Source organism: Nocardia sp. NPDC058705 (assembly GCF_042749305.1).
In the GTDB taxonomy this organism is placed as follows: domain Bacteria; phylum Actinomycetota; class Actinomycetes; order Mycobacteriales; family Mycobacteriaceae; genus Nocardia.
The window spans coordinates 1-115,343 of the sequence record NZ_JBHYRN010000014.1 but is presented as its reverse complement, the minus strand read 5'-3'; the positions used below and the strand labels follow the sequence as shown (position 1 = coordinate 115,343).

The 115,343-nt window shown below is 67.0% G+C and carries 107 protein-coding genes and 3 tRNA genes (1 of these 110 running past the window's edge); 51 read left to right on the top strand and 59 right to left on the bottom strand.

Annotated features, from left to right (window positions below):
* The 8 genes from ACFW6D_RS18045 to ACFW6D_RS18010 all read left to right on the top strand — a co-directional run.
* Positions 1-373, top strand: the 3' portion of a protein-coding gene (locus tag ACFW6D_RS18045; protein ID WP_379237306.1) for an NUDIX hydrolase. The gene continues 83 nt to the left of window position 1, outside the view; the window shows 373 of its 456 coding nt (coding positions 84-456); its start codon lies beyond the left edge, outside the window; its stop codon occupies positions 371-373.
* Positions 370-2,817, top strand: a complete 2,448-nt coding sequence (locus ACFW6D_RS18040) for a DUF6049 family protein (protein WP_379329460.1) — start codon at positions 370-372, stop codon at positions 2,815-2,817. The genes ACFW6D_RS18045 and ACFW6D_RS18040 overlap by 4 nt, the downstream gene beginning before the upstream one ends.
* 1,309 nt (positions 2,818-4,126) lie before the next feature.
* On the top strand, positions 4,127-7,900 hold the full coding sequence (locus ACFW6D_RS18035) for a murein biosynthesis integral membrane protein MurJ (protein ID WP_379329458.1): 3,774 nt from the start codon (positions 4,127-4,129) through the stop codon (positions 7,898-7,900).
* A gap of 293 nt (positions 7,901-8,193) precedes the next feature.
* Positions 8,194-8,790 (top strand): RNA polymerase sigma factor SigM, encoded by a 597-nt coding sequence (sigM, locus tag ACFW6D_RS18030; protein ID WP_379329456.1) that lies wholly within the window; start codon positions 8,194-8,196, stop codon positions 8,788-8,790.
* 84 nt (positions 8,791-8,874) lie between these two features.
* Positions 8,875-9,645: a hypothetical protein gene (locus tag ACFW6D_RS18025; protein ID WP_379329454.1), complete on the top strand. Its 771-nt coding sequence runs from the start codon at positions 8,875-8,877 to the stop codon at positions 9,643-9,645.
* A 90-nt stretch (positions 9,646-9,735) separates the two neighbouring features.
* Positions 9,736-10,722, top strand: a complete 987-nt coding sequence (trxB, locus tag ACFW6D_RS18020) for a thioredoxin-disulfide reductase (RefSeq protein ID WP_379329452.1) — start codon at positions 9,736-9,738, stop codon at positions 10,720-10,722.
* A 15-nt stretch (positions 10,723-10,737) separates the two neighbouring features.
* Positions 10,738-11,064 (top strand): thioredoxin, encoded by a 327-nt coding sequence (gene trxA, locus ACFW6D_RS18015; protein ID WP_379237317.1) that lies wholly within the window; start codon positions 10,738-10,740, stop codon positions 11,062-11,064.
* A gap of 133 nt (positions 11,065-11,197) precedes the next feature.
* Positions 11,198-12,394, top strand: coding sequence for an N-acetylmuramoyl-L-alanine amidase (locus ACFW6D_RS18010; RefSeq protein ID WP_379329450.1), 1,197 nt, complete (start codon positions 11,198-11,200; stop codon positions 12,392-12,394).
* Positions 12,395-12,454: 60 nt separating this feature from the next.
* Here the strand turns inward: ACFW6D_RS18010 and ACFW6D_RS18005 are convergent, their stop codons facing one another.
* From ACFW6D_RS18005 to rpmH, 9 genes are all read right to left on the bottom strand, one after another.
* A complete protein-coding gene (locus ACFW6D_RS18005; protein WP_379329561.1) occupies positions 12,455-13,180 on the bottom strand; it encodes a GNAT family N-acetyltransferase in 726 nt (241 codons plus the stop codon).
* A gap of 81 nt (positions 13,181-13,261) precedes the next feature.
* Entirely contained in the window at positions 13,262-14,302 is a 1,041-nt protein-coding gene (locus ACFW6D_RS18000; RefSeq protein WP_379329448.1) for a ParB/RepB/Spo0J family partition protein, read from the bottom strand.
* A gap of 33 nt (positions 14,303-14,335) precedes the next feature.
* The gene (locus tag ACFW6D_RS17995) at positions 14,336-15,331 is read right to left on the bottom strand and encodes a ParA family protein (RefSeq protein ID WP_379329446.1); all 996 of its coding nucleotides are present in this window, start codon (positions 15,329-15,331) and stop codon (positions 14,336-14,338) included.
* A 414-nt stretch (positions 15,332-15,745) separates the two neighbouring features.
* Entirely contained in the window at positions 15,746-16,492 is a 747-nt protein-coding gene (rsmG, locus tag ACFW6D_RS17990) for a 16S rRNA (guanine(527)-N(7))-methyltransferase RsmG (RefSeq protein ID WP_379329444.1), read from the bottom strand.
* Between the two features lie 84 nt (positions 16,493-16,576).
* Positions 16,577-17,113, bottom strand: coding sequence for a protein jag (locus ACFW6D_RS17985; RefSeq protein ID WP_379329442.1), 537 nt, complete (start codon positions 17,111-17,113; stop codon positions 16,577-16,579).
* A 25-nt stretch (positions 17,114-17,138) separates the two neighbouring features.
* On the bottom strand, positions 17,139-18,239 hold the full coding sequence (gene yidC / locus ACFW6D_RS17980) for a membrane protein insertase YidC (protein ID WP_379329440.1): 1,101 nt from the start codon (positions 18,237-18,239) through the stop codon (positions 17,139-17,141).
* A 4-nt stretch (positions 18,240-18,243) separates the two neighbouring features.
* Positions 18,244-18,543: a membrane protein insertion efficiency factor YidD gene (gene yidD / locus ACFW6D_RS17975; protein WP_379329439.1), complete on the bottom strand. Its 300-nt coding sequence runs from the start codon at positions 18,541-18,543 to the stop codon at positions 18,244-18,246.
* Positions 18,540-18,959 (bottom strand): ribonuclease P protein component, encoded by a 420-nt coding sequence (rnpA, locus tag ACFW6D_RS17970; protein WP_379329437.1) that lies wholly within the window; start codon positions 18,957-18,959, stop codon positions 18,540-18,542. The genes yidD and rnpA overlap by 4 nt, the downstream gene beginning before the upstream one ends.
* Positions 18,960-18,981: 22 nt before the next feature.
* Positions 18,982-19,125: a 50S ribosomal protein L34 gene (gene rpmH / locus ACFW6D_RS17965; protein ID WP_082843828.1), complete on the bottom strand. Its 144-nt coding sequence runs from the start codon at positions 19,123-19,125 to the stop codon at positions 18,982-18,984.
* Positions 19,126-19,799: 674 nt separating this feature from the next.
* On the opposite strand from rpmH, the gene dnaA reads away from it, so the two are divergent.
* From dnaA to ACFW6D_RS17900, 13 genes are all read left to right on the top strand, one after another.
* Positions 19,800-22,094 (top strand): chromosomal replication initiator protein DnaA, encoded by a 2,295-nt coding sequence (gene dnaA / locus ACFW6D_RS17960; RefSeq protein ID WP_379329435.1) that lies wholly within the window; start codon positions 19,800-19,802, stop codon positions 22,092-22,094.
* Between the two features lie 774 nt (positions 22,095-22,868).
* Positions 22,869-24,044 (top strand): DNA polymerase III subunit beta, encoded by a 1,176-nt coding sequence (dnaN, locus tag ACFW6D_RS17955; protein WP_379329433.1) that lies wholly within the window; start codon positions 22,869-22,871, stop codon positions 24,042-24,044.
* 15 nt (positions 24,045-24,059) lie between these two features.
* A complete protein-coding gene (gene recF, locus ACFW6D_RS17950) occupies positions 24,060-25,256 on the top strand; it encodes a DNA replication/repair protein RecF (RefSeq protein WP_379329431.1) in 1,197 nt (398 codons plus the stop codon).
* A gap of 128 nt (positions 25,257-25,384) precedes the next feature.
* On the top strand, positions 25,385-25,921 hold the full coding sequence (locus ACFW6D_RS17945) for a DUF721 family protein (protein WP_379237338.1): 537 nt from the start codon (positions 25,385-25,387) through the stop codon (positions 25,919-25,921).
* A gap of 453 nt (positions 25,922-26,374) precedes the next feature.
* Positions 26,375-28,408: a DNA topoisomerase (ATP-hydrolyzing) subunit B gene (gene gyrB / locus ACFW6D_RS17940; RefSeq protein ID WP_379329429.1), complete on the top strand. Its 2,034-nt coding sequence runs from the start codon at positions 26,375-26,377 to the stop codon at positions 28,406-28,408.
* A gap of 57 nt (positions 28,409-28,465) precedes the next feature.
* Positions 28,466-30,973 carry a DNA gyrase subunit A gene (gene gyrA, locus ACFW6D_RS17935; protein WP_379329427.1) on the top strand — a complete coding sequence of 836 codons (2,508 nt, stop codon included), beginning with the start codon at positions 28,466-28,468 and terminating at the stop codon, positions 30,971-30,973.
* 42 nt (positions 30,974-31,015) lie between these two features.
* Positions 31,016-32,002, top strand: a complete 987-nt coding sequence (locus tag ACFW6D_RS17930) for a DUF3566 domain-containing protein (protein WP_379329425.1) — start codon at positions 31,016-31,018, stop codon at positions 32,000-32,002.
* Between the two features lie 136 nt (positions 32,003-32,138).
* A tRNA-Ile gene (locus ACFW6D_RS17925) sits at positions 32,139-32,212 on the top strand.
* A gap of 29 nt (positions 32,213-32,241) precedes the next feature.
* A complete protein-coding gene (locus ACFW6D_RS17920) occupies positions 32,242-32,349 on the top strand; it encodes a DLW-39 family protein (RefSeq protein ID WP_211300361.1) in 108 nt (35 codons plus the stop codon).
* A 31-nt stretch (positions 32,350-32,380) separates the two neighbouring features.
* Positions 32,381-32,453 (top strand) — tRNA-Ala (locus tag ACFW6D_RS17915).
* A gap of 5 nt (positions 32,454-32,458) precedes the next feature.
* Positions 32,459-33,367, top strand: a complete 909-nt coding sequence (locus ACFW6D_RS17910) for an acyl-CoA dehydrogenase family protein (protein ID WP_379329423.1) — start codon at positions 32,459-32,461, stop codon at positions 33,365-33,367.
* 616 nt (positions 33,368-33,983) lie between these two features.
* On the top strand, positions 33,984-34,985 hold the full coding sequence (locus tag ACFW6D_RS17905; RefSeq protein WP_379329421.1) for an ATP-binding cassette domain-containing protein: 1,002 nt from the start codon (positions 33,984-33,986) through the stop codon (positions 34,983-34,985).
* Between the two features lie 56 nt (positions 34,986-35,041).
* Complete coding sequence (locus tag ACFW6D_RS17900) at positions 35,042-35,836, top strand: ABC transporter permease (protein ID WP_379237432.1); 795 nt, start codon at positions 35,042-35,044, stop codon at positions 35,834-35,836.
* A 7-nt stretch (positions 35,837-35,843) separates the two neighbouring features.
* On the opposite strand, the gene ACFW6D_RS17895 is transcribed toward ACFW6D_RS17900, so the two are convergent.
* A complete protein-coding gene (locus ACFW6D_RS17895) occupies positions 35,844-35,993 on the bottom strand; it encodes a hypothetical protein (protein WP_170112099.1) in 150 nt (49 codons plus the stop codon).
* Positions 35,994-36,046: 53 nt separating this feature from the next.
* Here ACFW6D_RS17895 and ACFW6D_RS17890 point away from each other — a divergent pair, with 53 nt between their 5' ends.
* Positions 36,047-36,580, top strand: coding sequence for a peptidylprolyl isomerase (locus tag ACFW6D_RS17890; RefSeq protein WP_379329419.1), 534 nt, complete (start codon positions 36,047-36,049; stop codon positions 36,578-36,580).
* Positions 36,581-36,807: 227 nt separating this feature from the next.
* Here ACFW6D_RS17890 and ACFW6D_RS17885 read toward each other — a convergent pair whose 3' ends face one another.
* Together ACFW6D_RS17885 and crgA are read right to left on the bottom strand one after the other, a co-directional pair.
* Positions 36,808-37,245 (bottom strand): PH domain-containing protein, encoded by a 438-nt coding sequence (locus tag ACFW6D_RS17885; protein WP_379329417.1) that lies wholly within the window; start codon positions 37,243-37,245, stop codon positions 36,808-36,810.
* An 83-nt stretch (positions 37,246-37,328) separates the two neighbouring features.
* Positions 37,329-37,592 (bottom strand): cell division protein CrgA, encoded by a 264-nt coding sequence (gene crgA, locus ACFW6D_RS17880; protein ID WP_378910628.1) that lies wholly within the window; start codon positions 37,590-37,592, stop codon positions 37,329-37,331.
* A 130-nt stretch (positions 37,593-37,722) separates the two neighbouring features.
* Between crgA and ACFW6D_RS17875 the strand changes: the two genes are divergently transcribed.
* From ACFW6D_RS17875 to ACFW6D_RS17865, 3 genes are all read left to right on the top strand, one after another.
* A complete protein-coding gene (locus ACFW6D_RS17875; protein ID WP_379329415.1) occupies positions 37,723-38,385 on the top strand; it encodes an aminodeoxychorismate/anthranilate synthase component II in 663 nt (220 codons plus the stop codon).
* Complete coding sequence (locus ACFW6D_RS17870; protein WP_379329413.1) at positions 38,382-39,062, top strand: RibD family protein; 681 nt, start codon at positions 38,382-38,384, stop codon at positions 39,060-39,062. The genes ACFW6D_RS17875 and ACFW6D_RS17870 overlap by 4 nt, the downstream gene beginning before the upstream one ends.
* Positions 39,063-39,205: 143 nt before the next feature.
* The gene (locus ACFW6D_RS17865; protein ID WP_379329411.1) at positions 39,206-39,664 is read left to right on the top strand and encodes a deaminase; all 459 of its coding nucleotides are present in this window, start codon (positions 39,206-39,208) and stop codon (positions 39,662-39,664) included.
* On the opposite strand, the gene ACFW6D_RS17860 is transcribed toward ACFW6D_RS17865, so the two are convergent.
* From ACFW6D_RS17860 to ACFW6D_RS17825, 8 genes are all read right to left on the bottom strand, one after another.
* Positions 39,661-40,080 (bottom strand): CBS domain-containing protein, encoded by a 420-nt coding sequence (locus ACFW6D_RS17860; RefSeq protein ID WP_379237358.1) that lies wholly within the window; start codon positions 40,078-40,080, stop codon positions 39,661-39,663. The two genes, ACFW6D_RS17865 and ACFW6D_RS17860, sit on opposite strands and share 4 nt — an antisense overlap.
* Before the next feature lie 100 nt (positions 40,081-40,180).
* Positions 40,181-42,082 (bottom strand): Stk1 family PASTA domain-containing Ser/Thr kinase, encoded by a 1,902-nt coding sequence (pknB, locus tag ACFW6D_RS17855; protein ID WP_379329409.1) that lies wholly within the window; start codon positions 42,080-42,082, stop codon positions 40,181-40,183.
* A complete protein-coding gene (locus ACFW6D_RS17850) occupies positions 42,079-43,602 on the bottom strand; it encodes a protein kinase (RefSeq protein ID WP_379329407.1) in 1,524 nt (507 codons plus the stop codon). Before ACFW6D_RS17850 ends, pknB begins: the two co-directional genes overlap by 4 nt.
* 37 nt (positions 43,603-43,639) lie before the next feature.
* On the bottom strand, positions 43,640-45,106 hold the full coding sequence (locus ACFW6D_RS17845) for a peptidoglycan D,D-transpeptidase FtsI family protein (RefSeq protein WP_379329405.1): 1,467 nt from the start codon (positions 45,104-45,106) through the stop codon (positions 43,640-43,642).
* On the bottom strand, positions 45,103-46,575 hold the full coding sequence (locus ACFW6D_RS17840; protein WP_379237366.1) for an FtsW/RodA/SpoVE family cell cycle protein: 1,473 nt from the start codon (positions 46,573-46,575) through the stop codon (positions 45,103-45,105). Before ACFW6D_RS17840 ends, ACFW6D_RS17845 begins: the two co-directional genes overlap by 4 nt.
* A complete protein-coding gene (locus ACFW6D_RS17835) occupies positions 46,575-48,023 on the bottom strand; it encodes a PP2C family protein-serine/threonine phosphatase (RefSeq protein ID WP_379329403.1) in 1,449 nt (482 codons plus the stop codon). Before ACFW6D_RS17835 ends, ACFW6D_RS17840 begins: the two co-directional genes overlap by 1 nt.
* A complete protein-coding gene (locus ACFW6D_RS17830) occupies positions 48,020-48,496 on the bottom strand; it encodes an FHA domain-containing protein (protein ID WP_379329401.1) in 477 nt (158 codons plus the stop codon). The genes ACFW6D_RS17835 and ACFW6D_RS17830 overlap by 4 nt, the downstream gene beginning before the upstream one ends.
* 168 nt (positions 48,497-48,664) lie before the next feature.
* The gene (locus ACFW6D_RS17825) at positions 48,665-50,077 is read right to left on the bottom strand and encodes an FhaA domain-containing protein (RefSeq protein WP_379329399.1); all 1,413 of its coding nucleotides are present in this window, start codon (positions 50,075-50,077) and stop codon (positions 48,665-48,667) included.
* 219 nt (positions 50,078-50,296) lie between these two features.
* Between ACFW6D_RS17825 and ACFW6D_RS17820 the strand changes: the two genes are divergently transcribed.
* A tRNA-Leu gene (locus ACFW6D_RS17820) sits at positions 50,297-50,382 on the top strand.
* A 48-nt stretch (positions 50,383-50,430) separates the two neighbouring features.
* On the opposite strand, the gene ACFW6D_RS17815 is transcribed toward ACFW6D_RS17820, so the two are convergent.
* The 3 genes from ACFW6D_RS17815 to ACFW6D_RS17805 form a co-directional block, all read right to left on the bottom strand.
* Positions 50,431-50,967, bottom strand: coding sequence for a TetR/AcrR family transcriptional regulator (locus ACFW6D_RS17815; RefSeq protein WP_379329397.1), 537 nt, complete (start codon positions 50,965-50,967; stop codon positions 50,431-50,433).
* Positions 50,964-51,812 carry an alpha/beta hydrolase gene (locus ACFW6D_RS17810; RefSeq protein ID WP_379329395.1) on the bottom strand — a complete coding sequence of 283 codons (849 nt, stop codon included), beginning with the start codon at positions 51,810-51,812 and terminating at the stop codon, positions 50,964-50,966. The genes ACFW6D_RS17815 and ACFW6D_RS17810 overlap by 4 nt, the downstream gene beginning before the upstream one ends.
* Before the next feature lie 77 nt (positions 51,813-51,889).
* The gene (locus ACFW6D_RS17805; protein ID WP_379329393.1) at positions 51,890-52,528 is read right to left on the bottom strand and encodes a class I SAM-dependent methyltransferase; all 639 of its coding nucleotides are present in this window, start codon (positions 52,526-52,528) and stop codon (positions 51,890-51,892) included.
* 92 nt (positions 52,529-52,620) lie between these two features.
* Here ACFW6D_RS17805 and ACFW6D_RS17800 point away from each other — a divergent pair, with 92 nt between their 5' ends.
* Positions 52,621-54,003, top strand: coding sequence for a hypothetical protein (locus ACFW6D_RS17800; protein ID WP_379329391.1), 1,383 nt, complete (start codon positions 52,621-52,623; stop codon positions 54,001-54,003).
* A gap of 790 nt (positions 54,004-54,793) precedes the next feature.
* Here ACFW6D_RS17800 and ACFW6D_RS17795 read toward each other — a convergent pair.
* Positions 54,794-55,819: a stage II sporulation protein M gene (locus tag ACFW6D_RS17795; protein WP_379329389.1), complete on the bottom strand. Its 1,026-nt coding sequence runs from the start codon at positions 55,817-55,819 to the stop codon at positions 54,794-54,796.
* Positions 55,820-55,837: 18 nt separating this feature from the next.
* Between ACFW6D_RS17795 and ACFW6D_RS17790 the strand changes: the two genes are divergently transcribed.
* Positions 55,838-56,584 carry an RDD family protein gene (locus ACFW6D_RS17790; protein ID WP_379329387.1) on the top strand — a complete coding sequence of 249 codons (747 nt, stop codon included), beginning with the start codon at positions 55,838-55,840 and terminating at the stop codon, positions 56,582-56,584.
* 284 nt (positions 56,585-56,868) lie between these two features.
* Here the strand turns inward: ACFW6D_RS17790 and ACFW6D_RS17785 are convergent, their stop codons facing one another.
* From ACFW6D_RS17785 to ACFW6D_RS17760, 6 genes are all read right to left on the bottom strand, one after another.
* Complete coding sequence (locus ACFW6D_RS17785) at positions 56,869-58,155, bottom strand: DUF58 domain-containing protein (protein ID WP_379329385.1); 1,287 nt, start codon at positions 58,153-58,155, stop codon at positions 56,869-56,871.
* A 4-nt stretch (positions 58,156-58,159) separates the two neighbouring features.
* Positions 58,160-59,146: an AAA family ATPase gene (locus ACFW6D_RS17780; RefSeq protein WP_379329383.1), complete on the bottom strand. Its 987-nt coding sequence runs from the start codon at positions 59,144-59,146 to the stop codon at positions 58,160-58,162.
* Positions 59,143-60,168, bottom strand: a complete 1,026-nt coding sequence (locus ACFW6D_RS17775; protein WP_379329381.1) for a DUF4129 domain-containing protein — start codon at positions 60,166-60,168, stop codon at positions 59,143-59,145. The genes ACFW6D_RS17780 and ACFW6D_RS17775 overlap by 4 nt, the downstream gene beginning before the upstream one ends.
* Positions 60,165-61,049, bottom strand: a complete 885-nt coding sequence (locus tag ACFW6D_RS17770) for a hypothetical protein (protein ID WP_379329379.1) — start codon at positions 61,047-61,049, stop codon at positions 60,165-60,167. Before ACFW6D_RS17770 ends, ACFW6D_RS17775 begins: the two co-directional genes overlap by 4 nt.
* Positions 61,050-61,494: 445 nt before the next feature.
* Complete coding sequence (locus ACFW6D_RS17765; RefSeq protein WP_379329377.1) at positions 61,495-63,078, bottom strand: adenylate/guanylate cyclase domain-containing protein; 1,584 nt, start codon at positions 63,076-63,078, stop codon at positions 61,495-61,497.
* Positions 63,079-63,253: 175 nt separating this feature from the next.
* A complete protein-coding gene (locus tag ACFW6D_RS17760; RefSeq protein ID WP_379329375.1) occupies positions 63,254-65,047 on the bottom strand; it encodes a DUF4407 domain-containing protein in 1,794 nt (597 codons plus the stop codon).
* A 920-nt stretch (positions 65,048-65,967) separates the two neighbouring features.
* Between ACFW6D_RS17760 and gltB the strand changes: the two genes are divergently transcribed.
* The 10 genes from gltB to ACFW6D_RS17710 all read left to right on the top strand — a co-directional run bounded on the left by gltB (position 65,968) and on the right by ACFW6D_RS17710 (position 78,735).
* On the top strand, positions 65,968-70,635 hold the full coding sequence (gltB, locus tag ACFW6D_RS17755; RefSeq protein ID WP_379329373.1) for a glutamate synthase large subunit: 4,668 nt from the start codon (positions 65,968-65,970) through the stop codon (positions 70,633-70,635).
* Complete coding sequence (locus tag ACFW6D_RS17750; RefSeq protein ID WP_379329371.1) at positions 70,628-72,100, top strand: glutamate synthase subunit beta; 1,473 nt, start codon at positions 70,628-70,630, stop codon at positions 72,098-72,100. The genes gltB and ACFW6D_RS17750 overlap by 8 nt, the downstream gene beginning before the upstream one ends.
* A 184-nt stretch (positions 72,101-72,284) precedes the next feature.
* On the top strand, positions 72,285-72,692 hold the full coding sequence (locus ACFW6D_RS17745; RefSeq protein WP_379329369.1) for a hypothetical protein: 408 nt from the start codon (positions 72,285-72,287) through the stop codon (positions 72,690-72,692).
* 51 nt (positions 72,693-72,743) lie between these two features.
* Positions 72,744-74,258, top strand: a complete 1,515-nt coding sequence (locus ACFW6D_RS17740) for an Abi family protein (RefSeq protein ID WP_379329367.1) — start codon at positions 72,744-72,746, stop codon at positions 74,256-74,258.
* 240 nt (positions 74,259-74,498) lie between these two features.
* Positions 74,499-75,125: a tetratricopeptide repeat protein gene (locus ACFW6D_RS17735; protein WP_379329365.1), complete on the top strand. Its 627-nt coding sequence runs from the start codon at positions 74,499-74,501 to the stop codon at positions 75,123-75,125.
* A 340-nt stretch (positions 75,126-75,465) separates the two neighbouring features.
* Positions 75,466-75,813: a hypothetical protein gene (locus ACFW6D_RS17730; protein ID WP_379329363.1), complete on the top strand. Its 348-nt coding sequence runs from the start codon at positions 75,466-75,468 to the stop codon at positions 75,811-75,813.
* The gene (locus ACFW6D_RS17725; RefSeq protein WP_379329361.1) at positions 75,810-76,730 is read left to right on the top strand and encodes a hypothetical protein; all 921 of its coding nucleotides are present in this window, start codon (positions 75,810-75,812) and stop codon (positions 76,728-76,730) included. The genes ACFW6D_RS17730 and ACFW6D_RS17725 overlap by 4 nt, the downstream gene beginning before the upstream one ends.
* Positions 76,727-77,188 (top strand): roadblock/LC7 domain-containing protein, encoded by a 462-nt coding sequence (locus ACFW6D_RS17720; RefSeq protein ID WP_379329359.1) that lies wholly within the window; start codon positions 76,727-76,729, stop codon positions 77,186-77,188. Before ACFW6D_RS17725 ends, ACFW6D_RS17720 begins: the two co-directional genes overlap by 4 nt.
* A gap of 10 nt (positions 77,189-77,198) precedes the next feature.
* Positions 77,199-77,570 (top strand): hypothetical protein, encoded by a 372-nt coding sequence (locus tag ACFW6D_RS17715; RefSeq protein ID WP_379237406.1) that lies wholly within the window; start codon positions 77,199-77,201, stop codon positions 77,568-77,570.
* Between the two features lie 265 nt (positions 77,571-77,835).
* Complete coding sequence (locus ACFW6D_RS17710) at positions 77,836-78,735, top strand: cutinase family protein (protein WP_379329357.1); 900 nt, start codon at positions 77,836-77,838, stop codon at positions 78,733-78,735.
* Between the two features lie 387 nt (positions 78,736-79,122).
* On the opposite strand, the gene ACFW6D_RS17705 is transcribed toward ACFW6D_RS17710, so the two are convergent.
* From ACFW6D_RS17705 to lysX, 4 genes are all read right to left on the bottom strand, one after another.
* A complete protein-coding gene (locus ACFW6D_RS17705) occupies positions 79,123-79,743 on the bottom strand; it encodes a histidine phosphatase family protein (protein ID WP_379329355.1) in 621 nt (206 codons plus the stop codon).
* A gap of 29 nt (positions 79,744-79,772) precedes the next feature.
* A complete protein-coding gene (locus ACFW6D_RS17700) occupies positions 79,773-80,459 on the bottom strand; it encodes a hypothetical protein (RefSeq protein WP_379329353.1) in 687 nt (228 codons plus the stop codon).
* A gap of 35 nt (positions 80,460-80,494) precedes the next feature.
* Positions 80,495-80,812 carry a hypothetical protein gene (locus ACFW6D_RS17695; protein WP_379329351.1) on the bottom strand — a complete coding sequence of 106 codons (318 nt, stop codon included), beginning with the start codon at positions 80,810-80,812 and terminating at the stop codon, positions 80,495-80,497.
* 164 nt (positions 80,813-80,976) lie between these two features.
* Positions 80,977-84,252 (bottom strand): bifunctional lysylphosphatidylglycerol synthetase/lysine--tRNA ligase LysX, encoded by a 3,276-nt coding sequence (gene lysX, locus ACFW6D_RS17690; protein WP_379329559.1) that lies wholly within the window; start codon positions 84,250-84,252, stop codon positions 80,977-80,979.
* Positions 84,253-84,394: 142 nt separating this feature from the next.
* Between lysX and ACFW6D_RS17685 the strand changes: the two genes are divergently transcribed.
* Positions 84,395-84,616: an RNA-binding S4 domain-containing protein gene (locus ACFW6D_RS17685; protein WP_379329349.1), complete on the top strand. Its 222-nt coding sequence runs from the start codon at positions 84,395-84,397 to the stop codon at positions 84,614-84,616.
* A gap of 412 nt (positions 84,617-85,028) precedes the next feature.
* On the opposite strand, the gene rraA is transcribed toward ACFW6D_RS17685, so the two are convergent.
* The 8 genes from rraA to ACFW6D_RS17645 form a co-directional block, all read right to left on the bottom strand.
* Entirely contained in the window at positions 85,029-85,517 is a 489-nt protein-coding gene (rraA, locus tag ACFW6D_RS17680; protein WP_379329347.1) for a ribonuclease E activity regulator RraA, read from the bottom strand.
* A gap of 46 nt (positions 85,518-85,563) precedes the next feature.
* Entirely contained in the window at positions 85,564-85,944 is a 381-nt protein-coding gene (locus tag ACFW6D_RS17675; protein WP_379329346.1) for a DUF5313 family protein, read from the bottom strand.
* A 1-nt stretch (position 85,945) separates the two neighbouring features.
* Complete coding sequence (locus ACFW6D_RS17670; RefSeq protein ID WP_379329345.1) at positions 85,946-86,407, bottom strand: SRPBCC family protein; 462 nt, start codon at positions 86,405-86,407, stop codon at positions 85,946-85,948.
* Positions 86,408-86,472: 65 nt separating this feature from the next.
* Positions 86,473-87,411: a copper resistance D family protein gene (locus ACFW6D_RS17665; RefSeq protein WP_379329344.1), complete on the bottom strand. Its 939-nt coding sequence runs from the start codon at positions 87,409-87,411 to the stop codon at positions 86,473-86,475.
* A 6-nt stretch (positions 87,412-87,417) separates the two neighbouring features.
* Positions 87,418-88,035 (bottom strand): copper resistance protein CopC, encoded by a 618-nt coding sequence (locus tag ACFW6D_RS17660; protein ID WP_379329343.1) that lies wholly within the window; start codon positions 88,033-88,035, stop codon positions 87,418-87,420.
* Entirely contained in the window at positions 88,035-88,688 is a 654-nt protein-coding gene (locus ACFW6D_RS17655; protein WP_379329557.1) for a YcnI family protein, read from the bottom strand. The genes ACFW6D_RS17660 and ACFW6D_RS17655 overlap by 1 nt, the downstream gene beginning before the upstream one ends.
* Before the next feature lie 41 nt (positions 88,689-88,729).
* The gene (locus ACFW6D_RS17650; RefSeq protein ID WP_379329342.1) at positions 88,730-89,365 is read right to left on the bottom strand and encodes a hypothetical protein; all 636 of its coding nucleotides are present in this window, start codon (positions 89,363-89,365) and stop codon (positions 88,730-88,732) included.
* Positions 89,366-89,372: 7 nt separating this feature from the next.
* The gene (locus ACFW6D_RS17645; RefSeq protein WP_379329340.1) at positions 89,373-90,044 is read right to left on the bottom strand and encodes a DUF6474 family protein; all 672 of its coding nucleotides are present in this window, start codon (positions 90,042-90,044) and stop codon (positions 89,373-89,375) included.
* Positions 90,045-90,343: 299 nt separating this feature from the next.
* Here ACFW6D_RS17645 and ACFW6D_RS17640 point away from each other — a divergent pair, with 299 nt between their 5' ends.
* The 3 genes from ACFW6D_RS17640 (at position 90,344) to ACFW6D_RS17630 (ending at position 94,522) form a co-directional block, all read left to right on the top strand.
* On the top strand, positions 90,344-91,993 hold the full coding sequence (locus ACFW6D_RS17640) for a TM0106 family RecB-like putative nuclease (RefSeq protein WP_379329555.1): 1,650 nt from the start codon (positions 90,344-90,346) through the stop codon (positions 91,991-91,993).
* A 13-nt stretch (positions 91,994-92,006) separates the two neighbouring features.
* A complete protein-coding gene (gene htpG, locus ACFW6D_RS17635; protein WP_379329338.1) occupies positions 92,007-93,968 on the top strand; it encodes a molecular chaperone HtpG in 1,962 nt (653 codons plus the stop codon).
* Positions 93,969-94,072: 104 nt separating this feature from the next.
* The gene (locus ACFW6D_RS17630; protein WP_379329336.1) at positions 94,073-94,522 is read left to right on the top strand and encodes a GNAT family N-acetyltransferase; all 450 of its coding nucleotides are present in this window, start codon (positions 94,073-94,075) and stop codon (positions 94,520-94,522) included.
* On the opposite strand, the gene ACFW6D_RS17625 is transcribed toward ACFW6D_RS17630, so the two are convergent.
* From ACFW6D_RS17625 to ACFW6D_RS17615, 3 genes are all read right to left on the bottom strand, one after another.
* Positions 94,523-94,732, bottom strand: coding sequence for a hypothetical protein (locus tag ACFW6D_RS17625; protein ID WP_379329334.1), 210 nt, complete (start codon positions 94,730-94,732; stop codon positions 94,523-94,525). It abuts the gene before it with no gap.
* Entirely contained in the window at positions 94,729-94,950 is a 222-nt protein-coding gene (locus ACFW6D_RS17620) for a hypothetical protein (protein WP_379329332.1), read from the bottom strand. Before ACFW6D_RS17620 ends, ACFW6D_RS17625 begins: the two co-directional genes overlap by 4 nt.
* 80 nt (positions 94,951-95,030) lie before the next feature.
* Entirely contained in the window at positions 95,031-95,798 is a 768-nt protein-coding gene (locus ACFW6D_RS17615; RefSeq protein ID WP_379329330.1) for an SDR family NAD(P)-dependent oxidoreductase, read from the bottom strand.
* A 150-nt stretch (positions 95,799-95,948) separates the two neighbouring features.
* Here ACFW6D_RS17615 and ACFW6D_RS17610 point away from each other — a divergent pair, with 150 nt between their 5' ends.
* Both ACFW6D_RS17610 and ACFW6D_RS17605 read left to right on the top strand, forming a co-directional pair.
* The gene (locus ACFW6D_RS17610; RefSeq protein ID WP_379329328.1) at positions 95,949-96,827 is read left to right on the top strand and encodes an SDR family NAD(P)-dependent oxidoreductase; all 879 of its coding nucleotides are present in this window, start codon (positions 95,949-95,951) and stop codon (positions 96,825-96,827) included.
* The gene (locus ACFW6D_RS17605; protein ID WP_379329326.1) at positions 96,824-97,462 is read left to right on the top strand and encodes a TetR/AcrR family transcriptional regulator; all 639 of its coding nucleotides are present in this window, start codon (positions 96,824-96,826) and stop codon (positions 97,460-97,462) included. Before ACFW6D_RS17610 ends, ACFW6D_RS17605 begins: the two co-directional genes overlap by 4 nt.
* Before the next feature lie 132 nt (positions 97,463-97,594).
* Here the strand turns inward: ACFW6D_RS17605 and ACFW6D_RS17600 are convergent, their stop codons facing one another.
* The 4 genes from ACFW6D_RS17600 to ACFW6D_RS17585 form a co-directional block, all read right to left on the bottom strand.
* Positions 97,595-98,302, bottom strand: a complete 708-nt coding sequence (locus ACFW6D_RS17600; protein ID WP_379329324.1) for a TMEM165/GDT1 family protein — start codon at positions 98,300-98,302, stop codon at positions 97,595-97,597.
* Between the two features lie 354 nt (positions 98,303-98,656).
* Positions 98,657-99,184 (bottom strand): peptidase, encoded by a 528-nt coding sequence (locus ACFW6D_RS17595; protein WP_379236499.1) that lies wholly within the window; start codon positions 99,182-99,184, stop codon positions 98,657-98,659.
* A gap of 153 nt (positions 99,185-99,337) precedes the next feature.
* On the bottom strand, positions 99,338-99,961 hold the full coding sequence (locus tag ACFW6D_RS17590; protein ID WP_379236497.1) for a superoxide dismutase: 624 nt from the start codon (positions 99,959-99,961) through the stop codon (positions 99,338-99,340).
* 153 nt (positions 99,962-100,114) lie between these two features.
* Positions 100,115-100,726 (bottom strand): hypothetical protein, encoded by a 612-nt coding sequence (locus ACFW6D_RS17585; RefSeq protein ID WP_379329322.1) that lies wholly within the window; start codon positions 100,724-100,726, stop codon positions 100,115-100,117.
* 336 nt (positions 100,727-101,062) lie between these two features.
* Between ACFW6D_RS17585 and ACFW6D_RS17580 the strand changes: the two genes are divergently transcribed.
* From ACFW6D_RS17580 to ACFW6D_RS17565, 4 genes are all read left to right on the top strand, one after another.
* On the top strand, positions 101,063-101,422 hold the full coding sequence (locus tag ACFW6D_RS17580; RefSeq protein WP_379329320.1) for a rhodanese-like domain-containing protein: 360 nt from the start codon (positions 101,063-101,065) through the stop codon (positions 101,420-101,422).
* Positions 101,423-101,532: 110 nt separating this feature from the next.
* Positions 101,533-102,510, top strand: a complete 978-nt coding sequence (locus ACFW6D_RS17575) for a DUF4328 domain-containing protein (protein ID WP_379329318.1) — start codon at positions 101,533-101,535, stop codon at positions 102,508-102,510.
* Complete coding sequence (locus ACFW6D_RS17570) at positions 102,507-103,274, top strand: glycerophosphodiester phosphodiesterase (RefSeq protein ID WP_379329316.1); 768 nt, start codon at positions 102,507-102,509, stop codon at positions 103,272-103,274. The genes ACFW6D_RS17575 and ACFW6D_RS17570 overlap by 4 nt, the downstream gene beginning before the upstream one ends.
* Before the next feature lie 51 nt (positions 103,275-103,325).
* Complete coding sequence (locus ACFW6D_RS17565; RefSeq protein WP_379329314.1) at positions 103,326-104,246, top strand: DUF5926 family protein; 921 nt, start codon at positions 103,326-103,328, stop codon at positions 104,244-104,246.
* Positions 104,247-104,498: 252 nt separating this feature from the next.
* Here ACFW6D_RS17565 and ACFW6D_RS17560 read toward each other — a convergent pair whose 3' ends face one another.
* The 5 genes from ACFW6D_RS17560 to ACFW6D_RS17540 form a co-directional block, all read right to left on the bottom strand.
* Positions 104,499-105,047 (bottom strand): ferritin, encoded by a 549-nt coding sequence (locus tag ACFW6D_RS17560; RefSeq protein WP_379236485.1) that lies wholly within the window; start codon positions 105,045-105,047, stop codon positions 104,499-104,501.
* A 139-nt stretch (positions 105,048-105,186) separates the two neighbouring features.
* On the bottom strand, positions 105,187-105,717 hold the full coding sequence (locus ACFW6D_RS17555) for a ferritin (RefSeq protein ID WP_379329312.1): 531 nt from the start codon (positions 105,715-105,717) through the stop codon (positions 105,187-105,189).
* Positions 105,718-105,726: 9 nt separating this feature from the next.
* The gene (locus ACFW6D_RS17550; RefSeq protein ID WP_379329553.1) at positions 105,727-107,181 is read right to left on the bottom strand and encodes an LCP family protein; all 1,455 of its coding nucleotides are present in this window, start codon (positions 107,179-107,181) and stop codon (positions 105,727-105,729) included.
* 284 nt (positions 107,182-107,465) lie between these two features.
* On the bottom strand, positions 107,466-108,242 hold the full coding sequence (locus tag ACFW6D_RS17545) for a CPBP family intramembrane glutamic endopeptidase (RefSeq protein WP_379329310.1): 777 nt from the start codon (positions 108,240-108,242) through the stop codon (positions 107,466-107,468).
* A gap of 61 nt (positions 108,243-108,303) precedes the next feature.
* The gene (locus ACFW6D_RS17540) at positions 108,304-109,065 is read right to left on the bottom strand and encodes a DUF2470 domain-containing protein (protein WP_379329308.1); all 762 of its coding nucleotides are present in this window, start codon (positions 109,063-109,065) and stop codon (positions 108,304-108,306) included.
* Positions 109,066-109,166: 101 nt separating this feature from the next.
* Here ACFW6D_RS17540 and ACFW6D_RS17535 point away from each other — a divergent pair, with 101 nt between their 5' ends.
* The 3 genes from ACFW6D_RS17535 (at position 109,167) to ACFW6D_RS17525 (ending at position 111,316) form a co-directional block, all read left to right on the top strand.
* Positions 109,167-109,589, top strand: a complete 423-nt coding sequence (locus ACFW6D_RS17535) for a hypothetical protein (protein WP_379329306.1) — start codon at positions 109,167-109,169, stop codon at positions 109,587-109,589.
* A gap of 150 nt (positions 109,590-109,739) precedes the next feature.
* On the top strand, positions 109,740-110,654 hold the full coding sequence (pheA, locus tag ACFW6D_RS17530; RefSeq protein ID WP_379329304.1) for a prephenate dehydratase: 915 nt from the start codon (positions 109,740-109,742) through the stop codon (positions 110,652-110,654).
* A complete protein-coding gene (locus ACFW6D_RS17525) occupies positions 110,651-111,316 on the top strand; it encodes a histidine phosphatase family protein (RefSeq protein ID WP_379329302.1) in 666 nt (221 codons plus the stop codon). Before pheA ends, ACFW6D_RS17525 begins: the two co-directional genes overlap by 4 nt.
* Positions 111,317-111,428: 112 nt before the next feature.
* On the opposite strand, the gene ACFW6D_RS17520 is transcribed toward ACFW6D_RS17525, so the two are convergent.
* The 5 genes from ACFW6D_RS17520 to ACFW6D_RS17500 form a co-directional block, all read right to left on the bottom strand.
* The gene (locus ACFW6D_RS17520; protein ID WP_379329300.1) at positions 111,429-112,265 is read right to left on the bottom strand and encodes an ESX secretion-associated protein EspG; all 837 of its coding nucleotides are present in this window, start codon (positions 112,263-112,265) and stop codon (positions 111,429-111,431) included.
* On the bottom strand, positions 112,262-113,380 hold the full coding sequence (locus ACFW6D_RS17515) for a PPE family protein (protein ID WP_379329298.1): 1,119 nt from the start codon (positions 113,378-113,380) through the stop codon (positions 112,262-112,264). Before ACFW6D_RS17515 ends, ACFW6D_RS17520 begins: the two co-directional genes overlap by 4 nt.
* Positions 113,381-113,471: 91 nt before the next feature.
* Positions 113,472-113,783, bottom strand: a complete 312-nt coding sequence (locus ACFW6D_RS17510) for a PE family protein (RefSeq protein ID WP_379329296.1) — start codon at positions 113,781-113,783, stop codon at positions 113,472-113,474.
* A 109-nt stretch (positions 113,784-113,892) separates the two neighbouring features.
* The gene (locus ACFW6D_RS17505) at positions 113,893-114,231 is read right to left on the bottom strand and encodes a metallopeptidase family protein (RefSeq protein WP_379329551.1); all 339 of its coding nucleotides are present in this window, start codon (positions 114,229-114,231) and stop codon (positions 113,893-113,895) included.
* 14 nt (positions 114,232-114,245) lie between these two features.
* Positions 114,246-115,307, bottom strand: coding sequence for a septum formation family protein (locus ACFW6D_RS17500; protein WP_379329549.1), 1,062 nt, complete (start codon positions 115,305-115,307; stop codon positions 114,246-114,248).
* Between the last annotated feature and the right edge of the window lie 36 nt (positions 115,308-115,343).

The window sequence follows — 115,343 nt, the reverse complement described above, 5'->3', positions numbered from 1 at the left end:
GATCGGGCGTACCGATAGAAGAGGCCGACTCCTGTGGTCGCTGCCCAAAGGGCATATCGAAGCGGGCGAGACCTCCGAGCAGACCGCCATCCGCGAGGTCGCCGAGGAGACCGGGATCGACGGGGAAGTGGTCGCCGAACTCGGCAGCATCGATTACTGGTTCGTCACCGAGGGCAGACGGGTACACAAGACCGTGCACCATTTCCTGCTGCGGTGTCTGGGCGGTGAGCTGTCCGATGCCGATGTCGAAGTCACCCAGGTTGCGTGGGTTCCGTTGAGCGAGTTGGATTCCCGTTTGGCCTACGCCGACGAACGCAGGTTGGCCGAGGTGGCGAATCGATTGATCGACCGGATGGAGACCGGCAAGCGATGACGGGTGGACTGATCCGGCTGATCACGGCGGTCCTGACCATCTTGGGTTCGATGACGCTGCTGCCCGCGGTCGCGCACGCTCAAACGGACGAGTCGGGAACGCCGAAGTTTCTCAAGCTGACCCTGGACGCGGTGGCGCCGGGCACCGTCACCACCGGCAGCGACCCCAAGCTGACCGTGTCGGGCACGGTCACCAATATCGGGGACCGGGTCGTCGACGACGTGAGCGTGCGGATCCAGCGGGCGGCCGCGGTGGATTCGCCGAGTGGGTTGCGCAGCTCGCTGCGCCTTGACCAGGTGAACTACGAGGTCACCGGCCCGTTCCAGGATGTGGCGCCGCAGTTGAGTCCCGGTCAGCGCAAACAGTTCTCGGTGAGTATCGCGTTGCGGGCGGGCTCGGAGGCCTCGCTCGGGCTCACCGATCCCGGGGTGTATCCGCTGCTGCTCAACGTCAACGGCGAACCCGCCTACGGCACCCAGGCCCGGCTCGACGACGCCCGCTTCCTGCTCCCGGTGCTCGGGCTGCCCGGTACCGACGGAGAGCCGCCGGTGGGCGCGCCGCCGGAAGGCTCGCCCGTGGCGACCACGATGATCTGGCCGCTGGCCGACCGCCCGCGCATGGTCGCGGGCAAACCCGGCGCGGTGAACGGCCAGGCCGAACTGCTCGACGACGAACTGGCTGCCTCGGTCGGCAAGGGCGGACGGCTCGAACAGCTCGTCGGAGCACTGGAATCGGTGGCGCCCGCGCCAGGCAAGGACAAAGGCGTGGCCGGCTCGGTGTGCATCGCCATCGATCCCGACCTGGTCTCGACCGTGCAGACCATGACTCGCGGCTACCGGGTGCTGGCGAGCCCGTCGGACCCGAGCGGCGCGACCAGGGAGGGCACCGGGGCGGTCAACGCGCAGGAATGGCTCGACCGGTTGCGCGCGCTGGCGGGGTCGATGTGCACGGTGGCCCTGCCGTTCGCGCAGGTCGACGTGTCGGCGCTGGCCGCGGTGAACGATCCTGACCTGTCGGCGCGGGCCCTGCTCGCACCCGCCGATGTGGTCGACTCGATCCTGGGCACGCAGTCGTTGCGCGGGGTGAGCCTGCCCGATTCGGGCAGCATCGACGAACCGGCCGGACGCTTGTTGCGTACCCACGGCTACGGGACGGCGGTGCTCGCCAGCACAGCGGTCTCGAGCGACGGGGTGCCCGCCGAAACCGACAACGCGCTCACCACCGCGCCGACCACGCTCGCGCCCGGTGTCGTCGTCGGTGGGGAACAGGCGGCGCCCGATGTCGTCCGGGTGCCGGGTGTGAGCGTCGAACCGGTCGCCGCGGGGACTGATCCGGCGCTGCGCGTGAGCACCTTCGACATCTGGTCGGCGACCGCGCTGGCCGCGGTCGGATCGAATCCGCCGACACCGTCGTTCACGCCGTCGAAGGTGCGTTTCGACGTCAACAACGACTCGCGGGCGGCCCGGCTGCAGGACGCGCTCGGCGCGATGGCGTGGAGTGCGCTCAATCCGTCGCCGGACCGGCCGCGCTCGCAGTTGCTGATGCCGCCGCAGCAGTGGGGAGCCAGCCGGGAAGAAGGCGTCGCGCTGCTCAAGCACGTCGAACTGCTCACCCGCAACAATCTGGCCGCCCCGCGCAGCTTCGCCGACCTCGTCGCGCAGGCGCCGGACCCGCAACCGTTCGCGCTGGAATATCTGCCGCGTGCCGTGCAGGACGCCGCGCCGGGACGATTCGTCGGGCCGGTGCACGCGCAGGGCGCGCGGGTGACCGAGCTGATGCGCGCGCTGGTCGAACTGCCCGAATCCGAGCTCACCCCGCACGCGTTCCTCACCCCGGCGCGCGAGGATCTGCTGCGCGCGCTGAGCCTGTCCGACCGCAGGGCCGACAACGACACCCTCGCCGACCTGCACGCCCAGCGCCGCATCGACCAGGTGACCCGCGAACTGGACACGATGTTCTCCTCGGTCTCGGTGCTGCCACCGGGCGGGGTGTACACGCTCGCCTCCGAACAGAGCCCATTGCTGCTGGTGGCGCGCAATGAACTGCCCGTCGCGATCCGGGTGATGTTCCGGATCGACGCCCCCGCCGAGACGAACATCACCGATATCGGCGAACAGCTGCTTCCGCCATCCGGGACCCGCTCGTTCCAGATCCCGACCGAGGTGAGCGACAGCCGTAAGCTGGTGATTCCGATCGCCCTTACCACCCCGGAGGGGATCGCGCTAGGAGAGGCGACCTCGGTTTCGGTGCGCTCGAACGCCTACGGTCAGGCGCTGGCCATAATTACCGGATGTGCCGCGATACTGCTGTTGCTGCTGGCCGGACGCCGACTGCTGCGCCGGTTCCGCGGCCAACCCGACCCCGCCGACGAAGGGTTCACCCCGGAGACGGTGGAACGGGCGGGTCGGCTGCGACGCGCACGACAGCGGCTGCGACGGCAGTGAACCCCCGCGCCTGACGCGCGCTACAGGGCACCATGGCAGACAAGGACGAGAGTGGCACTGGTGAGCGAAACGCTCACCGGACCGGCGGGATTCGCGGGTTACGCCGGGTACAGGAGGCATGATGAGCGACGATGATTCCGCTCATCGGCGTGACCACGACGACGACCCGACCCTGCGACGGGCGCCCAGCGCGCCATGGGAACGCGGGATGACGGCCGGTCAGGACGCCGATCGCGACGAGGCCGTGCCACAGGTGGATCGGCGCCCCGGACCCGAGTTCGCCGCGTCACGCGATGGTCGTCCGGTTCAGCCCGGTGAGCCCGGGTTCGATCCGCGAGCGCCTCGTCATCCGGCTGCCGGCCCGCGACCCGGCACCGAACCTCGCCACCCAGGCACCGACCCTCGGCATCCAGCGGAGCGTCGCGGCCCTGAACCTCGGCCCGACGTACCTGGCCGCCAACAGGCCGGTTATCGGCCCGGTTCCGCCGACCCGAGCGCACCTCAGCCGCCTTCGGCGCACCGCACGCCCCGACCTCCGGTACCGCCAGCTCAGCAGGGTTACCGCCCCGAACCGCCGCCGCCCGGCTACCGCCCCGGACCGAATCGCTCCGGCGCACCGCAGCCCCCCGCCGGACCGGGCCGACCACCCCAAGGCCCTGCCGGCCATCCCGCCCCGGACTCGCCACGCCCACCGCACGGCGAACGCCCCGGCCAGGCTCCGAACCCACGTCAACAGCCAGCGAACCGCTCGGGCGAATTCCCGCAGCAGCAACGCCCCGGCGGCGCACAACCTCAGCGCCCCGGCTGCGCACCCCAAGGCCCCGCCGGGGCGCCCGGTCGTACCGGCGAGCCCCCGCGTCCGGTGGGTTTCGACCGCGACGGCCGTCCGATCCGTCCGCAACCGCAAGGCCCCGGTGCCGAACCACAGCGGCCCGGACCTCGTCCGAACCCATCAGGCGAGTTTCCCCAGCAGCGTCCCAACCCGGCTGGTCCCGGCCCTGACGGATTCGCCGCGCGCCGACCCAGCCCTGGTGTCGAACCGGTCGCCCCCGCGCGGCCCGGTCCCGGCGCGAACCCGTCGGGCGAATTCCTGCGACAGCAACGCCCTGGCGCCGGTCCCGGACCGGACGCCCCTCGCCGACCCGGTCCCGACGCGAGTCCGTCGGGTGAGTTCCCGCAGCAGCGCCCGGGTCCGCCGCGCGGGTCGCAGTCCGGTGCGATTGCGCGCCAGGCTCGTCCCGAACAGGCCCGACGGCAGGGTCCGCCGGAACCGACTCGGCCCGCGCCGCCGCGCGGGAGTTTTCCGGGGATGCCCGCTACGCCCGTCGGGCACCATTCCGCGCGATCGGAACGTGAGCAGGGCGCCGGCATCGTCGATGACCGGCGCGCGCCCGGAGAGGAGCGGACGCAGGTCATCGCCCGGCCCAAGAAGGTGGCGGTGGCCGAGAAGGTCGGCGCCGCCCCGATGAGTGCCAACGCGAAGCTGCTCAAGGACTCGGGTTCGATCGCCGTCGCGACGCTGATCAGCCGGATCACCGGGTTCGCCAAGCAGCTGTTGCTGCTGACCGTGCTCGGCCCGGCCATCGCCAGTGCGTTCATCTCGGCGAACCTGATCCCGAACATGATCGCCGAGCTCGTCCTCGGCGCCGTACTCACCGCCATCGTCGTGCCGACCCTGATCCGCGCCGAACAGGAGGACGCCGACAACGGCGCCGCGTTCGTGCGCAGATTGGTGACAGCGGCCTTCACGGTGCTGTTCGTCGCAACGGTGCTGACCTTGGCGGCCACGCCGATCCTGGCCGGTCACGTGCTCGTATCGGCCGACGGCAAGGTGAACACGAACCTCACCGTCGCGCTGACGTATCTGCTGGCACCGGCGCTGCTCTTCTACGGCATGTCCGCGCTGTTCACCGCGATCCTCAACACCAGGCAGGCCTTCAAGCCAGGTGCTTGGGCCCCGGTGATGAACAATGTGGTCGCCCTGACCGTGCTCGCGGTCTACGCGCTGACGCCCGGCGAGATCACCCTCGATCCGGTGCGGATGAGCGATCCGAAACTGCTGGTCCTCGGCCTCGGCATCACGGCGGGTGTCGCGACACAGGCGCTGTGTCTGCTGCCCGCGATCCGCAGGCACGGAATCAATCTGCGTCCGCTGTGGGGCGTCGACGCGCGCCTCAAACAGTTCGGCAAGATGGGCATCGCGATCATCCTGTACGTGCTGATCAGCCAGATCGGCCTGGTGGTCGCGAACAATATCGCCTCCCAGGCCGACGAGGCGGGTCCGGCGATCTTCGCGAACGCGTGGGCGCTGTTGCAGCTGCCCTACGGCGTGATCGGGGTAACCCTGCTCACCGCGATCATGCCGAGACTGAGCCGCAGCGCCGCCGACGACGACACCCCCGCGGTGGTCGACGACCTGTCCGTGGCCACTCGACTCACGATGATCGCGCTGCTCCCGATCGTCACCTTCATGACCCTGGCGGGCCCGGAGATCGGCGAGGCCCTGTACGGCTACGCACGGTTCTCCGGGGACGCCGAACGCCTCGGCGACGCCGTGAGCTGGTCGGCGTTCTCGCTCATCCCGTATTCGCTCGTGCTCATCCACCTGCGGGTGTTCTACGCGCGCGAACAGGCATGGACGCCGACCTGGATCATCCTCGGCATCACGGCGATCAAGATCGTGGTCTCGGCGCTGGCACCGGTCATCGCCCGCGACAGCGACGACGTGGTGATCATCCTCGGTGTCGCTACCGGCCTCGGCTTCACCGCGGGCGCGGTGATCGGTGGCGTGCTGCTGCATCGCAGCCTCGGCGACTTGCGGATGGTCAATGTCGGCCGAACTGTGACCAGAGTGTTGCTGGCCTCGATCGCGGGCGGCGCGGTGATGCTGATCATCGACACCGTGATCGGACTCGACCGCCTCTCCGGCGGCGCGGGCTCGCTGCTGCGCGTCTTCGTGGATGCGCTGGTGATGTTCTCGGTGACCTTCGGTCTGATGCGTCTGGTCGGAATCCCCGAGGTCGTCGCGATCACCGTCGCGATCTCGCGCAGGCTCGGCATCACCCCGCCCGCGCCGGATCTCGGACTCGATGACACCCCGTCCGACGACATCTACGCGACCACCGTCCTTCGCCGTCCCGATACCTATGGATTCCCCGCATACGGGCAGTCTTTGGACACCCAGACCATGGTGTTGCCCGTCATTCGACCGGGCGCTGTTGACAACACCGGTCAAGCACAGTTCCCGTACGCTGTTCCGCAGACCGACACGGGTTTTCAGGCCGAAGGAGGACCGAGGGTGAGCGATGACGCGGTGGGCGGCGTCCCAGCCGCTGATTCTGCGGCGCGCGCGGCAGCAGGAATGTCCACCGAGGTCGGGCCCGATGCTCCGAACTCGGCGGGGTCCGAGCAGACCGACGCGCCAGACGAACGCGACAGTAAGAAGGAAGACGCGCGTTCGGCCATGCCGCCGCACGATCCGACACACGACACCGGCATGTTGCCGATCCCACCCCAGGTGCCCCCGAGCGCCGCGGCGAACCGCGCGCAACGCGGTCCCAAGCTCATTCCCGGCGCGTCCGTGGCGGGTGGCCGCTACCGGTTGCTGGCCGGTCACGGTGGGGCGCGTGGGCTGAAGTTCTGGCAGGCCCTCGACATCAAGCTCGATCGCGAGGTCGCGCTGACCTTCGTCGACGCCGACCAGAGCGCCAGCGAGAACTCCGGACACGACGGCCCGCAGGCGGTGCTTTCGCGCACGCTGCGCCTGGGCCGGATCAATTCGCCCGGCCTGGCCAGGGTGCTGGACGTGGTCCGCGGCAGCTCCGGCGGCATCGTGGTGGCCGAGTGGACCCCCGGTCGTTCGCTGCGTGAGATGGCCGAGACCGTGCCGTCGCCGATCGGCGCGGCCAGGGCCATCAGGGCGCTCGCCTCGGCGGCCGAACTCGCCCACCGTGGCGGCGGTTCGCTGTCGATCGATCATCCCGACCGGATCCGGATCAGTGCCTCCGGTGACGCCGTTCTCGCGTTCCCCGGCACGCTCGGCGATTCCGATGCCCAAGGCGATGTCCGTGGCCTCGGCGCGATGCTCTACGCCCTGATCACCGCGCGCTGGCCGATTCGCGTCGGCGGCGTCACCGGCTCGGCGGCCACCATCGGTGGGCTGCGCCTTGCCGATTTCGGGCCCGACGGCACGCCGGTGGAACCGCGGCAGATCCGGCCGGAGGTGCCGTTCGAGATCTCGGCCGTCGCGGTTCGCTCGCTGGAATCCAACAAGGGTGTGCGCACCGCCGCCACCGTGCAGCATGTGCTCGAGCAGGCCTCGGTCGTGGATCAGAAGACCGATTTCATTCCGGTCTTACGACTGGGTCAGCGGGCGGTTGCCCCCGGCGCCGATTCGCTCGCCGACCCGGAACTGCTGGCTGCCGAGCGCGAACGCTCCAAGCGGATGATGTGGATCATGGTCGGCCTCGGCGTGCTGGCCGCGCTGGTGGTCGGCGTGCTGATCTGGTGGATGGTGAGTATCTTCGCGCCCGGCGCGTCGGACAAGCCCCTCGACCAGCAGATCAATATCGGGCTCACCTCCAGCGTGGCGCCACCGGCCGCGAGCGCACCGCCCAACTCCGAACCCGTGGCGCCGCCGACGAGTGTGCCGGTGCCGGTCACCGGCGCCACGGTGTTCTCCCCGGAGGGCACCCCCGACGGTGCCGCGGCGGCGGGCGCGGTGCTCGACAACAACGCGACGACGCTGTGGCGCACCGATCAGTACTTCCAGCAGTTCCCCGCCCTCAAGAAGGGCGTGGGGCTGCTGGCCACGCTGCCGACCCCGGCCAAGCTCACCAATGTGTCGATCACCTCACCCAGCGCGGGCAGCACCGTCGAGATCCGCACCTCGCCCACCGAGGCGCCGACGCTCGACCAGACTCAGCTGATCGGTTCGGCCAAGCTCGGCGACGGGGTCACCGACATCGCCGTGCAGACCGATCAGGCCGCTCGTTTCGTGCTCGTGTGGATTACCGGACTGGCGAATTCGGGCGGTCAGTTCCAGACCGCGATCGCCGACGTCCGCTTCGACGCGGCCCCGTAGCCGCGCCCTCCCACCTCCTGCGATCTGCGCAGGTGGTCGATCATTTCCGCGACTGTCGCCGAACTCGAGCGAACCGTGGTCCGGTTGGTGCGTAATTGTTATCAACGATATGATCGCCCCGCGCTCTCGGCTGAGAGTTACCCAGGATTTGTCGATGTCGATCCTGGACGCCGCGTAGTAGTCAGGTGATGGATCGGCCTTGTTTCGCCGACTTGAAGTCGCCGTAACGAGCGCTGTCCAAGCCGTCCGAGGGGCCAGTTTTGTCGCCGGAAGTCAACGAGCAAGTCCGTGGTGTGCCACCACGGCAGGTCGCGTCGAGCGTCCGCTCGTTCCTCGAGAACGGCAGCGACAAGCAGCTGCTGGCCGCCCACATCCGCGGCGAACCGTACGCCTTCGCCGAACTGCTGCGCAGGCACTCCGACCATCTCTGGCAGACCGCGCTGCGCACCTCCTACAACCGCGAGGACGCCGCCGACTGCCTGCAGGACGCGCTGTTCTCGGCGCACCGCACGGCAGAGACGTTCCGCGCCGAATCCGAGGTTCGCAGCTGGCTGCACGCGATCGTGGTCAACGCCTGCCTCGACCGGATCCGGCGCAACAAGACCCGCCGCGCCATCTCGATCCTGCCCGACAACATGCCGGAGGCGATCGACCCGCACGATGCCTTCGCCCATTACGAACTGTCGACAGTCGTGGCCGAGGCGTTGTTCACCCTCCCTGACGAACAGCGATTAGCCCTGGTCATGACCGAGATGGAGGGTCGTAGCGTCGCCGAAGCCGCCGCTGCGCTCGGCGTGGCGCCCGGCACGATCAAGAGCCGATGCGCCCGAGCGCGCGTACGTTTGCAAGAACGTTTGGAATTTTTCCGGGATCCAGGGAACCGGATGTAGTCGGGATGCGTCATTAACAGTGACGAGCAAGTCAGCGATGTAAATCCTGCGATCCGATATCGACAGAACAGGGGAGGTGCGAGGGTGTCTCGATCCGTACCGCAGCCTCCGTTCCCGTCGGAACTGCTGGCCGATCTGCATGCCGACAATCTCGCGCCCGAACTGCGCGAGCAACTGTGGCCCATGGTCCGCACCGACGTAGACGCGCTGCACTACCTGAACAAGCTCGACGAGGTGAACACCCACCTCCGCACGCTCGCCACCGACGAGCGGGTCATGCACCGCATGCCCGATGACGTGGCCGACCGCATGTTCCGTTTCGTCGCCGACCTCGACGCGGGGGAGGGGCCCACCGAACGCATCACACCGTTGCGCTCGATCCCCGCTGTGGACGACGACGGTCCGACCGAACGCATCACGCCCCCGATCCCGCTGGACCGCTACCGATCCCGGCGCCGCATGGGCCTACTCGCCGCCGCGGTCGCGGCGGTGGCTGTCCTGGCGAGCGCCGGTGTGGTGTTCAGTACCTTCGACACCACCGAGGGCACCCCCACCGCGGCACCGCCCACCGAACCGGCCGCAGCCGACGAGTTGACCACCGCGGCCGCGCTACGGGCACTTGGCAAACGTGACGTGGTCGGCCCCTTGGCCGACGACGCCGCACTCACCCGCTGTGTGCAGGCCAACGGCATCGACCGCGCGGTCCTCGGCGCGACGAGCATCACCTTCCGCGGGGGTGACGCAGTCCTGGTCCTCGTCCAGGGGGCCGAAGCGCCGACGATCACCGCGCTGGTCGTCGGCGCGGGTTGCACCACCGGCACCCCCGAACAACTCACCCTTCGCAACATCGGCTGAGGGGTCGGCCGCAGAACGTGCACCGGGAACAACACCGTTTAGGCTGTTGTTGACCGACACGTCCCCAGATTGCTTTTTCGGAAGGGCCCCATGACCACGCCAGTACGCGACCTGATCATCGTCGGCTCAGGACCCGCCGGCTACACGGCGGCCGTCTACGCCGCCCGCGCGGAGCTGAAGCCGCTGGTCTTCGAGGGCACCCAGTTCGGTGGCGCCCTGATGACCACGACCGAGGTGGAGAACTTCCCCGGTTTCCGCGACGGCATCATGGGCCCCGATCTCATGGAGCAGATGCGCGACCAGGCCAAGCGTTTCGGCGCCGAGCTGCGCACCGAGGACGTCGACGCGATCGACCTGTCCGGTCCCGTGAAGACGGTCACCGTGGGTGACGAGACCTTCTCCGCCTACGCCGTGATCCTCGCGATGGGTTCGGCCGCGCGCTACCTGAACGTGCCGGGCGAGCAGGACCTGCTCGGCCGCGGCGTGAGCGCCTGCGCCACCTGCGACGGCTTCTTCTTCAAGGGCCAGGACATCGTCGTGGTCGGCGGCGGCGACTCCGCCATGGAGGAAGCGACCTTCCTCACCAAGTTCGCCGCGAGCGTCACCATCGTGCACCGCCGCGAGGAGTTCCGTGCCTCGCGAATCATGTTGGAGCGCGCCAAGTCCAACGAGAAGATCAAGTTCCGGCTCAACGCCGAGGTGATCAAGGTCAACGGTGACAAGAGCGTCACCAGCCTCACCCTGCGCGACACCCGCACCGGCGAGGAGTCCGAGCTCGATGCCACCGGGCTGTTCGTCGCCGTCGGCCACGATCCCCGCAGCGAACTCGTCAAGGGCCAGGTCGCTCTCGACGGCGAAGGCTATGTGCTGGTGACCGATCCGGGCACCGCCACCGACGTGGCAGGCGTGTTCGCCGTCGGCGACCTCGTCGACCACACCTACCGCCAGGCGATCACCGCAGCGGGCACCGGCTGCCGCGCCGCGATCGACGCCGAACGCTGGCTCGCCGAACAGGGCGACATCACCGCCAACACGCTCGACCACGCCGACGGCCCGGCCGCGGTCCCCACCAACTGAAAAACTGGAGAAACCATGAGCGCCAACACCATCACCGTCACCGACCAGTCCTTCGCCGATGACGTCCTGCTCAGCGAGAAGCCGGTGCTCGTCGACTTCTGGGCCGACTGGTGCGGCCCGTGCAAGATGGTCGCCCCCGTGCTGGAGGAGATCGCGGGCAGCCACGCCGACAAGCTGACCGTGGCCAAGCTCGACACCGAAGCCAACCCCGGCACCGCGCGTGACTACCAGATCCTGTCGCTGCCCACGATGATCTTGTTCCAGGGCGGCAAGCCGGTGAAGCAGATCGTCGGAGCCAAGGGCAAGGCGGCGCTGCTGCGCGAACTCGACGGCCTCATCTAGCACAGCGCATCCGATAAAGACGCCTCCGACCGGCCGACGCGCCGTAGGATGCCTGGACCCGGGATTCCCGCAAAGCGGCCCGGATCTGAGACAATCGACGCCTAGCTCCGGCCGAAGGAAAGGGCTCTCACGCATGCACCGACTTCGTCACGGCGATTCAGGACCAGCCGTCGCAGAGGTTCGGAGCACCCTCGCAAGCCTCGGTTTCCTGCATCTCCCGCACGTCGAATCCACCGACGGACCCGAGTACTGGAAAGACACCGAGGCGGTGTTCGATCGGCCCCTCGATTCGGCGATCCGCGCGTTCCAGCAGCAGCGCGGACTGCTCGTCGACGGGGTGGTCGGTCCGGCCACCTATCGCGCGCTGAAGGAAGCCTCCTACCGCCTGGGTGCTCGCACGTTGATCTACCAATTGTCGGCGCCGCTCTACGGTGACGACGTGGCCACCCTGCAGCGCAAGCTGCAGGACCTCGGCTTCTATGTGTACCGGGTGGACGGGCATTTCGGCCCGCACACCCACGAGGGACTCAGCGCGTTCCAGCGTGAGATCGGCCTGTCCGCCGACGGTATCTGCGGGCCCGACACGCTGCGCTCGCTGGATCTGCTCGGCGCGCGTGTCACCGGCGGCAACCCGCACCGCATCGCCGAGGAAGAGGTGGTGCACCGGGCGGGCCCGCAGCTCACCGGCAAGCGGATCGTGATCGATCCCGGATTCGGCGGCACCGACAAGGGTTTCGCGGTGCCCACCGAATTCGGCGACGTGTACGAGTCGGAGATCCTGTGGGATCTGGCGTCGCGACTCGAGGGCCGGATGGCCGCGACCGGGATGGAAACCTTCCTGTCCCGGCCGTGGGGCGCCAACCCCAGCGATGTCGAGCGCGCCGAAACCTCCAACGCCTTCGACGCCGATCTGATGATCTCGCTGCGCTGCGCGACCAGTGACAACCCGTCCGCCAAGGGCGTGGCCGGTTTCTACTGGGGCAACTCGCACGGCTCGGTCTCGATGATCGGTCAGGTGCTGGCCGGCTTCATCCAGCGCGAAGTGGTGGCGCGAACCTCGGTGCAGGACTGCCGGACCCACCAGCGCACCTGGGACCTGCTGCGCCTGACCAAGATGCCGACCGTCCAGGTGGACCTCGGCTACCTCACCAACGACTACGACGCCTCGGTGCTCACCAACCCGCGCATGCGCGACGTGATCGCCGAAGCGATTCTCATCTCGGTGAAGCGGCTGTATCTGCTCGGCCAGGACGACCAGCCCACCGGCACCTACACGTTCGCCGAACTGCTCGCCGAAGAACTGGCGGCGGCGGACGCGGGCAACGCTTAGTTCCCTTCCTACGAGAACGGCCCCGCGATCTTCTCGCGGGGCCGTTCTCGTTGTCTCGGGTCAGTGCGCGCCGACGCGCGATGGTGGTTCCATCGAGGCGGCGGCGAGGAGTTGGTCGAGCGCGCGCTCGACGTCTTCCTTCCAGCCGTGATCGGAGTCGAGTTCCAGCCGCAGGCGGGGGAAGCGGTGGTGCGGGGCCACCACTTCGAAACCGACCTCGGCGAGGAAATCGGCGTCGATCATGCAGGTTTCGGGACTGCACCGGGTATCCGACGACGGGTCGCGCAGCGGCGCCGCGATCCGTTCCATCAACCGCATCGACGAGCCGAACCCGCGATCGGCTACCGAACTCGACGGGGGACCGTTGCGAATCCCGAATGCCTCCAACGCCCGCACGCCACGACGCACCAGATCGCCCACCACGGCCTGAACCAGGTGGTGGGCTACATCGGCCTCGTCGTAGGGGAATTCGGCCTGCAGCGTGGTCAGCAGGACCGCGTCCGGGCTCACGGGGGAGGTGGGGAACAACGAGGACCGCGGCACCGCACTCGGGGGCGAGTACAGCGCGCAGCCCGCGAGGTTGTTGTCCACGTGGGCGACCTGCCCGCACGAACCCCATTCGAGCATCACCGTCGAGAGCCAGGCTTCCTTCTCGAAGACCGGATCGCTGAAGGCGTGCGAGTCGGCGGCGACGGCCGGGTCCAGCTCCCAGAACACACACCGCCGGGTGTGCGCCGGGAGCTGACCGAGCCCGTCGAGAGTCAAAGCCGTGACGCTGGTCGGCACCGCCCTGTTCAGCCTCCAGCTGTCGGATTCATCCACGCTCACGCCACATCACTATTCACAGTACGGTGCCGCCTCTTTCAGTCACAGTGACGTTTCGGGGCCGACTTGCTCCATCAGCGCCACGATGCGCTCGAGATCTTCGACGGACCCGAACTCGACAACGATCTTGCCCTTGTTCTTTCCGAGACTGACCGTGACGCGAGTGTCGTAGGAACCCGACAGCCGCTCGGCCACATCCTGCAGACCCGGCATATGGATCGGCTTGCGCTTGGGTGCCGGGGGAGCCTTGGCGGGGTTGCGGTTCGCGAGCTGCACCGCCTCCTCGGTGGACCGCACCGACATGCCCTCGCGAACGATCCGCGCCGCCAGTTCTTCCTGTGCGTCCGCGCCTGCGTCCAAGCCGAGCAGCGCCCTGGCGTGTCCGGCCGAGAGCACCCCGGCGGCCACCCGACGCTGCACGGGAATCGGCAGCTTCAGCAGACGAATCATATTCGTCACCACCGGCCGGGAGCGACCGATTCGCGAAGCCAGTTCCTCGTGGGTGACGTCGAATTCCTCGAGCAGCTGCTGATAGGCCGCCGCCTCTTCGAGGGGGTTCAGCTGCACGCGATGGATATTCTCCAGCAACGCGTCGCGCAGCATCGAGCCGTCGTCGGTGTCGCGGATGATCGCCGGGATCTTCGCGAGTCCGGCCTCCTGGCACGCGCGCCACCGGCGCTCGCCCATGACCAACTGGAACTTGTCCACGCCCGGTTCCACACGACGCACGACGATCGGCTGCATGAGCCCGAACTCGCGAATCGAGTGGACCAGCTCGGCCAGTGCTTCTTCTTCGAAGACCTGACGCGGCTGCTTCGGGTTCGGTTCGATCTGGTCGGCCGGGATCTCTCGGTACACCGCGCCGCCAGGGGAGACCAGATCGGCTTCTGCTTCAGCCGGTGTTTCGGGCTCTGACTCGGCGTCCGGAACCCGGTGCAGGAACGCCTCGGCCGGTTGCGGACCGATGGGATTGATCCCGATCACACTGGCGGCGGCACTGCTCAGACCCGGCGCCACGGCCGGACCCGTCGGGATCAATGCGGCCAACCCGCGACCGAGACCGCCCTTTTTCGCCTGACTCATCGGCTACCGATCCCTTCCTCGTTCCAACTCACGCTACGACGCGTCTTGCTTCAACTGCGCACGACTGGCCAGCTCGCGTCCCGCGTCCATGTAGCTCATCGCACCGCGCGAGCCTGGATCGTAATCGAGCACGGTCATCCCGTAACCCGGCGCCTCCGAGACCTTCACGCTGCGCGGGATCATCGACTTGAGGACCACATCGCCGAAGTGATTGCGCACCTCCTCGGCCACCTGGTCGGCCAGCTTGGTGCGGCCGTCGTACATCGTCAGCAGGACGGTCGACACGTGCAGTTCCGGGTTCAGGTGCGCCTGCACCAGCCCGATATTGCGCAGCAGCTGACCCACGCCCTCCAGCGCGTAGTACTCGCACTGGATCGGGATCAGCACCTCCTTGGCCGCCACGAGCGCGTTCACCGTGAGCAGACCGAGCGAGGGCGGGCAGTCGATCAACACGTAATCGATGTCGAACCCCGCCATGCCCGCCTCGCGGATGGCGGTCTTCAACCGCCCTTCGCGGGCGACCATCGAGACCAGTTCGATCTCCGCGCCGGCCAGGTCGATCGTGGCCGGGACGCACAGCAGGCGCTCGCTGTGCGGGCTCACCTGGATCGCGTCCTTGACTGTCACTTCACCGATCAGCAGTTCGTAGCTGGACGGCACGCCCGAATTGTGGGCGACGCCCAGCGCCGTACTCGCGTTCCCCTGCGGATCAAGATCGACCACAAGGACTGTCATTCCCTGGTGCGCGAGCGCCGCAGCAAGATTGACAGTCGTAGTCGTCTTACCGACGCCGCCCTTCTGGTTGGCGATCGTGATGATCCGTTGCTCAGAGGGTTTCGGCACAGTGACCTTTCCTGGATGCAGAATCTGGCTGGCGCGTTGCGCTTCCGCCGCGATCGGGGTCTCGGCCGGGGAGATATTCCCGAAAGGAGTGTTCCCGAACGTCTCCGCGTCGAAGCTGCTGGAATCCAGCATCCCCGGGACCCGCGACGTTGTTTCCCGTGAAACATTCGCCGGACCGCTCGACATAGATTGCTCCTAACCCGAGAAACTTCAGATCACGTGCCCCCGACGAGCGTCGGCGCCGTGTCGTCACAAACAAACTGTGTCGGTGGAGAACTCGAAGATTCGAGGAGGGTATTTTCCTCACTCCCGCCCGACTCTGAACAGCTTGCCAGCCCCGGCTCGCTTAGGAAAGCTGAATCGCGGGCGCGCCCGGGGAGACACGCCCAATAGTCTCGAATTAACTTCCCGCACGGATGTTTCACGGGAAACAGCCGCCACGAATCCACCCGATCGCCATGGACGAACCCGGTCCCACGTTCCACGTGAAACACTCATTCACCGCAAACGCGAGACCCCGCCGCACCTATCTAAAAATGGCCCGAGCCGGCCCCATGCAACTACCCTCGACGTGATTCGTCACGTTACGAAACGCATAGATCAGGATTCGCGACGCTTTCGCGCCTTCTTCTCGACTCCGGCCGCTTTGCGCTCACTCCGACGAGTCGGACGCTCGGCGCGGGGGAGGAGTTCGGCGCTGATGACGAGCGTCGGGATTTCCACGATGCCGGCACCGCAGCCGACGACACGAAGATCGGTGGCGCCGTCGCGAATCAGCTCGGCCCCGTCGCGCTCGAGTTCTTCGGCGGCGCTGGTTCCCTTGAGTGCGAGCATCCGGCCGTGGTCTCGCAACAGGGGGAGCGACCAGTGGGCAAGCTTGGCAAGGGGGGCGACCGCGCGGGACGTCACCACATCCGCACCGCCCGCTTCCTTGATGACCCCGGACTGCTCGGCGCGGCCGCGGACCACGGTGATGTCCAGTCCGGTCTCTTCGATGAATTCGCTGAGGAAAATCGTACGGCGCAGCAACGGTTCCACGAGCGTGATGCGAAGGTCCGGGCGTGCGATGGCGAGGGGGATTCCGGGAAGTCCCGCGCCGCTGCCGATGTCGACGACCGAGGCACCCTCATCGATCAGCTCGCCGATGACAGCGCAGTTGAGAATGTGACGCTCCCACAACCGGGGGACTTCGCGAGGGCCGATGAGCCCACGCTCCACGCCGGCCGTCGCCAGCGCCGCGCAGTAGCGCCGGGCAATGTCCAAGCGGTCGCCGAACACACGGGCAGCGGCGGCGGGCGGTTCCAGCTCGTCGGACGGTGCACCCAGTTCTCGTTCCACGTGAAACATCCTTCTCCGTTGAGGGCAATGAAAAAGCCCCCGGTCCGAGACCGGAGGCCTAATCACTAGTTCGTGGTTACGGCGGAAGTCAGCCTACTCGGGCACAACCACCACGTGACGATTCGGCTCGACGCCTTCGCTCTCGCTCGCCACACCGTCGATATCGGCAACGGCGTCGTGCACGATCTTGCGCTCGAACGGAGTCATCGCGGACAGCGCCTCGGGCACACCCGACTCGAGCACCCGCTTCGCGGCGGCGACACCGATCTCGCTCAGGTCGGTCCGGCGCTGCGCGCGCCAGCCGGCCACATCGAGCATCAGCCGACTGCGCACGCCGGTCGCCTGCTGCACGGCCAGCCGGGTCAGCTCCTGCAGCGCGTCGAGCACTTCACCGTTGCGCCCCACGAGCTTGGTCAGATCACGGCCGCCGTCGATACTCACGATGGCGCGATCGCCTTCGACATCGAGGTCGATATCGCCGTCGAAGTCGAGCACATCGAGTAGCTGCTCGAGGTAGTCGCCCGCGATCTCGCCCTCTTCGATCAACGCTTCTTCGGCGTCGTTCACGACGTCAACAGCAGTCGTCGCCACAGTGGCGTCCCCTCCGTCGGTCTCGGTCTCAACAGTCATTGGATTCCCTCTATCCGATCGCGTCTCAGCGCTTACGCTTCTGGTTCGCACGGCCACGGTTACCGGGCCGCTGCTGGCCGCCGGGCTTGCGTTTGCCGCCGCCCTGCTTGTTGGCCGACTGCTTGGGAGTGCCGTTGGTCGACCCAGTGCCGTTGGCCGACGCAGTGCCGTTAGTCGACGCCTGATCCTCGGCGGGCGCGTCCTGCACTCGCTTGCGGATGTCGACCGGCTTGGCTCCGGGCTTGGGTGCGTTCTGCGCCCGCTGCTCGAGCTTCTTCTGCTTGCGCTCTTCGTCTTCCTTTTCCATCCGGCCGAACACCAGGTGCTGCTGTCCGTAGGTCCAGATGTTGTTGGCCACCCAGTAGATCAGGATGCCGATCATCAGGAAGGGGCCACCGACCATCACGCCGAGCGGGAAGACCCACAGCGACAGCTTGTTCATGATCGCGGCCTGCGGGTTGGCGGCGGCTTCCGGCGTCTGGCGCTGGACGGACGCGCGCGCGTTGAAGTGGGTCGCCAGGCCGGCGATGATCATCAGCGGAACCGCGACCATCGCGATGTTCAACTTGGTCGGCGTACCGCCCCAGTCGGCGAAGGCCTGCATCTCGCTGGTCGGTGCGGTGATGAACGAAGCGATCGGCGCACCGAAGATGCGGGCGCTCAGGAACGACTGAACATCGGCCACACCGAAGATGTAGTTCGGGGTATGCGCGTTGTCGTAGGCGCTCATGCCCAGCTGACCCCACCCGTGACCGGTGCGGTTGAACGAGCGGAGCACATGGAACAGGCCGAGGAAGACCGGCACCTGCACCAGCACGGGGAGACAGCCCATGAGCGGGTTGAAGCCGTGTTCCTTCTGCAGCTTCTGCATCTCCCGCGCCATGGTCTCGCGGTCGTTCTTGTACTTCTTCTGCAGCTCCTTGATCTGGGGCTGCAGCTCTTGCATCTGCTTGGTGGTGCGGACCTGCTTCACGAACGGCTTGTACAGCACCAGCCGCAGGGTGAAGACCAGGAACACCACGGCGAGGCTCCAGGTGAGCCCGCTGTCCGGGCCGAACACAAAGCCGAAGGCCTTGTGCCAGAACCACAGAATTGCGGATACCGGCCAATAGATGATGTCGAGCACGGCTCTAGGTACTCCCGTCGTTCGTATCGCCGATCAGCACGGGCGATGACTTTGTGCAGGCTTTCGACCCGCGCTCAGGCACGGGATCCCACCCTCCAGGGTGCCAGGGCGCGCATTTCGCGAGCCGCACGACCGTGAGTGCCGATCCGACGACCAACCCGCGGGTACGCAAGGCAGTCACCGCGTACTCACTGCAGGTGGGGGTGAACCGGCAGATCGGCATCCGGGTGGGGGAGACATAGGTCCGATAGAGCTCGATCAACCAGATCAGAGCTGTCGCGGGTAGGCGGAGCAGGGTCCTCATCGCCGTTCACCGGCCGGGGTGCGACCGAGCGCGAGCTCCGGTTCTGCACGCAAGCCGAGCTTGCGTAGACCGGCGCGTAGCTGGCGCAACAACTCGGCGGAATCGGCGGTCGCGGAGCCGGGCAATGCCCGGATCACGACATCGGTGCCGACTGGTAGTTCGTCGACCACCTGGGCACAGATATGACGCAGGCGGCGGGCCACCCGGTGGCGAACCACCGCGTTTCCCACCGCCTTGCTGACAATCAGTCCGAACCGAGGTCCGCCTACGCGGACCGGTGAATCGGCGTCGGCGACATCGTCGTACGTGTGCGTGAGCGCATGTACGACGAAATCTCGCCTCCCGATTCGCTGACCGCGGCGCACCGTGCGGGAGAATTCGGCACGGTGGTGCAACCGATACGGCTCAGGCAACACCCGAGCGTCCGACTACGCGCGATCAGGCAGTCAGTTCGGTACGGCCCTTACGGCGACGCGCCGCAACGATGGCGCGACCCGCACGGGTACGCATCCGGAGACGGAAGCCGTGGACGCGCGCCCGACGACGGTTGTTCGGCTGGAACGTCCGCTTGCCCTTGGCCACGGTCAACACTCCTGTAGTAGGTGGGCACCATTGAAGCGCCCGAAGTCTGTACAAATGATTTGTCTGCGCTGCGGACCGCGGTCTACGCACAGATTGCCTTGGCGATCGGTGTGCAGCAGACAGCCGCCAACCGCGCCAAGGGGTGACTGTACGAGGGTACTTACCTCGAACGAACGGGTCAAACTCGGCCCCCACGTACCTGTCACCGGCACGATGTCCAGGCTACCGGACGCCCGCACCGACCCAGGAACCGACCCGACCAGCGACGACACGCCCGGGCTGCAGTGACGCAAGCGGCGACTTTTCGTGAGTTCTTCCACAGCTCTGGCTTTGCAGGCCGCGGCCCGCTAGCCTCTGTAGCCGGGGGATTGCTGAAGAACCGCAGGTCCAGCCCCGTTCACCGCCACACGCTGGCGGAATTCCTTTATCCCCAGGTTTGTCCACATCTGTGGATAATTGTGTGGATAGACGGCCTCAGTGGCATATTCGTAGGGCCGACGGTGCCCGCGCCGCAGTTCGGATCGACCGGACTTCACGGTGTTCGAACCGGCTCCGGTTGTACGCGCAGATCACTGGATTTCGCAGGGTTCACCGAATTTCGCCTGGTCACAGGTGTGATCCGGCACGCGCGAAGGCCGTGGGAGCCCACAAACCGCATCCGGGGAGGACGCTGCATGGACGACGAGCAGAACGTGCTGGCCACAGTGTGGCCGGAGGTGGTTGCCGAGCTCACCACCGGCTCTGCCGACGGCGCCATTCCCGCGGTGAGTCGCGCGCAGCAGGCCTGGTTGAAGCTGGTGAAGCCGCTCACCGTGGCGCAGGGTTTCGCGTTGCTGTCGGTTCCTTCGTCGCTGGCACAGGAGGCGATCGAGCGCGATCTGCGCGAGCCGATCCTGCGATCGCTCGGCCGGCGGCTGGGTCCCCAAGTGGAAGGACTCGGGGTGCGGATCGCCGCGCCGAGCCCGGCCGCGGGGGAGCGGGCCGGTAGTTCGCCTCGGCACGCCAGGATGACGAGCAGGCCGGAGCGTCCGCGTGAGCAGGTGCGCCCGCCCGCCGGTTATCCCGGGCCCGATTTCAGTGTTCCCGATTACGCGGCGCGCGGTGAGTACGGCGGCCCGCGGTACGGCCAGCAGGACTATCCCGTCCAGGGTGGCGAGTACGGCAACGACTATCAGCCCAACGGTGAGTATCCGAACAGCTACGGCGGTCGGGAGTACCCCGGGCAGTCGGGCGAATACGGCGAGCGCAACGACTATTCCGGGCACCGCGAGTACCCGGCCGAATCCGAGTACCAGCAGCAACCCGAGTACAAGCAGGCACCGGCGGAGTTCAACCAGCCCACCGAGTACAAGCAGGCTCCCGCCGAGTACGGCCAGCAGTCGGAGTATCAGCAGGCGCCGTCGGAATACGGCCAGCAACCCGAGTTCAAGCAGCCGCAGTCCGAGTACGGCCAGCCACCGGAGTACGGGCAGCAGCCCGACTACAAGCAGCCCGACTACAAGCAGGCACCGGCCGAGTACCAGGGTGAGCGCAACGAGTTCCCCGGTACCGATTTCGAGCCGACCGCGGTGTACCCGGTGTCGGACTACTCCGGTGGCGAGTTCGGCGGCCGCGGTGAGTTCCGTGGCGCGCGCCCGGACCAGCGCGTCCCCGAGACCGCCCAGCCGACCCGCCGTGACCAGCAGGCTTCGCCGCGCCGCGAGCACTCCAGTCAGGAGTCGCTGTTCACCCCCGAGCCGCAGCGTGCCCCGAATCGGGGCAGGCCCGCTGAGGAGCCCGCCGCCGCGCGTGCCGAGGAGCCGAGCGCCGAGGGCCAGGACAAGCCGTTCCCCGGTCAGCCCGGTGCGCAGCCGGTCGACGACGAGCCGGTGGTCAGCAATCGCAACAACTGGCCGACGTATTTCAACAAGTCGCCCGAGGCCCCGCCGCAGTCGTCCTCGTCGGCCAGCCTCAACGCCAAGTACACGTTCGAGACGTTCGTCATCGGCGCGTCCAACCGGTTCGCGCACGCCGCCGCGGTCGCTATCGCGGAGGCGCCTGCGCGTGCCTACAACCCGCTGTTCGTCTGGGGCGCTTCGGGATTGGGCAAAACCCACCTGTTGCACGCGGCCGGTCACTACGCGCAGCGACTGTTCCCCGGCATGCGGGTGAAGTACGTCTCCACCGAGGAATTCACCAACGACTTCATCAACAGCCTGCGCGACGACCGCAAGGTGGCGTTCAAGCGCCGCTACCGCGAGACCGACATTCTGCTGGTGGACGACATCCAGTTCATCGAGGGCAAGGAAGGCATCCAGGAGGAGTTCTTCCACACCTTCAACACCCTGCACAACGCGAACAAGCAGATCGTGGTGTCCTCGGATCGCCCGCCCAAGCAGCTGGCCACCCTGGAGGAACGGCTGCGGACCCGCTTCGAGTGGGGCCTGATCACCGATGTGCAGCCGCCCGAGCTCGAGACCCGCATCGCCATCCTGCGCAAGAAGGCGCGCATGGACCGCCTGGACGTGCCGCACGACGTGCTGGAACTGATCGCGAGCCGGGTGGAGCGCAATATCCGCGAGCTCGAGGGCGCGCTCATCCGGGTGACGGCGTTCGCCTCGCTCAACGGTCAGCCCCTTGATCTCTCGCTGGCCGAGGTGGTGCTGCGCGATCTCATGCCAGATACCGCGGCGCTCGAGATCAACGCGGCGACGATCATGGCCGTCACCGCCGAGTACTTCAACACCACCCTGGAAGAGCTGACGGGGCCAGGCAAGGCGCGTCCGCTGGCCCAGGCCCGCCAGATCGCCATGTACCTGTGCCGTGAGCTGACCGATCTGTCGCTGCCCAAGATCGGGCAGGCGTTCGGTCGCGACCACACCACGGTGATGTACGCGGAGAAAAAGGTGCGCAAGGAGATGACCGAGCGCCGTCGCGTGTACGACCAGGTCCAGGAACTCACAGCCCGAATTAAACAGCGCTCCCGCTGATTTCATCCACACCCGGAACACCGCCCTGAGCTGGGGCGGTGTTCTTTTTTGTCCTGTGGATTCCTCGAGGAATTCCTGTGGATTCCCCAACCCTGTCAACAGGTCGGTGCACAGGGTGTTGGGCGAGGGTGTGCAGCGTTCATGCACAGGCAGTTGTCCACATCATCCACAGGACGCTTCGCTAACACCTGTGCACTAGCGTTGACCTGCGGCATCGCCGAATCGGGCCTGGGGATTCCTCGAGGAGTCCCTGTGGAGTCCTCGAGGAATCCCCACCGTTGTCACCAGGCAGGCTCGACGTGTGAACAACTGGGTGAATCCGGTGGAACAACTCGAGGACAACTCGAGGATGGAATGGGGACAACTTCGTCGCTCCACAGCCGCCGCAGATTCATCCTCGAGTCACCCCAAGGTCATCCCCATGCCACCAGGTGCTCTGACCTGCGGATACGGCCGAAATCCACAGATTCCACAGTGCCTACTACTACTTCAGTTCTCCTTCTAGAGAGAATTCTTTTAAAACAGGCTGTGTGGAAACTCGGTTGGGGACGCTCGAGTCGGGCGGTGGTTCACTCACAGGCAGGCAAGGAGGAGCGGGGTGGATCGACGAGCGCGAAACCGCCGGGAGGGTCGATGCGGAGTTCGCGCATCACACGGGTACCGTTTGCTTGTCGGTTGGTTGTGCGAGACTCAGTGCGCGGCCGACACAGCAGATCGACTCCGCTGACACACACACCGCACACGGATTCGAAACTCGGAGAGGACAATCGGGCGATGGAGCTTGCGAACATGAAGTTTCGGGTCGCCCGAGAGGACTTCGCCGAATCGGTGGCCTGGGTGGCGCGCAGTCTCCCGTCCCGGCCTCCCGTGCCTGTTCTGGGCGGTGTCCTGCTGGTGGCCGACGAGAACGGCCTGACGGTTTCCGGGTTCGACTACGAGGTCTCCGCGCAGATGCGCGTCGCGGCCGAGGTCGCCGGTCCCGGTCAGGTGCTGGTCTCGGGTCGTCTGCTCGCCGACATCACCAAGTCGCTGTCGAACAAGCCGGTCGATGTCTCCGTCGACGGCACCCGCGTGCTCATCGCCTGTGGCAGCGCGAAGTTCTCCCTGCCGACCATGCCGGTCGAGGACTATCCCCAGCTGCCCGAGGTACCGCAGCAGACCGGTGAACTCTCCGTCGACGTGTTCGCCGCGGCCGTCGGCCAGGTGGCCGTCGCCGCAGGCCGTGACGACACGCTGCCGATGCTCACCGGCATCAGGGTGGAGATCGAGGGCAACGACGTGGTGCTGGCCGCCACGGACCGTTTCCGCCTCGCTGTGCGCCACCTGCAGTGGAATCCCACCCGCTCCGATATCGAGACCGCGGTGCTCATCCCCGCGCGCACGCTGTCCGAAGCCGCCAAGACCCTAGGTTCCGCCGAGGCGCCCGTGCAGCTGTCGCTGGGCAGCGGTGGCGGCGCAGACGGCCTGCTCGGCATCGTCAACGGTGGTCGGCGCACCACCACCCGACTGCTCGACGCGGAATTCCCCAAATTCCGCCAGTTGCTCCCCAAGGAGCACACCTCTATCGCCACCCTGCCCGTCGCGGTGCTGTCGGAGGCGATCAAGCGCGTTGCCCTGGTGGCCGAGCGTGGCGCCCAGGTGCGACTGGAGTTCTCCACAGACGGCGTACTGCTGTCCGCGGGTGGGGACGACGCGGGACGGGCCGAGGAATGGCTCGAGGCCGATTTCCGCGGCGAACCGCTCACCATCGCGTTCAACCCCGGCTACCTGACCGAGGGTTTGGCCGCGCTGCACACCGACCGGGTCACCTTCGGGTTCACCACCCCCAGCCGTCCGGCCGTGCTGCTGCCCGCCTCCGACGAGGAGCCCAAGGTGCTCGAGTCGGGTGCGTTCGCGGCGCTGGAGAGCCAGTACATCTACCTGTTGATGCCGGTCCGGCTGCCCGGCTGACTCGGCTAAGGCGGCATGTTCATACGTGAGCTGTCGGTCCGTGATTTCCGGTCGTGGGAACGCGCCGACCTAGAGTTGTCCCCAGGGCGCACGGTGCTGTTGGGAGCGAACGGCAACGGTAAGACCAACCTGCTCGAGGCAGTCGGTTACCTCGCTACCCTCGGCTCGCACCGGGTCTCCGCCGACGCGCCGCTGATCCGGATGGGCGCCACCCAGGCCAGGATCGGGGCGACGGTGGTGAACACCGGCCGGGAACTGCGGGTGGATGTCGAGCTCAAAGCGGGCGCCGCCAACCGGGCGCAGATCAATCGTTCGCCGGTGCGACGCTCGCGCGAGATTCTGGGGATTCTGCAGACCGTGTTGTTCGCGCCGGAGGATCTGGCGCTGGTGCGGGGCGATCCGGGGGAGCGGCGCCGGTTCCTCGACGAGTTGTGCACAGCCCGGTTACCCAGGCTCGCCGGCGTGCGCGCGGACTACGACAAGGTGCTGCGGCAACGCTCGGCCCTGTTGAAAACCGCTGGGCGCCAATCACGTTCGCGTGCCGATCTGGGCACCCTCGACGTGTGGGACGGCTACCTCGCCGAACACGCGGCGGTGCTGCTCGCCGAACGGTTACGCCTGGTCGACGACCTGTATCCCCATCTGTCCCAGGCATATCGGTCGATCGCGCCCGAATCACGCCCTGCGGCAATCACTTACCGATCCGGGTACCTCCCGCCGGAACTTCTCGATCCGGCCAGGGCGCCCGAACCCGGTGATCCACAGTTGCTGCACGAGATCATGCTGCGCGAGCTGGCCGCCGCCAGGAACCGGGAGCTCGATCGCGGGGTCTGTCTGGTCGGCCCGCATCGCGACGATCTGGAGTTGCTGCTCGGCAGCGCGCCCGCGAAGGGTTTCGCCAGTCACGGTGAATCCTGGTCGTTCGCCCTCGCACTGCGGCTGGCCTCGTTCGAGCTGTTGCGCGGTGAAGGCTCCGAGCCGGTGCTGTTGCTCGACGACGTGTTCGCCGAACTCGACCGTCGCCGTCGCGCCGCGCTCGCGGAAGTCGCCGCAGGCGCCGAACAGGTGTTGATCACGGCCGCGGTGGCCGAGGACGTGCCCGCGGAACTGGCCGCCGAACCGTTGCGTGTGCACACGACCGGGGAGGCCGACCGGCGAACTTCGCAGATCGTCGCAGAACCGGTCGAACAGACCGAAGATATGCACAGTTAGCGATAGTTATCCCCAGGCCCTGTGGAAAACCGGCAACATGCTGGACATATGCAGCGCGGTTGCTCACCGACCCCGTCAGCGCCCCGGCGTAGACTCCACCCACCCTCGATACCGGAAGGCGGAAACCCGTGTCCGAAGATCCCGCACCGGAGCTGCGCGGCATCGATCTGGCCCGCCGCGCGCTGGAAGAGGCGCGCGCCGCGGCCAAGGCGAGTGGCAAGTCCGTCGGCCAGGGCAGGGCCTCCCCGGTGCGCAAACTGCGGGCCGGCGGCAGGCGCCGCAGCGGATGGTCCGGCTCTGGCCCCGATGCCCGTGATCCTCAGCTGCTCGGGGCGCTCAGCGGCACGCTGGCGAAGAGTCGTGGCTGGTCAGGCAAGGTAGCCGAGGGCACGGTGTTCGGCAGCTGGCCCCGGGTGGTCGGTGAGGACATCGCCTCGCACGCCACTCCGGTGACCCTGGAGAACGGTGTGCTCAAGATCGCCGCCGAGTCCACCGCATGGGCCACGCAGCTGCGCATGTTGCAGGGTCAGATCCTGGCCAAGATCAACGCCGCGGTCGGTCAGGGCGTGGTCACCTCGCTGCGGATCACCGGCCCCGCCGCACCGAGCTGGCGCAAGGGCGACCGCCACATCAAGGGCCGCGGGCCGCGCGACACCTACGGATAGCCGCGCGGTCACCGGGGCGAGATCCGTTGCGCCCGCGCCGCTCTCAACCCCGAAATTGTGGACATGTACACAGGGCCTGTGGATAACTTCGAAGGCGATAACTGATCCCGTAAGTACCTGGGTAACTCACCAGGAACGGGCCAACCGAACCACCATCAGAAGTCTGGCCGCCAACACAGATCTCCCCGCCCCTAAATCTGGCCTTAGAGGCACGGAGAGGCGGAAATGCCGGAAGACTCCCGCGTTTCCGTGATTTCTCGCATTACCGGGGAAGCCAGGGGTGTCGTAGGTGCACTGTAAGTTGGGCTTACCAGTAGGATGGTGACGTAACCAGCGGCGAACCTTCGGCGCGTGCTGTGCAGTCCGTGATATCTGATGGCTCTCCTGCGAGCCGTGCGCGTGCTGCCCGGATCGCTGTGCCAGGGATCAGCAAGTAAGGAGAGCTACCGACAAGTGGCTGCCAACGACTCCAACGCATCGGGCAAAGATTCAGGCTACGGTGCCTCTTCCATCACGGTCCTCGAAGGTCTCGAGGCGGTGCGCAAGCGCCCTGGCATGTACATCGGTTCCACCGGTGAACGCGGTCTGCACCACCTCATCTGGGAGGTTGTGGACAACTCGGTCGACGAGGCGATGGCCGGCTACGCCAGCAAGGTCGAGGTGACCCTGCTCGCCGACGGCGGCGTCGAGGTGATCGACGACGGTCGTGGCATCCCGGTCGCGATGCACGCCCAGGGTGTGCCGACGATCGAGGTCGTCATGACCCAGCTGCACGCGGGCGGCAAGTTCGACTCCGACTCCTACGCGGTGTCCGGTGGTCTGCACGGTGTCGGTATCTCGGTGGTGAACGCTCTCTCGACCAAGGTCGAGGTGGAGGTCAACACCGACGGCTACCACTGGAGCCAGACCTACAAGGACGCCAAGCCCGGCAAGCTGGTGCAGGGCGAGCCGACCAAGGCCACCGGCACCACGGTGCGGTTCTGGGCCGATCCGGAGATCTTCGAGACCACGAACTACAACTTCGAAACGGTCGCGCGGCGTCTGCAGGAGATGGCCTTCCTGAACAAGGGCCTCACCATCAAGTTCACCGACGAGCGCGTCGCCGAGGGCGATGTCACCGACGAGGTGGTCAGTGAGGTCGCCGAGGCGCCCAAGGACGCCGAGGTCGTCGCCGCGGAAGCGGTCGAGCACAAGGTGAAGACCCGCACCTATCACTACCCGGGCGGTCTGGTGGACTTCGTCCGCCACATCAACCGCACCAAGTCGGCCATCCACAACTCGGTCGTCGGCTACACCGTGAAGGGCACCGGCCACGAGCTCGAGGTCGCGATGCAGTGGAACTCGGGTTACTCCGAGTCGGTCCACACCTTCGCCAACACGATCAACACCCACGAGGGCGGCACCCACGAAGAGGGTTTCCGCGCGGCGCTCACCACGGTGGTCAACAAGTACGCCAAGGAGAAGAAGCTCCTCAAGGAGAAAGACGGCAACCTCACCGGTGACGACATCCGCGAGGGCCTGGCCGCCATCGTGAGCGTCAAGGTCGGCGAGCCGCAGTTCGAGGGCCAGACCAAGACCAAGCTCGGCAACACCGAGGTGAAGTCGTTCGTGCAGCGTGCCTGCAACGAGCACCTGCAGCACTGGTTCGAGGCCAACCCGGCCGACGCGAAGACCATCGTGCAGAAGGCGGTGTCCTCGGCGCAGGCCCGGATGGCCGCCCGTAAGGCGCGTGAGCTGGTGCGGCGCAAGTCGGCCACCGACCTGGGCGGGCTGCCGGGCAAGCTGGCCGACTGCCGCTCCAAGGATCCGGGCAAGTGCGAGATCTACATCGTCGAGGGTGACTCCGCCGGTGGTTCGGCGAAGTCGGGCCGCGACTCGATGTACCAGGCGATCCTGCCGCTGCGCGGCAAGATCATCAACGTCGAGAAGGCCCGCATCGACCGCGTCCTCAAGAACAACGAGGTCCAGTCGATCATCACCGCGTTCGGCACCGGTATCCACGACGAGTTCGATATCGCCAAGCTGCGCTACAACAAGATCATCCTGATGGCCGACGCCGACGTGGACGGTCAGCACATCGCGACGCTGCTGCTCACGCTGCTGTTCCGCTTCATGCGTCCGCTGGTCGAGCACGGTCACGTGTACCTGGCCCAGCCGCCGCTGTACAAGCTCAAGTGGATGCGTTCCGATCCCGAGTTCGCCTACTCCGACCGTGAGCGCGACGCGCTGGTCGAGGCCGGGCTGGCCGCGGGCAAGAAGATCAACAAGGACGACGGGATCCAGCGCTACAAGGGTCTGGGCGAGATGAACGCCAAGGAGCTGTGGGAAACCACGATGGACCCCGCGGTTCGGGTGCTTCGTCAGGTGACGCTCGACGACGCGGCCGCGGCCGACGAGTTGTTCTCCGTGCTGATGGGCGAGGACGTGGAAGCGCGTCGCAGTTTCATCACCCGCAATGCCAAGGACGTCCGTTTCCTCGATGTGTAAGCGGCGCAGCGCTTTCGGGCGCGCCCGCTCGCATATCGGCCCCTCGAAGGAGATTTGATGACTGAGACCACGCTGCCCCCGTCCGGCGGTGCGGGCGACCGGACCGAACCGGTCGACATCCAGACCGAAATGCAGAACAGCTACATCGACTACGCGATGAGCGTGATCGTGGGCCGCGCGCTGCCCGATGTGCGTGACGGCCTCAAGCCGGTGCACCGGCGCGTGCTCTACGCGATGTACGACAACGGCTACCGCCCCGACCGCGGCTATGTGAAGTCCGCGCGTCCGGTCGCCGAGACCATGGGTAACTACCACCCGCACGGCGACTCGTCGATCTACGACACCCTCGTGCGCATGGCCCAGCCCTGGTCGTTGCGCTATCCGCTGGTCGACGGCCAGGGCAACTTCGGTTCCCGGGGCAACGACGGCGCGGCCGCCATGCGATACACCGAGTGCCGCCTGACGCCGCTCGCGATGGAGATGCTGCGCGATATCGACTCCGAAACGGTCGATTTCGTCCCGAACTACGACGGTCGCTCGCAGGAGCCGACCGTGCTGCCCGCCCGCGTGCCCGCGCTGTTGATGAATGGCTCCAACGGCATCGCGGTCGGCATGGCGACCAACATCCCGCCGCACAACCTCAACGAGCTGGCCGATGCCATCTACTGGGCGTTGGAGAACTACGAGGCCGACGAGGAATCCACCCTCGCCGCCTGCATGGAACGGGTCAAGGGCCCCGACTTCCCGACCCACGGCCTGATCGTGGGCGGCCAGGGCATCCACGACGCCTACACCACCGGCCGCGGTTCCATCCGCATGCGCGGTGTGGTGGAGATCGAGGAAGACGCGCGTGGCCGCACCACGATCGTCATCACCGAGCTGCCCTACCAGGTCAACACCGACAACTTCGTCAACTCCATCGCCGAGCAGGTGAAGGACGCGAAGATCGCGGGTATCTCCGATATCCACGACGAGTCGTCGGACCGTGTGGGCATGCGCATCGTGGTCACGGTCAAGCGTGACGCGGTGGCAAAGGTGGTGCTGAACAACCTCTACAAGCACACCCAGCTGCAGACCAGCTTCGGCGCCAATATGCTCTCGATCGTCGACGGCGTCCCGCGCACCCTGCGTCTCGACCAGATGATTCGCTACTACGTGAATCACCAGCTCGAGGTCATCGTGCGGCGCACCCGCTACCTGCTGCGCAAGGCCGAGGAGCGGGCCCACATCCTGCGCGGCCTGGTCAAGGCCCTGGACATGCTCGACGAGGTCATCGCGCTGATCCGGCGCGCGGCCAACACCGACACCGCGCGCACCGGCCTGATGCAGCTGCTCGACATCGACGAGATCCAGTCGACCGCGATTTTGGACATGCAGCTGCGACGCCTGTCGGCGTTGGAGCGGCAGAAGATCGTCGACGATCTGGCCAAGATCGAGATCGAGATCGCCGATTACAAAGACATCCTGGAGAAGCCGGAGCGCCAGCGCGCGATCGTGCGCGACGAGCTGGCCGAGATCGTCGAGAAGTACGGCGACGACCGCCGGACCCGGATCATCGCCGCCGACGGTGACGTCAACGACGAGGATCTGATCGCCCGCGAGGACGTGGTCGTGACGATCACCGAGACCGGCTACGCCAAGCGCACCAAGACCGACCTCTACCGTTCGCAGAAGCGCGGCGGCAAGGGCGTGATGGGCGCGGGCCTCAAGCAGGACGACATCGTCAAGCACTTCTTCATCTCGTCCACGCACGACTGGCTGCTGTTCTTCACCAACAAGGGCCGCGTCTACCGGGTGAAGGCCTACGAGCTGCCCGAGGCGAACCGGACCGCGCGTGGTCAGCACGTGGCCAACCTGCTGGCCTTCCAGCCGGATGAGAAGATCGCCCAGATCATCCAGCTCAAGACCTACGAGGACGCCCCGTACCTGGTGCTCGCGACACGCGCGGGTTTGGTGAAGAAGTCGAAACTCACCGATTTCGACTCCAACCGGTCCGGCGGCATCGTCGCGGTGAACCTGCGCGACGACGACGAATTGGTCGGCGCGGTGCTGTGCTCGTCCGACGATGACCTGCTCCTGGTCTCGGCGAAGGGTCAGTCGATCCGGTTCGCCGCGACCGACGAGGCACTGCGTCCGATGGGTCGCGCCACCTCCGGTGTGCAGGGAATGCGATTCAACACCGACGACGAGCTGCTCTCGCTCAACGTGGTGCGTCTGGGCACATATCTGCTGGTCGCGACCGCAGGCGGGTATGCCAAGCGGACCGCGATCGAGGAGTACACCGCGCAGGGTCGTGGCGGAAAAGGCGTATTGACAATCCAATACGATCCGAAGCGTGGCAGCCTGGTAGGTGCGCTCATCGTCGACGACGAGGACGAGTTGTACGCGATCACTTCCAGTGGTGGCGTCATCCGCACCGCAGCCAAGCAGGTTCGCAAGGCAGGACGCCAGACCAAGGGCGTGCGATTGATGAACCTCGCGGATGGCGATACCTTGCTAGCGATCGCGCGCAACGCCGACGAGCCCGATCCCGATCAGCTCCTCGGCGACGTGGCTTCGGAGTAACACACCAAATAGCGGCGGCAACGAACGGATCTGAGGATTCCATTGACCACACCGAATCAGTCGAACGACGATCGGAACCAGACCAACGGCGTCACCGAGCGGATCGCCACGTCTCCGATCCCGCCGCGACCGATCCAACGCCAGGACGGTCCGGCCGAGGGCGCGGCGCCGGAATCCGGTGCGGCCGGGACAGATTCGTTCGACGGTAAGGGCAGTAAATCCTCGCCCTACCAGGACGGGTGGGCTCAGCTCCCGCAGCGCGAACCGCAGTCGAACCTGTACCGGCCCGGCGAATCGCCGAGTCAGGGACGGCCGGCCTCGGGCAGTAAGCCCGCGGGCGGCGCGTCTTCGGGCGGGCTCAAGGGCAGCGGCGCGTCCAACGCCCGCACCACCGCGGACCTGGCGGCCAAGGCGGCCCGCAAGGAAGCGGCGATGGTGAAGTCCGTCGGTATCGACGGGCCGACCCGCTCCATCGCGCGACCGGAACTGGTCAAGGACATGCCCGACCTGTCCGACGTGCGTCACCCGGCACCCGAGGCACCGGTGGCCCCTCCTGGGCTGCCGATGGCGCCACAGCCGCAGCGTCCCATGGGGCCCAGCGCCCGTGCGGCCGCCGCGGGCACGGTGTCGCCCGCGGTGCCGGTGGCCATCGCGGCCGCCGCGTCGGGTGAACCGCTGCGCGCGACGGTGCAGATCCGCCGGATCGACCCCTGGTCGACCCTGAAGATCACGCTGGTGATCAGTGTGGCGCTGTTCTTCGTGTGGATGCTGGCCGTTGGCCTGCTCTACATCGTGCTGGCCGGGATGGGCGTCTGGGACAACCTGGACAACTCGCTCGGCGAGATGCTCAACCAGGAGGGCAGTTCGGGCAGCCTGATCGATGCGGGCACGGTGTTCGGGTACGCGGGCGTGATCGGCCTGATCAACGTGGTGTTGTTCACCGCGCTGGCCACGGTCGGCGTGTTCATCTACAACCAGTGCTGTGATCTGGTCGGCGGCATCCAGGTAACCCTGGCCGATCCCGACTAGAAGTTCGGTTTTCCGGTGCGGCCGGTCAGTCCAGGAAACTGGGTCTGACCGGCCGTTTTGGTTATCGGTAGCCAGGTAAGGTAACCTCGTTTCTCGTTGCGGTTCACTGCTCACGCAGGGGATCGACAATGAGTTCGGGCCTATAGCTCAGGCGGTTAGAGCGCTTCGCTGATAACGAAGAGGTCGGAGGTTCAAGTCCTCCTAGGCCCACTCCCGAACAGCACAGTAGGGTGGGAATCATGAAGATTGTCCTCATGGTCGGTGTTGTGATCGCAGTTCTCATCGGTGTCAGCAAATTTCGCAAGCGCGACGACGCAGACCTCTGGCGCGAGGTCACCACCCGCTGATTCGGTTGCCAACTGGTCAAGTGACCAGTAAGGGGCCTTAGCTCAATTGGCAGAGCACTGCCTTTGCAAGGCAGGGGTTAGGGGTTCGATTCCCCTAGGCTCCACATCTGTGAATTCTGTAAATCCTTCGGGCTTCGATTTTCTCCTCACCGCCGCACCGGCTGACTCCGTTTCGGCCGATTTCGCGGCGGACTGGGCGTGTCATCGCGAACGGTCTCATGATTTCGCGAGCTCCATCGACCGGGCCGCAATCGCCGGATTCGACAGTGCCGGTACCGGTCCCGCGTTTCTCGGTGGATATCAGGAAGCGCTGCACGCGTTGGTGGCCTCGCTCGATCCCGCCGAACTCTCCTCGATGTGCGCGACCGAGGCCGCCGGTGGGCGGCCGTCCACGATGACCACCGCGGTCTCTTCGGACGGCGTCGTCAACGGCACCAAATCCTTCGCCACGCTCGGTGCGTTCGCCGATCGATTTCTGGTGATCGCCCGATCGGGCACCCGCGACGACGGTAGGCCGATGCTGCGCGCCGTGCTGGTACCCGCCGGGGCCGCCGTCACGGTGACGCCGTTGCCCACGCTGCCGTTCGCACCCGAAATCCCGCACGCTGAGGTCACTTTCGATGCCGCACCGGGCGAAGTACTGCCCGGCGACGGCTACGCGGACTATCTGAAGCCCTTCCGGACGGTGGAGGACCTGCATGTGGTGGCCGCTGTGCTCGGTCAGCTCGTCCGGGTTGCCCGGCTAGCGCAGTGGCCCGCTGGGCCCGTAGAACAGCTCCTGGCGTTGTTTGCGGCGGTCCGTGGGATCGGGGCGCAGGACCCGAGCTCGCCGGGTGTACATATCGCGCTCGGCGGTGTCTTCGATCGGCTGACGGCGCTGCGCACCGAACTCGAGCCGCTGTGGGCACTGGTGGACCCGGAGGTCAGGAAGCGGTGGGAGCGTGACGTGCCGCTGCTCGAGGTGGCGGGCAAGGTGCGGGCGGCCCGGCTGGCGACCGCGTGGCGGGCGCTGGCCTGATCGCCGACAGGCGCCGATATCCCTGGTTGCCGTGGGATCGCCGGAACGTGTCCGGTGGTGACGCTCGGCGTAGGTGGTGCGCGTCAGGCGATCTGCCGAGCTGCGACCTTGCCGGAAAATGGGGAGCGGGCCTCGGCGAAGGGGGGGAGTTAGCCGAGGCCCGCGTAGGGTCGGCCCGGGGGGGAGGGGCCGACCTGAACGATCCTACGCGATACACACGGAATTGGTGTACGCGCACCGGGCGAGTTTGCGAGTTTTTTCGGCCGTTGACGCGGGTGTCGGCGGTGGTTCGGGGCGTAGTGATCGCCGGGTATTCGAGCCGGGTACCCGTCAGTTGCCTTACGGCGCGTGGAATCGCCTGGTACGCAAGGTTTTACGGGGAAAAGCCGGTGAACCTGTTCTCGTCTCGCGGGTGGCGGAAGCACAACGAAAAGGTGCTCTTGTTCGTGTGGAGAGACAGAAAATCAGTCCGATTCGCCGCGTGTCGCATCACGTCGGCATGTCGAACACAGATGTACATCTGTTCGACGGGCGCGCCGGAATTGGGGATGCGACTTGTCGGTGGGTAGGGCAATACTGGGGCAAAAGGATCGCCAACCACGACTTCAGGAGAATCATGCCCGACGCAATCGTCGCCGAGGGGCTGGTCAAACGGTATGGGAAGCTCGTCGCCCTGGACGGCCTCGATCTCTCCGTTCCGGAAGGTACCGTCACCGCGCTGCTCGGCCCCAACGGCGCGGGCAAGACCACGACTGTTCGCGTACTCACCACACTGCTCGTGCCCGATGAGGGAACCGCCACCGTCGCGGGTATCGACGTACTCAACGATCCACAGGCCCTGCGCTCACGCATCGGCGCTTCCGGCCAGTATTCCGCGGTCGACGAGTACCTCACCGGCTTCGAGAACCTCGAAATGGTCGGCAGGCTCTACCATCTCGGCACCCAGCGCAGTAAGGAGCGGGCGCGCGAACTACTCGACCGCTTCCGGCTCAGCGACGCCGCCGACCGGCCCGTGAAGGGCTACTCCGGCGGCATGCGCAGACGTCTCGACCTCGCGGGCGCCCTGGTGGCCAATCCGCCGGTGCTGTTCCTCGACGAGCCGACCACGGGCCTCGACCCGCGGGCCCGGCTCGACCTGTGGGACGTCATCGAGGAGCTGGTCGCAGGCGGCACCACGCTGCTGCTCACCACCCAGTACATGGAAGAAGCGGACCGGCTCGCTGATTCGATCGCGGTGATCGACCACGGCAAGGTGATCGCGCGCGGCACCGCCGACGAACTCAAGGCGCTCGTCGGCGGCGACCGGATCGAACTCACCGTCGGCGCCGTCGATCAACTGGCTGTCGCCCAGCAGGTGCTCGGCGGGCTGGCCGACGGTGAGATCCACGTCGAACCCGGCCTGCGCAAGCTCACCGTGCCGGTCGCCGACGGGTCACAGGACCTCGTCGCCGCCATCGGCAAGCTCACCGAGCACAAGGTGACCATCAACGACGTCGCCCTGCGCAGACCCTCGCTCGACGACGTCTTCCTGACGCTCACCGGGCACGAGGCCGAAGAACTCGTCAACGGCGAACCAGAGGCACAGACCGTTGGCGCCGCGGAAGGAAAGAACCGATGACCGTCACGCTGGACAAGCACGGGGTGGAGCAGCTCCCGCTCGGTGAGCGACTGTCGATGGTCGTGAGCGACAGCATCACCATCGCCAAACGCAATGTCATCAAGATCAAGCGTGTGCCCGACGTGCTGATCTTCACCACGATGTCGCCGATCATGTTCGTGCTGATGTTCGCCTACGTCTTCGGCTCGGCGATCAAGGTCCCTGGCATGGAAGGCGGCTACCGCGAATACCTGATCGCGGGCATCTTCGTCCAGACCGTGGTGTTCGGTGCCTCGTTCACCGGCGCGGGCCTGGCCGAGGACATGCAGAAGGGCATCATCGACCGGTTCCGGTCCCTGCCGATGGCGTCGTCGGCGGTGCTGGTCGGGCGCACGATCAGCGATGTGGTGATCAACATCGTCAGCCTGGTGGTGATGTCGCTGACCGGTCTGATCGTCGGCTGGCGCATCCGCGGGTCGTTCCTCGACGCGGTGCTCGCCTACGCGCTGATGCTGCTGTTCGCGTACGCGCTGTCGTGGATGATGGCGGTGGTCGGCCTGCTGGTCCGGGCACCGGAGGTGTTCAACAACGCCAGCTTCATGGTGATCTTCCCGCTCACGTTCCTGTCCAACGCGTTCGTGCCGATCAACGATCTGCCGGGTCCGCTGCGGGTGTTCGCCGAGTGGAACCCGATGTCGGCGGTCACCCAGGCAGTCCGTGACCTGTTCGGCAACACCTCACCACTGGCGCCCACCTCGGACGCCTGGTCGATGCAGAATCCGGTGACGACCTCGCTGATCTGGATCGTGGTGATCCTGATCGTGTTCGTTCCGCTGGCTCAGATCCAGTACAAGAAGTCGGTCAGCCGCTAGACCGAACCTAGTGCGCCGAGCCGTTGCGTGAATATCCCAGCCGCGGCGGCTCGGCGGCCGGTTCGGGCAGTTGTGGGCGCTTGGCGCGGGCCAGGTAAGCCAGGGCGCCCGCCCCGGCGAGTGCGATCGACGCGAGCAGCGGATTACGAAGCTTCATTCCACCACTGTGGCACAACCGATTCAGCCGTGCCGCGTGGCACCATAACTCCCGTGACCTCACCCAACCAGACGGCCGTGGCAACTCTGCACACCAACCACGGCGATATCAGGATCGCGCTTTTCGGCAACCACGCCCCGAAGACGGTGCGCAACTTCGTCGGGCTCGCCGACGGCACCGCGCCGTACTCCACCGTCAACGCCGGCGGTACGGACAGTGGCCCGTTCTACGACGGCGCCGTCTTCCACCGGATCATCCCGGGGTTCATGATCCAGGGCGGCGACCCGACCGGCACCGGCCGTGGTGGGCCGGGCTTCGAGTTCGCCGACGAGTTCCACCCGGATCTGCGCTTCGACCGCGGCTATCTGCTCGCGATGGCCAACGCGGGGGCGGGCACCGCCACCAATGGTTCACAGTTCTTCATCACCGTCGGCGCGCAGCCACACCTCAACCGCAAGCACTCGATCTTCGGCGAGGTGGTCGACCCCGATTCGCGCAAGGTGGTCGACGCGATCGCCTCGGTGAAGACCGATCGCAATGATCGTCCCGCCGAGCCCGTGATCATCTCGGGCGTGACGATCGACTGATCACAGCTCAGAAAAAACTCCCCGTCGCAGATGATCGCGGCGGGGAGTTCTCTATTGCTTCACGTGAAACAACGCTGTGTTATTGGCGGCTGGCGCCGCGGTTCTCGGCGCTGAACTCCACCTCTTCCCTCCCTACGGGCACTCCTTCGTCGCAGGAGTGACGAGTCAGCTCTAACCGGGACCCTTCGGTCAGTCCATCGGTGGAGGCGCGCCGAGAACACAGGGTGTTACGCGACAAAGCCGTTGACCACCAACGTGTCGTAGACGTCGTGGGGGTTGGTGCCCAGGTCCCAGCGGCCGAAGATCAGGAGGCGTTCGGTGTCGTCGTGGCGGACGTCTACCTCGAGCATCGCGGTTTTGCGGCCGATGCGGCGGTAGGACACCATCCGGATCCGGTCGATCCGGTCCAGGGGGTATTCCTGAGAGCCGGTGAGTGTGCCGACCACCAGGCGCGGCGCGGAGCCGGGGATCATGGTCAGTCGGGGGCGCTGGCGGATACCGAGCGCGGCCATTGCCAGTACGGCGACCGCGGCGAGGCCGACGAGCAGCCTGCTCGGCCCGTCCTGAGCCAGGATTGCGACCACGACCAGCAGTAATCCGCCGCCGGTGACGGCGAGCAGGCCCGCGACAGGGGTCGACCACGAGACGGGTTGTGCGTCGTTCACGTGGTGGTTCGCCCCTCTATCCTCGAGTTGTGCACAGGGTTATCCACAGGTGTGCATGAATAACACGCGTGTAATCCGCGCGATCAGCGCCAGCGCATGGTCATGATCAGGCCGACGACCATCAGGCCGAACCCGATCAGAAAGTTCCACGCGTTCAGGTCGTTCATGAAGCCGATGTGCTCTGCGGCCAGGTAGTAGACGATCAGCCACACCAGGCCGGCGAGCATGAAGCCCAGCATGATCGCGACGTACCAGACCGGCGACGGGCCCGCTTTCACCTTCACCGGCGTGCGGCTGGCGGGGCTCGGGGTGTAGTCGGCCTTCTTGCGGACCTTGGACTTGGGCATGACGTCCTCGAATTCGGAGTACAGGTTATTAACCAGGCTATCCCACCAGGGATCTCATGACGTATCGCACCAGGTATGTCACGACGTAATGGATGCGACGACCCACTGGATAGCCAGATACCCTCTACGCATGCGTGTATTGGTCGTCGACAACTACGACAGCTTCGTCTTCAACCTGGTGCAGTACCTCGGCCAGCTCGGGGTCGATGTCGTGGTGTGGCGCAATGACGACGCCCGCCTGGATGATCTGGACACCCTGCTCACCGTCGGTGACGAAGGCGGCACCTTCGACGGCGTATTGGTGAGCCCCGGCCCCGGCAGCCCGGATCGGGCGGGCGCGAGCATTCCGCTCGTGCACGCGGCCGCGAAGCACAACAAGCCGTTGCTCGGCGTGTGCCTCGGGCATCAGGCGATCGGCGAGGCGTTCGGCGGCACCGTCGACCGGGCGCCCGAACTGCTACACGGGAAGACCAGCGAGGTGTTCCATCTCGGTTCCGGTGTGCTGGCCGGGCTGCCCGACCCGTTCACCGCCACCCGCTACCACTCCCTGACGGTTCTCCCGGAAACCATGCCCGAGGAACTGGTCGTCGTCGGCCACACCGAGAGCGGCATCGTGATGGCCATGCGTCACCGCACCCTGCCCATCCACGGCGTGCAGTTCCACCCGGAGTCGGTGCTCACCCAGGGCGGTCACCGGATGCTCGCCAACTGGCTCGAGGTCTGCGGCGAACGGCCGTCGGAAGCACTCGTCTGCGCGCTCGAGGCGGAGGTTGCCGCGCTGGTGACCAAATGAGAGTTCTGCTCTCTGTTGCCACGAGTCTCGACGGGTACATCGATGACGCGAGTGCGCAGCGACTCCTGTTGTCGAACGCCGCCGACTTCGATCGGGTCGACCAGATCCGTGCCGAGTCCGATGCCATCCTGATCGGTGCGCAGACCTTGCGCTCCGACAATCCGCGGTTGCTGGTGAACAGTGCCGAGCGACGCGCCGCGCGGGTGTCGGCGGGCAAGCCGGAGTATCCGGTGAAGGTGACCGTGACCGATTCCGGCGATCTCGATCCGCATCTGCGCTTCTGGCACACCGGCGGCGAAAGGCTCGTCTACACCTCCGACGCGGGCGCCGCGAAGCTGGCCGACCGGCTGAACGGACTCGCCGAGGTGATCAGTCTCGGAGAGCGGCTCACGCTCACAGCCCTCGTCGACGACCTCGACAAGCGCGGTATCCACAGGCTCATGGTCGAAGGCGGCACCGGCATGCACACCGGTTTCCTCGCTGCCGACCTGGTCGACGAGATCCGCCTGGCGATCGCCCCGATTCTGGTCGGCGACCCGGCGGCGCCGCGCTTTGTCGGACCGGCCGAGTTCCCAGGTGGCACAGGTCGCAGGATGCACCTGGCGGGTGTGGAACAACTTGGGGATGTAGCTGTGCTGAACTACCTGGTCAGCCCTGATCCCGACCACCGAAACTAACTGGTACCGCGAACAAAATCACCGCATTGACCTGGGAAAATCCTGTTGTTCACAGTTTGCGGACAACTTTGCTCCACACCTGAACATGACCGATTCCACATCACGCCGGGGTTGTGGATAACTCGCTGACCACAGGGGAAACCATGAGCCACGACGACACCGACCACCGGTTCATGCACAGGGCGATAGAACTCGCCAGGAACTGTCCCCCCAGCCCGACGGCCTATTCGGTGGGGGCCGTCATCGTCGCCGACGGCGCGGAGATCGCCACCGGCTTCTCCCGCGAAACCGACGAGAAGGTGCACGCCGAAGAGGCCGCACTGAACAAGCTCGACCCCGCAGACCCCCGCCTGACCAGGGCGACGATCTACAGCACTCTCGAACCGTGCTCCACCCGCGCCACCGCGACCCGGCTGCCGTGCACCGACCGCATCCTGGCCGCGGGCATCCCCACCGTGGTGATCGCCTGGCGAGAGCCGAGTCTGTTCGTCGCCGCCTGCGAGGGTGTGGACAAACTCCGCACCAACGGCGTGCGAGTGGTGGAGCTCACCGACCTGGCCGCCGAGGCCATGTCGATGAACAACCACCTGGACCTGAGTTAAGGCCGCCCGTAGATGGCGGTCACGAACTCCCCGAGCTGATTGTCGTCGAGGTGCCGGGCCAGATCGGCTTCGCTGATCATCCCTACGAGGCGCTTGTCCTCGATCACCGGCATCCGCTTCACCCGGTGCGACTCCATCTGATCGAGCACGTCTTCGACATCGGCGTCCGCGCTGACCCACCGCGGGGTCGCCTCGCACAGTTCCGCCGCCGTCGTCAGATCTGGGGAAAGACCGAGCGCGACGCACTTCACCACGATGTCGCGGTCGGTGATGATGCCGCACATGCGCTCGTCGTCATCGGCGACGACGATCGAGCCGACACCGAGATCGGCCATCGCCGTGGCCGCGGTCGCGACGGTGTCACCGCGGGTGATCCACTGCGCACCGGGCTTCATGATGTCCCTGGCTGTGGTCATAAAGGGCTACCTCCTCGGTCAGCAAAGCTGGGTGGGATGAAGCAGCCCTATTCTGCGCCCGCAGACCAGCGGCAGGCGCGTTCGCCATCCAATCGAGACCTCAGCGCGGGATCGGCGAAGCTCCTACGTGCAGCACCACATTGCCGTTGAATACCACCGTCGAACCGGCCGCCGGGTTCTGCCCGACGACCTTGCCCGAGGCATTGCCGTCGAGCGTGATCACCGTGGTCTGGCTGAGCTGACCCGTCCAGCCCTCGGCTCTGAGCTTCTCCTGGGCCTGCACCGGCGTGAGCCCGGTCAGATCGGGGACGGTGATCCGGTCACCGGAGGAGACATGGACCGTGATGGTCGAGCCCTTCTCCGCGTTGGTGCCGCCTGCCGGGTTGGTGGCGAGCACCTGGCCCTTGGGCAGCGGGGATCTGATCTCCTTGATCTCGACCGTGAACCCGGCGGAATCGACCAGATTCGGCTGTGCGATGGAGATGTCCTGGCCCACCACGCTCGGCACGCGCACCTGTTCGGGCCCGCCGCCGATGGTGAGAACGATCAACTGGTCGATGTCGACCCGCACGCCCGCGCTCGGTTCCTGCGCGATCACCTTGTCGATGTCGGTGGTACTCGACGGCTTGCGCGCGACATTCGGATCGAGTTGCAGCCCGATCGAATTCAGCTGTCGTTCGGCATCGGCCTGACTCATGCCGAGTAGTCGCGGCAACTCCACCTGTGTCGGCCCGGTCGACACCTGCACGGTCACGGTGCTGCCCTCGTCGATGCGCGAACCTCCGAGCGGCTGGGTCGCGATCACATTGCCCGGCGCCACTTTGCCGTCCGGCTTCTCCTGGACGGCCACATAGAAACCGGCCTGCCTCAGCGCGGTCTGCGCCTGCTCGGAGGTTTTGCCGGACAGGTCGGGAACCGCCACCTGATCGGGCTTGCTACCGGGCCCGACCAGCACCCAGAACAGCCCGAACGCCACCGCCAGCGCGGCCGCCAGACCGAGCGCGATCAACCCGGTGCGGTTGCGTTCCTCACCGGCGGGCCCCACAGCGGGGTGTTCGGAAGTGTCGTCGCGGCGGTCGTGAAAGTGGTGTGGTCCGGGGTCGTCGTCATAGTCGTAGTCGCCGCGGTCTTCGTCGTTCATCACCATCGGCGCGCTCGGCTTCTGCCCGCCGAGCACCCGGATCAGGTCGGCGCGCATCTCCGCGGCCGTCTGGTACCGGTTGGCCGGGTTCTTGGCCATCGCCTTGAGGATCACCGAATCGAGCTCGCGCGGCACGCCGGGATTGACCGACGACGGCAGCGGCGGGTCTTCCTTCACATGCTGGTAGGCGACCGCGACCGGGGAGTCGCCGGTGAACGGCGGCTGCCCGGTGAGGATCTCGAACAGCACACAGCCGACGGAGTACACATCCGAGCGCGCGTCGACGGTTTCGCCGCGCGCCTGCTCGGGTGAGAGGTACTGGGCGGTGCCGATCACCGCGGCGGTCTGTGTCATCGGGTTGGCGCTGTCGGCGATCGCGCGGGCGATGCCGAAGTCCATCACCTTCACCGCACCGGCGCGGTTGATCATGATGTTGGCCGGCTTCATGTCGCGGTGCACGATCCCGGCCTTGTGGCTGAAATCGAGCGCGGCGCACACGTCGGCCACGACTTCCATCGCCTTGCGCGGCGCGAGCGGGCCCTTGCCGCGAACGATGTCGCGCAGGGTGTCGCCCTCGACGTACTCCATGACGATGTAGGGCAGCGGGCCGCCGTCGACGGTGGCCTCACCGGTGTCGTAGACGGCGACGATCGCCGGGTGGTTCAGTGCGGCCGCGTTCTGGGCTTCGCGCTTGAACCGCAGGTAGAACGTGGGATCGCGGGCCAGATCGGCCCGCAGTACCTTGATCGCCACGTCGCGGGACAGCCGCACGTCGCGGGCGCGGTGCACCTCCGACATGCCGCCGAACCCGATGATCTCGCCAAGCTCGTACCGCGAGGAGAGATTCTTCGGGGTCGTCATGGTTGTCCTATTGTCGGGCCCAGGACCGTGTCGCTGTTGGGAAACGGCAGGTCGAAGGTGGGCAGCCGAGGGCGACCCGCGGTGGTGGTGCCCGCGGCCGGTTCCGTCGTGACCGGCGGTTTGGTGGTCTTGGGCGGCGTCGTCGTCGGCTTGGGCTTGGTGGTGGTTTCCGGCGGTGTCGTCGTGGTCACCGGGGGTTCGGTCGTGGTGGTCGGCGGCTCGGTGGTCGTCGTCGGACGCGGCGGCTGCGTCGTGACCGGCGGTTCCTCGGAGGTCACCGGCGGCGGCACCGGACGAGTGGTGGTCACCGGCGGGGGCAGCGGCCTGGTGGTCTGCACCGTCGTGGTCGTGGTGGTCGAACCCCGGTTCGGCTCACCGCCGAACAGCACCCACAGCACGATGCCGCCGAGCGCGAGTGCGCCGACGCCGAGCGCGATCAGCCACTTCTGGTTGTTCTTGGCGTTGCTCGCCGGGACCGGCGTCGGCGCGGACGCCTGGGTGGCCGGGCCGCTGTAGCCACCGGTCGGCGGACCGACCGGACCGCCGGGCTGATGGCCGAAGCGCATGGTCGCGCCGTCGTAGTCCTGGGCTGCCGCGGCGGCGGGGATCGCCACGGTCGGCCCGGGCGGAAGCACCCTGGTCGCGCCGGTCATCGACGAACCGGTGGCGCCACTGGGGAGCGGCGGCATGTGCCCGGCGCGCACGGCGGCGACGGCGTCGGCGAACTCGCCACCGCTGGCGTAGCGCTGCAGCGGGTCCTTGGCCATCGTGATGGCGATCAGTTCGTGCACGTTCGCGGGCAGGTCGTCGGGCATCGGCGGCGGCGCGTCGCGCACGTGCTTCATCGCGACGGTGATCGCGCCCTCACCGGTGAATGGGCGGACGCCGGCCAGTGCTTCGTAGCCGACGATGCCGAGTGCGTACACGTCCGAGGCCGCGGTGGCGTCCTCGCCGACGGCCTGTTCGGGCGCGATGTACTGGGCGGTGCCCATCACCATGCCGGTCTTGGTCACCGGTGAGGCGTCGACGGCCTTGGCGATGCCGAAGTCGGTGATCTTCACCTGACCCGTCGGCGTGACCAGGATGTTGCCCGGCTTCACGTCGCGGTGCACCACACCGGCCGCGTGCGCGACCTCGAGTGCGCGCCCGGTCTGCTCGAGCATGTCCAGACCCTGGACGACCGAGAGCCTGCCCATCCGGTTGAGCACCGCGTTGAGCGGTTCGCCCTGCACGAGCTCCATCACCAGGTACGCGGTCTCGCCGCCCGACGGGTCGGCGGTCTCGCCGTAGTCGTAGATGCCCGCGATCCCAGGGGCGTTGAGCTGCGCGGTGGTGCGCGCTTCCACCCGGAACCGCGCACGGAAGGTCGGGTCGGCGGAGAACTCGGTCTTGAGGACCTTGACCGCTACCCGGCGGTCGAGCCGGGTGTCCATCGCCTCCCACACCTGACCCATACCGCCGGTGGCGATGAGCCGCTGCAGGCGGTAGCGATCGGCGATCAAAGCACCGTTGTTCAGCATCGGGGCCCCCGTGTTGTCACTCGCACACTCATTTCGTTCAGCCCCCTGCCAGGCCCGCGTCGAGCACAGACCTGGCGATCGGTGCTGCCACCGAGCCTCCGGTGGCAGCCAACTGCCTGTCGCCGCCGTTCTCGACGATCACCGCGATGGCGATCTTCGGGTTCTGCGCGGGCGCGAAGGCCATATACCAGGCGTGGGGCGGGGTGTTACGGGGATTACTGCCGTGTTCGGCGGTTCCGGTCTTGGACGCGATCTGGTACGACGAGCGTCCACCGCCCGCGGTGTTGGCCTCCGAGGCGACCATCAGATCCTTCAATGTCGACGCTACCTGCGGCGTCACGGCCTGTCCGACGCTGACCGGCTCGGACTTGCTGAGTTCGGACAGATCGGGCGCCTGGGTCTGGTCGACCAGGTACGGCTGCATCCTGGTGCCGCCGTTGGCGATGGTCGAGGCGACCACCGCGATGTCCAGGGGGGTCACCGACACATCGCGCTGGCCGATGCTCGACTGGCCGAGTGCGGCGTTGTCCGGGATCGGTCCCACGGTCGACTCGGCCACCGGGATCGGCACCCCGCGGTGCGGGCCGATGCCGAACGCGGCGGCTTCGTCCTTGAGCTTGGCCGCGCCGACCTTCACGCCCAGTTCGACGAACGCGGTGTTGCACGAACGACGGAACGCTTCGTAGAGGCTGGCCGTCGGCTGGTCGCCGCAGGTGCTGCCGTTGTAGTTCTCCAGCGTGGTGCTGGTGCCGGGCAGGGTGATGTTGGGCGCCGCGGTGAACTGGGTGTCGACGCCGGCGAGACCGTTCGACAGCGCGGCCGCGGTGACGATGGTCTTGAACGTCGACCCTGGCGGATAGGTCTGCGAGACAGCGCGATTGAGCATCGGCTGAGTGTCATCGGTGCTCAGCCGCTCCCAGGCAGCCCGCCCCGCCGCGCCGTCGTGGCCCGACAGCTCGTTGGGGTCGTAACTCGGCGTGGAGACCATGGTCAAGATCTTGCCGGTGCTCGGCTCGATCGCCACCACGGCACCGGTGTAGCCCTTCGACGTCATCTGCTCGTAGGCGACCTGCTGCATGATCGGATTCAGCGTGGTGAGCACGTTGGCACCGCGCGGATCGCGTCCGGAGAACATGTCGATGAGCCGACGGCCGAACAGGCTGGAGTCATTGCCCGACAGCAGCGGATCCTCGGCCAGCTCCAGCCCGGTCTTGCCGTACTGCATCGAGTAGAAGCCGGTGATCGGCGCGTAAGCCGGTGGCAGCGAAGGGTATTGGCGCAGGTACTTGTACCGGTCGTCGGTCGCGACCGAACCGGCGAGCACGCTGCCGCCCGCGGAGATCTGACCGCGCTGGCGCGAGTACTCGTCGAGCAGCACCCGCACGTTGCGCGGATCGCTGCGCAGATCGTCGGCCTTGACCACCTGCAGGTAGGTCGCGTTCACGAGCAACGCCACCACCATCACCATGACGGCGACGGCGACGCGACGCAGAGGCGTGTTCATTCGCTCACCCTGCTTTCCGGCCTGCGCACCAGTTCCGTGGCCGCGTCGGCGATCGGGGCGGGCGCGCGCTTACGGGTCGGTGCCGGTGCGCGGGCCGCATCGGAGATCTTGATCAGCAGCCCGAGCAGCGCGTAGTTCGCCAGCAGCGACGAGCCGCCGTAGGAGATGAACGGCGTGGTCAGACCGGTGAGGGGAATCAGTTTGGTGACACCGCCGACGACTACGAAGATCTGGATCGCGATGGTGAAGGAGAGGCCGGCAGCGAGCAACTTGCCGAAGCTGTCACGCACGGCCAGTGCGGTGCGCAGCCCGCGGACGATGAAGATCAAGAACAGCATCAGCACGGCGGTGAGCCCGATCAGGCCCAGTTCCTCGCCGATGGTGGTGACGATGAAGTCGGTCTTGGCGAAGGGCACCTGCTGGGGCCGTCCGCTGCCCAGCCCCGTGCCAGCGAGCCCGCCGGTGGCGAAACCGAACATCGACTGCGAGATCTGATACCCGGTGTTGTTGTAGTCGTCGAACGGGTGCAGCCAGGTGTCCACGCGCACGCGCACGTGTCCGAACAGCTGATAGGCGAATACGAAGCCGAGCGTGAGCAGTCCGCCGCCGATGATCAGCCAGCCCACCCGCTCGGTGGCGATGTAGATCATCACCAGCACCGTGCCGAAGATGAGCAGCGAAGTGCCGAGGTCCTTTTCGAGCACGAGCACGCCGATGCAGACGACCCACACGATCAGGACCGGGCCCATATCGCGCGGTCGCGGCCACTCCATGCCGAGGAAATGCTTGCCCGCCGCGGTGAACAGGTCACGCTTGGCCACCAGCACGCCCGCGAAGAAGACGATCAGCAGGATCTTCGCGAATTCGCCCGGCTGCATGCTGAATCCGGGCAGCCGGATCCAGATCTTGGCGCCGTTGACTTCGGAGAACCGGCTCGGCAACAGTGCCGGAATCGCCAGCGCGACCAGGCCGACCAGGCCTAGTGTGTAGGTGTAGCGCGCCAGCGTGCGGTAGTCCCGCAAGACGATGAGCAGGGTGATGAACACCACGATGCCCAGGCCGGTCCACATGACCTGCTGGTTGGCGTCGGGGGAGGGGATCGCGGTGGCGTCGTACGCCGCCTTCTGCGCGTCCGCGAGATCGAGCCGGTGGATCAGCACCAGCCCCAAACCGTTGAGCAGCGCCACGATCGGTAGTAGGAGCGGGTCCGCGAACGGCGCGAACCGGCGCACCGCGAGATGAGCGATGCCGAACAGCGCGAGGAACGCCACCCCGTACTTGGCGATGTCGGTGGTGATCGACTGTTCCTGGCTCGCCTCGACGATGAACAACGACACCGTCGTGATACCCGCCGCGCCCGCCAGCAACAGCAACTCCTGGTTGCGTCGCGTCGACGGCGGTGGCGCCGGCGCGAAGCCGCCAGGGGGACTGGGGAACGCCCCAGCCGACGGTGATGGCGGTGCGGACATCAGTCCGTCACCCGGCAGTCCGCCCCTGAGATCTGCGGGGTTGTCGGGGGTGCGGTCGTGGTGGCCGGAGCCGGGGTGGTGGTCGGTGTCGCGGGCTGATCAGGGCCGGGCGTCGGCACACCGCCGGGGGGCACCTGGGTCTGCTCGGGCGGCAGCACACCGGGCTGTGGCACCGATTCCTTCTTCGCGCACACCGGTAGGAGTTCGTCGCGCGCCAGCACTTTCATGCTGCCGCGCGCCTTGTCCAGCGAATCCGGCGGCAGGCTCTTCTGCACCTGGTCGCGCCCGGTCTGCTTCAGGTCACTGACCATCAGCGTCTTGCAACCACTGGGCCCGGACTTACCCGCTTCGAGCAGCGTGAGCTCGCCCTTGTTGTTCACACAGCCCGTGAGTTCCACATCGTGGATGGAGTAGCCGAGGATCGAACCGGGCAGACCGCGCATCACGACCACCCTGTCGTCGTCGGCGCCCACGTAGTAGTTGCTGCGAATCATCTTGTAGCCCACCACGAGTCCGATGGCGACCGCGGCGATCAACGCCAGCGACAGCAACAGCCAGCGCAGCTTGTGCGACTTGGTCTCCACCGGCGGCGGGGTGGCGGCGGCCCGGCGCGGTTGCGCGCGCGGCGGACGCATGGCGGCGGCGCGCCCGGCGGCGGTGTTCGGCGGCGGGGCGTCTTCCTCCTCCTCGGTGGAGGCGGCACCGGCGAGGATCGGGTGGCTCTGGCCGTAGTCGAGGTCGATCACATCGGCGACCACGACGGTCACGTTGTCGGGACCGCCCGAGCGCAAAGCCAATTCGATGAGCCGGTCGGCGCACTCGTCGGTGTTGCCCTCGCGCATGGTGTTGCCGATGGTCTCGTCGCTCACCACGTCGGAGAGTCCGTCGGAGCACAGCAGATACCGGTCACCGGCGCGGGCTTCGCGCATGATCAGCGTCGGCTCGATCTCGTTGCCGGTGAGGGCGCGCATGATCAGCGAACGCTGCGGGTGGGTGTGCGCCTGCTCGGCGGTGATCCGGCCCTCGTCGACCAGCGACTGCACGAACGTGTCATCGCGGGTGATCTGGGTCAGTTCGCCGTCGCGCAGCATGTACGCCCGCGAGTCACCGATGTGGACGAGGCCGAGCTTGCGGCCCGCGAACAGGATGGCGGTGAGCGTGGTACCCATGCCGTCGAGTTCGGGTTCGGCCTCGACATGGTCGGCGATGGCCGCGTTGCCCGAATGCGTGGCGTGGTCGAGCTTTCCGAGGATGTCGTCGCCGGGCTCGTCGTCGTCGAGATGCGCCAGCGCGGCGATCATCAACTGCGAGGCCACTTCTCCGGCGGCGTGCCCACCCATGCCGTCGGCCAGCGCTAACAGGCGTGCGCCCGCGTAGACCGAATCTTCGTTGTTGCCCCGGACGAGTCCGCGGTCGCTTCGCGCGGTGTAGCGCAGAACAAGAGTCACGATCGCAGCTCGATCACTGTTTTGCCGACCCGGACAGGAGTACCGAGCGGAACGCGGACGGCGGTGGTGACTTTCGCGCGGTCGAGATAAGTGCCGTTGGTGGAACCGAGGTCTTCCACGTACCAGTCGTCACCACGCTGAGACAGTCGCGCGTGCCTGGTCGAGGCGTAGTCGTCGGTGAGTACCAGCGTCGAATCGTCGGCGCGTCCGATGAGAACCGGTTGCGTGCCGAGGGTGATCCGAGTGCCGGCGAGTGAACCATGAGTCACCACTAGATACTTGGCGCCCTTCTGGCTTCGGCTGAAGGAGGGCAGACCGATGGACCCGCGGGAACCGCGAGCTGCCCTCGGCTGTATCCGTATGCCGGATGCCGCGTAGATATCGCTGCGCAAGGTCCGCAGAACGGCCCAGACGAACAACCAGAGCAGCAGCAGGAATCCCGCGCGGGTCAATTGCAGGATCAATCCCTGCACGGCGTTCCACCTCCTGTTCGCCCGGGTACGTCGGTACGGCAGGTGCGGGGCGAACCACCCCCACCAGCGTGCTGGCTTGCGGGCCCCGAGGTCGGGACCGTGCGTGTAATGGCAGCATCATAGAGCCGACAGCGTCGACTCTAGACGTGCACCGCGCAGCTTACGGGATCAGACGATCCGGATCAGGATCTCGGAATGTCCGGCCCGGATGACGTCGCCGTCGGCGAGCTGCCAATCCTGCACGGGGGAACCGTTGACGAGCGTTCCGTTGGTGGAACCGAGGTCCGAGAGCATGGCCGTCTGGCCGTCCCAGCGCACCTCGATATGACGACGCGAGACACCCGTGTCGGGTAACCGGAAGTGGGCGTCCTGGCCGCGGCCGATGATGTTGGAACCCTCGCGCAGCGCGTAGGTGCGGCCGCTGCCGTCGTCGAGCTGCAGGGTGGCCGAGTAGCTCGACTGGGCGGAGGCGCCGTAGCCCGCGCCCTGCTGGCCGTAACCCTGCTGGCCGTAGCCCTGCGGGGCGGGCTGGGCGTAGCCGCCCTGCTCCTCCTGGCCGTAGGCGGGCTCGGCGTAACCGGGCTGCGCGCCGTAACCCTGCTGGCCGTAGCCCTGCTGCTGCGGTTCGGCGTAGCCCTGCTGGCCGTAGCCGCCCTGCTGGTCGTAACCGGGTTCGGCGTAGCCCTGCTGGCCGTAACCGGCCTGCTGGCCGTAGCCCTGCTGCGGTTCGGCGTAGCCCTGCTGGCCGTAGCCGCCCTGCTGGTCGTAACCGGGCTCGGCGTAACCGGGCTGCGCGCCGTAGCCGCCCTGCTGACTGTAGGCCTGCTGGCCGTAGCCGCCCTGCTGGTCGTAACCGGGCTCGCCGTACGCGGGCGCGGCGCCGTACCCGGCCTGCTGGCCGTAGCCCTGCTGGGCGGGGGCGGCGGGGTCGTAGCCGTTCTGGTACTCGCCGCCGGGCTGGCCGTACGCGTCGTATCCGGGCTGCGCCTCGGGCGCGCCGTAGCCACCGCGGCCGTAATCGTCGGCCGGGTAGGGAGCCCCCGCCGCGCCTGCGGGCGGCGGTGCGTACCCGCGGTTGCGTGGATCGGACTCCGCGGGCTCTCGGCTTGGCTCGTAGCCTGAGTTATGCGTCATGGGGCCAGCTCCTGGTTGCGGGTGTGCGGGTCGTTGTGGCGGTCCGGGGCGAGGTGGGGCCGTCCCACGACCGGCGTCGGGGTCGACGCGGCCGCTCGCTCTGAACATTCCGGTGTGCAGCGTAGGTGATGCCTCGAACGCCACGTGTACTTCGCCGTAGGTCTGCCAGCCTTGCTCGCGGATGTAATCCTGCAGGTGTTTGGCGAACGCTTTGGTCGTCAGGTCGTGATCGGCATCGAGCTTGCCGTGATCGGTTTCGTTGATCGTGATCACGTAACTGTTCGGCGCGAGACGATGCCCGCCCTCCAGATCCTGGATCTGATCTGCGGCTTCCTGCTGCAGCGCGGCCTCCACCTCCTGGGGAACCACACTGCCGCCGAACACCCTCGCGAACACGTCACCGACGGCGCCCTGCAAGCGACGCTCGAATCTCGACACGATGCCCATCACAGCCCTCCCTTCGGTGCGCGTGTCCGCCCTCCTCGACACGCTCGTTACGGCGTGTCCGGACCTGACCACGTTCCTTGCATGATATCCACGATCCTCCACCTGGGTAACTCCCGGCGGCGCCCCCCGGTTCCCTGACCGATATCCACGGCATCACCGCAGGTCAGCGAATCGATTTTATTTTCGCCCGCGGGGCATGTTAGATTTTTCCAGTCGCTCGGGCGAGTGGCGGAATGGCAGACGCGCTGGCTTCAGGTGCCAGTGTCCGTAAGGACGTGGGGGTTCAAGTCCCCCTTCGCCCACCAGACTAAAGGCTCGATCCTCTTGGATCGGGCCTTCAGTCATTTCAGGGCTCAGGGGCGGGCGATGCGGAGCAGAGCGGCCCGCAGATCCGGTCGGGGGGCTTGTGAGTCCAGCTCGAGTAGTGCAGTTTCCGCGATGGCCGCTACCAACAGGACGGCGACCGGTGCCGCGTCGGACCAGCCCATCGCCGTGAGGTCGGTGGTGATCAGGGTGGCGGCCGCGCTGTTGCGGACGGCTACTTCGGTGGCAAGGCCCGCGTCGGTTCTGGCCTGTACTAATAGGCCCTTGGTCGCGGTGGCGGCCAGACAGCCGTCGAGGTAGGCGGCGATCCCGGCCGCCAGGTGTTCTTCGCCGGGCGGTCGGTCGGCGGTCGCCGCGGCGACCTGGGCGTCGAGGTCGTCGTGGAAGGCGCGGTGCAGGGCGAGTATGTAGGCCTCGCGGCTCGGCCAGTGCTGGTAGAAGCTGCCCTTTGCCATATTGGCCTCGGCCGCGATCGCGTTGACCGAGAGCTTGCTCAGATTCTCGGTGGCCAGAAGCTGCCTGCCCGCGTTCAGGAGGGCGCGGCGCCCGGGTTCGGCGGATCTCATTGCCGCATTCCAGCACGGGTGGTGAGAAATTCGCGCACGGACTCCAGGAACAGGTCGGGGGCCTCGGCGAACGGTTCGTGCCGGGTGGGCAGCACCGACACGGTGGCGTGTGCCAGTGCCGCGCCGACGCCACGACGGTTCAGGAACCACGGATTCGACGGGTCGTTGCGTCCCCACACCACCTGGACCGGAATCTCGGGCAGCAACTGACCGGCCGCGGGCAGGTCGAATCGCGGGTTGTCGAAGCTGCGCCAGAGACTGCGGTAGACGGCGAGGCGGACCGGATCGCCGGGTATCGCTCGCGCCCGTTCGAAGATGGCCCGCACCCCGCCACGGTCGAGCGGGCCCAGATACATCCGCGCGTTCGGGACCACGAACCGCCCCGCGACCGCGCGACTGGCGACCGCGCGAATGAACGCCCTGGTCAACAGGTTTCGCGGCGCGAAGCCTGCCGGCTGTACGAGGACCAGCCCGCGCACCAGTTCCGGCGCACGCTCGGCCAAACGCACCGCCGCGTAGCCGCCCGCGCTGTTGCCGATCACCGTGAACGCGCGGAAACCGTTCCCCTCCAACGTTTCCACGGCTTCAACGGCGACTTCGGCGAGCGCGTCGATGGTTATCGCCGCTGGGTCGTGCACGGTCGAGTCGCCGTATCCGGGCCAATCGAGCGCGGCGATCGCCCAGTCCGGTGCCAGCGCTGCGATGATCTCGTCGAAGTCGCGGTGGTCGCCCGGATTGGCATGCAGCAGAAGCAATCCCGGTGCCTCTCCCGGTGGTTGACCACTCAGGTGTACCGCGACGTCGCCGTAGGTAGTCGGGACGATCAATGTCTCGGGAAGTCCCATGTTCCGACGATAGCTATGACCGACCGGTCGGTCAAGAGTCCGGCCGACTTGTTCCGCCGATGGTTGTGCGTGCGATATCAGGCCTTGCGGGCGATCAGAAGATGGTGCGGAATGGGCGGATTCGCCAGGGTGCGCTGTTCGACGGTCAGATCGGCGGCGGTGAGCGCCGCGATGACCTCCGCGACGGGACGCAGCGTGAATCCATAAGGGGTGAACGGCATTTTGGCCATCGCTTCCGGATCGCCGATACCGATCACGACCGTGCCACCCGGCCGCAACACGCGCGCGAGTTCCACGCAGGCGGCGGGCAGGTCGTCGAGGAAGTAGATGGTGTTGACGGTGATCGCGGCGTCCAGGCTCGCATCGGGGAGGGGGAGAGCGGTGAGGGTGCCGTCGGCGAGGGCGAGGCGGCCCTCGGCGACTTCCATGGCGAAACGGCCGCGGGCGCGGGCGAGCATGTCGGGGGACGGCTCGATGCCGTGGACCACGCCCTCGGCGCCGATGCGGGCGAGCAGCAACTCCAGCCCGACCCCGCCGCCGAAGCCGATGTCGGCGACCGTCGCGCCGGTGGTGGGGGCCGCGGCATCGACGGCCGCCGCGATGGCACGTTTGTTGCCGCGATTGAGCACGAACGCCACGCCCTTGCCGAGCACACCGTGCGGGTTGCCGAGCTGGCCGGCGATTGTCGTGAGCAGGCGATCTCTGACCCCGGTCATGTCGTTATCGTAGGCGCGATCTCCGCACCGTCGATGCCGCGGCGTGATCGGAATACTTTTCTCCGACCCGGAATTCGGGTTCGATACCGACCGTGTCGTCTGTAATCCGTGCTCTCGTCCTGGCCCTCGTATCGGCGTGCGTCTGGTCGGGGCCCGCGTCGGCGGAGCCGGTGACCGGTCCGCTGGCGACCAATCCTTTCCTCGGCCCACTCGGCACGGCGACGATGCACGGGGACGCGGGGTCCTCGGATGTGACGCCCCTGGCCGGGCCTGTCGCGGGGGCAGGCGTCACGGTGTATCCGCTCGGGGCGGCGTGCCCGACGCTGCTCGAGGGCTCGGACGGTTTGGTGGTCGCGTTGTGCACCGCCATCGCGGGGCAGACGCCGACGGTGTTTCTGCTCGACGCGGGAGGGGCGCTGGCTTCGTTGCCGTTGGCCAAGGGGAGCCTGCTCGGCGGGGTGTACGCCTATCTCGACAACGAGGATCGGCTGGTGGTCGTCGATGGTGGGCGGCAGCTGTTGCGGGTCGCACATGTGCGGGGTGCGGACGGTGCGTGGCGGTTGTCGGCCGCTGTGCAGGCTGATCTGAGTGACGTGATTGCGTTGGGCGACAACGTGACCGGGCTGGTTCCCGATCAGTCGGGCAACGTGTGGTTCGCGACGGGCAAGGGTGTTGTCGGGTTCGTCGGACGGGATGGGGGCCTGGAGACAGTGGCGTTGCCGTCGGGGGAGTCGGTGGCCAACAGCATCTCGTCGGCGCCCAATGGCGGTGTGGCCGTGGCCAGTACACACGCGCTGTACGAGTTGCGTGCGAAAGCCGGTCAACCAGAGATTCTTTGGCGTGCCGCCTACGACCGTGGGTCCGCGCGCAAACCCGGACAGCTCAGCTGGGGCACCGGCTCCACGCCGACCTACTTCGGCCCGGTGCGCGGCGACGAATACCTCGCCATCGTCGACAATGCCGACGATCAGGTGCGCCTGATCGTGGCGCGTTCCGGTTCGGGCGAGCAGGTCTGCTCGGTGCCGATACCGATCGGCGGCAGCGAGAATTCACCGATCGCGATCGGTTCGTCGATCTTCGTCGCCGGCACCTACGGCTATCCGTACCCCGCTGTTCCGGAGGGCGCGGGGGCCGCTGTTCCCGCGAGCGCGCCGTTTCGGGGCGGACTGAGCCGGGTCGACATCACCGAGGGCGGATGTGTCCCGGTGTGGGACAGCCCGATCCGCAGCGCGGCCGTTCCGCGGCTGTCCCTCGCCGATGGCGGTATCCACACGCTGCGCCGGATCGGACCCGATCTGACAACCCCCCTCGACGGATTCGAGTATGTCGTTCTCGATCCGCAAACCGGCGTCGTACGCACCTCCACACCGCTGCCGGGGACTGTCGCCGAGGATCCGCTACAGATGGCCGCGCTCATCACCCACGGCGGTGCGCTGTGGCAGGGAACCATCACGGGGATCATCCGCGTCGGCTGAGGAAGTCGCACGTGCGCGCAACATGTGGCGCTGTGTTCCCTCGATCGCCGACACACTCTCGCCGACGCCTGATTGCCACCGCGTATGCCCCGACCTCGGCGAAATAGTCCCTGATACCCGCAGGTGAGGCGAAGGTCACACTTGGTGTGTCACCGCGTATTCCGGGTGTTCTCCTGCCGATTTCGAGCTGTTCGGCGGACCTTTCGCAACCGGTCATCCGCTCAGTTAGAGGCCTCGAATGCGGTGTTTCACCCCGATTGCTGAGTATCGATCTTGTTTGCAGGGTAGTAAACAAACTCTAGGTCTCTTTTAATGTTCCATGTGATCGGCAACTGTAACTCCGTTGCTGTTACCGCAGGTGAACGGCTATGGGGTGACCCCGGTGTGATCCGGGGCAACCCCGCCGAACATTCGCTCGAGGTAGCTGTCGAAGGCGGGTGACTCGTTTTCGAAGGTTTGCCGGGGGTGAATTCTCGGTGCCGCCGACTGCTCGATCGAGGCGGTGCCGGAAGTTTGCTGCAGGTCTGAAAATCGGTGCGTCCACCGGGCTTCGCAGGTTCGCGATTCCTACCCCGGACCTGCGCGTTGGGGGTTGCGTGGGCATAACGATTGTGTACAGTTGACGGTAACGCTGGCCGCAGTTCGAGCCCGACTCGCTGCGGCCAGCGGAACTCAAATGGGGGAGTTCTTCACCGTCTTGTAACCTTCCGTAGCTGCCCGTTGTCCGGTGCTGTCCCCGCCGGGTGTGCTCGGAGTTGTCGGCCTCACAGATGCACGCACAGATGCGAGGTCAGCGCGTCTGCGCCGGTGCCGCCAACCACTGCTGCGCCGGATCCGGCAGCGCGACCGGCACTACGGATTCCGCGTCCTGTTCCTCGGCCACCCGCCTGCCGATCACGAACACGTAGAACAGGAACAGCGCCTCGGCCGCGAACCCGAGCCCGATCCGCACCGGCACGGGCAACGGGCTCGGCGTCACGAACCCCTCCAGCAGTCCACACACCAGCAGCACCCCCACCAGCCCGAGCGCCACCGTCGCCGTCGCACGCCCCTGCCTGGCCATCGCGACCGCCCTGCTGTCCCGTCCCGGGTCCACCAGCGTCCAACCGAGCTTCAACCCCACCCCGCCCGCGACGAACAGCGCGGTGAGCTCGAGGGTGCCGTGCGGCAGGATGAAGCCGAAGAACGAATCCAGGCGCCCCGCATCGGCCATCAATCCACCGGTTATCCCCAGATTCAGGGCGTTCATGAACAATGCGTACACAGCCGGGAGGATCAGTACACCGGTGAACAACGCGATCGCCGAGACCAGTGAGTTGTGGGTCCAGACCTTCGCGGCGAAGGCCTCGTTGGGGTGCTCCGAGTAGTACGTTTCGAACTTTCCCCCAGGTCCAGTGATGATCGACAGATCACCCCTCGGTACCCCCAAGGCATCGCGTGCCGCCCCCGAACTATCCACAAGCACCGCGATCACGCCCGCGACGGCCAGGAAAATCGCAGTTGTCCCCAACCACCACGGCCACGCTCTGTACACAGCCGCGGGAAAGTGATGGGTGAAGAACCGGCCCACCTCGCGCCACGGTTGTGAGCGCGCCGCCAGCACCCGTCCGCGCGCCCTGGCCACCAGCGCGCTGAGCCGGTCGACGAGCTCCGGATCCGGGTGGTGCCCCTGCAATCTCGCCAACTGCTGCGAGGTGGACCGGTAGAGCCGGACCAACTCGTCGGCGTCGGCACCGGACAACTTGCGCTGGCGAACCAACTGATCGAGCCGATACCAAGACCGTTGACTCGCCCAGCTGTAGGCATCGGTGTCCATATCGGGAATGCTAGCCACATGGCTGAATTCACTACCGGCGAAGCGGTGGCGCTCGAGCTCCCCATCGCGCGCATCCCCAGCCGTGCGGGCGCTTTTCTACTCGACCTCATGCTCCAACTGGCCCTCGCCGCGACGCTGGCCTATGCCTTCACACTCGTGCTGATCTTCACCGACGCCGACACGGCCTGGCTGTCGGTGACGATGGTCCTCACGCTGGTGACGGTGCTGATCGCCTACCCCGTGGTGAGCGAAACCGTCTCGCGCGGGCGGTCACTGGGCAAGCTGGCCTTCGGCTTGCGGGTGGTGCGGGCCGATGCCGGGCCGATCGATTTCCGGCACGCGCTCACCCGCGGCCTTGCGGGCGCGATTGTGGATTTCTGGATGCTCGGTGCGTTCGGCGCGGTCGCGGTTGTCACGTCGCTGTGTTCGCGCGAGGGCAAGCGGGTGGGTGATGTGCTGGCTGGAACGGTAGTTGTCCACACCCGACAGGCCATGCCGATGCCCTCGCTGGCCGTCGCGCCGCCGTGGTTGGCGGCCTGGTCGGCGCAGCTGGATCCGAGCGGGATCTCCGACGAACTCGCCGCCGCGGGCCGCCGGTATCTGACCAGGCTCCCGACGCTGACGCCGCCCACACAGCACTATTTGGGCGTCCAGCTCGTCGAGGAGATGTGTGCGGCACTGCGCTGCCCGGTGCCGACCGGCTACCCGCCGTACCACGTGCTCGGCGCGATTCTCGCTCGGCGACAGCAGCTTTCGCTGGCGTAGTCCACAGCCTGTGGATGAAACTCCTGTGGATGAACTGCGGTATCTCGAAGGCCCTGTTCTCGGCGCGCCTCTGCCTCTGGACTGAGTGGAGGGTGCGACGAAGGAGTACCCGGAGGGAGGGAAGAGGCAGAGTTAAGCGCCGAGAACCGCGGCCCCGGCCGCAAATAGGCAGAGCCTGTGGATGAATCTGTTGGTGAGTCGGTGGATGAGCTGTGAGTAGCGGTGGAAACTGCAGTTATCCACAACTAGGTGCGGTTGTGCACAATTCGCCGATGTCCACTGATTCAGAGTGAACCGGACTGCTTCAGTTCGAGGTACTCGTCGGCCAGTGCCTCTGGCAGCTGATCGGGGGCCGCGACCACCACGGAAACTCCGCGCCGCCGCAGCGATTCCTGCACGAGAGCGCGTTCGGCCAGCACGGTTTCGGCGGCGGCCGCGGTGTAGACCTGCGAACGATCGCCCGCCGCCGCGGCGATATCGGGATCGATGACGGAGACGATCAGCACCCGGTGACGCTGCGTGAGCGTCGGGAGCGCGGGCAGCAGGTGTTCGGTGACGGTCGGCCCGTCGAGACTGGTGAACCACACGATCAACGCCCGCCGGCGAACCCGCGAGATCACCGTGCGGACCAGCCCGGAGGTGTCGGTGTCGACCAGCTGTGGAGTAACGCCCGCGAGGGTGTGCATAAGTTTCAACGGCAGCTGATTGCCGCCCACCCCACTCACTTCCGCGCGCACTCGCCGGTCATAAGCCACCAGGTCGACCGTGTCGCCCGCGGCCGCGGCCAGCCCACCGAGCAGCAGGGCCGCTTCGATCGAACTGTCGAGGCGGGTGCCCTCGCCGACGCGCCCCGCACTCGCGCGCCCGGTGTCAAGGACCATCAGCATGTGCCGGTTGCGTTCGGGCCGCCAGGTCCGCACCAGCACGTCGGCGGCGCGCGCGGTGGCCCGCCAGTCGATACTGCGCACGTCGTCCCCGGCCACGTACTCGCGGAACGAATCGAACTCGGTGCCCTGCCCGCGCGTATTGGCGACATTGCGGCCCTCGAGGTGGTGTAGCCGCTTCACCTTCGAACGCAGCAGTCGCTCACTGCGAAACGCGGGCAGCGCGCGCACCCTGGCGGGCACGTCGATCCGGCTCTGCCGTCCGGCCAGACCGAGTGGACCGAGCAGCCGCACCGTCACCGGGCCCGCGACACGGTCGCCACGATAGGTGGGAGTCAGCTTGGTGCGCAGTCGGATTCGCGTGTGCGGTGCCAGATCCAGGTGCTGGTTGCGAATGTCGGCGCGTGCGCTGTCGGGCCAGGCGTCCCACAGCAGTCCGCGCACGGTGGCTGTACCGGCATTGGTGACCACCAGTTCCACCTCGGTGCTGCGACCGAGCCGCACCACCGTCAACGGATCGCGGGTCAGCGACAGCGAATCCGCCCGCGCCGTGAGCGCGACATCCACGAGCAGCAACGCCACCAGCAGCGCGGACGCGCCGAGCACCCCGACCCACGTCGGCACCACGAACATCACCACCGCCGCCGCGACCGTGGCGAGCAGCGCGAACCGACCTGTGACCACCACGTCGCTAGACCGGAACCGGCACCGAGACCAGCAACGACGACAGCACACCCTCGGTGCTCACCCCGTCGAGCTCGGCCTCAGGACGCAACTGCAGACGATGCCGAAGTACCGCCATCGCAACGGTTTTCACGTCATCGGGGGTCACATACGCGCGGTTGTTGAGCCAGGCGAAGGCGCGGGCGGCGGCCAGCAGCGCGGTCGCGCCACGGGTGGACGCGCCGTGGGCGACGGCGGGGGAGGAGCGGGTGGCGCGGCACAGGTCGACGATGTAGGCCAGCACCTCCGGGCTCACCGCCACCTCGCCGACGGCCGCGCGGGCCGCCGCGATGTGTTCGGGCCCGGCGACCGGCCGCAGCCCGGCGGCGCCGAGATCGCGCGGATCGAAGCCGCTCGCGTGGCGCTGCAGGATGCGGAACTCGTCGTCGCGTTCGGGCAGCCGGATGTCGACCTTGAACAGGAACCGGTCCAGCTGCGCCTCGGGCAGGGGATAGGTGCCCTCCTGCTCGATCGGGTTCTGGGTGGCGACCACCACGAACGGATCGGGCAGCATCCGCGGCTGGCCGTCCACCGAAACCTGGCGCTCCTCCATCGATTCCAGCAGCGAGGACTGGGTTTTCGGTGGGGTGCGGTTGATTTCGTCGGCCAGCAGCAGGTTGGTGAACACCGGGCCCTTGCGGAAGGTGAATTCGGCCGAATGCGGGTCGTAGATCTGCGATCCGGTGACATCGCCCGGCATCAGGTCCGGGGTGAACTGCACGCGCGCGTGGTCGAGTGCCAGCGAGGTGGCCAGCGCGCGCACCAGCAGCGTCTTCGCCACGCCAGGAACACCTTCCAGCAGCACGTGGCCACGGCACAGCAGTGCCAGCACCAGGTACAGCACGGCCTGATCGTTGCCGACCACCGCCTTGCCGATCTCGGTGCGCAGCGCGGCCAGCGCCGCCGCAGCTTCCTGTGCGCTCGGGGTTTTGTTGAGAACAGCGTTGTCAGTCATCCGAGCTCCGTCTCGATCCATTCGAGGTGTGCGGCAATGTAATTGAGGGTCGTCTCGTCCGGCACATCGCCGAACAAAACAGTGCCGATCTGCTGAGCGGGTACGCCGAGGCGGCTCGCCACGGTGTCGACGAGCTGATCGTTGGTGTGCTCACCGCCCAGTCGTCGCTTGACTCGGCGCAAAGTCGCGGCGCGCAGGATGTGCGCCACGTGGGCCACGTCGCCGGACCGGCGATACAGCCCCGCCTGCCCGGCGAGCAGTTCGTTCGCGGGGACCTCCACCGGGCGCGGCTCGCCGACCAGCGCGCCGCGCCTGCGCGCCCGCCACCAGATCAGCGCGAGGAAAGCGAGCAGGAACTGCAGGCCGCCGAACGCCAGCCAGCCCGGCAGGCGGGTGAAGATCGAGTCCTTGCCGCTGCCGAAATCGAGGTCGCTGTCCGTGTCCGGCCCCTCGGGCGGATCCGGCGCGGGCGGCAGGTCCGGTGTCTGCGGCGCGGTGGGGGCGCCACAGGACTGCATGGTGGCGTAGAGCAGCAGGGCGATGGCGAGGCAGGCAGCCAGCGCTGCCCAGAAGCGGGGGTTGCGCAAGAACGCGGGCATCGGCGGAAGTTGCCTGCGCGACTTGGGTTCTCGTTCGACGACCTCGAGTTCGACCGGGTCGAGTACCGGCGGTGGTGCGGACTGGGAGTACCGGTCGGCGTATTCGAGGCGGCGGTACTCGTCCTCGGTGGCGGAGCGTCCGCCGTAGACGACCTCGTCGAAACTCTGTGCCGCCGGGTGTAATTCGGTGGAGTGTTCCATCGGAAGTGCGGTGGACGCGTCGTCGGCGGTCTCCTGCGCCGTGCGCGAGCGGCGCACCGGCAGGCTGCCGTCCTGTTCGAGTCCGCGCAGTACCGCACGGAAGCGTTCGCGGAGCGCACGGTCGTAATCGCGTCGGCCTGCGGCGTTTTCGGCTGCGGCACGGTGTTCGGCGGCGGCACCCAGGCGCGGCTGCGGTGGCACACCATCCGGGAATTCGGTCACCGGCGCTCACTCGGGATTCGGATGTCCATACCCTCTCGGACACAGCGCCGACTGATGTAGCTGAGCGCGCGGCTGGTCGCCTCAACGATCTCGCTCACTGTCACCACCAGCAGAAATCCGCCGACGAGCAGCGTGATGATCGCCCACCGGTGGGTGCCGGAGAAATCGGAGAGGAAGAACGGAATACCGAACGCGGGCACCGCGAGCACCGCGAAGATCAATCGCTGAGTCAGCCACAGACCCGCGGTCGACCAAACAGCGCCGTCCATGAGCATCTTCGAACGGGCAACGCCCACACGGAAACCCGCATGCTCCGCGATGATCACCGGCTCGGTCACGAACCGCCGCGCCCGCACGTTCGAAAGCCAGATCAGCGCCAGCGGATAGGTGATCACCAAAATGCTGCCGAGCAGCAAAACCCCGATCCCGGTGAGCGTGAACATGATCTGCGCCAGCACCAGCGCCGTCGCCTGCCTCGCCGCAGCCCGCAATCCGTCCAGCACGCCGAAACGCACCCCATGGAAATCAGCGAGCGCGATAGCAACAGTCGAACCCCGCAAGACCAGCCGCACCACCCACATGCACACCGCAGTCGCCAGCACCGCACCCCACGCCGTCCCCGCATCGGACCCATCGGTGAGGTGCGAAACCAGCCCGGTCAGCCCGAGCACCACCAGCACAGCGATCACCAGCGCCCCACCGCCGAGCACCGCGAAGGCCCGAATATGCGCCTGGATCAGCGCGAACGGCTCATCGAGCAATTCGCGAAAACGCAAGGGACGGATCGGCACCGTAGGCGGCACGACCGGCCCCGGCGCAGGCACCGGTGCCGGATCAACTCCCGCCCCAACAGCGCCAACCGTGTCAAGGGCAGGTCGCACGGCCCCGAGTGTAGTCAATCGAGGCCGAACCGCCCGGCCGATGCGCCCCCACCGCCTCCACAGCCCGGGTCAGGCCGGCGGGATGCGCTGCGACCGATGCTGACACCCTGGGTCGGGTCGGCAGGATGCGTAGCGACCGGTGTCTACATCCTGGGTCGGGTGGATGCGCAGCGACCAACGTTGTCCACATCCCGGGTCGGGTCAGCATGGATGCGCAGCGACCGAGATGCGTACATCCCTGGGTCGGGTAGTCACCAGGCAGTCTCTACCAAAGGGGCCCGCCCCGATCTGGACTGACCGGAGGGTGCGACGAAGGAGTACCCGGAGGGAGGGAAGATCGGGGCACCGGAGGGCCCCGCTCGAGCGCGCCAGCGCTCCAAAAACACAGCAAAGGTACACCCACCCGGGCCCGGTAAACCGCAAGCCGAACCGCCCCGGTCCAGGTTTACCTGTTGTCCCCCACCAACGCATCCAACCGAGGCAAAGCAACCTGCGTCGGCTTCAATCGCCCCCGCAACGTGACCGATTCCCCGAGCACCCACTGCTCCGACTCCGAATCAGCCGCCGCCGCGAGCGTAGTAGCCGAGCTCAACAACCGTTCCTCATACTGCTTCGACAGCTCACACAACCGAGCAGCTTCGTTCACCGCATCCCCGATCACCGTGAACTCATACCGATTGTGCGTCCCCACATTCCCCGCCACGACCCGCCCCGCCGCCACCCCGATCCCCGCATCGAGATCCGACGCATCACGCAGCCGACGCTGAATCGCCCGACCACACGACAGCGCCGAACCGGCCAGGTCGTCGAGCGGCGCGGGCGTACCGAACACCGCGAGCGCCGCATCACCCTCGAACTTGTTGAGCAGCCCACCGTGCCGCTCCACCTCGTCGACGACGATGTCGAAGAACCGGTTGAGGATCCCGACGATCTCGGGCGCGGGCAGGGTGGCCGCCATCGTGGTCGAGCCGATGATGTCGATGAACAGGGCCGCGGCCTCGGTTTCGGTGCCGCCCAGGACCGGCTGCGAGGCGATCGCCGCCATCGCCACATCGTGGCCGACGTGCTTGCCGAACAGGTCCTCGATCATGGCCCGCTCGCGCAGACCGTGCACCATCGTGTTGAAACCACTCTGGAGCTCGCCGAGTTCGGTGCCGTCGTAGAGGGCGATCTCGGCGTCGAGGTCACCGTTCTCCACGCGGCGCAGCGCCTGGCGCACACCCTTGATCGGGGCCACCGTCGCCGCCACCACCTGGGCCATCAGGATCAGGCCGAACAGCAGTGCCGAGCCGCCGAGGCTGAGCATGCACACCGCGAGCCTGGCTTTGCTCACCGCGGGATCGGCCAGCGCCCACACCGCCACCGTCATCGACAGCGCCACCGGCACCCCGACGCCGACGAACCACGACAGCATCGTCCGGCCGAACACGCCGATGCCGCGGCGGCGGTGCGGGTCGGCGGCCAGCACGCGCGCGGTCACCGGACGCAGCGCGAATTCGATGATCAGGTAGCTGTTGGCGCACACGACGATCGCCGCGGCGCCGATCGCGAGAACGACCTTGGGGATCAACGCGGGTTCGAGCGCGCCGTAGACGACGGTGAGCGCCGTCAACGTCAATGTCCAGAGCATGGCTTGTTGCAGGACCATCCAGCGCGGCGCCGATACGGTGACCTGCTGTTCGGCAGGGGTCGGGATGTGCTCGGTGTCGGTGGCCCAGCGCATCGACCGCACCCCGGCCACCGTGCCCCACACGGTGCCGATCGCGAGGGCCAGACCCGCGCACACCGGCGTGAAGACGCTGTTGACCAGCAGGAGTTCGCGGGTGAACACGGTCGGACCTGGCAGCACGAAGCCGGCGAGTACCACGACCATGGTGATGCCGATGAGATTGGCGATGAGCAGCGGGATGGTGAGTAGCAGCTGCACTCGAACGCGGCGGGCGGCCGACTTCTCGTCGACCGGTCCGAGCAGCGGGGAGCCCCACGGCGCTGATCCTGCCGCGCCTGCGGGTCCATCGCGGTTGATCACCTATGAACTGTAAACCGGTCGGGCCGTTGCGAGCTACGGAGTTGCGTAGGTCACTGAGTGGGTCTTGTGGCTATACCAACTGGTAGTGGGTGTTTTTGTGAAGATGCAGTGGGGTGGGGGTAGTGGGGCTGTGCACAGGGGGTTCGGGTGTACAAGTGTCCACTCGCGGATGTCCTCAGCGGGCGGGCGGGAGCTGACGTCGACTGCCTGGGAGTTCGTTGGCCGGGCCGCCGGGTAGCTGGCCGTGGGTGTCGGCTTCGGGTAGGCCGTTGCCTTGGCCGGCCGGCAGCGCGGTGTAGTTGGGGGCCTGCTGGTACTGGCGGGGGTCGGGGTGGAAGCGGCTGGCGGGGGCGTCGACCACGTTCGAGGCGATTTGGTGGGCGTAGGGCTGCTGGGGGTAGGTGCCGGGCTGGAGGAAGCCCTGGGTGGGCTGGGCCTGGAGTTGGTAGCCGGCGGGGAGCTGCTGCTGGGCCGCGGAGTCCTGGGTGTCGACGGTGACCTTGCGGGTGCGGCGCAGGGTGAAGGTCACCTCTTCGACCTCTTCGAAGGCCTGGCGGGCGGTGCGCATGGGGTGGGTGGCCGAGTCGAAGGCGTTGGCGACGAACGACGGGACGAGCGGACGGATCCAGCGGGCCGCGGTATCGGTGAACGGCACCGTCCCGATGATCGGCAGCTCCAACCCGCCGCCACCGGCCGGCGGCTGCGGTGCGGGTGCCTGCGCAGGCACGAGGGCGCCCGCCTGCGGTTGGCCCTGCGGCAGTGCGTGCTGGGCGTATCCGGCGGGCAGCTGGGATGTCACGTTCGGCTCCAGAGACACGGAGTCGTCCTTTCGATGCGGCTCGGCGAAACCGAGCTCGAAACCGCCGATCGCGGCGATGATCCTGGTGCGCTGACGTTCTCGATCGATCACGGTATCGGCTTCGATGGCCAGTTGCGCGGCGGTGAGCTCGTGTTCGGCGCGTAGCGCGGCCGTTTCGGTGCGAACCTCGGCGCGTTTCACGGCGATCGCGGCGTCGGCTTCGCGCTGGGCACGGTCGGCGGCGTCGGCCGCGTCGACCCGGCGGTCGAGGGAAGTTTCCCCGCGCCACCAGCGCAGCAGCAGCGGAAGCAGGGACAAGACCACTCCGGCGAGCAGAATCAGCAGTCGCAAGAACGCGCCGCCCGCATGCGAGGTGGTGTAGCTGTTCATCGCCAGCCAGCGGGCGCCGAGACCACGGTCGCCGTCGGCGAACGCGGTGGTCCTTGCGGCGGCCAGAGCGGCCGATTCGGTGCGAACCCGCTGGTCGAGGCCTTCGACGCGGCCCTGTGCGGCGGCGAGTTGCTTGCGGGCGTCGTCGAGCATGTCGTTGGCGGTCCGGGTTTCCGGACCGGGGCCCGGTACGCCGGTGATCCTGGTCTGCGGGCATTCGGGAGTGGGGTTGTACTCGCACCGGGCGATCACCAGCGCGCGGTCGATGTCGGCCTGCGACTTGGCGATGCTCAGGTCGAGTGCGCCACGGTCGGCGGTGGCCAGGTCGAACGAGGTGCGCGCGGCGACCACCGCTGGCGCGTTCTCGGCGCTCGCCTGGGCGCGCACATCCAGTTCCCGGTCGACGGTTCCGCCGAGCAGCACGGTCGCGGCGAGTTCGGCAACGAAGACGCCCGCCAGCACGCCGACTCCGATCCTGGCCACCAGGCCGAACCGGTCATCGTCGCCGCCGGGGCGAGTGGTCGCCAGCGCCCGTCCGAGCGCTCCGGCGGCGACCATGACGACCAGCGCGCACAGCACCGCGCCGAACACGCCGCTAGCGGCGGCGAGCAGGGCGGACAGGCACACCAGACCGGCGATCACGGCGAACAGCGCGACCGCAGCACCGGTGACCAGGTAGCGGCTCTGTTCGTGGTGCAGAGCCAGGTCGGCACCCGTTTCGGGATCCCGGCGCCGGGGCGAGGCGAGGCCTCCGCCGAGCCAGGTGAGTAATCCGGTCATGAGTTCTCCCCGGGTCGTGCGCTCCACTGACATGGCGAAACTATCGAAACTGGCATGGATTCGTTGTGTCAGCGTGACAGGCCCGGCGCCGACACACCGAGTGCCGAGGCGGTGCTTGTGGTCAGCCTCACAGTGGAACGTCGAGGGCATCGGGCGAGCGGAGGCATTTCCGGGCCGACCTCGGCGTGTCGTACGCGGCGAGCCGGGCCGTATCTCCACTGGCGCCCATTTTGTGTCCAAAGACACTGCCAGAAGTTAGCCAGAGGTGTGCTGTGACGCACATAACGCAATACAGACCGTACGGTCGGCTGACTGGCGCGCTAGTGGGGGCCCGTGTCGGGAATATCTCACCGTCCGCACCCCCGGTTAGCGGAGGTGAGAGGTTTGACCAGGGCACTATCCGGGAAATCTGCTGCGATGCAGGTGGGTTCGGCTTTCGGTCCCGTGCCGAAGGCTGATCGGACTCTGCTCGTCGACGGTGTTCACGCAGGTGAACGCGGGTTGTCCGGGATCGATCCGGGCTCCGGTCTGCTTTACACTGGACGACGCGCGCGACGATGCAAGCAGCCGTTACAAACCCCAGCTAGACGGGGTACTTAGCACAACCTTAGTTGGTTGGGTCTGCGGTCTGACTTATCGTTTGCTCTTACGCCGAACGCACCCATGTTCGGCACAACCACCTGTTCGAGGTCCGGTGAAACCGGGCCAAGAGTAGCGGGTGAAACCCCGCGCAGAGGTAAGGGACAAGTAAGCATCCCGTTACCTCTGAGCACCCCAACTACGTCAACGCCGGAGACCACCATCGCCGCTGGTTTTCGAATCGTACGGACGCAGTCTTGACGGAGGCGAAACGACGAAGGGCCCACGCTCAGCTTGCTGGGTGGCCGACATCGACAGCCGACTTTCTTGAAGGCAGAGGCATGACGCAACTTCCTGGCCACAGGTCACCCGGAGTCACCGGGCTCTACGATCCGGCATTCGAGCACGACGCCTGCGGCGTCGCGTTCGTTGCCGACATGCACGGACGACGCAGTCGAGACATCGTCGACAAGGCCATCACGGCCCTGCTGAACCTGGAGCACCGCGGTGCTGCGGGTGCCGAGCCGAACTCCGGCGACGGCGCGGGCGTCCTGCTGCAGCTCCCGGACAAGTTCTTCCGTGCGATCCTCGCCGACGAGGGTGCCGCGTTCGAGTTGCCCCCGGAGGGCTCCTACGCCTCCGGTATCGCCTTCCTGCCGCAGGCCCGTCGCGAAGCCGCGCGTGCCGCCTACGGCGTCGAGAAGATCGTCACCGAAGAAGGCCTGGCCGTGCTCGGCTGGCGCGCGGTGCCGATCGACGAGTCGTCGCTGGGCGCACTGGCCCGCGACGCGATGCCGACCTTCCGGCAGATCTTCATCGGTTCGCCGAAGAACTCCGCCGAGCAGCTCTCGGGCATGGACCTGGAGCGTCGCGCCTACGTGATCCGCAAGCGGATCGAGCACGAGCTCGGCAAGTCGGGCCCCGGTGAGGGCACCGTCGGCAAGGAATCGGTGTACTTCCCGAGCCTGTCCGGCCAGACCTTCATCTACAAGGGCATGTTCACCACGCCCCAGCTGCGTGCGTTCTACCTCGACCTGCAGGACGAGCGCGTCGAGTCGGCCATCGGCATCGTGCACTCGCGCTTCTCCACCAACACCTTCCCCTCGTGGCCGCTGGCGCACCCGTTCCGTCGGGTCGCCCACAACGGTGAGATCAACACCGTCACCGGTAACGAGAACTGGATGCGCGCTCGCGAAGCTCTGCTGCGCAGCGATGTGTTCGGCAAGGACGAGGCGGGCAAGAACCGGCTGCAGAAGATCTTCCCGGTCTGCACCCCCGGCGCCTCCGACACCGCGCGTTTCGACGAGGTGCTCGAACTGCTGCACCTGGGCGGTCGCGAGCTGCACCACGCCATCATGATGATGATCCCCGAGGCGTGGGAGCGCAACGAAAACCTCGACCCCGAGCGGCGCGCGTTCTACGAGTACCACTCGATGCTGATGGAGCCGTGGGACGGCCCGGCGGCGGTCTGCTTCTCCGATGGCACCAAGATCGGCGCCGTGCTGGACCGCAACGGTCTGCGCCCGGGTCGCATCTGGGTCACCGAAGACGGTCTGGTCGTGCTGGCGTCCGAGGTCGGCGTCCTCGACATCGACCCCTCCACCGTGGTCCAGAAGATCCGCCTGCAGCCGGGCAAGATGTTCCTGGTCGACACCGAAAAGGGCCGCATCGTCACCGACGAAGAGGTCAAGTCGGAGCTCGCCCAGGCGCAGCCCTACCAGCAGTGGCTCGACGAGGGCGTCAGCCGTCTCGCCGACCTGCCCGACCGCCCGCACGTGCACATGTCGCACGACCGCGTGCTGATCCGTCAGCAGATCTTCGGCTACACCACCGAGGACCTGAACCTGCTGATCACGCCGATGGCCAAGACCGGCGGCGAGGCACTGGGCTCGATGGGTACCGACACCCCGATCGCGGTGCTGTCGAACCGGTCGCGGCTGCTGTTCGACTACTTCTCGCAGCTGTTCGCGCAGGTCACCAACCCGCCGCTCGACGCCATCCGCGAGAAGGTCGTCACCAGCCTCAAGCGCAACCTCGGCCCCGAGGCCGACCTGCTGCACCCTGGCCCTGACTCCTGTCGTCAGATCGCGCTCGAACAGCCCATTCTCGACAACGACGAGCTGGCCAAGCTCGTCCACATCAACGACGACGGCAGCCAGCCGGGCCTGCGCTCGGTGGTCGTACGCGGTCTGTACCCGGTCGCCGAGGGCGGCGAGGGTCTGCGCAAGGCGCTCGAGGCCATCAACACCCAGGTCTCGGCCGCCATCGACGGTGGCGCGCGCATCATCGTGCTGTCCGATCGCGAGTCCAACGAGAAGCTGGCGCCGATCCCGTCGCTGCTGCTCACCTCGTCGGTGCACCACCACCTGGTGCGCGAACGCACCCGCACCATGGTCGGCCTGGTCGTGGAGGCCGGTGACGCCCGCGAGGTGCACCACATGGCCCTGCTGATCGGTTTCGGCGCCGCCGCGATCAACCCGTACATGGCCTTCGAGACCATCGAGGACATGCTCGAGCGCGGTTCGCTGCAGATGCTCGCCTCGACCGGCGATCACGGAGGCGATTTCCGCAAGGCCGTCGCGAACTACTGCACCGCGGCCAGCAACGGCGTGCTCAAGGTGATGTCGAAGATGGGCATCTCCACGCTGGCCTCCTACAACGGCGCCCAGCTGTACCAGGTCATCGGCCTGGCCCAGGATCTGGTCGACGAGTACTTCACCGGTCTGCGCTCCCCGCTGGGCGGCATCGGCCTCGACGAGATCGCCGAAGAGGTGGCCATCCGCCACCGCGTCGCGTTCCTGGAGAACCGCAACGAGCGCGCGCACCGCGAGCTCGAGGTCGGTGGCGAGTACCAGTGGCGTCGTGAGGGCGAGTACCACCTGTTCAACCCGGACACGGTGTTCAAGCTGCAGCACGCCACCCGCACCGGTCAGTACTCGATCTTCAAGGAGTACACCAAGCTGGTCGACGATCAGTCCGAGCGCCTCGCCGCGCTGCGTGGGCTGTTCAAGTTCAAGTCGAACCAGCGCGCCTCGATCTCCATCGACGAGGTCGAGCCCGCCAGCGAGATCGTGAAGCGTTTCTCGACCGGTGCGATGAGCTACGGCTCCATCTCGGCCGAGGCGCACGAGACCCTCGCGATCGCGATGAACCGCATCGGCGCCCGCTCCAACTCGGGTGAGGGCGGCGAGAGCCCCGCTCGCTTCGAGGTCGAGGAGAACGGCGACTGGCGTCGTTCGGCGATCAAGCAGGTCGCGTCGGGTCGCTTCGGCGTCACCGCGCACTACCTGACCAACGCCACCGACATCCAGATCAAGATGGCCCAGGGTGCCAAGCCGGGCGAGGGCGGCCAGCTGCCCGCGCACAAGGTGTACCCGTGGGTCGCCGAGGTGCGTCACTCCACGCCGGGCGTCGGCCTCATCTCGCCGCCGCCGCACCACGACATCTACTCGATCGAGGATCTGGCCCAGCTGATCCACGACCTGAAGAACGCGAACCCGCAGGCTCGGATTCACGTGAAACTTGTCGCGGAGCCGGGCGTCGGTACGGTCGCCACCGGTGTGTCCAAGGCGCACGCCGACGTCGTGCTCATCTCGGGCCACGACGGCGGTACCGGTGCTTCGCCGCTGACCTCGCTCAAGCACGCGGGTGGACCCTGGGAGCTCGGCCTCGCCGAGACCCAGCAGACGCTGCTGCTCAACGGCCTGCGCGACCGCATCGTGGTCCAGGTCGACGGTCAGATGAAGACCGGTCGCGACGTGATGATCGCCGCCCTGCTCGGCGCCGAGGAGTTCGGTTTCGCGACCGCGCCGCTCGTCGTCTCGGGCTGCGTCATGATGCGCGTGTGCCACCTCGACACCTGCCCCGTCGGCATCGCCACCCAGAACCCTGTTCTGCGTGAGCGCTTCACCGGCAAGCCGGAATTCGTCGAGAACTTCATGATGTTCATCGCCGAAGAGGTCCGTGAACTGCTCGCCGAGCTCGGTTTCCGCACGCTCGACGAGGCCGTCGGCCGGGTCGACCTGCTCGACACCGCCAAGGCCAAGCAGCACTACAAGGCCGCCAAGCTGGACCTGTCGCCGATTCTGGACATGCCGGAAACGGCGTTCATGAACCAGAACACCCGGTGCACCACCACCCAGGACCATGGTCTGGACAAGGCTCTCGACAACGAGCTGATCGCGCAGAGCGCCCCCGCGCTCGAGCGTGGTCAGGCGGTCAAGATCGAATCCAAGATCACCAACGTGAACCGCACGGTCGGCACCATGCTCGGCCACGAGGTGACCAAGCTCTACGGTGGCGCTGGCCTGCCCGACGACACCATCGACATCACCTTCACCGGTTCGGCGGGCAACAGCTTCGGCGCGTTCGTCCCGGCCGGCATCACGCTGCGGGTGTTCGGTGACGCCAACGACTACGTCGGCAAGGGTCTGTCGGGTGGCCACATCGTGGTCCGTCCGTCGGCCAGCGCGCCGGAAGCCTTTGTGGCAGAGGACAACATCATCGCGGGCAACGTGATCATGTTCGGCGCCACCAGCGGTCGCATCCTGATCAACGGTGTCGCGGGCGAACGCTTCGGCGTGCGTAACTCCGGTGCCACCGCGGTCGTGGAGGGTGTGGGCGACCACGCGCTCGAGTACATGACCGGTGGCCGCGTGGTCATCCTCGGTGACACCGGCCGCAACCTCGGTGCAGGCATGTCCGGCGGTGTCGCCTACGTCTACGACCCGGAAGGCAAGCTCCCCGAGCGCGTCAACCCGGATCAGGCCGAGGCGATCGAGCAGCTCTCCGGTGACGACTTCACCTGGCTGCGCGACATCATCACCACCCACCGCGACGAAACGGGATCGGCTGTGGCCGAACGCATCCTGAGCGACTGGTCCCAGCAGGTGAACCACTTCGTGAAGGTCATGCCCCGCGAATACAAGAAGGTTCTGCTCGCCATCTCCGAGGCCGAAAAGGCCGGCAAGGATGTCGACACCGCGATCATGGAGGCGGCTCGTGGCTGACCCACAGGGATTTTTGAAGCACACCTCGAGGGAAACCCCGGCCCGTCGTCCGGTCGAGCTGCGACTGCTGGACTGGAAAGAGGTCTACGAGGAGAAGAAGTTCTCCCAGGACACTCTGAAGACCCAGGCCAGCCGCTGCATGGACTGCGGAATTCCCTTCTGCCACCAGGGTTGTCCGCTCGGGAACCTGATTCCCGAATGGAACGACCTGGTCTACAAGGGTGCGTGGCGCGAGGGCATCGACCGCCTGCACGCCACCAACAACTTCCCGGAGTTCACCGGCCGCCTGTGCCCGGCTCCGTGTGAGGCGTCGTGCGTGCTCGGCATCAACCAGGAGCCGGTCACGATCAAGCAGGTCGAGGTCGAGCTGATCGAGAACGCCTTCGACGAGGGCTGGGTCACCCCGGTGTACCCGACTCGCCTGACCGGCAAGAAGATCGCCGTCGTGGGTTCGGGTCCGGCGGGTCTGGCCGCCGCCCAGCAGCTCACCCGCGCCGGTCACACCGTGACCGTGTTCGAGCGTGATGACCGCATCGGCGGCCTGATGCGCTACGGCATCCCGGAATTCAAGATGGAGAAGTCGGTCATCGACCGTCGTCTGGCCCAGATGGAAGCCGAAGGCACCATCTTCAAGGCGGGCGTCAACGTGGGTGTCGACATCACCGCCGAGCAGCTGCGTGAGCGTTTCGACGCGATCGTGCTGGCCGGTGGCGCCACCATCGCCCGCGACCTGCCGATCCCCGGGCGCGAGCTCGACGGCATCCACCAGGCGATGGAGTTCCTGCCGCTGTCCAACCGGGTCCAGCTCGGTGACGACATCGCCGACGAAGAGGGCCTGCCCCCGATCCACGCCAAGGGCAAGAAGGTCATCATCATCGGCGGCGGCGACACCGGCGCCGACTGCCTCGGCACCTCGCACCGCCACGGCGCCGAGTCGGTTCACCAGTTCGAGATCATGCCGCGTCCCCCCGAGGAGCGCGCCGGCTCGACCCCGTGGCCGACCTACCCGCTGATGTACCGGGTCGCCTCGGCACACGAAGAGGGCGGCGAACGTCTGTTCTCGGTGAACACCGAGCGTTTCGTCGGCAAGGACGGCAAGGTCACCGGTCTCGAGGCCCATGAGGTCAAGATGGCCAACGGCCGCTTCGAAAAGGTCGAAGGCACCGACTTCACCCTCGAAGCCGACCTGGTCCTGCTGGCCATGGGCTTCGTCGGTCCCCAGAAGCCGGGTCTGCTCACCGATCTCGGCGTCGGCTACGACGGTCGCGGCAATGTCCAGCGCGACAAGAACTGGGCCACCAACATCCCCGGCGTCTACGTCGCCGGTGACATGGGCCGCGGCCAGTCCCTGATCGTCTGGGCCATCGCCGAAGGCCGCGCCGCCGCCTCGGCGGTCGACAAGTACCTCGAGGGCGAAACCGCGCTCCCCGCGCCGATCCCCCCGACGGCTGTCGCCCAGCGCTGACCGCTGAAACACCAAGACGCCCGCGAACTTCGGTTCGCGGGCGTCTTGCGTTGTGGCACTTCATATCCGGGGCACGAAGATCGGCAATCAACCCCCGAAGCATGCAAAGATTACGGAGATTATCTTACAGACTTCCAGTTCGTGCGGGCTTAGTGTGCTACAGTGATGTCTGGAGGTGGTTGCAATGGATCATGAAATCGGCGTTGATGAAGAGGTCTATCAGGCCCTTGCGCGACTTCGTCAGGGGTTCGAACTGCCCAATGACGTGTTGCGGCGAATCCTGCTGGTCGAGAAGCCTCCGAGGGTGACCGACCCAGTGCCGGAGGCGGTCCCGCGTGTCGGTCGGTTATCGACGCTTGTCGATGCCGGGTTGATCGACGTCGGAGATCAGTTGCGGCATGAGCGGGTCCGTAAGGGACAAGTGCTTGTCGGTGAGGTGACCGAAGGTGGTTCGATCAGAACGGTGAACGGTGTCTACAGCGCACCCTCGCCTGCGCTGAAGGGCTTGGTCGGAACCGATATCGACGGTTGGCACAACTGGATTCACGTTCGGTCGGGCAAGAGTTTGCGTGAACTGCGGTCAAACCTCTAGGCCGACGATGCCTGGACACGAAAGAACCGACCGTCCCTCCCTGGTGCGGGAGTGGACGATCGGCCATGTAGTTCGATACTAGCAGGGGGACCTGAGATCGGCACGCAACCGCTTGTAACCAGCTACGCCAAGCCGTACAAGACCTTGCCGGAGCAGGTCGCTCTACTCCGCCACCGGGGGATGACGATCAATGACGAAGCCGCCGCGACCGCACAGTTGCTCGCGATCGGCTACTACCGGCTCAGCGGGTACTGCTACACCTTCCGCGAGCACGCTGTGCCATGTGCGACCACATGTAACTGTCCTCGACGCAGCGACAACTTCGTCCCCGGGGCATCGCTCGAAAAGGTGGTCGAACTGTACGAGTTCGATCGGATGCTGCGATTGCTCGTCTTGGACGGGATCGAGCGGGTCGAGGTCGCGTTGCGCATGCGATTGGGATATGTCGTCGGTGCGGGCGGTGCGTTCGCGCACCTCGATCCCGTTGCGCTCGACCCCGCATTCACCCGCTTCGATGGAGACCGTCCGCTTGCCAGCGGGCCGCATTGGCTCAATAGCGAGCATGCGAAATGGTTGTCAAAGGTTACATCGGAAGCGGATCGGTCGAAGGAGGACTTCGTCGCCCACTTCAAGGCCAAATATGGTATGCCACTGCCGATTTGGGTAGTTACCGAGCTCCTGACCTTTGGCAGCCTGGTTACGCTGATCGGTGGGCTGAAACCGCGACACAGGAGTCTGATCGCCGAGACGTTCGGAATCTTCGATCCCGACTGCGATGGTGATGGTGCGGCACTGGCGAGTTGGATGTCGAACCTCAACTACATCCGCAATGTGTGCGCCCATCACGGCAGGCTGTGGAATCGGAACATCGCGGTTCAACTCGGTCGCCTGGACACCGCTCCTGAACTCATCCACGCCTCAGGTCCCCGTCCCAAGTCCAGGGTTTACGCGTCTTTGGCACTGCTCGCGTTCCTGACTGCGCGCATCGACACGGCTTCGACGTGGCGGTCGCGGGTGATCGATTTGGTGACTGGAGAATTCGCCGATCTCGGCTTGCCGGTCGGGCAGATGGGGTTCCCCAGCGGGTGGCAGAACGAGGGAATCTGGGCGGCGGGCTATCTTCCGCCTGCGGATCCTGTCGATCCCGAGCATCGGGAAGTGTTGCGGCACTTCGAATGTGTCGGTACCGCCGCGGCAGGCATATGCCTCGACGTCAGCAGTGAGGCGAAACGTAGGTCGAGCGCCGTGCGATTCTTGCGGTCGCGCAACCAACTGCTGGGGTTGCCGGTCGGCAAGTCGCGCCGGTTCCCCACCTTTCAGTTCGACACCGATCCGGGTGGCCTCCACCCGGAGGTAGGCCGAATCAATTCAGCGCTGGAGGCGGAAAAGCGTCCGTGGGATGCGGCGCGCTGGTGGATCAACGCCAATCCGGGTGTCGACGGCGCGGTGCCGATGACGCTGTTGGGTTCTTCCGGGGACCGCGTACGACTGCTCGCGGCCACCATCACAGTGGATGACGAAGCCGGGACTCGTCGGATGAGGGTCGACGAGCTTCCCCAGCCCTGATCTTGCGCGCTCATCGAGCCTGCGGGCGTCATTTTTTGTCATTCCCCCCACACGTGGCCTTTGCGGCCCCGAATCCACACGCGCTACCGGATACCTGCGGGTTTGCGGGGAATGTGCGTAGGGGGGTGAACGGAGAAGGGCTGCAACGGGTTCGGTACCCGTGCAAAGGACATGGCTGATCTCCCCTGCAGCACATAGACTTTCCGTGTAGAGGTGTACGGGAAGATCCGAGGGGGAGCTGTGCCGTTGCCACCGGAAACGCTGGCGAACCTTCGCCGGGCCGCCGAGCGCGGTGACGGTACCGCCATGCACAATCTTGCCCACTTCTACCATGACCACAGCGATTTCGAGGCAGCCGAGCACTGGTTCCGGCGCGCTGCCGCGGCCGGGCACACGCGCTCGATGAACAACCTCGCCGTGCTGCTGGATCAGTTCGGTGAACTCGACGAGGCCGAATCCTGGTACCGCCGTGCGGCGGCCGCGGGCAACGCCAACGCCATGTTCAACCTGGCCACCATGCTCTACCAGTGCGGTGACCGCCGTGATGCCGAAACCTGGTACCACCACGCCGCGATGGCGGGCCATGTCGACGCCATGTACAACCTCGCGCGCCTGTTCGAGGACATGAACCGCCTCGACGACGCCGAGGCCTGGTACGGCGAAGCCGCCGACCACGGCGACATCGACGCCGTCAACAATCTCGGCATCCTGCTGCGCCGCCGCGGCGCCACCACCGAGGCCCGCCGCTGCTTCCGCCGCGCCGCCGACCTCGGCCACCCCCGCGCCATGGCCAATCTCGCCGCGCTCCTGGAATCCCAAGGCGCGCACCGCGAAGCGCAGACCTGGTACCGCCGCGCGGCGGGCTGATCGCACTATTGCGTACCCATCGATGGGAACTCCCATGCGATCGATTCAGCGATGCTTGCGAAGAAACCGAATCTAAAGTTCGCCCGGTAATCGCTGAACGGTGCAATCACGCAGTGATCACCGGTTATAGCTGGCAGCAGCGAATCGCAGTGCTGGTTACTGAAAAGTATTGATACCGAGCGGTTTACCAGCAACCATCAGCAAACATATTGTGCGACAGCTAATTTCCGGCGTTCGACATGCGGAGAATAGCTCGGGGGTATAACGTCTCGTTTCGATCGATAGTCGATGCGGTACGGGGGGCTCGGTGAATTCTCTTGATGGGTGTTTGAAGCGCATCATGGATATCCCCGGGGCCCGCAGTGTGACGCTGGTGGACGGCGCGAGCGGCTTGGCGGTAGCCGGTACCGGGGAACGTCAAGGCGTCGACGAGCACGAGGACGCCGCCGGGACCACCGATGTGGTGCGGGCCGTGCTCGGATGCGCGGCGCTGGGTAGCGCCGACGACGACCTCACCGAGATCGTGGTGTGCCGGACCAGCGGATTTCACCTCTTACACCTGGTCGACGGCGATTTCGACGGCCGGCTGTTCGTACACGTCTTCTTCGACGGCGGCACCGGCAATCTCGGCATGGCGCGCTATCAACTCAGGTCCGCTTTGGAAGAGTTGACGGGCGGGGATCGATGAGCGTCGCGCTCGCCGATGAATTGCACAGACTCGGTGCGGAAGGTTCGACGGGAGTATTGCGGGCCGGTGACGGCGAATTCCATCTGGTCCGCGGCGCTATCGCGTCGGTCGGTTGCGGGCGCACCATCGGACTCGACAGATTGGTGGTCGAGGCGGGTGTAGCAACGGCGGAGGATTGGCGACGCGCGGGCGCGGGCGACCCCGGTCCGCTGCTGGACGAACCGCAACTGGAAACCCTTGCACTGCTGTCGGTTTTCGATGCTGCCTACTTTTTGCTGGCTTCGGCGGCGGAGCCGGAATTCCGTCCGGCGCCCGAACATTGGCTGGCTCCGGTCTGCCATATCGCCCCGCGCGCGCTTGTTCACGAATGCGAACGCCGCACCGACAACGACCACGGCCCGTGGACCGCCGACCTCGTGACGATGGTGCCGGTGGTCCCGGCGCGCCGGATCAAGCGAAACCAGGTGGTACTCACCGGAAGTCAGGCCGAGATCCTCGCTGCCGCCGACACCCGCCGCAGCATCGCCGACATCGCCCGCGACCTCGGCCGCACCACCTACGGCTGCCTCGTCGCCGTGCGCGACCTCACCGCGGCCGGGCTGATCGAGCCGCCGGAACCAGTGGCCGAACCCGTGCAGCGGCCGGGCAGGCATCTCGCCTTGGCACCCGAACCCGCTGCGACACTCACACACGTGCCCGTACTGCCGCGACGGATCCCGTCCGGCAGCGCGGGACCGGCCGGGATCCCGCACCGGGGCACCGGCGATCGACCGGGCAGGCACGCGATCGACGAGGAAGCGACCGCGACCGCCCACTACCGCGGCACCCATGCCGGCGCTTACGAACCCGAGCGCTGGCAGCAGGTCGACCGCGAAACACTCATCCGGCTCAGGGCGGCGTTGGAGGAGCTTGCGTGACCGTGCGGAAGAAACTGCTCGGTGATTGGAGGGGAAGGTTGACCAAAGTGGCGATGACGGCGCCCGAACCAAGGGAACCGCAGCACTATCCGCAGGTACAGGCCGAGCTGCAGTCGTTGCGCGAGCGGCTACCGCAGCTCACCGGCTCGCTCGTGGCGTCCAGCGACGGACTGCTGATCGAGCACGACCTCCCCGCGCATATCGAACCCGCCGGGATGGCCGCGCTGTCGGCGGCGCAGTTGTCGCTGTCGTATCGGCTGGCCAACACCGCGCACGGTGGCGGGTTCAGCGAGGTCGTCGTGCACGGCACCGAGGGGCAGGTGGTGATCTACGCCGCCGGCTACACCTCGCTGACCGTGCTCGCCGGGCCGGATTGCAATGTCGGGCGGCTCCACCTGGAGTCGCGACCGGTAGCTCGCGCCATCGCAGGCCATCTGGCCGCGGCGCACAACGAATGAAAGGCACAACATGTCGAATATGGATCTGGCACTCAAGGACATGATGGTGATCGACGGCGCGATCGGCGCCGCGATCGTCGACTACAGCAGTGGCATGGCGCTCGGAATGCTCAGCAGCAGCAAGGCACTCGACCTGCAGGTCGCCGCGGCGGGCAACACCGAGGTGGTGCGGGCGAAGATGCGTACCATCGAGCAGCTCGGCCTCAACGAGGAGATCGAGGACATGCTCATCACCCTGGGCGGGCAGTACCACGTGATCCGCCCGATGACGGGTCGCAAGTCCAAGGGGCTGTTCCTCTACCTCGCGCTCGATCGCGGCCGGGCGAATCTGGCGCTGGCGCGGCACAAGCTCAAGGGCATCGAAGAAGACCTGGAGGTGTGAGTTCGCCGGTGGGGGGTGTCGGCGGTGCGGTTCGGCCGCCGATATTTCCGTCACTGCGCGGCGAAATGAACGCTGAGACAACAGTTCGACCCGTGCTGTTCGCTATGGCACGAGACAATGTCGGTGCGTCGAGTCACAAGATCACAGCGTCATGTGGCACGGCGAGGTCCGTACGCCTATTGTGATTCGCGGCGAGGTCTGGGGCCACAACGTCAGTTATCGGGGTTTGCTCGTTCAGCGACGAGCAAGGTTGGACTGGAGCGGTATGCAGTTGAAGAAGGTTGTCGCAGCTCTGGGAGCGTCCGCGGCGATGATGTCCGGAATTGTTGTCGGCAGCACGAGCGCGAATGCGGCGCCCGCCTGCCCGAGTCTGTATGTGGTGGCCATTCCCGGCACCTGGGAAACCGGCCACGAGAAGACCCCGGGCCCCGGCATGCTCGCCGGCGTCACCAGGGGCCTACCGAGCAACACCGACGTCGACTACGTCACCTATGCCGCCACCGCGTTCCCCTGGGAGGGCGACGTTTACGGCAACTCCAAGAAGCAGGCGATCGACGCCGCCCGCGGACTGATCAGCGCCAAGCTGGCCTCCTGTGGCAACACCAAGGCCGCGATCGTCGGCTACAGCCAGGGTGCCGACGCCGCGGGCGATCTGGCCGCCGAGATCGGCACCGGCATCAGCCCGATCCCGCAGGACCGGGTCGCCGCCGTCGGCCTCATCTCCGATCCTCGCCGCTCGCCGACCGATATCCAGGTCGGTCCGCACGCCCAGGGCGCGGGTGCCGGTGGCGCTCGGCCGGGTGGATTCGGGTGGCTCAGTGACCGCACGCGGACGATCTGTGCGGTCGACGATCTGTACTGCGCCACTGCCACCGACGATTTCGTGACGCGGTTCGCGGGGTTCCTCGCGCAGAGTTCGGATGCTAATCCGGCCAACATGTGGCGCTACCAGCTCGAGGCTGGGGCGATTGTGAACGACCTGATGTCGTTCGGTGGTATCCCGACGCTGGGGGCGCAGTTGACCGACGCTGCGAATCAGAAGCGGGCCAAGGATCTGGAGGAGTTCTACCGGTCCCAGGCTCACACTTTGTACGGCAGTTACTCCGTGGGTGGCGGTCAGACTGCCATCACCTGGATGCACAACTGGATCGCTCAGCAGGCCTGAGGTTTTCGTTGAGAGCCCGGTACCGCTCTGGCGGTGCCGGGCTTCTTTGTGTCGCAGAACTGTGGGGGTTTGGGTCGTTCGTGAGCGGGTTGGTGCGGCAGGGCTTCGGGGTTTGGGTTGTACCCGGGCGGTTGTCTGGCAGAGCTTCGGGGTTTGAGTGGTTCCGGGGGGTTGGGGGCTGTGTTTGTTGGAGCGCTAACTCGCGGCCGGGCCGCTACGCCGCTTCGCGGCGGCCCTCCCTAGGGGTCGGGCGTGGGGGCTGAGAGTGCGGTCATGGCGGATCTGGGGTGCACCGTGTGGTTGGGGTGCGGTCATGGTGGAACTGGGGTGTGCGCTGTGATTGGTGGTGCGGAGGGTGGGGGATTCGGGTGTGTGGTTGTGGTGGAATCAGGGGGTTGTTCGGGACATGGCTCGGGGGAGCAGGTTCCAGACGTGGGCGTTTTCGTTGATGGTGGCTGCTGTGCGGGGTCCCTTGCGGGAGTAGAGGATTCGGGTTATCGAGCAGTAGTCGATGGGGAAGGTGAGGGGGCGGGGTAGGCCGAGGATGTCGGCGAGGAGGACGTTGATCACGCCGCCGTGGGCGAAGGCTACGACGGTGTCGGTGGGAGTTGTTGTGGCGACCAGGGTTTCGATGGCGGTCAGTACTCGCTGGGTGAAGGCGGGGCCGTCGATTTCCAGGGGGAAGTGGCCTGCCTTGATGCGGGCGTAGGCCTGGGCGAAGTCGGTTTTCGCGTCCTCGATGGGGATGTAGGCGGGGAGGTCGCGGTCGTACTCGGCTAGGTCGTCGATGATGTCGATCGGGAGGTCGCGGGCGGTCGCGGTGGGGAGGGCGGTGTCGCGGGCGCGGCGTTGGGGGCTGCTGACGATGCGGCTGATGTCGTGTGCGGCCAGCGCGGCGGGCACGCGGTCGGCTTGGCTTCGGCCGATGTCGGTGAGGCCGGGGTCGGCGGCGGTGGACTCGCCGACTACGCGTTCGGGTTGGGCGTGACGCACGAGTATCAGCTGCACGTCCAACACTCTGCCCTATTCGCCGGAAACTACGGCTCGGGGTCGATCTCCTCGCGGCCGGTGATGTCGGCGGTGTCGACGATGATGATCTCGCGGTCGGCCTCGGTGAGCACCTTCAGGAAGCCGGGCGGATTCTCCATCACGTACCCCTCGATCAGGCCGTTCTTCGTCTGAATGTGTTCCAGCGATACCCAGGGGTCCTGGACGATCGCGGCCAGTGTCATCGCGGCGCAGGTGACGATCACCGCGGAACTGCGTAGGAACCAGTGCTCGAAACTGGCCCCCTCGGGATCTCGACGGCCGAGCCGGAACAGCACGTACAGGATCAGCCCGATCAGCGCGGCGGCACCGAGCACCCACCACAGCCGATACGTCCACAGCAGCGCCACGGTGAACAGGCTGACCGTCATCAACCAGGTCAGGTTGCCCGCGTTGGTCCAGCTCGGTCTGCCGAGCCGGAGCTGATGGATCACTGCCGTCGGCAGCAGCAGGGCGAGGGCGACACCGCCGAGCACGGGGCTCGCCATCATCGTGCCGACCACCATGGCCACGACGTCGTCGACGCCGATCGTGCCCGCGATCGAGAACGCGGAGTTCCAGTCGTAGTCGGTGACCGCGAACAGCCGCAGCAGCAGGAACAGCACGGCAAGTCCGGTCGCCGAGAGCCCCTTGGCGAACAGGTGTTCGTTCGAGGACTCGCGGGGCTGCCTCGTCATCGACCGAGGGTATCGCCGCGAGTCCTCCGCTCAGGTCAGGACTGGCCGTAAGGCGGCTGGCCGTAGGGCGGCTGTCCACCCTGCGGGCCGTTGAACGGCGGCTGGCCACCGTTGTGCGGCGGCTGGTCGTCCTTCTTCTTGTTCTTGAGCAGGTAGATGCCGCCGACGATGAGCACCACGATGACCAGGCAGCAGATGCCGCCGATGATCAGGAAACTGCTGTTCTTCTTTTTCTTCTTCGCCGCGAGTTCGGTTGCGGTGTTGACAGCGTCCGAACTCGCCAGGACGTCGAAACTGCTGGTGAGCAGGTGCGGATCGACGAGGGCGGCCGTGGTCAGCAAGTCCAGATACATGTAATCCCATCCCGATAGGTGTTGGTGGCCCGACATCCTCCCGGTGCCGGAACTCCGAGAGTAACCGTCTCGCCGGAGCTTTCGGTTCGAAAGCCTCGCGAGCGCCACACAGAGCAGTTGTTGATCGCGAACTTGTCGCGACCCGTTTACAGCGGTACCCGAATTCAGCGCGGTTTCACCAACGGGAACGGCAGTGTCTCGCGGATGCTGCGTCCGGTGATCAACATGACCACCCGGTCGACGCCCATGCCGAGCCCGCCGGTCGGCGGCATCGCGTGTTCGAGCGCGGTCAGGAAGTCCTCGTCGAGTTCCATCGCCTCCGGGTCGCCACCCGCGGCGAGCATCGACTGTTCGGTGAGCCTGCGCCGCTGCTCCACCGGATCGGTGAGTTCGCTGTAGGCAGTACCCAATTCGACGCCCCAGGCCACCAGATCCCACCGTTCGGCCACGCCCTCGATGCTGCGGTGCGAGCGGGTGAGCGGGGAGACCGAGGTGGGGAAGTCGAGGTAGAAGGTGGGGTAGGTGGTCTGCGATTCCACCAGGTGCTCATACATTTCCAGCACCACTTGGCCTGCGTCCCAACCGTGTTGGTAGGTCACGCCCGCCGCGTCGCACAGTTCGCGCAGCCGGGTCAGTTCGGTGCGCGCGGTGATCTCGGTGCCGATCGCCTCCGAGACCGCGCCGTGCACGGTCTTCACCCGCCACTCACCGGAGATGTCGACGGTTTCGAAGCCGTCCTCGGTGGGACGCAACGCCACCTCGGCGCCGTTGGCCTCCATCGCCGCGTGCTGGATCAGCCGACGGCACAGGTGCATCATCTGCAGGTAATCACTGTGCGCCTCGTAGGCTTCCAGGATCGTGAACTCGGGATTGTGGCTGGAGTCGACGCCCTCGTTGCGGAAGGTCCGGCCGATCTCGAACACCTTCTCCATGCCGCCGACGCACAGTCGTTTCAGGTACAGCTCGGGGGCGATGCGCAGGTACAGGTCGAGGTCGTAGGCGTTGATGTGGGTGCGGAACGGGGTGGCGTTGGCGCCGCCGTGGACCTGCTGCAGGATCGGCGTCTCCACCTCGAGGAAACCCCACGCGTAGAGCGAGTCGCGCAGCGAATGCAGTACCGCGCTGCGCTTGGCCATCACCTCGCGGGTCTCCGGGTTGATCGCCATGTCCACATAGCGCTGCCGGACCTTGGCTTCGGCATCGGCCAGCCCACGCCACTTGTCGGGCAGCGGGTGCAGACACTTGCCGTTCATCCGCCAGTCCTGCGCGAGCAGCGACAGCTCACCGTTGCGGCTGTTGCCGAGCTGCCCGCTCACCTCGATGAGGTCGCCGAGGTCGAAGAATTCGGTGAACTCGTTGCTGCGGTCGGCGCCGACCCGTTCACGGTCGATCACCAGCTGGATCTCGCCGGTCCAGTCGCGCACCACCGCGAAGATCACGCCGCCGTAGTCGCGAATCCGCAAGAGCCTGCCCGCGATTCGCACCGTGGTGCCTTTAGGGCAGCGGCGTGCCTCGGCGATGGTGTGGGTCGGGGGATAGGCGACGGGGTAGGCGTCGACGCCGGTCGCGGCGAGCCGGTCGAGTTTGTCCAGGCGTACTCGCACCTGCTCGGGCCTGCGCGGACCCTGGTCCTCCTCGGTGCCCTCCGCGGCGTCGGGCGGGCTGCCGTCGGCGTGCAGACCGGTGACCGTCGCGGGGACGGCCGACTTCGTGCCGGTGTGCACGGCCGGGTCGGGCGCCTTGCCCAGACGCGGCAGGAAACCCTCGGCCAGCCCGCTGGCCGTGGCCACCCGGGGCAGCTGCCTGCGTTCCTCGAACAGGAAGAATCGCGGCACCCAGCGCGGGTGGTACTTCACGTTCGACCGGTACAGCGCCTCGAGCTGCCACCAGCGCGAGAAGAACAGCAGCACCCCGCGCCAGGCCCGCAGGATCGGTCCGGCGCCGATCCGGCCGCCCTCCTCGAACACCGAGCGGAACACCGCGAAGTTCAGCGACACCTTGGTCACGCCGTACTGGTCGGAGTTCAGGGCGAGCTGCGAGATCATCAGCTCCATCACGCCGTTCGGGCTCTGCGGGTCGCGGCGCATCAGTTCCAGCGAGACGCCGGTGCGGCCCCACGGGACGAGCGAGAGCATGCCGTGCACGCGGTCGTCGTGATCCACGGCTTCGACCAGCAGGCAGTCTCCGTCGAGCGGGTCGCCGAGGCGGCCAAGTGCCATCGAGAAGCCGCGCTCGGTCTCGGTGTCGCGCCAGGCGTCCGCACGGGCCACGATGTCGGCGAATTCGGTGGCGGGGATGTCGCGGTGTCTGCGTACCCGCACGTCGAAGCCGTTCTTGCGCAAGCGGTTCGCGGCCTGGCGGACCGGTTTCATCTCCGGGCCCGCGAGGGAGAACGTGCGGGTGTCGAGGATCGCCTCGTCGCCCAAACGCAGCGCCGACAGCCCCGCTTTGCGGTACGCGCCTGCGCCGAGTTCGCTCGCGCCCATCACCGCGGGCTGCCAGCCGAACTTGTCGGCCAGCTCCAACCACGCCCGAATGGCCTGCGGCCACGCCTGTTTCGAGCCGATCGGATCGCCGCTGGCCAGACACACACCCAACTCGACGCGATAGGTGATCGCGGCCTTGCCGTTCGGCGCGAACACCACCGCCTTGTCGCGCCGGGTCGCGAAGTAGCCGAGCGAGTCCTCCACATCGCTGCTCGCCAGCAAGCCGCGAACGGCCGACTCGTCCAGGCCGGTCATCGCGTTGTCGGCGCGTTGCGAACGCAGCAGCACGATCACCGCGGCCAGCAACGCGATCGCGCCGAACAGCCCGAGCAGGAAGTTCACCCATGCGTGCGGACGCCCGTCGAAGTGCTCGTTGTTCACCAGCACAGCCGCGGTGACCCGATACACCGCCCACAGCGGCCGCTGCACGCCCGCCGGCAGCGAACCGGGGAACAGTTCCACCAACCCCCAGCCGAGCAGACAGCCCAGCGCGAGCCCGGACACCAGTACGCCCAGCGCTTTCCACAGCGCCCCGGGCCGAACCCGGGTGTAGAACTCCTTGCGCGCGGCCAGCAGGATCCCGATCACCACCACGTGCACGATGAAGGCGACCAGCGCGTCAACATCGTCGTCGGCGAAGAAGTCGAGGATGTTCGCCACCGCGTACAGCAGCAGATACACCACAAGCAGCCACCAGGCGATCCGCTTGCGAGCCGCGGTCGCTCCCGCCAGCAATCCGACGACCAATGCCCACACGAGGCTGGTGTCGGGAGCGTCGAAATAATAGGTGTCCACATAGTGGCGCGGCACCTGCGTCACATGCCGCAGGCTGGGCGAAAGACTCCACAGGCACAGCAGCACCGCGAACACACCGAGGATCAATCCGGCGATGTGCGGTACCTCGGACAACCGGCCGTGTGCGCGATGGGGCACCGGCGTGCGGTCCTCGACGATGGGGTGCTGCTCGGCCTGCGTGGGAGTCACCGATCCAGTGTGCGTCCATCCGGGCCGGAACCGGGTCGGGGCGGCTGCGGCGTGTTCGTCACGGCCGGGGCCGGTTGCGACCGGTTTCGCGCGGTGGAGTAAGTATTAGCGCATGTCGGAACCAGTTGATGTGCCGATCGATGACGTTGTCATCCGGCTCGGGCAATTCCTGAAACTGGCCAACCTGATCGATTCGGGTTCCGAGGCCAAGATGGTGATCGCGCAGGGGTTGGTGCGGGTCAACGATGAAGTGGAGCTGCGGCGGGGGCGGCAGTTGGAGATCGGGGATGTGGTGCTGCTTGCGGGGAACAAGGCGCGGGTGTCTGGGGGGTAGGAGACAACGGCGGTTGGTGGTCTCGGGTTGGTCGGGTCAGACTTCGGGTTTGGTGGCCGTGGGTGGGTTGTCTGGCAGAGCCCCGGAGGGTTTGGTAGCTGCGGGCAGGTTGTCTGGCAGAGCTTCGGGGATTTGGTAGCCGTGGGCGGGATGTGTGGCAGAGCTTCGGGGTTTGGGTAGTCCCTGAGGTTTGGGGCTGTGTTTGTTGGAGCGCTGGCGCGCTCGAGCGCGGCCCCTGTGGGGCCGCGAGGTGGGCGCCCCTGGACCCGCTTCGGGCAGTCCGTTGCTCGCGCTTCGCGCATGCGCAACGGCGGCTAACTCGCGGCCGGGCCGCTACCGCCGCTGCGCGGCGGACCCTCCCTAAGGGTCGGGTGTGCGGGGCTGGGAGTGTGGTTATGGTCGGCTTGGGGTTTCAGTCTTCCGCGCGGACTACTACTCCGTCGGAGTCGCTGTAGAGCATTTCGCCGGGGGTGAAGGTGATGCCGCCGAATTCGACGGGCACGTCCTGTTCGCCGCTGCCGGTTTGCGTGCTCTTGCGCGGGTTGGTGCCCAGCGCCTTCACGCCGATGTCGAGGGTGCGCAGGATCGCGGAGTCGCGCACGGCGCCGTTGACGATCACACCGGCCCAGCCGTTGTCCACGCCACGGCCCGCGATGATGTCGCCGACCAGGGCGGTGTGCACGCTCGCGCCACCGTCGACGACGAGTACCTTGCCCTCGCCCGGCGTGCTCAGGGTCTGCTTGACCAGCAGGTTGTCCTGGAAGCAGCGGATCGTGGTGATCCGGCCCGCGAATTCGGCGCGGCCGCCGAACTGGATGAACTGCGTATCGCAGCTACGGATCTCGGGGCCGATCTCGTCGGCCAGATCGGCGGTGGCCACAACATTCGCTGATTCGGTCATGCTGCAGATTGTGTCAGGCTCGCCGGTGCGCGCCATTCGTAGGCTCTCAGCCGCGGCCGTGGCGGTGTTCGTAGGCAGTGCGCTGGACCTGTTCCCTTGCCCGTGCGCCCGCGTCGGCGAGGGCGGGGTCGAGGTCGTGGCGCAGCAGCCGGTTGCGGCGGAACACATAGGTGAGCGCGACGGTGAAGTAGATCAGCGGCAGATACAGCAGGGCCATCATCGACAGCCCCATCCACAGCGGGCCCGGTACCAGCAGGAAGATCGCCAGCAGCGGCAGGATCGGCACCAGAATGCGCAGCAGATAACGCCGGGTGGCGCCGGGGCCGGTGAGGTCGCGCAGCACCCAGTCGCGCATCGACGGCGGCAGCGTGCGGCCGCAGATGTAGCCGATGCGCTGGGGGAGCGTCGGGGTGCTGCGCTGGCTCATGTCAGGCCTGCTGCTGTTCGCGGTAGGACTTCTCGATCTCGCGGATGAGCGAGTCGGTGGTGTACTTCACCGCGATCTTCACGAACGGCTCGATCGTCTTGGCCAGCATCTTGCCGGTGATCCCGCTACCGACGGAGAAGTCGATGAGCGCGTCGACGGTGCACCTGTCGTCACCCTGGGGAATGAACTTGAAGGTCGAGACGACCTCGATGCCCTTGATCGATTTGGTGGCGATCAACCGGCCCTCTTCCCAGGCGACGACCTCGATGCGCGAGGTCAGCGACGCGGGGCCCAGTTTCATCTTCCCGTCGAACTTCGCGCCCACACCGTCGGTCTGCGCGGTGACCGGGGTGAAGGACTCGATGCCGTACCAGAATTTCGGCAGATTGCGGTAGTCGTTGATGAACGCGAACGCTGCCTCGGCGGACGCAGCGCCCTCTTCAACAATCCTCACTTCGGTCATGTCGATCACTGTAATCGGTGCCGAATGTCTGAAATAGCGCTCGACACCGAACGTGACCGAGGTGACTAAGCGGTGACCGCCAGGGTCGCTGCCAGGCCGAATGCCACCGCCATCGCCAGCACTTCGATTGTCGCGTTGCGCAGGGAGGTCTCGGCGGTGACGCGGTGGTCGGCGGCCTTGCGGACCCAGGTTCGGCGCCACCACCAGCCGAGGGCGACGAGGGCGCACAGGATGGTGAACTTGGCCAGCAGGATTCTTCCGTAGTCGGTGGTGAACAGGTCGGTGACGCTGTCGAGCCGGACCAAGCCGTTGATCAGGCCGGTGAGGGCGACGAGGCCGACCAGGGGAGCGGCGACGGTGGAGAAGCGGGGCAGGGTCGCGGCCCATTCGCCGCGGGTGCGCAGGGTCGTTGCCATCGCGAGGAGCAGGCCGAACCAGCAGGCGGCGGCCAGCGCGTGGATCGCGGCCAGGATCGAACCGAGCATCTGCTGGGACATGTGACCGGTGATCGGGCGCAGCGACAGCGCCACCGCGGCGAACACCAGGACCAGATCGGCCGACGCGGTGTCGGGGCGGCGAAAGGCCATGGCCGCGTAGCAGGCGATCGCGCCGGTGCAGAACAGGATCGCGATGCCGATCTGGCCGCCGCTGAGCCTGCCGAGGAAGGTGAGGAAATCGCTCGCGTCGAGCCGATTCACGGAGACGCCGACGATATCGGCCGCCTCGCACACGAGCACCGTGAACTCGGCGGCGAACCAGACGCCCGCGACGACGGCCAGTGGTCGCCAGCCGACGGTGAGCCGAACGTTGAGGCGCCCCAGCGCGGCCAGCCCGATCACCACCGCGCCCGCACCGTCGGCGAGCACCCGCGCGAACGCCACCGCCGCGAAGCCATGGCGCAACATCAAGGCCAGCACCACTCCGGCCAGCGCCGCGATGACGACCGGCGCCAGGACTCGCCACTGCTCACGCGCAGCACCGGGCACCCGGCGACCGGTCGTCATCGTCGACTACTTCTTGCGACCGGACCGGCCGCCGAGCAACGCCACCGCGAGACCCGCACCGAACAGCACCACGCCACCGGCGATGAACACCCACACGGGCACACCGCCGTCGCCGCTGTCGTCGGCGGAGTCCTCACCCGGGCGGGCTCCCGGCGTGCCGGTGCCTGCCTTGTTCAGCGTGAAAGTCCTTGTCCCGCTGACGGGATGACCATCGGCCGAGGTGACCCGGAACGCGATCGTGTACTCACCGACCGGCCCCAGCTCACCCACTTCCACACTGACACTTCGCCCTTCGACGACTGCCTTGCCCTTGGACCACAGCTTGCCGTCCGGCCCGACCACGGTCAGCGACGGAAAGTTCTGCTGCAGTTCCTCGTTGAAGGTGACGCTGGCCCGCGCGGGTCCGACCTCGATGGTCGAGCCGTTCTCGGGGACGCTGCTCACCGCACCGGAATGCGCGCTCGCCGTGCCCGCCGCCGCGAAGGCGCAGGCGAAGAGCACGGCGAACAGGGCGATGAACAGGCGTGCGGGTGCGCGCCGCCTCGACGTGCGCTCGGCGAACCGGTCCAGCGGCCCGGAGCTCTGCGTGCCTCGGACCTGGCGACGACGGCGATCCGCCGGCATCACGAGGACTTCCGCGAGCGGAAGACGAGGCCGAGGCCGAGCGCTGCGGCGAACAGCCCGAGAGCGAGGCCGATCCCACCCATCCAGCGGGCGACGTTGTCGGTCCCGTCCTCGGCGGATTCGCCCGAGGCGACGTGGTGATCGCCGCCGTCGGCACCACCCGTGGCGGTCAGCGTGAGCGAGGGTGCCGGGTGTTCCGGCTCCGCACCGCCGGTGCTCGGCTGATCCCAGGCCACGACCTTGCCGTCGCTATAGGTCTGCTGCGCAGGGAAATTCACGGTGTCCTGGGTGGGCAGCGGCCCGATCGAGAGCACGAACCGCTGGAACTGCCCCGGCCCGACCCCTGGATTACCCGGCGCGGCGGTCCACACGACGGCGACCGATTCGCCCTTGTCATTGCGTTCGACAGCCGACGTCCAGCCCGGCATCGGTTCGGTCCGAACACTTTTCAGGTTCGGCACACTGACGCGCAGCGCGGTGGTGGACGCGGTGTCGGACTCGGTCGGCACCTTGAAGGTGGCGACGGTGTACTTGCCCTGCGCGGCGCCCGGCGCCTCGACGCTGACGTGCGCGGCCGCCGAACCGCAAGCGGCGATCACCAGCCCGGCCGCGAGAGCGGTGGCGCCGGTACTGCGAGTGATGAAGTTGTGCATGAATTGCCTTGTCGTCCGAAGAGTTTCGATGTCGTCGTGAGTCAGGCGAACAGTGGCGGTGCGCGCGGACATCGCGCACCCTTCGGACGCGCGCCGCGAACGACAGCGACGGTGGCAACCCAGCGAGCTCCACGGCGCACCCGAGCAGAAGGGTTGCTCAGCACAGCCCGAATCACGCTCGACACAACGAGATACAGCCGCTCGGCACCGAGAATCAGTGCGGCACAGACAAACGCCGCGATGCAGTGCGCGGCGGTCATCGTCACGCTCGGCAGATGCAGTGGCGAACCGTGATGGTCGAGTGTCGCCGACAGCGCGAAGTGACCGGCCCACTGGCCACCGAGCAGGGCCGAGGCCGTGCGAACGATCGAGGCGCTCGGTCCCGACCACCGCACGTCACCGCACCGACCCGCCCGTGACCACACGGTTTCGGCCGAATCGGTATCGCGGGCCGCCGCGCGCCGAAACAGCGGTGAATACCGTTGCCGCCCGGCACAGTTCGATGATCGGCCGTCGGCGAATATGCCCGCGGTCAGCGAAACCAGCAGCAGCAGCGCAATTTCCGCCGACCGCGGAGCCCCGCCCCCGCCGATTCCGTGCGCGGCGACGGCCAGTCCGCCAACGAGGACGCCGCAGCCACCACCGCGCAAGCGGGAGGTGGGCTGCGGCGTGGTCACGTCAGGTTCAGCGAACGCCCAGGCGGGCGAGCGCGTCGTTCTCGAGCACGGTCAGCTCGGCCGAGATCGACGCGTGCACAGCCTTGCGACGCGCGGCAGGCATCTGCTCGGACGTCTTCACCGCCACATTCAGATCGGTCAGCCGCGAACGAGCCGCCTCGACGAACTTCTTGGTGTCGGAGTCGGCGGAGTCGGCGGCGATCTTGTCGAGCGCCTCCTCGGTATTGGTGATGCGGGCCTGCAGCCGCGCACCGTGCCCGCTGAACTCGCTCAGCTGATCCATGCCGATACCGAGCTGCTGCGCCTTGCGCGCGTCGAGCTGCCCGCGCACCAGCGTCGCGCCGCGATAGGCCAGCGGGGCGAGCACCGGGATCAGCACCCGGGCCACCCCGATGTACTTGCGGATCTGGCTCGCGCTGAACAGTTCGCGATCGGCCTTGGCCGCGGCCTTCTGTGCGGCCTTCTCCTCGGCCTGCAGGGTCGCGATCTGCGCCTTGGCCACCTTGTCGGCCGTGCGGGCCTGCGCCTTGGCCGTGCGCCGGTTCACCCGCTCGCCCGCCTTGGCCGCTTTGCGCTCGTTCTTGGCGCTCAGCTTCGCCTCGACCGCGGCTTTGTGCTTGAGTGCTTTCGCCTCAGCGCGCCGGCTCGGACGCCGCTTCCGCTTGCTGAACAAACCCATGGGATCAGGCCCTCCGTCATGCTCGCCAAGTCATGCGGCAGTACCGCCTCCGCGCGGCCTGCCGTTGTTCGTAGCCTAGTGCGATCAGGGTAGCGATTGGGCATTGTGTCGGGGGTAAGGCCCATACTGCTTGCGTGCGTGCAGCCGAGGACAACTTCGACGGCGGGCCGGTGCATAGCCCGGTCCCCGCTTCCGCTGCGCCCGTTCGCGGCGCCGAAGGCGGGGGGCTCAGCGCCGAAGGTGGGGGGCCCAGCGCCGATCGCGGGGGCACTCGCACCGCCTTCCTTGACGCCCGCTCGCTGATCGGGTGCCGCCATCGCCTTCGTCTCGACGCCGAGAATCCGGGTGTGCTCGCCGAGGTGCGCGAGGATCCGGGCGTGCAGCAGCGTCGCGACGCGGCCACCGCCCATCGCACCAAGATCCGCGACGAACTGGTCGCGGCCGCCCCCGCCGACTGGGTGGTGATCGACCCGGAACTGCGTGGTGGCGCCAAGGCCGCGGCCACGATGGCGGCCATCGAGTCGGGTGCCGCCCGCATCTGGGGTGGGCTGCTGCCCCAGGAAACCGACACCGGCCGCCGCGGCGGCGTCGAGATCCTGCTGCGCGACGAAGACCGCGGCGGCTACATCCCGATCATCGTGGTCAACCACAAGGTCACCGACCCGCGCAGGCCCGACCCGGCCGATTTCCACCCGCTCACCTCGAACCTGTTCCGCTGGCAGCCCAGCCGCGACAAGACCGTGAAACTGCGCCCCCAGCCGCGCGACCAGCAGCGTCTCGCGCATCTGTACCGCATGTTGCAGCGCTACGGCATGGCCAGTCCCGCCCTGATCGGCGGTGCGATCGGCCTGGTCGCCGACCGCATCTTGGTCCACGATCTCACCAATGTGCTCGCCGATTACGACCAGCGCTACGCCGACCGCATCGCGGTGGTGCGTGGCGAACTGCCGACGCAACCGTCGAAGGTGCCCGAGTGCAGGCAGTGCCCGTGGTGGGTGCGCGGACCCGGTGCGCAGCGACCGGCGGGCCCGGAGGCGGAAGCGGAGCGTGACCACGCAGGGTCCTCGGGAGCGCAGCAGTCCGACACTGCCGAGCCCAGCTGTGAGGCGACGCTGGCGCAGATGCGGGATGTGAGCCTGGTCGCGCCGGGTTCGCGGGCGGATGTGCTGCGTCTCCACGGGATCGAGACCGTCGACGAACTGGCCGCGTGGGAAGGCGACGATCCCGACGACTGGCAGCACGGCCCGTTCGCCGAAACCGTCGTCACCGCCCGCGCCTGGATCGACGGTGCGCCGCTGGTGCGTCGATTCGAGCAGGTCAGCGTGCGCCGCGCCGATGTGGAAATCGACGTCGACCTGGAGAGTTACCAGGAAGACGGCGCCTACCTGTGGGGCACCCTGCTCGACGGCGTCTACCGCCCCTTCGTCACCTGGGACCCGCTGCCCACCGAAGACGAGGGCCGCTCCTTCGGCGAGTTCTGGACCTGGCTGATGGACCGGCGCGCCGAAGCCCATGCCTCGGGCAAAACTTTTGCCGCCTACTGCTATTCGCGGACCGCCGAGGACAAGTGGCTCTACGAATCGGCCCGCCGGTTCGCAGGCCGCCCCGGTGTCCCCACCCACGAAGAAGTCCGTGCCTTCGTCGATTCGAAGGAATGGGTCGACATGTTTCAGGCCGTCACCGAGCAGTTCATCTGCCCGAACGGCAAGGGCCTCAAGAAGATCGCCCCCGTGGCGGGCTTCGGCTGGCGTGATCCGGAAGCGGGCGGCGAGGCGTCGATGGGCTGGTACCGGCGTGCCGTCGGCTACGACGACGCCGTCGACCTGTCCCAGCGCACCCGCCTGTTCGTCTACAACGAAGACGACGTCCGGGCCACCCAGGTGCTGCGGGATTGGATGTCGACGCGGGCAGTTGTCGAGGTTCCCTCACTGGCAGATTTCGGACGGTAATAACATCGGGGGTGTGACTGAGCAGCACGTCGAAACCCTCGAGTTCCAGGCCGAGACCCACCAGCTCCTCGAGCTGATGATCCACTCGGTCTACTCCAACAAAGACACCTTCCTGCGGGAGCTGATCTCGAACGCTTCCGACGCACTGGACAAGCTCAAACTTGCCGCCTACCAGGACAAAGACCTGGGCGCCGACACGTCAGACCTGCACATCGAGCTGGAGGTCGACCAGGACAAGCGCGTCCTGACCGTGCGCGACAACGGCATCGGCATGTCCCGCGCCGAAGTGATCGACCTGATCGGCACCCTCGCCAAATCCGGCACCGCCGACCTGCGCCGCAAACTCACCGAGGCCAAGTCCGAGGCCGCCGCCGAGGAACTGATCGGCCAGTTCGGCATCGGTTTCTACTCCACCTTCATGGTCGCCGACAAGGTCGTCCTCACCACCCGCAAGGCGGGCGAGACCGAAGGCACCCGCTGGGAAGCCGCCGCGGGCAGCTCCACCTACTCCATCGACACCGTCGCCGACGCACCACAGGGCACCTCGGTGACCCTCGAACTCAAGCCCGCCGACGAAGACGACCACCTGTTCGATTACACGCAGGAATGGAAGCTGCGCGAGATCGTCCGCAAGTACTCCGACTTCATCGCCTGGCCGATCCGCATGCAGGTCGAGCGCACCGTGACCGAGGGCGAAGGCGAGGACAAGGTCGAGAAGACCCTCGTCGAGGACCAGATCCTCAACTCGCAGAAGGCCTTGTGGACGCGCCCGCGCAGCGAGGTGAGCGACGAGGAGTACAAGGAGTTCTACCACCACGTCTCGCACGCCTGGGACGAGCCGCTCGAGATCATCCCGATGAAGGCCGAAGGCACCTTCGAATACCAAGCGCTGCTGTTCATTCCGTCGATCGCACCGTTCGACCTGTTCACCCGCGAGCACAAGCGCGGCGTGCAGCTCTACGTGCGTCGGGTGTTCATCATGGACAACTGCGAAGAACTCATGCCGGAGTACCTGCGGTTCGTCAAGGGAGTCGTTGACGCCCAGGACCTTTCGCTCAATGTCTCGCGCGAGATCCTGCAGCAGGACCGCCAGATCCAGATGATCCGCAAGCGCCTGGTCAAGAAGGTGCTGTCCACGGTCAAGGACATGCAGTCCGCCGAAGATCAGACCAAGTACCAGACGTTCTGGTCGCAGTTCGGCCGAGTCCTCAAGGAGGGCTTGCTCTCCGACACCGACAACCGCGAAACCCTGCTCACCGTCTCGTCTTTCTCCTCCACCCACTCCGAATCCGAGCTCACCACGCTCGCCCAGTACGTGGAGCGAATGAAGGACGGCCAGGACTCGATCTACTACATGACCGGCGAAAGCCGTGCGCAGGTGGAGAATTCGCCGCACCTGGAAGCCTTCACGGCCAAGGGTCGCGAGGTCCTGATCCTCACCGACCCCGTCGACGAGATGTGGGTGGGCTCGGTCCCGGAGTTCGGTGGCAAGAAGTTCCAGTCCATCGCCAAGGGCGAGGTCGACCTCGAAACCGAGGACGAGAAGAAGGAAACCGAAGCCCTGCGTGAACAGCAGGACAAGGACTTCGGCGAACTCCTCACCTGGCTCGGCACCACGCTCACCGACGTGGCCAAGGAAGTCCGCCTCACCAACCGCCTCACCACCTCACCGGCCTGCCTGGTCGGCGACGTCTACGACTTCACCCCCATGCTCGAGCGCATGTACCGCGCCTCGGGCCAGGCGATGCCCGAGTCCAAGCGCATCCTCGAGCTCAACCCCACCCACCCGCTGGTCACCGGCCTGCGCGACGCCTACGACGCCCGCAAGTCCGACGCCGACGAGGGCAAGGTCCCCGAACTCGCCGAAACCGCCGAACTCCTCTACGGCACAGCGGTTCTCGCCGAGGGCGGCGAACTGAAGGACCCGGCGCGGTTCGCCCAGTTGCTCACCGAGCGGCTGACCCGCACGGTCTGAGATAGCCCATCCGAAAACTGCCTGCTGCCGATCCCCGGCAGCGGGCAGTTTTGTTCACCAGCAATTCTGGTGCTGACAGGCCTGAGCAGGTCCACCATTGAGTAATGGTGGGGCACAACATCCGTCGAGCAAGACCCGACGACTACGACCGAATCATCGCCGTAGTCGACAACTGGTGGGGCCGAGCAGCAGTCCACAACCTCCCCCGAATGTTCCTCGACCACTTCCACCGAACCAGCCTGATCGCCTCCGACAACGACGAACTCACCGGCTTCCTCATAGGTTTCGGCTCCCCCTCAGACCCCCGCACCGCCTACATCCACTTCGTCGCAGTCCGCCCCGAAGCCCGCAAATCCGGCCTCGGCCGAACCCTCTACGAAGCCTTCTTCACCCTCGCCCGCTCCGACAACCGCACCACAGTCACCGCCATAACCTCCCCCACCAACTACACCTCAATAGACTTCCACCGCAGCCTCGGCTTCACAGTCACCGGCCCCATCCCTAACTACAACGGCCCAGGCAGATCCCTGATCACCTTCACCCGCCCGGTTTAGTTATCGGTCTCCTTGGGGTGCGCGGTCATACAGCGCTCGAGCAAAACCCGCCTCCTGCGGATTCGCCGTGAACTGCTCCCATGCATCGACGGTCGCGTTCCGCGCGACTGCCAGGCAGTCGATCCAGCCTTTCTGTGCTTCGCTGGAGATGAACACGATCTCGTATTCCGTGCGCTCGAGCGGTCGAGGTACATCTGACTTCTTGTTCACCTGTGCGCCTCTGGTGCCGGGACAGGCTCGGGGGTTTCCAGGTAGTGCAGATCCGACCCGTCCACGCTGATCCGCGGATCGGCATAGGCGCGGGCCGTTTCTTTCCACGCCTCGAGCATGGTGCCGAGCCGGTCGACGCGCCCCACGATCTCGCCGCCATCAAGGCGGCTGCTGATTCTCGCGCCGAGGAGGTCGAGATCGTTCGCGAGGCGATCCACCTGGCAGCTGTGCGGGTGCGTCGGCGAAAGACGAACGGCGCCTTGCTCACTGAGCAAGGCGCCGTTCGTCGAGGTGATCTCTAGCGCGGGGCCATGCGCAGGGCGCCGTCCATGCGGATGGTTTCGCCGTTGAGGTAGTCGTGGGCGGCGATGTACTCGACGAGCTGGGCGTATTCGTCGGGACGGCCGAGGCGGGAGGGGAAGGGGACGCCGGCTTCGAGGCCTGCGCGGTATTCGGGGGTGACGCCGGCGAGCATGGGGGTGTCGATGATGCCGGGGGCGATGGTGTTGACGCGGATGCCGAACTGGGCGAGGTCGCGGGCGGCGGGGACGGTCATGCCGTGGACGCCGCCCTTGGAGGCGGAGTAGGCGATCTGGCCGACCTGGCCTTCGAAGGCCGCGACCGAGGCGGTGTTGATGACCACGCCGCGCGAGCCGTATTCGTCGACCGTTTCGGTCTTGGCGATGGCGTCGGCGGCCAGGCGCATCACGTTGAACGTGCCGAGCAGGTTCACGGTGATGACGGTGCGGAACAGCTCCAGATCGTGCGGGCCGTTCTTGGACAGGATGCGCCCCGCCCAGCCGACACCGGCACAGTTGACCACGATGCGCAGCGGCGCCGGGCCGTCGGTGACCTGGGCGATCGCGGCGGCGACCTCGTCGCCGCTGGTCACGTCGGCCGCGATCAGGGTGACACCGGCGGGGACGTTGTCGCCCGCGCGCTCGATGGACGCGGGAACGTCCAGGCCGAACACGGTGGCGCCCGCGTCGGCGAGGCGCTTGGCGGTGGCGGCACCGAGGCCGGAAGCCCCTCCGGTGACAATGGCGGCGGAACCCGAAATCTCCACAACGGTCCTATCTGTAGGTTGTCGGCGGCTTATTGTGCTGCCTGCCAATAAGGGCACCTTAGCGCGTGCGAGGTGTGGTCTGGAACACCCATCATGGGCGGTGCGGAAAACGTCGTGAACACCGGTGTTTACCGGTGGTAGCGTGCCTTCATGAGATCGTTCGCCGGTCCTACCGTGGCCGGACGCAAGGTCCTGATCACCGGAGCCGCACGCGGGATCGGTGCCGCGCTCGCCCGCAGGTTGGCCGCCAGTGGCGCGCAGGTCGCGCTGCTCGGCCTGGAACCGGACCTGCTGGCCGAAGTGGCCGCCGAATGCGGTGACGTGCCGTGGCGGTATTGCGATGTGGCCGACCGGGCACAGGTCGAGCGGGTGGTCGAGGCGCTGGTCGCCGAACTCGGAGGGCTCGATGTACTAGTTGCCAACGCGGGCGTCGCCAAGCAGATGGCGATGATCGGCGGGGATCTGTCGGTGCTGGAGGAAACCCTCGCCGTGAATGTGCTCGGAGTGGCGTACACGGTGTCGGCGGCGGGTGCGCATCTTTCGCATCCGCGTGGGTATGTGCTGATGATGTCGTCGATCTCCTCGGAGGTGCAGCTGCCCCTCGGCGGGGCATACAGCGCGTCGGCGGCCGCGGTGGCCTCCCTCGGCGCCACCCTGCGCGCGGAACTACGCTCGACCGGGGCGAAGGTGGGGGTCAGCTATTTCGCTGGCATCGACACCGACATGACGGTGCGCGGATTCGGAACGGCCGCCGCGCACACGGTGTTGGGGGAGACGAGTCTGACCGGGAACTCACCGGTCGGCCCCGCGGTCGTCGCGATGGAACGAGCCATCGCGCGGCGACGCAAAACCGTTGTCTCGCCCTGGTGGGTAGCGTGGGTGCGACCGTTCCGGCTGCTGGCCCAACTGGTCGTACAGCGGGTCCAGGGCGACCGCCTGGCCCGCGCCATCGACATCGCCCGCACCGAAGACGTCCCCTTCACCACCGACCAGCCAGCCCGACCCCGCAGAATGGAACGGCAAGCATGAGCGATTCGACCCTGCGGCAACAACTTCCGCGTGGCCGCCACCATCTCTCGCGCGAGGAAGTCGTCGCCTCGCAGCGTGAACGCATTCTCGTCGCGATGGGTGAGGCCATGACCGTCGGCGGCTACGTCGGCACGCCGGTGGCGGCCGTGCTCAAGCGCGCCGGGGTTTCACGGGAAACCTTCTACGAGATGTTCCGCTCGAAGGAGGACTGCTTCAACGCGGCCTTCGACCGGGTATCGAGCGCACTCGCCGAAAAGCTCCAAACCGTGATCGCCGACTGCGCCGACACCGACGCGCTCACCAGAATGGACCGCATCCTCACCGCCTACTTCGACCACATGATCGACGACCCCGCCTCGGCCCGGCTGTTCCTGGTGGAGGTCTACGCGGTCGGCCCATCGGCCATCGAAGCGCGGATGGCGCTGCAACACCGTTTCGTCGAGGTGGTTTCCACCATGCTCGGCGCCGAATCCGACGACCAGCGCTTCGCCTGCGCGACCCTGGCCGCCGCCATCGGCGCGATGGTGACCGGCCGGATCGCCGCCGACGACCCGGAAAGTCTGCGCGGGATCAAGGACCAGCTGATCGCCCTGGCCGGCCGCTCCGGCACGCTCTACGGAAACGCGTTCGCCTAGGGATCCGGCCGCGCCCCCTCGCAACTCCAGCGGGGCGTTCCGGGCCGTGCCCTCGTAACTCTGGCCGGGGTCTATGGGCCCGCCTACTGGTACGCGGAGCAGGTCACGAGGCCGCGCCGCCTCGCGTTCGGTTCACTTCGCGATGTCGACGAGTTCCCCGGTGCGCACCGTGGACTGCTCGCGCTTGCGCCACACGAGGACGCCGACACCGAGCACGGCGGGCGCGATCAGGGCGACCCCCGCCGAACCCCAACCGCCCAGCGCGGGCACGAACGCGTCCAGCACGGTCTTGCCCGCGAAGAACAGGAACAGCAGTCCCGATGTGATGGCGATGCCGCGCTCGGGCAGGTGCTTGCCTGCGATCTTGCCGACCAGAATCGCGAGCCCACCGGCGGCCACCATGCCCGCGACCGAGCCGATCCAGACCGCGAGCCAACTGTTGTTGGAGGCCAGCGCGGCGGCGGCGAACATCGTGCGGTCGCCGAGTTCGGCGAGGGTGAAGGCGGAGATGACGACGAGGAAGGCGTTGCGGGCGCTAGGCGGCTCTGGAGCTTGTTCGGAGTCATCGGTGCTGGTGAGCGCGTCGCGCAGGGTCCAGAGGCCGACCACCAGCAGGGTGAGCGCGGTGATGACGGCGATGGCGTTCGCGGGCAGCGCGGTGCCGAGGAAATGGCCGACGCCCGCGGCGATGAGGTTCACGGCGACGCTGGCGACGCTGATGCCTGCCAGCACCACCCACCAGCGGTAGCGCAGCGAAAAGGTCAGCGCCATGAGTTGCGATTTGTCGCCGAGTTCGGCGAGGAAAATGACGCCGAAGCTCAACAGGATCGTGGCGATCATGAATTCAGCTCCCAGGTGGATACTCCGGCCTGTGGCTGAGACGGGTGCGCCTTCAGCCACACCGGTCGACGGATCGGTTCGTGGCCGAAGGTCTCGCCCACCGGTGGTGACCGGTTCGCGCAGCCGGATCGCGCCTGTGGCGGCGACCAGTATGTCGACTGTGCGATTGCGGGCTACTCCCCTTCGCTGTCAACCACTGTAGTCCGGTTGCTCCGGGTATGCCAAGTCCGGGTAATCGAAATCTCAATGGCCACAATAAGTTTGGGTACGCGGCGGTGATAGTTCGGTTTCCCTGATTTCACCAGCCAGCACACCCGTTGCCGGTCGTTCGCCAGACCGGCTCAGGCGAAAGAGCTAGGCCGCCAGCAGCATTGCGAGCACGGCTGTGTCCGGATCGCTGATCAGATCCATCCCGACTCGGCTCACCAATGAGGTGATCGTGCCGTCCAGTTCGGCCTCGGCCCACGCCGCGCGATGTTCCAAACCCAGATGCGGCACGCCGGGCAGCAACACGCACCCCGACGCCGCGCCCGCGCATTCGGGCAACGACGGACGCGTCTCCGACGGCGGATGCAGCATCAGCAGCGCGGGCGGGGTGTGCGCGGCGAACCGGCCCGGCTGGATCGCCTCGTCCCCGAGCACCGGCCCCTCCGCCATCACCAACCCCACCGTCCCCGGCTCCGGATCGTCGGGCAGCTCCTCGCGCACCCCGAACACCGTGGTGGTCACCAGCAGGCCCGGCATCGACGCCACCCGCACGGCCAGCACCAGCACCTGCGCCCATTCCTTGGTGGTATCCGGCCACCGCCCCGACACCACGAACCCGCTCAATCGTCCCCGCGCCTGAAACGGCGTGATCCCGATCGGACCCTGTGTATTCATGATGGCCTCCCGAACTACCGGGGGCGACTATGCCCGTATGACAGGAATAGCCCCAAACCCATCTGGCACACAAGTACCACTGAGTGCCAGAACGGGCAAAAACGACAACAGGCCCGCATGCGAAATCGCACGCGGGCCTGCTGAGAGGCGCTATCAGCCGAAAATGAGGCCCTTGCCCTGCGTCACGGCGCGGGAGTAGCGGTCCTGCACGTCGGCCCAGTTGACGACGTTCCAGAACGCGGTCACGTAGTCGGCCTTGACGTTCTTGTACTGCAGGTAGAAGGCGTGCTCCCACATGTCGACCTGCAGCAGCGGGATGATGCCGGTCGGCACGTTGGCCTGCTGGTCGTACAGCTGGAAGGTCAGCAGCTTCTGGCCGAGGGTGTCGTAACCCAGGACGGCCCAGCCGGAGCCCTGCAGCCCGTTGGCGGCAGCGGTGAACTGCGCGCGGAACTTGTCGAACGAACCGAACTGGTCGGCGATGGCCGCGGCCAGGTCGCCTTCCGGCTGGTCGCCACCGTTGGGGGAGAGGTTCTTCCACCAGACGGAGTGGTTGTAGTGGCCACCGAGGTGGAAGGCCAGGTTCTTCTCCAGCAGCAGGATGGCTGCCAGATCGCCGGACTCGCGGGCTTCCTCGAGCTGCTCGAGTGCCTTGTTGGCGCCTGCGACGTAGGCGGCGTGGTGCTTGGTGTAGTGGATCTCGTTGATCTGACCGGAGATGTGAGGCTCCAGTGCGCCGAAGTCGTAATCCAGTTCCGGCAGCGTGTAGACGGCCACGATGTCCCTTTCCGTGTGTCGGGCTGTGTGCGCCCAGTTCGGACGACAACACCAACCATCATTCGTACACCCGCCCCGTGCAACCTCGCACACGCGGCTCCGCATTCCCTTCCGATCACCGGGAGGGAAACTCTGCGGTGAGGGTCGCGAATGCTACAGCGGCGGTGCGATGTCGGCCTTGGTGGTCCTGGCGTCACCCGTGGCGTGCGCCTCCCACCACCGCCGACCACCGTCGATGAACTCGCCCATCGGAATCTCGCGCCCGGCGGTGTCGGTCACCGAGATCTTGTCGAACCACACCCGCACATCGAGCTCGCGGGGGTCGATCCCCTCCTCCTGCGAGAACTCGATGACGTGAGCGGCGATGCGCTGGTCGAGCACCGTGTCGAAACTGAGCAGTTCGCTCCACAGCGTCCAACCACTGTCGTCGAGGTCGATGAACTCCCACCCGTGCAGCCCGCCGCCGCCGAAGCTCTGGATGGCTTCGTCGAGCTGGTCGAGGCTCAGCGGAAGTACGCGAGGGTCGACATCGTCCCAGCGCTGGATGCGCAACGAGGCCGCCACCCGGGTGACTCCGGTGAAGGTGAGCAGGACTTTCGTATCGATCGGTGCGGGTCCATCCGTGGGTAACGTCAGCACCTCTAGAGCGAGTTGCAGGCGTCCCGCCGCAGCATCCACTTCTACCCCTAGACACGTGGATTCGGACAAAGCGGTATTCAAGCCGTTGATGTCGAAACTGTCGAGTAGCCCCCTGCTCACGTTCATGCGCCCAGGCTACCGATCTGGCCGCCCAGATCCCAGGATTTAAGATTTTCTCTATTGATCTCGTTTTTATGGAACCGAATCGGGCCCGCTTGCGTCCAAGTAGATGTCGGGACCGGAATAAATCCACGAATCCCGACGTCAGCGGCGAGCGACCGCTCCGGGATGACATGGAGGGGAGTCCCGGATCGGTCGCTCCCGATGGATTTCACCGGGCGCCGCGCGCGGTTGCCCCCGCGTGTCCGCCGAAAGTGTGCTGGCCGATAGCTGACGTGCGCCGATCGCGGCGTACTCGCACAGCCTCGCCCCCCAACGCGCGCGACATGGCAGGATCGAGGCGTGACGAGCTCCGATGTCCCCACGGTGCCGGTGGGTGCGGTACCCGCCGCGTTCGACCACACGGACCCGGCGGCGGGCGCGCAGCTGCTCGACGTGCGCGAACCCGACGAATGGAACCTCGGCCACGCGCCGGGCGCCATCCACATCCCGATGGTCGACGTGCCGGCCCGCCTCGACGAGCTCGATATCGACGCCGAGCTCTACATCGTGTGCAGGCAGGGCGGCCGATCCATCGAGGTCGTCCGGTATCTCGCCCATATCGGGTACGAAGCGGTCAACGTCGCGGGGGGCATGGTGGCCTGGCAGCAGACCGGCCGTCCGGTGGTCGCCGACGGCGATCACGAAGCCAAGATCTACTAGTCCGGAAGCGGGGTGCGCGGGTGAGTTCGGTGGTGCAACCATGTGCACGCTGTGGTGCGCGGTGGGCCGTCCAGGGCACGCCGATGCACTGGTGCCCACGCTGCCGAGGGGTGCTGCTCTCGCCGGGCAAGGTCGACGCACCGGTCACCCAGCGCAACTACCGCTGGGTCGCGCGCCGACCCGACCACCGCACCCGCAAAGCGGGCGCAACCACCGTTGCCCCGCTCGGCCCCACCCCGCGCTACACGCAAACCCCGCGCTGGGGCCTGCTCGATGCGCCACCGTCGTCGGCTCGCATCCCGGAACGTCCGCTGCGCGGTCTCGCCGTCTACCGCGACCGTCTGCTGATCGTGACCATGATCGCGTTCCTGCTCGCCGCCCTCGCCGAATACGGCCGCTACCTGATCCTGTTGCAGAACCGCGCCCGGCTCATCCCCAGCTGGCTGCTGTGGATCTCCGACGCGACGGTGCTGGTGTTCGGCATCATCGCGCCGATCTGCGCGCTGGTGGCGGCGATTTCGCTGGTCGCCTGGCTGATCGAAGCCCGCACGATCGTGTTCACCGCCTACGGCAAGCGTGACCCGCGCAAACGGTGGACGCTGATCGCGGGCTGCCTGGTGCCTGGCGTGAATCTGATCTGGCCGGGTGTGTTCCTCACCGAGCTACTCGGCGACGACCCCGATCCACGATCGCATCGGGCCGTGCGAATCTGGTGGGCAGGCTGGGCATTCAGCGGACTGCTGTTGATCGCGGCGACGCTGTGGCGCGACGCGTCGACCCTGCAGGCCGAGGCCGACGGCGTCTCGTTCACCGGTTTCACCAACCTGTGCGCGGCCGGCTTCGCGGTGCTCACGCTGTGGATGGTGCGCACGCTGGAAGGCCGCGACCTGCGCGGTGACGTCCGGTCGGCGCATCGCTGGGTGATGGCGGCCGACCCCGCCGAGGTCGTCATCGCGCCCGTCGCGCCGGGTGCTGTGGCCTCCGACGATGGCACCCTCGCTTCGGTCACCGCCGGGCCCGACGTGGTCGACGATGCGGATTCTGTTCGGACAGGCGAGAATTCGCAGGAGGAGGTCGTGGCCAAGTGAGCCAGAGCAATCGCCCACCCTTCGTGGTTGCGCATCGTGGCGCGTCGGCGGCGAAGCCCGAGCACACCCTCGCCGCGTACGAATTAGCGCTGCAGGAGGGCGCCGACGGCGTCGAATGCGACGTCCGGCTCACCCGCGACGGTCACCTGGTCTGCGTGCACGACCGCACCGTCGACCGCACCGCCGACGCCACCGGCCTGGTCAGCGAACTGACCCTGGACGAGTTGCGCGACATGAACTTCGGCACCGAGGAAGAACCGCAGGGTGTGCTCGCGCTGAGCGACCTGATCGGCCTCGTCCTCGACTGGCGCACCCGCCCGACCAAACTGTTCATCGAGACCAAACACCCCGTCCGCTACGGCGCCCTGGTGGAGAACAAGGTCCTCGCCGAACTGCAGCGTTTCGGCATCGCAACGCCGGCTTCGGCTGATCATTCCCGCGCGGTGGTGATGTCGTTCGCGGCGACCGCGGTGTGGCGGATCCGTCGCGCGGCACCGCTGCTGCCGACCGTGCTGCTCGGCGAATCGTCGCGATTCCTCGGTGGCGGTGCGGCCACCACGGTCGGCGCGACCGCGGTCGGTCCGTCGGTGAAAACCCTGCGCGAGCATCCCGAACTGGTCGACAAGGCCGCCGCGGCGGGCCGGGCCACCTACTGCTGGACGGTCGACGACCCCGAAGACGTGACGCTGTGCGCGGATCTGGGCGTCAGCTGGGTCGCGACCAACCACCCCGGCCGCACGAAAGCGCTACTCGCCGAAGTCTGACGAAGAGGGGGCGCGGTAAGCGAACCCGCTGCTCGGCCATAAACTCCACCCGTGGGTAAAAGCAAGCGGAACAGTCCGAAGCCCGACAGTAATCGGGCTCAGCGTCTCGCGCAGCGGCGTGCGGCGCAGGAGCAGGCATCCGCGGCCGTATCACGGCCGTTCGAGGGGCTTGCCGCCGAATGTGATCTGGTGGCGCTGCGGGAGTTCGTGCCGTCGGCGACCGCGACCTTGAAGCTCGCGCCCGGTGTGGCCGCGCAGCGCGAGGTCACCCTGGCGACGGTGCTGCCCGGTGCGGTGGCCGCGCTGGTGCGCGCCGGTGACGAGCCGGTCGGCTTCGTCGGCACGCAGATGCAGTTCCGCGGCGATGACCCGTCGGCCGATATCGCGGCCGCGATCCTGTGGACCCAGTCGGCCGAGGCTGGCGAGTCGCTGAACTCGGCAGACGCTGTCGAAGGCGGTCCGCGCCTGGCCGATGTCATCGATCCCGGTGCCGATCTCGAGCTCACTGTGCACCAGGACTTCGACTGGTGGGTGCCCGAGGGCGTCACTCCGGATCCGCAGGTGGCGGCGACGATCGAGCAGGCCAAGCAGGCCATCATGCCGTCGGCACGCCTTGACCTGGGCCCGGATTCCGTCGGCGCGGCCTGGTGGGTCGACGCGGGCGAGAAGGCGCACGTGCGGTGGGTTCGTCCCGAGGACGAGGACGCACTGATGCTGGCGCTGGCTCGCGTGCACGCCACCGGCGGTCTGCACATGGGTGAGGGTTCGCGGTTCGCCGGTTCGTTCCGCACGCACGGCCTGCTGGTGCCGGTGTTCGATCTCGATCCCGAGATGCACCCGACCGAGTGGGAAGCGCCCGCGCGCGAATTCGGTGCTCGTCTGGCCGAAGCGCTGGCTTCGGAGGAGCCGATGACCACCGAAGAGCGTCGTTCGCGCGATGGCCTGCGTTCGCGTCAGGTTACCCTGCGCTGAACTTAATGAAACATGCCTCTTTCACAGAGCCGGTCGGCTAGGTTCACGACTGAACCGGACAATCGGTGATGAGGAAAGAAGAGGCATCGTGGAATTTCTTGGATCTATCGCCGGTCTGGCCCAGATTGTGATCGGCACCATCCTGGCCAACACCGGCTCGGGCGGTTCCGGATCCGGCTGGTGAAAACCGGCAGGTGAAACGCGAAAGGGATTCGGCTCGCTGCCCGCGAGCCGAATCCCTTTCTGCTGTTCCTAGACGCTGCCGCCGGCGACCGACGGAGCACCGGAGGCATCCTTCGGGGTGCTCAGCTCACGCCACATGAACGCTTCCAGGTCGAACAGGTTCGACCCGGCGCGATCGGCGATATTGAGCAGAGTGGTCATGGCGGCCACTTCCTCGACCTGTTCCTTCAGGAACCACTGCATGAACTGTTCGCCGAGGTAGTCGCCCTCTTCGCGAGCGGTGCTCGCCAGCTGGACGATCTGATCGGTGACCGTCTTCTCCTGGGCCAGCGCCAGTTCGATCGGCTCGCGGGCGGATTCGAACTTCGACTTCGCCGCATCGATGCCCGAGATCTCCACGGTGATGTCGCGGTCGACGAAATACTGCACGATCATCATCGCGTGATTTCGTTCTTCCACCGACTGTGCGTAGAAACGCTTGGCGAGCTGCGGCAGGTCGTTGTTGTCGAACCACACCGCAATCGCGATGTACTGGTGTTCGGCGTTGAACTCATGCCGGATCTGGTCTTGGAGCAGAGTGTGGAACTTGCTGCGCGGGGCTTCCGGATGAATCGACATGTGGGCAACATTAATGCTGGTCACATGGGGTTGTCATCCAAGTGCAGCCTTATTGAGGACAGTATTCCCTAACCAAGTATTTCCTAAGTTGCGCAGCGTTCCTCAGTTGAGCACGGGCGCGGTGAAGGCGAAGGCGCGCCTAATTCGCGCCCGCCATTCTGGGGGCGGTGGTATCCACGTGCACGGTTCCGCGCAGTTCGCGGCGGATGAATTCCTCCACGTCGAACAGGTTGTCCTGGCGGTCGAGCACGGTCAACAGTGTGGTCAGCCCGGCGACATCGTCGACCTGTTCGGCCAGAAACCACTGCATGAATTGTTCGCCGAGGAAATCGTTGGAGTCACGCGCGGCTGCGACCAACGCGGTGAGTTGTCCGGTGGTGACCCGTTGGCGCTCCAGCAGGAAACTGATCGCGGCACGCGGGGAGTCGAATTCCGAGCGCACCTCGTCGAGTCCACCGATCGTGATCGGCGCGTCGCGGTCGAGCAGGTACTGGACCATGCGCATCGAGTGCCCGTGGCTGGCGGTCGAGCGCGCGTAGGTCTGCCCGGCCAGCTCGGGGAGGTCTTGCGCGTCGAAGTAGACGGCGGCGGCCAGGTACTGATGAGCCGTGGTCAGGCCCACCCTGATCTGGTCGCGCAGGAGTTCGGGGAATGTCGAGTTCTGCGCCATTACTCGACGTTACCGCGTGAGCAGCTCCTCCGGAATCTGCTGATCGGTCGCGAGCGCCTCGAAGAAACCCGTGGCCCTCGCCTTGTCCCAGAGCAACACGTTGCCCACCTCGGTGTCGTCGAATCCGCCGATCGGCACGCTGGTGGTGACGGTCTCGCCGCGCATCGCCCAGCCGAGGGCGGCCAGGTTCCAGATGTGGTCACCGTCGTCGACCTTCAGCGAACCGGCGACGCCGGTGGCCATGGGCCACAACGCGAACGGATTGGCGAGGGTGCCCATGCCGGTGGCCTTCTTCAGCAGCGCCGCCATGAACGCCCGCTGCCGGTTCATCCGGTCCACGTCGGCGGTCGGCGTCGCGCGGGTGCGCACATAACCGAGAGCCTGCGGGCCGGAAAGTTTCTGACAGCCAGCGGCCAGATCGAGCCCGGCCAGCGGGTCGACGATCGGCTCGTCCAGGCACATCTCGATCCCGCCGATCGCGTCGACCACGCTCGCGAACCCACCGAAACCGATCTGCGCGTAATGGTCGATCCGTACGCCGGTGGCTTCCTCCACCGTCTGGACCAGCAGCGGAGCACCGCCGAGCGCGAACGACGCGTTCAGCTTGTCCTTGCCGTGGCCGGGAATGCTCACGTAGGAATCGCGCGGCAGGCTGACCATCGTGGTCGGGCCGGAGGACGGGATGTGCACCATCATGATCGTGTCGGTGCGCTCTGGTCCGGTGTCGCCGCCGGTCGCGAGTTCGGTTTCCTGCTCGGTGGAGAGGTCACCGCGACCGTCGGAACCGACCAGCAGCCAGTTGGTGCCGGGCGTATTGCTCACGCGGTCGCTGTAGTTCGGGAGCGCGGAGATGCGGGTCAGCGAGTTGTCCAGGTGTATGACCGCGGCGATCAGGCCGACGATCAGCGCCACGATGATCACCATGAACCAACGGAACGGATGACGTTTGCGCCTGCGTTTCGGCGGTTGCGCCTGTCGGCCCGGAGGCGCGGGCGGGGGAGTGCGGCGCGGCGGAAGACCGTCGTGATGGGGGACCGGGCGCTGCGTCGGGGCGTGATCGCGACGCGGAACCGGGCGCTGCGGCTGCGGTGCGCGCCGGGGTTCGACGCGCTCGTGCGGCATCTGCGAATAGGCCAGCGGCTGGTCACCGGAGTTGCCGCGGTGCATCACCTGCGTGGGTTCGATATGGGAGGCGCCGCGCCGAGGTGCCTGGTTGTACCGAACCGTCGGGCCGTTCTCCGGGCCCGGGTGCCCGTCGTTCACGGGGGGACGGCCGTAGCGCGGATCGCCGCTCTGCGGCGGCAGTGAGCGACCTCGCTGCGGCAGCGGCTGACCTTGCGGGGGCACTGGACGACCTTGTGCGGGCGCTGGACGACCTGGTGCGGGCACTTCGGGACCGCCGGGGCGGCCGGACGGCGGCACCCGGCGTTTACGGGGGTCCTCGCGGGGAGCGTCGCCGTTCATCACCGTCAAACTCTACTGATCGTGGGGAGCGCGAGTGGGTTCTGCGCGCACGGTCACTACTGGGATACCCCGCGCGAGGGTCACTGTTATCGCGAAACGCGGTGATGTGGTGAAACTCGCCGCGACACGCCGTGCATATCAGTGATCGGGCACGCCGATGCGCCGCGGGCGACCCAATCGCTGGGCAGCCCGTTCGAGCCGCTGATCCGGCGGTCCGCTAGGGCACATCGCGCAGGTGGACCGGGCATTCGGGAACACCGCGCCGAGGGCTGCGGCTGGACAGTTCACGGCAACCAGCCCACGCGCCCCCGCAAGAGGTTGTAGCCGATGTAGGCGACCGCGTCGATCGTCGCGTGCGCCAGGATCAACGGCCACAGCCGGTTGGTGCGCTGCCAATAGCGCCCGAAGATCACCCCCATCACGATATTGCCGAGCCCACCACCGAGCCCCTGATACAGGTGGTAGCTCCCGCGCAGCAGCGCCGACGCCGCCAGCGACGAGTTCTCCGACCACCCGAGCCTGCGCAGCCGAGTGAGCAGATACCCCACCACCAGCACTTCCTCGGCCACGGAATTCGCACACGCCGACAGCACCAGCACCGGCAGCCGCCACCACTGCTCCGACAGCGAACTCGGCACGATCGTGACGCTCACCCCCATCGCATGCGCGACCAGATACAGCGCCAGCCCCGGCACCCCGATCACCGCCGCGAGCACCAGCCCCGCCACGACGTCGCCGCGCCGCATCCGGGCCAGCCCGATCATCCGGGGCCCGATCCCGCTGCGCCACAACAGATAAAGCCCCAACGCCGCCCAAGCGAGCAACCGGGTGATCCCGACCAACTGGAACAACAGATCGAGTAGCGAGTTGTTCGACCGCGACGCATTCAACGCCACCGTCCGCCCACCCACTCCACCCGGCGACAACGCCGAATCCAGCAGCGACAACCCGGCACTGATCCCACTCAACCCGAAGGTCACCAGCAGCACGACCGCGATCTCCACCCGCAGCCCGAACCGCTCCCGCTCGCTCAACTGGCTCTCCGGAGGATCCACACGCATGCCGCGCAGTGTAAACAGCGACCGCGCTTCAGTCTGTTCCTGACGACTCGAGGTGAGCCGATCAGATGCGGCGTAGGCCGTTCAAGAACGGGCAGCCGGCCAGTACGCGGACAGCGCGGCTCAGCGACTGGATGTCATCGGCCGGGGTGGGAAACGGCAGGCGCACATCATGATCGCCATCATTGCTCTCGACCCGCAGGGTGAGGCCGTAGCGGTCGATAGCGAGCGGATGGACGATCCCCCCGCGCAGCCGGGTCGGCAGATGCCGCGCCAGCAGGGCGACCACATCGGCATGGTCCTCCGACATGTGTTGCAGCCAAGCACTTTCCAACTCGCAGAACGGATCGGCCGTAGCCCCGCGCAGATCGGCATGATCGACGGATTCGGCGCCGGCGGTGTCGGCCAGCACCGCCGAATTCACCACGATCCGCAGCAATGTCACCCCGTGTCCCACATCGAGCAGGCCGGGATGCGGGTACTCCTTGGCGATTTCGATGGCGAGCGCGCGCTGCGCCTGCGCGGGCACCTGCCGCACCCATCCGCGTAACCACACCAGCGCTCGCACCGGCTCGCGCAGTGGCAGCGGCGCGTGGTCGGTGAGTTCGAGGACCGCCGAGGTCTCGTTGGCCGTTGCCGCCAGCGCCGCCGCGAGCGAGGATTCGGGCACCGCGATCACCGCGTCGCCGCAACGGCGCAGGTGGTGCAGCGTGGTGGGGACGGGGTCGATCCCGGGAAGCGCGAGCACCGCCGTCTCGGCATGGGCGCACGCACTGCGCACCCGCTCGGCGGTGGTCGGCGCGAGGATCGTGGTGGGGCTCGACATGACAACCTCCGCGAACGTTTGATTAGGTAAACCTAAGCTAAGTTACAAATCCTCGCCACGCAAGAGGACACCCCGAACAACCGAGCCGATACGGTGGACCGATGACGCACGACGACCACGGCGACGCCCACCCCGCCCCCGCCGAACCCGTCCTGCTGAACCTCTCGGCCCCCGCCCGCCGCAGCCTGGTAGCCGACCTGGTCCGCCCCGCAGGCACTTCCCCCACCCCCGTCGACGTCGACATCCCCGACCCCGACCTCGCCGCCTTCCTGGCCGCGATCGCCCACGCCGACCACGGCTTCACCGCCCACACCACCAGCGGGCCCCGCGCCCTCGCGGTAGTCGCAGGCACCGTCGCGGCCCTCTGCGGGGAAGACATCCCGACCGCCCTGACCAGCCCCGACCTGGACTTCCTGAAGTCGTTGAAGCCCGCCGCGATCGAAGCCACTCGGACTGTGCTGCTGGGGATCGAAACGCCGGAGGAACAGGCGATTACCGAAGCGCTGCGGGTATTGGACCACTAGCCGCAGGCTCCGGTGGGGCGACCCGGCCCAGGATGTAGGCATCGGTCGCTACGCATCCCCGCCTACCCGGCCCAGGGTGTAGGCATGCGTGGCGACGTGCCTGGTCGTCGAGTCCGAAAACCCGGGTGCGCCAGCCGCTAGAGTTGCGGTGTGCCGCGTATTGCCTACTTCGGACCATCCGGGACTTTTACCGAGATGGCCTTGGCGAAGTTCGAGAGCTCGGGGGCCTTCGACGGGCCGGTCGAGCGGGTTGCCGCGCCGAGTCAGGGTGCGGCGCTCGACCTGATCCGCACCGGCACCGTCGATGGCGCCGTCGTGCCGATCGAGAGTTCCGTCGAGGGCTCGATCCCGGCAACCCTGGACTCCCTCGCCATCGGACCGCGCTTGCAGATCATGGCCGAAACCGAGCTCGAGGTGACCTTCACGATCCTCGCGCGACCCGGCATCGCGCTGGCCGATGTGCGCACGCTCGCGGCCTACCCGGTGGCGGCGGCGCAGGTCAGGGAGTGGGTGGCGCGCAACATCCCCGAGGCGCGCCCGTTCACCTCGGCCTCCAACGCGGCCGCCGCCGAAGACGTGGCAGCCGGCACCGCCGACGCGGCGATCTCGACCGCCCTGGCAGGCGAACGACTCGGCCTGGTCACCCTGGCCGCCGGCGTCGCCGACCACGACCAGGCCATCACCCGCTTCGTCCTGGTGACCCAGCCGGGCGTCGCCCCCAACGCCACCGGCGCCGACCGCACCTCCGTCGTGCTCGAACTGCCCAACGAGCCGGGCTCTCTGATGCGCGCGTTCGCCGAATTCGCCACGCGCGGCGTCGATCTCACCCGCATCGAATCGCGGCCCACCCGAACGGGCATGGGCACCTACCGCTTCTACCTCGACTGTGTCGGACACCTCGACGACCCGGCGGTCGCCGAAACATTGAAAGCCTTGCATCGCACCACCCAGGTCCGATTTCTCGGATCATGGCCCGCGACAGCACTTCTCGGCTCTCCGCCGCCGTCGGACGAACCCGCCGCTGAATGGTTGACGCAATTGCGAAAGGGGGTCGCGGACCTATGACCCGCGCGAAACTGATTCTGGTGCGCCACGGCGAGACCGAGGGCAATGTCGCGAAGATCCTCGATACGAAGGTGCCCGGCCTCCCGCTCACCGAACGCGGTGTGGCACAGGCGAAAGCTTTCGGCGCAAGCCTCGAGCGCGCACCCCAGGTTCTCGTGTCCTCGGACGCCCTGCGCGCCCGCCAGACCGCGAGCCACATCGAAGAGGCAACCGGCACACCGGCTCTCGTCCTCGACGGCCTGTACGAGGTTCAGGTCGGTGACCTCGACGGCCGTTCCGACGAAGAAGCCCACGAGCTGTTCCAGCAGATCTACCGCGGCTGGCACCACGGCGATCTCGAGTTCAGTCCTCCTGGCGGCGAAACGGGCCACGAAGTACTCGCCCGCATGCTGCCCGTCCTCCACGGCCTGCGCGAGGAGTTCCTGACCGACGACGCCGACGGCGACGTGGTGGTCGTGAACCACGGCGCCGCCATGCGTTTACTCGGCAGGTGGCTGGCCGGGGTGGCACCCCCGTTCACCACGAACAACCACCTCGACAACACCGAGACCATCGAACTGCTCCCCACCGAAGACGGCGGCTGGGAATGCCTACGCTGGGGCAAATTCACCCCGCCGTTCACGATCAAGGCAGACCCTACCGCCGACGACCCGATGGGCTGAACGCTCCGGCTGCGCCTCCGGTTCGCGGCTAACTTGTGGGGGCGTAGGCGTGGATGGTTGCGGTGGGGGTGGATGGTTGCGGTGGGGGTGGATGGTTGCGGTGGGGGTGGGCTTACGCCGGGTTACTGGCTGCCGCGGTAGGGAATTCGGATCGCACCGGTAGTGACTCGATGAGGTCGGCGACTGCGGTGCGCAGGCGGGCGTTGGTGCCGCTGGCGATGGACGACCACTTCACTCCGTCGTCGGCGACGCTGGCGGTGATGATGAATCTGCCTGCGCGCGTGTTGAATACGGCGATGTGGTTGTCCTGGATGTCGCGGGTGCCGTCACCGTAGGCCACGCCGACGATCTCGGCGTAGGAGTGGATCTCCACCAGTGCCGAGGCCAGCGCCTGCGCGTCGGTTGTCGGGTTGCCCACCTTGCTCAGGCGCTTCGCGGTGGCGGACACGTCACCGGTGTCGCCGAAGATCGGCGCCAATTGTTCGGTGGGCGCGTTCATTCCGTACAGTTCCAGCGCTTCGACCGGCCCGAGTGCGTGCAGCACCGCGGCGGGCAGGTCGAGTCCGGCGTCGTCGATGACGTAGGACTCCGGCCCGCGCAGGGCGACGACCGCGCGGTCGTCGCCCTGCGCCAGACAGAATCGGTTGACCTGGCCGGCCACCACCCACCGCAGCGCGATGATCCACTGCGGCCGGTAGAGCACCCGCAGCCGTTCGGCGAGCTCGGGTGCCACCACGTCGCCGAACAGCAGTTCGCGTTCGGCGAGGGTGTCCTGCGCCACGTTCATAGCGGCGTCGTGCGCGGTGACGTTGTCATACCGGCCCATGGCGTCGAGCACCACGGGCATCTCGTCGAATTCCAGTTTCTCCAGGAGGAACTGCATGTCGTCGAGCGAGAGCACGACGGCGCCGAGCAGCGAACCTCCGCTGCCCGAGCCGAGAACCGTCACTTGGCCGATCCGGTGAGGTCGGCGCCGATCACACCTTCGGCCGCGTAGCGACCGTCGGTGAACTCGTCGGTGCGCACGTAGTCGACGCCATCGTGCTCATCGTCTTCCTCGCCCTTCTGCCGGTTGCCCATCAGCGGGTTGCCCGCCGCACCGGTGTTGCGCACGGGTGCGGCATCGGCGCGGTTGACGACCGTTTCCGACACCGGCGCGCTCGCGGTCGCGTTGGCGGCGGGCGCACCCCAGCCCTCCGGCAGCTTCAGCGCGCCCGCGCTGACGCCACCGAGGCTGGCCGACGTGGTGCCCATGCCACCCACAGCGGCACCGGCGGCGCCGACACCCGCTGTCATGGCGGGCGCGACGGCGGTGGTGCCGGCGGGCGCGGTGACCGCCGAGATCGCGGAGGCGCCGACCTGGCCGACCGTGCTGACGCCGCTGGTGACCACGCCACCGGCGGTGTTGGCAGCCTGGGTGGCCGCGCTGACCACACCGGGGTTGGACGCGATGGCCTGCACCGCGGCGGCCGCGGTCTGCAGCGGATCGCCGCCACCGAAGTCACCCTGCGCGGAGCCCGCGCCGTTGGCGATCGCGGGCGGCATCGTGAACTCGCTGGGGATAGCGACGGTGGCCGACGTGGCGGCCTCGTAGGTCTCCATCACCAGCGCGGCGCGGATGTCCATCGCGTGCTTGACGACCTCGGCCGCCTCGAACGCGCCGGACACGACACCGGGCGGGTTGGCCGAGGCGACCACCGCGGTGTTGGTGGCGAGGATCTCGGGCAGGCTCGGCATCGCGATGGAGGCGACGGTGTAGGCGGTGGCGTTGGACGCGCACTTGGCGCTGGCCGCCGCGGCCGCGACGCCCTGCTGGCTGGCCCAGCCCGCGAACGGCGCGAGACGGGCGAGCACGGCGATGCCGTTGACGCCCTGGAGGCCGACACCGACCTCGGCGATCACGCGCGTGATGGTGAAGGCGGCGTCGCCCCACGCGGCGGCCAGCGTGCCCCACGAGGTGGCGGCGGCGCTGATCGGGACCGCGTGTGCGCCCGCGTTGAGGGTGGTGGAGTTCACTTCGGCCATACGAGGCAGCCAGAACACCCCGGTGATCCCTGCGGTCATGCTTGTTTCTCCCCTGGGTACATTGTCGCGGCGACGAGGTAAATTGTCGCGCGGGCGACGAAGTTGATGATCGACGACGAGTTCGGTGCGACTACACCTGGACGGCGTTGATCGTCGCCGCGCGAGCGACGTCTTCCCCGATATGACTGGTCAGCTGCGAGCGCAAGGTCGCGGCCGCGTGATGCAGTTCGAGGATCGCCTGCGCGACCGAACCGTCGTGCTTGCCCGCTGCGGTGTTGAAGTGCGACGCCGCGAGCAGCGACACCTCTTCGGCGCCGGACGGCAGCACATGCGTGGTCGGCCCGGCGAGCCCGGCCGCGATGGCGAGGCGCTCGGCGAGCAGATCCAACTCCGCGGATGCGGCGAGGACGATTTCAGGTGCAACGAGAACGTGTCCAACCATGACCCGACTCCTTCTGGTGGCGGCTATCGGGAACCACGAGAATTCCCCCTACGAGTACTAGGACGCGAGGGCGGGTCATTCGGTTCCATCGATTCCCCACCCAATTTCGCTAACCCCATCCCAGCTCATGCAACCGGTCGTCGTCAATCCCGAAATGGTGTGCTATTTCGTGGATCACGGTGATCGCGACTTCCTCGACGACTTCGTCGTCGGTGTTGCAGATGTCGAGAATAGCCTCTCGATAGATCGTGATGGTATCCGGCAACGATCCGGCGTAGTAGCTGTCGCGCTCGGTGAGGGCGATCCCGTGGTAGAGCCCCAGCAGCGACGGTTCCTCGTCGTTTCGTGGCTCCACCAGCACAACAACATTGTCTATGGCACTGGACAGCTCTGCCGGGATCTGGTCGAGGGCATCGCTGACCAACTCCTCGAAACGCGCCGCCGGCATCCGCTCGGACAACGTCACCTCGGTTGGGGCTGCGGCGGCAGCGGCGCGGCGCCGGGCAGCGGGGCCGGGGTGGATCGTCCGGAGTTCGGCGGGGGCACCGGAGCCTGTCCGTCGATCAGGATCTCGCCGCGGGCGGAGCCGACGACGGTCGCGAAACCCTCACGGTCGGCACCTTTTCCGAGCCAGCAGTCCAGTTTGTGGCTGCCCGCGAGCCAGCTGGCGGGCTCCAGGTAGTCGAAGAACAGGGTCAGCGTCTTGTTGCGGATGGCGTCGGGGCTGCCGAGGTAGTCGCCGGAGAGGCGGTTGCATTCTGCTTCGACGAACTTGTCCTGCTCGGACTCCGACGGCGGCCCGCCGGTGAAGTTCGTGGACAGGTCGACGGTGCCGACGATCTCCACCGAGTGCGGCTGGGCGCAGTCGACCGGGTCGGTGGGCAGGTTCTGATTGATGCCGAGGCAGGTGCCGACGGCGTTGACCTTCGACTGGTCGCTGTCGACCAGGCTGCCGGTGGTGGCCGGGCTCGCGGTGGTCGCGGCGACCTGGACGCCACACCGCAGCGTCCGGTCGCCGTGCTGCCATCCGGCCGGGCTCGGCGACATCACGTTCACCATGAACTTGCCGCGCGGGTCGAACCGCCCGCCGAGGTACTTCTGCACGGCGGTCACGCAGTGTTCGTCACGCAACTCGGTCATCCGCAGTGAATCGGGGTGCCGGGTGCCCTCGGCGAACTCACGCCCCGGATAGGCGCTGAGGTCGATGACACCGGCCACCTCGAACAGGTGCTTGTCGGCGCAGTTCACCTTCACCAGGTCGCTGCGGTCGGGCTTGGACCAGGTCAGGCAGTCGCCCTGCGCGGCGCTGCTGAACTCCTTGTCGCGCACCACCGGCGCGGCGCCGGGCTGATGCGCCTCCACCTTGTCGGTGTCGAAGCCCGCCACGGTCATGGTGACCGTGGCCGCGAGGATCGCCCCGAGGGCGGCTATCAGCAGCCCCCAACGCAATTTCGTCGCGGACAGTGTTTTTGGAGCGCTGGCGCGCTCGAGGTCGCGGCCCCTTGTGTCCCGTCGATCAGGCACCGTTGCTGGGTGCGTCGTGGCGGTGGCCACGGGACC

Coding starts and splice junctions, on each gene's coding strand:
- ACFW6D_RS18040 (WP_379329460.1), top strand. CDS start 370: ATGACGGGTGGACTGATCCGGCTGATCACGGCGGTCCTGACCATCTTG.
- ACFW6D_RS18035 (WP_379329458.1), top strand. CDS start 4,127: ATGCCCGCTACGCCCGTCGGGCACCATTCCGCGCGATCGGAACGTGAG.
- trxB (WP_379329452.1), top strand. CDS start 9,736: ATGACCACGCCAGTACGCGACCTGATCATCGTCGGCTCAGGACCCGCC.
- trxA (WP_379237317.1), top strand. CDS start 10,738: ATGAGCGCCAACACCATCACCGTCACCGACCAGTCCTTCGCCGATGAC.
- ACFW6D_RS18010 (WP_379329450.1), top strand. CDS start 11,198: ATGCACCGACTTCGTCACGGCGATTCAGGACCAGCCGTCGCAGAGGTT.
- ACFW6D_RS18000 (WP_379329448.1), bottom strand. CDS start 14,302: ATGAGTCAGGCGAAAAAGGGCGGTCTCGGTCGCGGGTTGGCCGCATTG.
- ACFW6D_RS17995 (WP_379329446.1), bottom strand. CDS start 15,331: ATGTCGAGCGGTCCGGCGAATGTTTCACGGGAAACAACGTCGCGGGTC.
- rsmG (WP_379329444.1), bottom strand. CDS start 16,492: ATGTTTCACGTGGAACGAGAACTGGGTGCACCGTCCGACGAGCTGGAA.
- ACFW6D_RS17985 (WP_379329442.1), bottom strand. CDS start 17,113: ATGACTGTTGAGACCGAGACCGACGGAGGGGACGCCACTGTGGCGACG.
- yidD (WP_379329439.1), bottom strand. CDS start 18,543: ATGAGGACCCTGCTCCGCCTACCCGCGACAGCTCTGATCTGGTTGATC.
- dnaA (WP_379329435.1), top strand. CDS start 19,800: ATGGACGACGAGCAGAACGTGCTGGCCACAGTGTGGCCGGAGGTGGTT.
- dnaN (WP_379329433.1), top strand. CDS start 22,869: ATGGAGCTTGCGAACATGAAGTTTCGGGTCGCCCGAGAGGACTTCGCC.
- recF (WP_379329431.1), top strand. CDS start 24,060: ATGTTCATACGTGAGCTGTCGGTCCGTGATTTCCGGTCGTGGGAACGC.
- gyrA (WP_379329427.1), top strand. CDS start 28,466: ATGACTGAGACCACGCTGCCCCCGTCCGGCGGTGCGGGCGACCGGACC.
- ACFW6D_RS17920 (WP_211300361.1), top strand. CDS start 32,242: ATGAAGATTGTCCTCATGGTCGGTGTTGTGATCGCAGTTCTCATCGGT.
- ACFW6D_RS17905 (WP_379329421.1), top strand. CDS start 33,984: ATGCCCGACGCAATCGTCGCCGAGGGGCTGGTCAAACGGTATGGGAAG.
- ACFW6D_RS17900 (WP_379237432.1), top strand. CDS start 35,042: ATGGTCGTGAGCGACAGCATCACCATCGCCAAACGCAATGTCATCAAG.
- ACFW6D_RS17895 (WP_170112099.1), bottom strand. CDS start 35,993: ATGAAGCTTCGTAATCCGCTGCTCGCGTCGATCGCACTCGCCGGGGCG.
- crgA (WP_378910628.1), bottom strand. CDS start 37,592: ATGCCCAAGTCCAAGGTCCGCAAGAAGGCCGACTACACCCCGAGCCCC.
- ACFW6D_RS17875 (WP_379329415.1), top strand. CDS start 37,723: ATGCGTGTATTGGTCGTCGACAACTACGACAGCTTCGTCTTCAACCTG.
- ACFW6D_RS17870 (WP_379329413.1), top strand. CDS start 38,382: ATGAGAGTTCTGCTCTCTGTTGCCACGAGTCTCGACGGGTACATCGAT.
- ACFW6D_RS17865 (WP_379329411.1), top strand. CDS start 39,206: ATGAGCCACGACGACACCGACCACCGGTTCATGCACAGGGCGATAGAA.
- ACFW6D_RS17860 (WP_379237358.1), bottom strand. CDS start 40,080: ATGACCACAGCCAGGGACATCATGAAGCCCGGTGCGCAGTGGATCACC.
- pknB (WP_379329409.1), bottom strand. CDS start 42,082: ATGACGACCCCGAAGAATCTCTCCTCGCGGTACGAGCTTGGCGAGATC.
- ACFW6D_RS17850 (WP_379329407.1), bottom strand. CDS start 43,602: ATGCTGAACAACGGTGCTTTGATCGCCGATCGCTACCGCCTGCAGCGG.
- ACFW6D_RS17845 (WP_379329405.1), bottom strand. CDS start 45,106: ATGAACACGCCTCTGCGTCGCGTCGCCGTCGCCGTCATGGTGATGGTG.
- ACFW6D_RS17840 (WP_379237366.1), bottom strand. CDS start 46,575: ATGTCCGCACCGCCATCACCGTCGGCTGGGGCGTTCCCCAGTCCCCCT.
- ACFW6D_RS17825 (WP_379329399.1), bottom strand. CDS start 50,077: ATGGGCATCGTGTCGAGATTCGAGCGTCGCTTGCAGGGCGCCGTCGGT.
- ACFW6D_RS17815 (WP_379329397.1), bottom strand. CDS start 50,967: ATGAGATCCGCCGAACCCGGGCGCCGCGCCCTCCTGAACGCGGGCAGG.
- ACFW6D_RS17810 (WP_379329395.1), bottom strand. CDS start 51,812: ATGGGACTTCCCGAGACATTGATCGTCCCGACTACCTACGGCGACGTC.
- ACFW6D_RS17805 (WP_379329393.1), bottom strand. CDS start 52,528: ATGACCGGGGTCAGAGATCGCCTGCTCACGACAATCGCCGGCCAGCTC.
- ACFW6D_RS17795 (WP_379329389.1), bottom strand. CDS start 55,819: ATGGACACCGATGCCTACAGCTGGGCGAGTCAACGGTCTTGGTATCGG.
- ACFW6D_RS17790 (WP_379329387.1), top strand. CDS start 55,838: ATGGCTGAATTCACTACCGGCGAAGCGGTGGCGCTCGAGCTCCCCATC.
- ACFW6D_RS17780 (WP_379329383.1), bottom strand. CDS start 59,146: ATGACTGACAACGCTGTTCTCAACAAAACCCCGAGCGCACAGGAAGCT.
- ACFW6D_RS17760 (WP_379329375.1), bottom strand. CDS start 65,047: ATGACCGGATTACTCACCTGGCTCGGCGGAGGCCTCGCCTCGCCCCGG.
- gltB (WP_379329373.1), top strand. CDS start 65,968: ATGACGCAACTTCCTGGCCACAGGTCACCCGGAGTCACCGGGCTCTAC.
- ACFW6D_RS17745 (WP_379329369.1), top strand. CDS start 72,285: ATGGATCATGAAATCGGCGTTGATGAAGAGGTCTATCAGGCCCTTGCG.
- ACFW6D_RS17730 (WP_379329363.1), top strand. CDS start 75,466: ATGGATATCCCCGGGGCCCGCAGTGTGACGCTGGTGGACGGCGCGAGC.
- ACFW6D_RS17725 (WP_379329361.1), top strand. CDS start 75,810: ATGAGCGTCGCGCTCGCCGATGAATTGCACAGACTCGGTGCGGAAGGT.
- ACFW6D_RS17715 (WP_379237406.1), top strand. CDS start 77,199: ATGTCGAATATGGATCTGGCACTCAAGGACATGATGGTGATCGACGGC.
- ACFW6D_RS17710 (WP_379329357.1), top strand. CDS start 77,836: ATGCAGTTGAAGAAGGTTGTCGCAGCTCTGGGAGCGTCCGCGGCGATG.
- ACFW6D_RS17700 (WP_379329353.1), bottom strand. CDS start 80,459: ATGACGAGGCAGCCCCGCGAGTCCTCGAACGAACACCTGTTCGCCAAG.
- ACFW6D_RS17695 (WP_379329351.1), bottom strand. CDS start 80,812: ATGTATCTGGACTTGCTGACCACGGCCGCCCTCGTCGATCCGCACCTG.
- ACFW6D_RS17685 (WP_379329349.1), top strand. CDS start 84,395: ATGTCGGAACCAGTTGATGTGCCGATCGATGACGTTGTCATCCGGCTC.
- rraA (WP_379329347.1), bottom strand. CDS start 85,517: ATGACCGAATCAGCGAATGTTGTGGCCACCGCCGATCTGGCCGACGAG.
- ACFW6D_RS17675 (WP_379329346.1), bottom strand. CDS start 85,944: ATGAGCCAGCGCAGCACCCCGACGCTCCCCCAGCGCATCGGCTACATC.
- ACFW6D_RS17670 (WP_379329345.1), bottom strand. CDS start 86,407: ATGACCGAAGTGAGGATTGTTGAAGAGGGCGCTGCGTCCGCCGAGGCA.
- ACFW6D_RS17665 (WP_379329344.1), bottom strand. CDS start 87,411: ATGACGACCGGTCGCCGGGTGCCCGGTGCTGCGCGTGAGCAGTGGCGA.
- ACFW6D_RS17660 (WP_379329343.1), bottom strand. CDS start 88,035: ATGCCGGCGGATCGCCGTCGTCGCCAGGTCCGAGGCACGCAGAGCTCC.
- ACFW6D_RS17655 (WP_379329557.1), bottom strand. CDS start 88,688: ATGCACAACTTCATCACTCGCAGTACCGGCGCCACCGCTCTCGCGGCC.
- ACFW6D_RS17645 (WP_379329340.1), bottom strand. CDS start 90,044: ATGGGTTTGTTCAGCAAGCGGAAGCGGCGTCCGAGCCGGCGCGCTGAG.
- ACFW6D_RS17630 (WP_379329336.1), top strand. CDS start 94,073: ATGGTGGGGCACAACATCCGTCGAGCAAGACCCGACGACTACGACCGA.
- ACFW6D_RS17610 (WP_379329328.1), top strand. CDS start 95,949: ATGAGATCGTTCGCCGGTCCTACCGTGGCCGGACGCAAGGTCCTGATC.
- ACFW6D_RS17605 (WP_379329326.1), top strand. CDS start 96,824: ATGAGCGATTCGACCCTGCGGCAACAACTTCCGCGTGGCCGCCACCAT.
- ACFW6D_RS17600 (WP_379329324.1), bottom strand. CDS start 98,302: ATGATCGCCACGATCCTGTTGAGCTTCGGCGTCATTTTCCTCGCCGAA.
- ACFW6D_RS17595 (WP_379236499.1), bottom strand. CDS start 99,184: ATGAATACACAGGGTCCGATCGGGATCACGCCGTTTCAGGCGCGGGGA.
- ACFW6D_RS17585 (WP_379329322.1), bottom strand. CDS start 100,726: ATGAACGTGAGCAGGGGGCTACTCGACAGTTTCGACATCAACGGCTTG.
- ACFW6D_RS17560 (WP_379236485.1), bottom strand. CDS start 105,047: ATGTCGATTCATCCGGAAGCCCCGCGCAGCAAGTTCCACACTCTGCTC.
- ACFW6D_RS17555 (WP_379329312.1), bottom strand. CDS start 105,717: ATGGCGCAGAACTCGACATTCCCCGAACTCCTGCGCGACCAGATCAGG.
- ACFW6D_RS17550 (WP_379329553.1), bottom strand. CDS start 107,181: ATGAACGGCGACGCTCCCCGCGAGGACCCCCGTAAACGCCGGGTGCCG.
- ACFW6D_RS17545 (WP_379329310.1), bottom strand. CDS start 108,242: ATGCGTGTGGATCCTCCGGAGAGCCAGTTGAGCGAGCGGGAGCGGTTC.
- ACFW6D_RS17540 (WP_379329308.1), bottom strand. CDS start 109,065: ATGTCGAGCCCCACCACGATCCTCGCGCCGACCACCGCCGAGCGGGTG.
- ACFW6D_RS17535 (WP_379329306.1), top strand. CDS start 109,167: ATGACGCACGACGACCACGGCGACGCCCACCCCGCCCCCGCCGAACCC.
- ACFW6D_RS17525 (WP_379329302.1), top strand. CDS start 110,651: ATGACCCGCGCGAAACTGATTCTGGTGCGCCACGGCGAGACCGAGGGC.
- ACFW6D_RS17515 (WP_379329298.1), bottom strand. CDS start 113,380: ATGACCGCAGGGATCACCGGGGTGTTCTGGCTGCCTCGTATGGCCGAA.
- ACFW6D_RS17510 (WP_379329296.1), bottom strand. CDS start 113,783: ATGGTTGGACACGTTCTCGTTGCACCTGAAATCGTCCTCGCCGCATCC.
- ACFW6D_RS17505 (WP_379329551.1), bottom strand. CDS start 114,231: ATGCCGGCGGCGCGTTTCGAGGAGTTGGTCAGCGATGCCCTCGACCAG.